The sequence below is a fragment of the Desulforamulus putei DSM 12395 genome, from assembly GCF_900129195.1.
Classification (GTDB): Bacteria; Bacillota; Desulfotomaculia; order Desulfotomaculales; family Desulfotomaculaceae; genus Desulfotomaculum; species Desulfotomaculum putei.
This window is the reverse complement of sequence record NZ_FQUY01000001.1, coordinates 230,686-346,028: the sequence shown is the minus strand read 5'-3', so window position 1 is coordinate 346,028 and position 115,343 is coordinate 230,686. Positions and strand designations below refer to the sequence as shown.

Genomic DNA, 115,343 nt, shown 5'->3' with positions numbered 1-115,343 from the left:
ACCGGCAAAAATTTCCTGATACATTTTGGCCACCCTGGCCGGCGTCTCCACCAAACCCTCCCTGGCCGGGTCTTCACCAATGGCTTCTAAAATCATTTTTACGGCTTGTTCTATTTTTGGCAGATCAAACATTTTGTCACTCCTCTATAACTGCCCCATCATCAGGTGAGTTTGCGGAATCACCCTCACGTTTTGCAATATTTTGAGGGCACGTTCCTGAAGTCTCAGGACCCTGTCAACGGATGGCGTAACAATGCCTCCCCTGGCTGTGACAGGCTGCAGAATTAATTCAATTTCCGGATCGATGCTGTAAATGAGTTTGCCTGTTTGTTCTATCTCTGCTTCCTTTGTTGACGCAGAGACCACAACTTTCACGTACACCTTTTTTCGTGCCGCCACCGTTAAAAATCTTTTATGAGCATCCCAGGGGGTCTTGGTACCGGTTGAACTCTCCAGTTTAACATCCATACTTACAATATCAACCCAGTCAATCACCGAAGATAATTTATCGGGCAGTGTGCCGTTGGTCTCTAAGAAAATGCCTGCCCGGGTGCCGCAAATCCCGGGGATGAGTTTCTTTAAAAATTGCGTGTGGAGTAACGGTTCACCGCCGGTGAGACTGACGGAATGATGCAGGGTTAAATCATAATGGCTCGTAATCATTTCGGCCAGCTCCACCGGTTCTACCGGGTTGGCCAAGGTCATAAAGTTTCTGCATCCGGGGGTTTTTTCCATGACCCAGGTCTTTGGCGCCGGATCGGTGGGTGTGTCACAGTAAGTACAGGTCCAGTTACAGCCCGCCAGTCTTATAAAAACCTGCCGGCAACCAACAAAGGGACCTTCTCCCTGCACTGAAGAAAAGATTTCCTGGAGATAGGCGCCGGACACTAGCCTACCCCCCTGACCTTGCAGCGGGCTAACCGGATGCTTTTCATTTCCTCCGCATAAGCCCGGGCCATGATCTCACCCATGGCCAGGATTTCACCGGGCGGTATCCCCAAATCAGCCAGACCGACGGTGGGTACCGGGGTGTTCAGGGAAGACACATTCAGACCGGTGTGAATCATGGTGGACACAGGACTGGCGGTGGCAATGGACACGGAAAGTTTTCGCTCGCCCTGGTAAAGATCGTCACCGCTTCTCCGGAAGGTGACTCCGGTATTGCTTTCCAGAATTTCTTTAATGATGGCAATAAACAACCGCTGACGAATCACTGTTTTTTCTAAATCCATGTCAAAATGTTCAATGATAAAATGCAGCATGTCTTCACTGTAAATGGGCGCATTTTCCCGGACGTCTGCCAAATCCACCATTTCCGTCAGTTCCACCCGGCAACCCCCGCGAAAACAGATGATGCTGTCCCCCTGTATGCCGAAATTGCGGAAACCAAACAGTGAGGACAATTGCCTGCCGTCATACTGTAACGGCTTTTCCACCACACGGACCAGCACGTTACTCACCTCCGGCCCGGTTCTTCAGGGCTGCGGGCAGGTTTATATTGAGGGACGTAAAAGCCCGCATCATACGTCGGCAGCTCTCACATTTGCCACACATCTGTTCCTCGCCCCGGTAGCAGCTCCAAATGAAATCCCAGGGTACCCCTAAACGGTCCCCCAGGGCGACGATTTCTTTCTTATCCAAACGGTTCGTATAACTGATGACTTTTACTTGATTGGAGGTGGAATAGGCCATGGCCCTGCTGGCGGCCGCCGCGAACTCCGGCGTATTGTCCGGAAAGGTAGCCGCTTCTTCCCGGTTAAAACCTGCCACCACCAGCCCACAGTTTAAAGTCTCGGCAAAACAGGCAGCGATATTAACAAACAATCCGTTGCGGTTGGGAACCCAAACCGCAGCTGCTGTTTTATGGGCAGCATCCATGTTATCCAGTTCCTCGGCTGAGGGCTCCGGTAAAGCGTTTTGATTGCTTACCAGCGCCGTTTGCGTAATTTGTGCCAGCCAGGGCAGCTCAATGACCCGGTGAGGAATATCGTAATGCCGGGCCAATGCCGCTGCAGCATCTATCTCCTTGTTCGCTGCATGTTGGCCGTAGTTCATGGTAAGGGCCAGTTTCACCTTTCCTTCGGTCAAGGCATAGGCCAGGTTGACGGCGGAATCCAGCCCGCCCGATAGAAGTACCACACTGTTCAATTAAACATCCTCCCGATAGGTAGCATAGGCATCCGGGGATTCCCACACGGAAATCTCCTTGAGCCGGATCCCTTCCTTCATGGCAGCAATGGGCTGCTTCAGGGTTTGGTAAATATAATATGATAAGTTTTCAGCTGTGGGATTTAGGCCGTCTTTCCCAAAGCCCGGGATCTCGTTAAGCAAGCGATGATCCAATTGATCGATGACCAAAGACAGTTGCTTCTTTATTTCCTTAAAATCCACCAGCATACCCATTTGATCCAGTTTTTCGCCGACCACCTTCACTTCAAGGGTCCAGGTATGCCCGTGCAATCTCGCACAATCGCCGGGGTAACCGCAGAGACTGTGGGCAGCGGAGAACCTGCTTCGGACTGTCAACTCGTACATGTATCTTCCTCCTTAAAATCTAGTATTTCTCCGGGCCCCAAACTTTAATATATTTCTCTTTTGCCGGCCATCTCCCTTCCAGAAAAGATAAGTTTTTTGGTAATTGGAGAAAAAACATCTAAGTTGCTAATACTCAGGTAGGATAAAATAAAAAAACTTGGCTATTAAACCAAGTCTTAATAAAATTATCCTGCCAATCCCAGCGCCCTGCCGTAACATTCTGCTGCTTCCCGCATTTTTCCCTGTTTTGCCATCAGTTCACCCCGGAGTCCCCAGGCCTGGTGGTTATGCGGTTCCTGTTCCAGAATTCTTTCGACTACCTCTTGTGCTTCCTCCAGGTGACCTAAACTTAACAGGCAGTGGCCGTAGTTTAACAGGAAGGTGCTGTTTTTAGGGGATAAATTCACCGCCTGGCGGTAGCATGCCAGGGCTTCCGGGATCTTATCCAGGTTTTCCAGGCAAATACCCAGATTGTTGTGCAGGGTGGCGTCCTCCGGGCAAACTTTGACGGCGCTGCGGTAGCAGCCCACCGCTTCTTCCACCCTACCCAGCACATGATAGCAGGAGGCTAAGTTGCTCAACAAGCCCAGGTCATTGGGCATGAACTGCCTGGCCACTTCGTAACAGGACAGGGCCTCTTCGTAACGTTCCAGGTGAAAGAGGCTGTATCCTTTGTTGTTTAACAATTCTACGTTGCAAAAGCCCATGGATTGGGCCTCGGTATAAAGCTCCAGCGCTTCCCGGTGGCGGTTCAGCTTGCTCAAGGCAAGACCTGTATTGAACAAAACGGCCGGATCATGGCCGCCCAGGGCACGGGCCTGCTGGAAGCAGGCCAATGCTTCGCAGTACCTGCCGTTTTCCAGCAGCAAAAGTCCACTGTTATTAAACTGCGTAATTTTATCGCCGGCCGGGGCCTCCGGAATGTAGGGCTTGTCCGGCAGGGGCTCCAATGATTCAATGTTATCCCAACGGTTGGACTTGATGCCCCCGTTACTGGCCCGGTTCAGCCAGTAGATAAAACTGCCGGGTCCCAGGCCGGAGGCAGCTTTTTTACAGTGCAGGGCAGCCTGGTCGATCTGACCCAGTTTTAAATATATGCGACTGGCTTGCAAATGCAAGTCAGTTTTATGGGGGTTCATTTCAATTGCTTTTTTTAGGGAACGCAACGCTGGTTTGCCTGCCCCGGCGGCTTCAAACAAGCAGGCCATGATTTGAAAAAATTTTACCTTATTAATGGCCTTGGAAATTAAACCTTTGGGCCTCCACATCCTAGCATCGCTCCTTTGCCGTAAACTCTGGGTATAGGATTCTCTCATCTAATTGACTAATCCTTCCAAATATTCCTAAAATCGTATGTCAAATCCCATGGTGTTTTGACAATATTCTGTGTACCTTGCATGTTTCTAGAAAATTAACATTCCTTCATGGGCCGGACAGTGTTATAGTATAACTAGAAAACAATAAGGGGTAGATGATTCATGCAGGTGCTTCCCGCTCCTAACAGCGAGCTGATTTCATTCCAAATGAGTTTGGAAAATATGTTGGGGCACTCTCTTTGCTTTATTAAGCATGTTCTTTTCCCGGGCTGTATCTATCTCACTTCCATTCAACATAACGATGAAATCGAGGAAGAGAATTTTTATTTGATTTACGAAATACAAAAGGACCGGGGAGGGCTTCCCCAGGCAAAAATACATTTTTTACAAATTCCCCTTCGACTGAGAAATAAGCATCTGGGTACCAGGGTTTATCGTTTGCTGGAGAAACTCCTTATCAAACAAGGGTGTACCTCCATTGTGCTGGAAGCAAGGGTCAATTCCTTAAACCCAAAGGACAATTCAGTGGGTTTCTGGGGACGACAGGGTTTTGTGCCGGGTGTCCATTATGCCTTTGATGACGAGAATTTCCCCATGATGAAAAGACTGGTTTAACATGAAAAGAAGGCCCGCGGGCCTTCTTTTATATTGCGGCAAGTTCCTTTTTGGTGTCTCCGGCTTTGTTTTTCAGTTCATCCAGGTACTTGACAGCGCTTAGGGCCGCCACCTGACCCTCTCCGGTGGCTTTGCTCAGTTGGTAAGGGGCACCGGTGCAATCCCCGGCGGCAAAGACACCCGGTATGTTGGTGGCGCCGCTGCGGTCAACGACAATCCCTGTGTTGCTGACATTCAGGCCGGGCACCAGCTGGTCCGGCAGGACCGAATCCCGGATGATAAAAACACCGTCAGCGGTTAAATTCTGCCCTTCCAGCGCAACTCCCGTAGCCCACATATCACCGGTAATGCCCACCGGTTTCCCTTGAATCACTTTAATCTTTTCATCCAGCGTGATGCCCTGAGCTTCCTTTTCTTTTATCTGGGAAACCAGCAATACCTCCGAGGCTATTTCAGCTAAGAAATTGGCTTCTTCCAGACCTTCCCGGTTATAAGCCAGGACAATCACTTTTTTCCCTTTATAAAGGGGGCCGTCACAGGTGGCGCAGTAGCTGACTCCCCGGCCCAGGTAATCCAGTTCCTGGTTAATGGGTTTGACGGCGCTGACACCGGTGGCTAAAATCACAGCGCTGGCTTTATAAAATGTGTCCCGGGACTGTAACATAAAACCGCCTTCCTCGGGGTACACGCCGGTTATTTTATTTTCAATGATCCCCAGTCCCATGGCCTTTACGTGGTCCAAAAACCTCTTGCGCAGTTCTTCACCGGTCATGTTATGCAATCCCAGGTAGTTGTCAATATGAGGCGCATGATGCAGTTTCGGGCTGCAAAAGTCCGTGCCAAAGATGCCGACCTTCTTTTTGCGGATGGTACCGTTGATGGCTGCGGATAGGCCGGCCGGGCCGCAGCCGATGACGGCAATATCAAATTGCTCCTTTATATTTAGTCCGTCTCCCATGATGATCCCCCCTGTTTTAACAAAGTTATTGTTGCTGGAGCAGGTTGTTCTTATGCCCGAAAATGGTTAAACCGCACTTCGGAGTGCAGTTTAATTCCCTTAGTCGACAACGACGTAACCTTCATTCATAATGGCTTGTTTAATGGCTTCCAGGTTGCTGCTGCCATCGTGGGTTATCTTAACACTTTTTTCTGTCGGCGTAGCTTCCACCGCCTGTACCCCCGGGACCTTTTTCACTGCCTTTTCCACAGCCATTTTGCAGTGATTGCAGCTCATGCCTTCTACCTTAAGGATAATTGTGTCTGCCATATGATTATTTCCTCCCTTTTTAACTGGTACCCCTAATGGCGGGGCGTAAATCGCTTCAAACGCAGGGCATTGGTAACCACCGAAACCGAGCTGAAGGCCATGGCCGCACCGGCCAGGACTGGGTTCAATAAACCCATGGCCGCCACCGGAATGCCCACGGTGTTATAAAACAACGCCCAGAAAAGATTTTGCCGAATATTTCTCATGGTGGCCCTGGAGAGGGCGATGCTGTCCACTACGCCCCAGAGGTTGCCGCGGATTAATGTAATATCCGCCGCCTCCATGGCCACATCGGTGCCGGTGCCGATGGCAAAACCCACATCCGCCGTAGCCAAGGCCGGAGCATCATTGATGCCGTCACCAACCATGCCTACAATTTTATTTTGTTCTTTGAGTTCCTTTACTTTCTCGGCCTTGTCTTCCGGCAGCACTTCCGCCAAGACATTTTGAATACCCACCTGGGCTGCAATGCTGCGGGCGGTTCTCCGATTGTCGCCGGTCAGCATCCAGACCTCGATACCCATTTCCACCAGCTTCTTAATGGCGGAAGCAGATTCTTCCTTCACAGTATCAGCCACGGCCAGCAGACCGGCCGGTTTACCGTCCACCGCCATCAGCATGACCGTTTTGCCCTGCTCTTCCAACGCCTCCCTGGTGGCATCCCACCGGGAAAAATCAATATTATTTTGCGACATTAGCTTGCCGGTGCCTAATAAAATCTCTGTTTCATTTATTCTGGCCTTCACACCAAAACCGGGAATGGCCGTAAAATCCGTCACGGTATAGGGATTTTCACCGGCTTCCCCCACCGCCTCCATAACAGCCCTGGCCAGCGGGTGTTCGGAATTTCGCTCCACCGCGGCCGCCAGCCTCAGCACCTTGGCTTCCTGGTTGCTGTAATCGCCGACAGTAATTAAGTCGGTAAGTTTGGGCTGCCCATGCGTGATGGTTCCGGTTTTGTCCAAAACAATGGCATTAAGGCGGTAAGCTTTTTCCAGGTATTCGCCGCCTTTAATTAATATCCCCATTTCAGCCCCTTTGCCGGTTCCCACCATAATGGAGGTGGGGGTGGCCAGGCCTAGGGCGCAGGGACAGGCGATCACCAGTACCGCCGTGGCGGATAAAAGGGCTTGGGAAAGGTCGCCCGGTTTAACCCACAGGTACCAGGCGGCAAAGGTCACCAAGGCGATGGCCACCACCACGGGCACAAAATAGGAAGAAATCACATCCGCCATCCGTTGAATGGGCGCCTTGCTGCCCTGGGCTGCTTCCACGATTCGAATAATCTGGGCCAGGGCGGTGTCTTTCCCCACCTTGGTGGCTTGAAATTTAAAGGTTCCCATTTTATTGATGGTGGCCCCGATGACAGGGTCCCCCGGCTGCTTATCCACCGGAACGCTTTCACCGGTCAGCATGCTCTCATCCACCGTAGAGGTTCCTTCCGTGATGAAGCCGTCCACGGGTATTTTCTCCCCGGGACGGACCACCAGGACATCTCCCACCTGCACATCCTCGACGGGGATCTCCTTCTCCGTCCCGTCCTGGATGATTCTGGCGGTCCTGGCCTGCAATCCCATCAGTTTGCGGATGGCCTCGGAGGTCCTACCCCTGGCCAGTGATTCCAGCATTTTACCCAGTAAAACCAGGGTGATAATGACAGCGCCGGTTTCGTAATAAACCTCTGTCTGCCCGATTTGCTTACCGAAGAAGGTGGCTGCCACGCTGTAGAAATAAGCGGCGCTGGTGCCCAGGGCCACCAGGACGGACATATTGGCACCGCCCCCGCGGAGTGAGCGCCAGGCGTCCTTATAAAAATGAAGGCCGGGGCCAAACTGAATGGCCGTAGCCAGGACAAACTGGGTATAAGGATGAAAAATCCCCCAGCGCATGGCATGGTGCCACTGGGCCAGCATAACCACCATAAAGGCCACCAGCGGCAGTGACAGGACGGCAGAAATCATAAACAGCCTTTGCTGGCGGCGAATTTCTTGTTCCCTTTCCTGACGCTCCCGGTCGGCGCTGCTCTCATCGGTCTCGGATACGGGCGTATAACCGGCATCCCGGATGGCCCGCCGGATGTCTGCCGGGCTGACTTCCGCCGGGTTGTATTTGACCACAGCCTTTTCTGTGGCCAGGTTTACCGCTGCATGCAAGACCCCGGGCAGGCGGTTCAAAACCCTCTCGACCCTGGCCGAGCAGGCTGCACAGGTCATTCCCTTTACCTTTATTTCCAACTGCTCCCGGGCAACACCGAAACCTATGTCCTCAATCTTATGAATGATTTCCTCCAGCGGCACAACAGTCGGATCATAATCAATGGTAGCTATTTCCCCTGCCAGGTTCACCTGAGCTTTCTCCACACCAGCAAGTTTACCAATGCTGCGCTCAATCCTGGCGGAACAAGCGGCACAGCTCATGCCTGTGATTTTTAACCGGGTTTGTACGGTACTCAAATTTACACCATCCATTCAGAAAAACGTTACCAAAAATTGTACAACTTAAGAGACAGCCGGTCAATGTATAGTTACTGACTCAACTTTCGCAGTTAGACTAACAATCTCTGGTACGGTGTATCCTCGCTTGCTTCGCACCGACAGCGCTAAAACTCGCTCTTTTCTATATTCTTTTCTATGTTCTTTCCTCTATTCTTTCCCCTATTCTTTCCCCTATTCTTTCCCGGTGGCCTGTTATTATCAAATTGGCCAGTGTATAACAAAACCTCACCGGGCAAGAATAATAAAAACCGGGTGAAGGAGGCAAAAACGATGGATAAGGATAATCGAAACAACTACCGGTGGGAAGAAGAAAAACATTATGATACCGGCAAAAAATTTGTCCACGAACCCACCGGCTCAGCCACTCATATTAAAGTGGACGGCAAGTGGGATCACGATTTTTATGACCGGGATAAAGAAAAAGCACGTAATTTTGGTACCGGAGACAATCCGTTGGCGGAATGATAAACGCCCCTGGTCTTGCTTGAGACCGGAGGTATTTGTTTTTCCCACTTCCAACCTCTCACTTCTCTCCTCTTAAAGGGTTGGCTTCCTTAGACGGAACTCTGCGCCAAGGTCCCTGGCAATGGCTCGGCAGGCTTCTACATCTACACCTGGCCACTCAACCACGGACAGGATCACGCGGGGAATCACCCCCACACATTTTCTGGCAAAATCTAGCATAGAGAAATAGGCCTTTTCGCCTTCCCTGGGTTGGCACAGCTTGACATAGGTAGCTGCGTCCTGGGCATTTAAGGAGATGGACATGGTATCCACCAACCCCGCCAGTTCCGGCACCACATTGCGTCCATAAAGACTGTTGGCTTGCCCGTTGGTATTGACCCTGATGGACCGGGCACCTCTCTTTTTCAGTTCAGCCGCCACTTCCCTGACCAGTTCCAATCTGCATAAGGGCTCCCCGTAGCCGCAAAAAACAATTTCTTTATACTGCCGGGGGTCCTGCACTGCATCCAAAACTTCCGGTAAAGACGGTTCTTTACTGAGCCATAAATTATAACCCACGCCGGTTTTGGTTTGCCGGATGCAAAAGGCGCATTTGTTAAAACAACGGTTGGTGATGTTTAAATACAAGCTGTCCCCGATCGGATAACTTACGATAAATTCTCTTTCCATTTACGTGACCCTTTCTTTTATGTCATAAATTTCAAGTTCAAACAATAAAAATATGTTAAATAGTGTAAGGAGGTAAAAAAATATGGCACTCCTTAAACAGGAAACACCCGATACTCCGGTACTTCATTTCCCCTCTGTCTGGCGGGGCACGCTGTTATCCCTGGGATTTTCCCTTGGTTTGAGTATTTTGGCCGGGCTGGCCTATTATTTTACCGGTCTGTCCGAAAACACCATGCCCTGGGTTGCAGCCGGCATATTTTTTACCAGTGTGGTAGTGGGCAGCGGCTATGCCGCCAAAAGGGCCCGCAGCAGGGGACTTTTTAATGGCCTGGGGGTCGGCATCGCCACTTTTATTATTATCTGGCTGTTGGTGGGTCTGTTTTTACCCGGTGATGTCTTGCTGGTGGGTGCACTGGGCAAATTTGCCTTAACGCTGGTTGCCGGTGCACTGGGAGGAATGCTTGGCGTTGGTCTGGCCTCTTAGCATGATGCTAAGAGGCCTTTGTTTTTTCACAGTTGACCAGGGGGAGTTTAACGATAAAGGAACTCCCCTTGCCTGGCACCGATTTTACAGATAACTTACCTCCGTGGTTGTCCACGATTTGGTAACTGACCGGCAACCCCAAACCGGTCCCCTCGGGTCGGGTGGTGAAGAAGGGATGAAAAATCTGGGCCATGTGTTCCTTGGGGATGCCTGTCCCGGTGTCTGTAAAAGTAATTTCAATGGCGTGTTCAGCGTCCACATAACGGGCCGCAACCGTCAATTTCCCCCCGCAGGGCATGGCATGGATGGCGTTGGTTGCCAGGTGCCAGAATACCTGTTTGATCTGGTCTTCGTCCAGCACAATCAACGGCAGCTCGTGGTTATATTGTTTATCAACTTTAATTCCCCGGCGGGTTGCCTCTGCTTCCACCAGCAGCAAAACATGATCCAGCACGGACGGCAGTGAAGCAAAACTAAGATTTGGTGTGGTGCGGCGTGCTAACAGCAACAGTTCTTTAATGATATTGTTAATCTGGTCAATCTCAGTCAGCATAACCGAAATATATTCCCTGGTCGGGTCGTCGTCAGCAAAACGCCGGGATAAAATTTGAATCAGTCCCCTGACAGAGGTCAGCGGGTTGCGGATTTCGTGGGCCGTTCCGGCGGCCAGTTCCCCGATCATGGCTAACTTTCCCCGCTGGCTTAAATGCCTGCTCAAAAAGGATTGTTCCGACACAGGCAGGGCAATTAACATGGCACCGGACGGTTTTTCCCCATTCTTTAAAATTTCCGCTGTGCTTAAAATATAGTATTTCAAGTCGTCTTCCCGCTGACAGGTATAATGCTGTTCATGGTACACCTGCTTCCCTTGCAAGGTTTGGGACAGGAAATGCAAAGGGGTGTCGGCATCATAAGACAGATGGAAAATGTTGATGGGGCCTTCCTCCTGGGAGATGCCGCAAATTTCCCTGGCCAAATGGTTTATAGCGGTAATTTGGCCGTTATTGTCCGCAATAATTAAAGCAACCGGCAGGTCCTCGATGAACCCGTTGCAAACAGGTTGTTTGTTTGGTTCCCGTAAGGCTTTTATTTGATCCTGTAATTTGATTCTGTCTGCACGGGCACGCCTGTAAAGGAACATGAAGGCGCCTGCCGTTAGCAGTATGTCAAAACAGTAGGAAACCAATACATGAAGCCCCAGGGCTTCACTCAACCAACGAGTAAAACCAAGCACCGCTATGACTGAAATAAAAACGAATACCCATAATTGATTGGTCAGAGAAAGCACCTTCTTCGCTAGTATTTCACCAAAGGCATATAGTGATAATTGTATGAAGTATGGCAAATTTGTTATATATTGTAAATACGACACGACTTGTATGAATCCTGCCCTGACCAATCCTTTGTAAGAATAATTTCATTGTTTTTCAACTTAAAAGGGCTCAAGATGATTCAAGGCAAGCCAAAGGCCTGCCTTGAAACTAATTCCAGATTTTTAACAGGATAGAACGTATAAGATTGGGAAGCCGTACAAAGTACACGCGCATTCCGATCACCCCTCATTAATTTTGAATTCTTTTTCATATTATTTGATTGGGGCTGAATTTGTGCATCTGTGTAACAATATGACGACCAGGAGAAAAAAATACCACTGGATTGCAGGTTCGTTAGAACTTTGGCACTTTAATTTTACTGATCATCAAATAAGAGAGCAACAGCATGGCCATGGGGAGTACCAAAACCGGCAGTTTACCCAGGTAAATAATTATTAGGGCCACAATGCCGCCGGCTGCTGTGATGGGAACCCCCATAAAGCTTCCGCTAAAGGTAGTCACATTAAAACGGGCTAATCGTAAGGCGCCACACATGACGAAGGCCAATGCGATGGCCAATCCCCAATAGCCCCAATCCGATAATTGCAGTGCATAGGCCAGGATGGCCGGGGCCACGCCAAAGGAAACCAGATCTGCCAGGGAATCTAATTCCTTGCCAAAATCGGACGCTACCTGGAGTTTTCTGGCCACTTTGCCGTCCAGATAATCCATCACGCCGGCCAGCAGGACCATTAACCCCCCTTGAATGTACTCTTGATCCAGTGCCAGTACCAGGGCAAAGACTCCAAATAACAAGTTTCCCAGTGTAAACAAACTGGGTATGTGTTGTCCCTTCATCGGGAACCTCCCCGTCATGGTATTTGCAACAGAAACACATTCTGCATTACTTTATTTTAGCATCCCGTTGACCGAAGTAAAAGAGGTATGCCAAATTATTCTTCCTTGCCTGTTAACCAAAATTTTACTTTGGTCACGATCTGTTGCCAACTGCCTCGAAAATGTTCTCCCAAGGGCAGGGAATTAAAAAATTTTGCCCCGTACTTTTTTTCTACCAAACGGCCATCCAAAATCACCACCACTCCCTTATCCCGGGCGTCCCGAATCAATCGTCCAAAACCCTGTTTGAATTTGATTACCGCCTGGGGAATTTGGTAATCCTGAAAGCCATTTCTCCCCTGCCGGGCAATTTTTTGCAGCCTGGCTTCCAATACCGGGTGGTTTGGTGGCGCAAAGGGTAGTTTAACGATAATGACACAGGATAACGCCTCCCCCGGGATATCCACCCCTTCCCAGAAACTGGCTGCACCAAAGAGCACTGTGCGCTTCCCTTCCATGAACTGTTCCACCAACCGACGCCGGCTGCCGTCCAATTCATGTCCAAGCAAACAAATATCTGCCCTTTCGTAAGGATCCTTTAACCGGTGGTAAACCTCCCGCAGGGAGCGGTGGGAAGTAAAGAGAACCAGCGTGCGGCCCTCGGCGGCCAGTGAAATACTGTAAATAGCCCGGGCCAGCTCATCGTGATAGGGGCTGTCGCCCATTTGTGCGGGCTGTGCGATATCCCTGGCGGCACACAACAGGGCCTGTTCTGCATAGTTAAAGGGAGAATCCAACTGTTTTTCAATAATCCTGTCTGTAGGGATTGCATCTAACCCGATGCTTTTTATAAAATGCTTAAAACTTCCGTCAACCGTCATGGTGGCAGAGGTCAAAATAACCGGGCGTGGTTCCGAAAACAATTTAGCCTGCAGCAGCGGACCCACATCAATGGGCGCGGCCCGTAAAACCACTTCGGAATGTTCGCCGCCGCCCCCCTCCACCCAGTAAACATTATCCTCTTCATGATGGCGGCAGATCCATTCAAGGTTATGGGCTAAATCCTCACCTACGGAGGCCCAGGCCATCAGGTCCCTGGCGAGACCCGGTACATCCTCCGCAAAGGCGGCTCCTTCTGCCAGCCGGTCGCCGACCTTTACCATCAGTTGACACAGGGAACGCAGGTTGACCAGCAGGTTATCCAGTTCAGAATCCAATGGCGCCGGCAAACAGGGAATCCCCTCTGAATTCCCTGCCGCACCGAATCTCAGAGTGTACCGACCTTCACCGCCTCCTGCGCTGTTTTCCATCCAGCGGGATAACATTTCGAAGAAGGTGACGGCTGCTTCCCTGCATCTCTGTCTTGTTTCGGCAGACTGGCTGATGAGGTTTTGCCAACCGTTGTGGTCATAAGCCACCGTAAAACTGTCCAGTTTCCCCAGTTGTTTCCCAGCCACCGAGATCCACCGGATCACTTCCGTGCGACCGGTTGTTCTGCCCAGGTGCTCGGTGGCGCAGTCCTCTAAATGATGGGCCTCATCGATAATGAGAGGACCGTAGCCCGGCAGAACCCTATTGTCGGCGTTGACATCGCTGAGCAGCAAGGAATGATTGACAACCATAATATCCGCCCTGTCTGCCCTGCGCCGGGCCGCCATAAAAAAACACTGTTCTTTAAAATATCGGCAGCGGTTGCCCAAACAGCCGTCACTTTCGCAGCACACAGCTGTCCAATATTCCAGTTCCTGGTAGGAAATGGCCAGCTCGCTTTTGTCCCCGGTGGTGGTTTCATAAAGCCAAACCAGGATTTTCGCCAGGAATTGGGCTTCTTCCGGCTGGTGGTAAGCTTCCGACATTAAAGCCGACCAGCGGCGGAGACATAAATAATTGTTCCGGCCCTTCATTAAAGCGGCTGTGAACTCAAAGTCCGGCAGATTGGCCAACAGGGGGAGGTCCTTATTCCACAGCTGCTCTTGCAGGGTAATGGTGTGGGTGGTGATGAGAACCCGTTCGACGTTCTGCCTGGCCCATCGGATGGCCGGCACCAGATAAGCCAGTGATTTGCCGGTGCCTGTCCCGGCCTCCACCAGGACAAATTTATTCTCATTAAGACCCTTTACCACATGGTCTACCATATCACACTGTTGGGGACGGTAATGAAACCTCGGCAGCGTGGCTGCCAGGGCCCCGTCCGGTCCCAGGACAGTCATGCACTCCTCGAAAGAGACCGGTTTCTTTTCCTGCTGGGGCCTGTCTTTGACGGGAACCTCCTCGACGCGGGCGCCCGGCACCCGGTGGGTTATTTTCCTGTCAGGAAACTGTTTGATGATTCTGCCGCTCAATGCCTCTAATACCGGGTACCAGGCGGAACCTGCCTGCTTGAGCAGCTGGCTCAACTGCCAGACTAAATCCGCTTCAAATTTCTCCAAGCGTTCCAGCAAAGTCACCAGCAGCCGGGCGGCGCCAAGGGCGTCATCCAGTGCCCGGTGCCGGTGATTCATTGCGATATTAAGTTCTTTACACAATTCACCCAGCCGGTGGTTACCGGCCGAAGGAAGTAAATATTTGGCCAGTTCCAGGGTATCATAAAGGTCATTAGCAAGGGGACGCCTGGCTGCGGCGGCTAAAAAGTCCCGATCAAATTTGATATTGTGCCCCACCAGGGGTAAATCGGCAATAAAGGATAAAACCCCGGACAAGATTTCGTTTAACGCCGGCGCTTCGCTAAAATCCTCATCTCGCAGGCCCGTCAGGCGTTTTATTCTCACCGGCAGTGAACCCTTCGGACGAACCAGGGACTGAAAGCGATCCACTTCCTGGCCGTCAATGACTTTTACCAGCCCAATCTCAATGATATCGTCACTCCAACAGTTTAGACCGGTGGTTTCCAGGTCCAATGCCACAAAGGTTAACATACCATCATTACCCCCAACCTTCTGCTAACAACCATTTTCGATTGACGGAATCGGAGTTCCTGCCTAAACAAAATAATTATACCGAAGGTGTAAACCATAGGGAAGCTTCATTGATGAGATTTGGTATAATTGAGGAAGGATTACTTTTACATATGGGAGGATTCTGTTATGAACACAGAAACTGACCGGCTCAGGGAAGCCCTGAGCCTATTGGAAGGGGCCCTAGGACCGGACCTGATTAAAAGAGAAGTTCATAAAATTAACGGTTGGAACCCGGAAGGGGCACCGGGGCTGCACCCGCTGGTTTTACTGTGGTATAAGACCCGGGAAGATTTGGCGCTGGTGGAACTCACCGGCAGCCTGCCCCGCTCCCGCTGGGTCCAGGAAACCCTGCAGCTGGGTGAATCCTTAAAGGAACTTGCCAACCACCCATTATACCCGGAAATTTTAGACAAGCTTAAAGACCCTGCAAACTGGCAGTCTGCTGTTCATCAAATGAAAAACTTACAATCCAAATAAATTCAAGTCGGGGACGTTCTTTGACTAGAATTTAAAAAGACAAATTCAAGTCAAGAACCGTCCCCGACTTGAATTTGCTTGTTGTTATTTGCCTGGGAATGGTTTCTGTAGTAGAATGAATTGGAGTTTATTTATGAGGAGGGTACTCTTTTGAAGAAGGGCAGTATCGAACTGGAAAAGGGCGGGAAAATTATGATTGAATTTTTTGATGAAGCAGCCCCCGGAACCGTGGCTAACTTTGAAAAATTAGCCAACGAAGGGTTTTACAACGGACTTACCTTCCACCGCGTTATCCCCGGTTTTGTGGCCCAGGGGGGGTGTCCTTACGGCACCGGCACCGGCGGTCCCGGCTACACCATCAAGTGCGAAACCAAGGGCAACCCGCACAAGCATGTAAGAGGCGCTTTATCCATGGCCCATGCCGGCAAAGACACCGGCGGCAGCCAGTTCTTCATTTGCTATGACGCGTTCCCCCATTTAGATGGCGTACATACGGTCTTCGGGAAAGTGGTTGAGGGTATGGAATATGTTGACCAAATTAAACCCGGTGACAAGATGAAAGAAGTGAAGGTTTGGGAAGAATAAATAAGATCCCCTGGACGGTGTATAGGCGTTTATACAATAAAACAAGCCTGGCAGTTCAATGACTGTGCAGGCTTGTTTGTATATTATCCCATTTTTAAAGATTCGCCCGGCTGAAGAATGGTCACCCTGGCAGCAGTCTGTTCTTCCACGGCCTTTTTAAAGGCTGCGGGGTCCTGGGCAATCAGGGGCCAGGTATTGTAGTGCATGGGAACCACCTGTTGGGGATTCAGCATCTTCACGGCCTCCAGGGCGTCTGCCGGTCCCATGGTGAAGTTATCCCCGATGGGCAGCAGGGCCACATCAATGGAGTTTAAACGACCGATTAATGCCATATCACCGAATAAGCCGGTATCCCCTGCATGGTAGATGGTTTTGCCACCGACAGTGACGAGAAACCCGCAGGGGTTCCCCAGATATTCCGCAGGACCGGTATCCCCGCCGGCAGAACTGCCATGCAAGGCCTGGGTTAGTTTTACCTTAAAGGGCCCGAAATCACAGGCGCCCCCGATATGCATGGGATGGACCTTGGTTCCCTGGCGGGCACAGTAGTTGGCCAATTCATAAACCGACACAATGGTGCCGCCGGATTGCTTCGCTATTGCCACGGCGTCTCCTACGTGGTCCCCGTGTCCGTGGCTGACCAGGATATAATCGGCCTTAATATTTACACCGGCGGGAGCCGCAGGGTTGCCGGTAATAAAGGGGTCAATGGCGATGGTTACCCCCTCCGCTTCCAGCAAAAAAGCAGCATGTCCCAAAAAGGTAAGACGCATGGTATCAACTCCTATAATTGATTCCGTTTGAATTCAATAACCGGCACTATTTAGCTTATACCTCAATGAAAATAAATAAACATTTCATACGCCAGGCATCCGGGTTATCAACGGGCCTCCTACTTGCCTTATATGCATACTTTAGCCAAAGTCTGATAGCTGAAGGCTAGCCCCGGTGCTGCTTCTTAGCCTAAAATAACTTAACCCATGGTAGCCGGTACCCGTTTATCAAGTTATTGGTTCTTTTTTATAGCCGATGGCCGAGGGCTGACTGCTAATGGCCAGACCAGAGAGGAATACCCCCTAGCCTTCCAGCGCTTCCTTGACCAGTTCCGCTACTTCCCAGGGCAGGACGGCCACCTTGGCGCCGGCGGCAGTGAGGGCTGCCACTTTGCTGGCAAAGGTTCCTTTGCCCCGCTCGATAATGGCCCCGGCATGTCCCATACGTTTGCCCGGAGGGGCGGATCTGCCGGCCAGGAAAGCCACCACCGGCTTGGTCATTTGGCGAATATAGAGGGCGGCCTCTTCTTCGGCATTGCCACCGATTTCGCCCACCACTACCACGACTTTGGTTTCGGGGTCCCGCTCAAATTTTTCCAGCACATCGGTGAAGGACAGGCCCACCACCCGGTCGCCGCCCAAACCCACCACGGTGGACTGGCCGATGCCGTTGACGGTGAGGTTGTAGGCAATTTCATAACTCAAGGTGCCGCTGCGGGCCACCACACCCACCGGACCGGGGGTGTAGATGCTGTTGGGCATAATCCCCATTTTGCTCTGTCCGGGAGAGATAATGCCAAAGGTGTTGGGACCGATCACGGTAACATTAAGTTTTTCGGCATAGGCCATGATATCCAGCTCATCGTGCAGGGGCACATGCTCTGTGATAATAACCAAGGTTTTAATACCTGCTGACATGGCTTCCAAAGCGGCATCCTTCACGCCGGGGGCCGGTATGAAAATGATGGATGAGGTAATGGGGTGCTTTTCTACTGCTTCGGCCACCGTGTCAAAGACAGGCACGCCGTGTACCTCCCAGCCTCCCTTGCCCGGTGAGACCCCGGCGGCCACCCTAGCGCCATAGGCCAGCATCTGGGCGGTATGGAAGCTCCCCTGCTTGCCGGTGATCCCCTGCACCAGGATTACATTGTCTTTATCGATAATAACTGCCATCTATATTGCCTCCTTGCCTGCCGCCAGCTCCACTGCCCTAGCCACCGCATCCTGAACGGTGCGGTACGCGTTGATGCCTTGCTGCTTTAATATTTCTACCCCTGCCTCTTCATTGGTGCCAACCAGCCGAATCACAATGGGTACCGGAATACCCACCGTTTCTTTTACCCTGGCAAAGGCTCTGGCCACATCATCACAGCGGGTGATGCCGCCGAAAATATTCACCAAAATGGCCTTTGGGTTGGTGGATAGCAGGATTTCCAGGGCCCTGGCCGTGGCTTCGGTACCCGCGCCGCCGCCGGCATCCATAAAGTTGCGGGGACTGCCGCCAAAGTGATGAATCATGTCCAGGGTAGCCATGGTAATGCCTGCGCCGTTGGCCATCACCCCAATGTCGCCGCCCAGTTCCACAAAGGAGATGCCGATCTCGGCGGCCCTTTGCTCTTTTTCCGTCCGTTCCTCCACCCTGGGCAGCCAATCCGGAAACCGGAAGGACGCTTCGTCGTCAAGGGTAATCTTGGCGTCCGCAGCCACCAGTTGATTGCCGCTGACCACCAGGGGATTAATTTCCACCAGTTCCGCGTCATAGGTGCGGAACAGATGGTACATCTTTACCAACAATTGAGATAACTGCCTGGCCTCGTCAGGCGGCAAACCCATTCTTCTGGCCACTTCCCGGCCGAAGTAAGGCTGCAGACCTGCATGCACATCCACATGCATCTTAACCAAATGCTCTTCTGCAACTTCTTCAATGTCCACCCCGCCATGGGCCGAGGCGATAACCAGCGGCTTACGTCTGGCGCCGTCTACCGTGATGGCCACATAGTACTCTTTATCAATTTGGAGTCTTTCCTCCACCAGTACCGCATGAACCGGCAGGTCTTTGATGACCGTTGACAACAATTCTCCGGCAGCTGCTTCTGCCTCAGCAGGTGTGCCGGGAAACTTGATACCCCCGGCCTTCCCCCGACCGCCGGATAACACCTGGCTCTTTACCACAGCGGATGGCAAACCGGACACAAAGTCAGCCACACCCTCCGGGGAAAAGAAAGCTTTTCCCCGGGGCACGGGGATTCCTTCCCTGCGAAAAATGTCCTTGCCCATATACTCGTAGAGTTTCAAGCCATGTCCCCCTTCAAAAAAAGTCACATTAATTTAAATATTCGAGATTCGCCTTTGTTTTCCTTTTCTAACAGTTTAAGAATTCGATAGAATAAGTCGGCGAGATAACGATCTCTTTGTTCAATATGCTGACAGTTTCTTGCCATGCTGTTGGCCAGGGCTATGGCATGCTTGACGGTTTTCACTGTACTGACGGCCCCTATGCTCAGGCCGTTTTTCAGCAGTATCCTGGATTTCTCCCCCGGCTGTGCCGATTCCGTGACCGAGTCAATCAACTGCAGGTGAATAAAACCATAGCAAGGATCTCCCGTACACCGGGCAGTGCGGGTCTTTACAGCCACCAGGGTATAGCCCGGCGCCAGTGTCAGCGGAGGCAATCCGGCACCGCCCTGCTCACGAAAAATCTTACGTAGGGCGGTATAATCCAAGGCAAAGTGTCTGCAGACCGCTTTCCGCACACTCCGTACATTTCTTGCATCGTTGTAGAGATTCCCCTGGTTGTCGGCAATTTCTGTACCGTCCCCTTCCGGCAGGTATACGGGACAAAAATAGGCTATTTGATCAAAGTCACCTTTCCAACGGTTTTTGGTCATACTGTCTCTTCCTTTCTGGCTTTTTGACACCACTATATAGTCCGTTGGTAAAATATACGTGAAATCCGGATGGCTACGGTGTAAACCAGATGATTTATAGGTGAAAAATAAGCAAAAAGAAAAAGCCTTGCTTCAAGGCTTTCCAGGGTGCTGACAAACCCGAGGGGTGGTTCTGTTATTCCCCTTCACTTAAGGTCTTTGCATCGACAGTCTTATGTCCGTGGGTACACTAAGATTTGCTCCGGGCGAAATTGTCTTGTCCTTGCCAGGCAAGGAGGGACGCTTCAACGGGCCGTATTTATACTCGTATTTGCACATGAGTTAGATTCAGCCGATACCCCCGAGAGCGCTTGCTTTCAATGTAAAGCTGACGCTTCGCATCGTCACCCAGTTTTTGGCGCAGCAATTTGATATGGGACTTTACATCTCCCGAGTAACCATAGACAGCGGTTTCTCCCTGAACAGCATAATAGAGTATTTCCCCCTCCAGGAAGTTCCCCCTGGCCTCTGCCAGGCGGAAAAGAATCCTTCTTTGCGCACGGGTCAGCTCCGGCTGTTGGTGGCCCAGCCATACTTCAGATTTGGCAAGATGGATGGTTAAGAGGGGGACCTGAACAAAGTCCCCGGGGCCGGTATGATAGGGTATGGCCTCTTCTTTCAGAGGACCCGGCCACTTGTGTTTATTTAACCTGCCCAGCAGTTCTCTGCCCACGGCGGCGATGCGGGCATCCGGATTGTCCACCAGTTTTATGCACAATTTCAAACTGCTGCTGCCGGGCGCTTCTGTTGCGGGCCACTGCCACTGCCGCAGCCAGTCCAGGGCCTGCTGCAAGATGTCCTCGGGAAACCGGTCCAGTCCCTGCAGCACCTCCTCCAGGGAAAGCAGTCCCCCGTCATGTTCAAACAGCATGGCCGCCCGGCGCCGGTACCAGGGGTCCGGGTGCAGGAGGTAAGGGGCTACACTTGTCCACTTCTGCCGGCAGGGCAGGTCCAATTGTTTGGTCAGGTTGTCTAAAGGTAAATTAGTTCTCATAACGTTCCAGACGGCCTTTTAAAGCCTCAGGACCTCCCTCCAGCAGCCGGTTCAGGGCATCTTTAACCTGCCGATTGCTCAGGTCCCCCTGCAATGCTACCCTGCCGCGACAGCCGTCCGCTGTCAAGACCAGATTATTTTCCGCTTCGCCGTTAACCGGAATGTTAGGATTATGGGTGGCGAAGATTATTTGACGCCCGGCCTTGACTTTCTTCAGGGAGGGTACCACAGTATGAAAGATGTAGGAGTTATCTAAATGGTCTTCCGGCTGGTCAATAATCAGGGGACGAAAATCCTCCAGCAACAGCAGGGGTAATACGGCTGTGCATTTCTGGCCCTTGGACAGCACCTGGGTGGTTTTGTATTCCTCACCGTCCTTTAACCGGATTTCCACCAAATCTTCCATGACGATGTCTTCCAAAGCCAGCAGCTCACCCGGCGAAAGCTGGGCAGCCAGAACCTGAACAACCCGTTGGGCCCTGTCCCTGTCGATGCCGGAGCACTGTTCCAAATACCGGTCATCCCGGTGGCGGATGATGTCAGCCAGTTCTCCGGGATGTACTCGGGAAATAATTTGGTCAATCAACCGGTTATAATGCAAGCCTGATTTACTGAGGGCTGACGCCAGAAATTCCCGGTAGTTACGGGTGTTTCCCCCGGGGATGAGACTTACCTGAAGATCCGGCAGCAGAACGTTGTTATACTCCTGGCAGGCCCGCAGCCTTTGTTCATATAAACTGTCCTTCAAGTGCTTCAATTTATTCTTTACTTGCTGCCTTTGTTCCGCCAGCGCCGCTTGCTCCTGTTCCTTATCAGCCAGTCTGTCAACTAACTTTTCCAATTCCAGCAGCATGGCAGACAGCTGGCTTCTTTCCCGCATGGCTTCCCGTAATCCCTTTACCGGTAAATTCTCCTGTATTCTTTCATCTTCCCACTCCTCGGCCCGGTGCCTGTCCGCCAGACCCGCCATCAGATTCTCCAACCGGTTTAAGGAATTTTCCCACAGGGCGGCGGCTTTGCTTGCCAATTCACTGACCTCCGCATCTGTTTCCATGAAGATCCCAAGGGCCTGTTCCAGAATGTCCCCGTTAGGATTTTCCCCGTCATAAAAAATCGGGTTGAGGCCGGGTGACGCAAGCATCCATTTATCCTGCTGCAGTTGTTGCTTGACCAGCCGCACCAACTGGTCCAGCAAGGTCTTTTCCCGTTCCCTTGCCCGCTGCCGCTGCAATAAATTGTCCAATTGATCCCCGGCCAAAGCCTGCAGGCGTTCCTTTACCTCGGGAAGAACGGCCAACCTTTCCGCCAGTTCCAGGGACTCCTGAATGACCCTGCTTAATTCCGTCCTTTTGGCTTGCAGTTCCTTTAAGCAGGCTTGTATTTCAGTTTTCAGGAAGGGGTACGAGGGACATTTGCCGTCGATGAGAGACAATTGGGCTTCCGGCATTTCGGCCATTCTTTCCAGTTCACTCTGGCTAAAAATGACCACTCCGAAATTAAGCCCCCGGGCTAAATCCAGTGCCAGCAGTCTTCCCTCCTGATCGGTAACCCGTGGGGCACGGTCCCCCACCGACCGCTGCACCACATACCTCTGGCCTCCGGCTGTTTCCACCAGCAGCCTGACCCTGCCGTTTCCCAGGATCCCTGTGATATGCTGTTCTAACCTTTTTCTTATCTGGTAATCCTCCGGGTAGGCGTCCAGGGCAAAGCGAATTAATTCAATAACGCTGGTTTTACCGGCTCCCCGGCCTCCCACCAGGCAGTTTAAATGAGGGCTAAAGGTGATGACCTGGCCATCCAAAAAACCACCCAGTACCCTGAGTTCTAAAATTTTGTGCCAACCCATGGCAGACATACCTTTCACTCCCTTTACCGGAACATATGTTTGGTAGTATTATAATCTAACTATTTCGAATTGACAACCTTTCAATTAGCAGGATCTCCTGTCAAATGCACTTTCCCAAAGGCAGTGCCGCGGCACTTAGCGCATAAAAAAGGTTGTTAACCCGTTATGGTTAACAACCTGACATTGGAAAACTTTGAGTTTGTAAAAATCCCAAGTAAATCCATATATTTTTTACGGATTTGGAGATACTACTTAAACAGGTTGAAATGCTCAACCTAATCTCCTCTCCCTTTCACGCTGTATCTGACCCAGATACAGCTTTTTTTCCGTTTATTCCTCGCGAGATGCCAAATACTTCTCCACTTCCATGGCTGCTACCGCACCGTCTGCCACGGCGGTTACCACCTGGCGCAGGGGTTTTTGACGAATGTCTCCCGCCACATACAAGCCGGGAACACCGGTTTCCATTTTATCATTGGCGGCAATGTAGCCCCGGGCATCGGTTTCTACCAGATCCTGCACCAGATCGGAATTGGCCCTGGTGCCCACATACACAAAGACGCCGTCCACCGGCACATCCTGCATGGCCTCGGTGCGCACATCCTTAATCCGCACGGCTTCTACCTTATCTTCACCAAGCACCCGGTCTACCACCGAAAACCAGAGGAATTCAATTTTCTCATTGGCCATGGCCCGCTTTTGAATCAGCTTGGTGGCTCTTAATTCCCCGCGCCGGTGGATAATGTAAACTTTTCTGGCGAACTTGGTTAAAAAGATAGCTTCCTCCACGGCTGCATCGCCGCCCCCTACCACGGCCACGGTTTTATCCCGGAAAAAGGCGCCGTCGCAGGTGGCGCAATAGGAAACACCCCGACCATGGAACTTGCTTTCACCTTCAACACCCAAAAATTGCGGCTTGGCACCGGTGGCCAGGATCACTGCTTTGGCTTTGACGGGTTCCTGAGCGGTATAGACAATAAATTCGTCGCCCTGACGCTCCAGCTTCTCCACGTCTGCGTTCATGATTTCCAAACCAAAGGAACGGGCCTGTTCGTCCATTTTCAGCGCCAGATCAAGGCCGCCGATGCCACCGGGGAAACCAGGATAGTTTTCAATCCATTCGGTGGACGCAGCCTGCCCTCCGGGCATGCCTCGTTCGATTAAGACGGCATTTATGTCAGCCCTGGCAGCATATAAGCCGGCCGCATATCCGGCTGGCCCTCCGCCGATAATCACAAGTTCTTTTTCCAGCAAAAAAAGCACCTCCACCAATAAACAAAATACTACAAAAGCTCCATAACATACTGCAATTAATATTATCTCATTTGACAAAATAGTCCGTCAAGCAAGGGAATAAAAAAAACAAAGTCCCCCACGGGGACTGCCGCCAGCGTTCCGGCAATTGGGTTTGTTAAGGATACGCAGTTTTCGGCCATCCGGGAAGCGCTACTCACTTTCCCTTAACTCCTTTTCCTTTAATAAAACGGTCTTTGTTTCCCTGGCTGCCCGCTGCACCTGAGGTTCCTCTGCAGGATTTTCCAGAATACGCTCCATATGTTTGAGGGCGCTGGGCATTTTTAATCTGCCCAGGGCCAAGGCCGCCTGTTCTCTTACCATGGCCACCGGGTCCTCCAGGGCATTAATGAGGGCGAAGTAAAAGGAGGGGTCCGCCATGTGTCCCATGGCCTGGCAGGTGCGGACCCTCACCAGGCTGTCCCGGTCCAAAATGGTTTTGCTTAACAGGTTAACGGCATCTTTCCCCCCCAGTTGCCCGCAGGCCCAGACAATTTGTAAAAACACCTTTTTGGGCACCCGCCGCTGCAGGGCTTTAAAACACAGCACCACAGCGGGATCCCCCCGGCGCACCAGTTCCCGGATCACATGAACGGTGATCTCCGGGTTTTTTCCCAGCAACACGGCGGTGCTGCGGGATATTTTATCCCGGGCTTTGCTGCGCATAATGGCCTGCACTTCATCGGCCAGGGCCGGCACCACCAGCGGCACGATGAGCCGGGCGGCCTGTTCCGACAGGCTCAGGACGCTGTCATGACCGGTGTCATGGATGATCAGGTTGCTTGCCAGCAAGCGGTCCAGCAGGGTGGTGATTTGCTTCCTGGGCCAGTCCGCCAGCAAACCGTAACCGGCAGTTTTGGTATAATAACTCTCGCCGGTTAACCAGGCAGTTTTGGCGCCCTTTAAAATATCGGCAAAGCGGGCGGGGCTGAGCTGCTTTTCCACCTGGAACAGTCCCTCAAATAGCTTGATCAAACAATCGGGGTCCAGTTCCAGTTCCATGTCCATGATGATTTGTTCCGCCTGCAGGCGTTCGTAGTAATTTTTAAACACCGTAAACCTGTTGCGAAAATCCGCCACAAACCGGATCAGGTGAACCCCGGCGCCGGCCAGTTCCCGGTGGGCCAGCAGTTGTTCCTCGGAGGCGTTGCCCAGCCCCTCCGCAATCTCCTGCAGTTTTAAATATTTTTTGCGAAAAACATCCAGGTAAGCTTCCGGATAGCCGGTCTTCCGGACAATTTCCGGCAGGCGGTAGCCGATGGTAAACATGCGCAGGATGATTTCCCAGGGCTGCCAGGGGTGGTTGTTGGCCACCGGGCTGACACCCAGCACCCCCTTGGCGCAGGCCAGGATATCCCCGGCCAGGCCTTCGGCAAAGGCCGGCGGGTAAGCAAACTGGGTGTTCAGCTTGGCAGTCAGAATCTCCCGAAAGGAGGGGTTATCAAGAAAGTGCCAATTTTTTTTCAGGCAGTAAATTAAGTCCGGAATCACGGTATCCCGCAGGTAAGCCAGGGCCAAGGCGCTTTTCGGTCCCCCCCACTCCTCGGTAAATATCTTTTCCAATCCGAGGGCCAAATCCCCTTCTCCGTTCACGGGCCTGGGCTGTACTTTAATATCCATGGCCAATCACATCCCCCAAGTAAATCCAGGGTAAGTATTCCACATGATATTATAATTATCCTGTTATTTTGAAGTAAATGCTTTAATTTTACAGGCAATTTCCCATTGGCCTTCCCATAAAAATAATTTGCCGGAGGCTGAAACTGGCGCCTTTTAAAAGGGTTGCCGGAGGAAGATGGAGTAAAAAGATACCGCAAGGGTGATCACCGTCAATAGAAAGGTGCCCACGGCCCCCCGCTTGTTCTGTTGTTTCCACAACCAGGTAGCAAAGGACAAGGTATAAATACCGACGGCCAGCGCCCCTAGGGCTAATAAATAGTTCATCGTCACTACTCCTTAGTAAGGGATTCCTTTCTCATTAATCCTGTCCGACGAATATTGGTATTAAAATCTATAACAATGTCCGCCTGATCATAAATTTCTTTCCATGGCAGTTTTTCCCATTCCTCCCAGCTGCTCAGTTGTTTGCGGTAATACCGGTCGAACCCAAAAATATCACCGTAATCCTTTTCTTTGGTTTTGTTAACCAACTGCCGGGCCAGTTGTTCCATCTGCCTGTCAAAGGCTTCTTCCACAATTTTTTTCTTTTTTGGATCCTCGTAGTTCTCTCCGCTTTGAATGTACCAGAATTCCCCTTCCAGGTAAATTTTTTCATGGATCAGCAGTTTGTCTCCCTGCCGCTTAAATTCTATGTCCGGTTTTTTGCCTTGTCTCAATCTTAATGTAATAACATTGTTTTTATGTTGCGGGTCTTCCAGGGTAAAGGTAGACAAATCAAAATGCCCTGATAATAATAACATGGTTCGTGATTCATCACCGGTTAATTTTCCTATCATTTTGTCCTTTCGGAAGACCGCTGTACCGATAAACTCGGCATTGGACTTACCGCCGGCTTGCGGTACTTCCCCGGCATAATAGGGAACCCGCAGGGGTTGTACAGTCTTTTCTTCAGCCTTTTCACCCCTGGTGATGCCCACCAGGGCCGCTGTCGGGCTGCTGTGCAGGGATTTCAATGTAATATAAAAACGGTGGATATCACTATCCGGAAACAGACCGGTAATTTGCGACATCCGTTGCATAAATTCATACTGCTTGGCGGGGGAAGCTTCCAGCCGGGGCTTGTTCTTTTGCATAAATTCTTTGGCAGTTCCCTGGCAAACAAACAAGGAGCTGTTCCGGCGCACCTCCCGGTACCGCAGCAGGGCATTGATATATTTTAACAGACCTTCCCGGGCGATCTCTTCACCGAAAATAAAAGCCCTGGTATGCTGAAAACTCATTTCCCGGGCGCCGAAAGAGTTAAACAACAGGTAGCATTCCCAAATGGACGGCCCCTCCACGCTGGCTGTCAAAAAGGGGTCCTCCTGCCCCCCTCCACCACTCTCGCCGGCAGCAAAGGCTTTGGGATTGGCCACTGTTACGGTCACTTCCAGGGGCGCTGTTTTTCCTTTGTCAATGCCCACCGCTAGGATAATGGCCACTTCGTCCGTTTCCCGACCGCCGAAACAGCCGGTACAGAGCGAGGCCGCCATGATGAGGATGACGGTCTTAGCCAGCAGGAAAAATTTAGTCGGTTTTCGCATCATCTCGTTGCAACTCTCCTGCCTTTCTCAGTTTGAAAACCAGCGGCCACAACAGCGGCTGCCCTGCCTTGGGGATTAAACCGCATGTCCGTATATACTCATTCCTTTACACCCCGCTTTACCCATGAAACCAGTAATAAGACAAAAGGTAGTAATACAGTGGGGATCAATCCCAAGTTTCCGATCAGGATGCCGTCCAGCAACAGGGTGGTTGGCAAATCCGGCGGTAAGATGCTTAAAACCAGGCAAAGCAGGGTAACGATCCATAACAACGGGCGGTAATCCGCCAGGCGGAACATGCGGGCAAGAATCACCGTGGATATATAAAGAAATAAGGCTATCTTAAAAAAGCCCACCATAGCCCAAGTTAACAGAAAGACGGATTCCAAGCGCTGAAAAAAACGTCCAATACTGATAATTTGACTCAAATTAAAGAATGGTAATATTAATTCCGATGCCCCCTGAACTCCAAATACAAAAAGTATTAAAACAGTGGTAATTAAAATAGTACCCCCTGCTGCCGCCAGCGTTAAAAACCCGATCCTGCGGTAGAATTGCCAACCGCCGAAGGAATGAATAATGACGGCCGAGGCGATGAGTTCACTGGTGGACGTATAATCCAGAAATGCTTTTCCCAGCAGGAACAGCGGCTTGTCCAGCCATAGCGGATAGAAAAAGCTGGTATCAACATAGGGCAGTACCGATATATAAAGAGTAACCAGACCCACGACAACAAAGGGCAGCGCTGCCCGGGCCGCTCGAGCGATGGTTTCCAGGCCGTAGTAGGCGCTGGTAAAGGCTGCCACAACCAGGACGGCGATAACCACACTGATGGGAGTTCTTGGCAGAGCCGCCACTAAAAATGCTTCGGCATACTCCCTGAACAGCAGGGCCTCCCGAATAACAAAATAAATGAAAAACACTGTGTTCACCAGCATTCCCACATAGGGCCCCAGGAGCGTTTCGGTGGCCTCAATCAGGGTCATGTCTTGCTGTCTTCTCATCAGTTCGGAAACAATCCAGAAGGCCAGCAGTACCATGATAATAGTGATTAAAAACAGGAGCCAGGCCATGTTTTTGCCATCTTCTATCACTTTAGACGGCAAAGTTAAGAAAAGGCTGGTAAGGCTGGATATATAGAGCAATGAGAAACCTTCGGCAAAGCCTATTTTCCCTTCCCTGAGCAAAATGAAATTCTCCTTTACCATAATTAGTCCCAGCGCCGGCCTCTTTCCAGGCGCCCCCGGAAAACGCTTCATTGACTTTTCTTTTTCTGGTTACCTGGCTTCTTTGTCTCTTCTTTCACCCAGCCCCGGGCGACGTTGGGCTGGAACTCCTCCTCCCGGGTATTTAAGTAATCGGGACGCTTTTCCCAGGAGAATACCGGTACACGGAACACAACATCACCGGTGGTTTTGGTGGCAGGCGCCATGGGGGATAGATATGGCACACCGAAGGATTTCAATGATGCCATCATATGCATTTGGACAAAGAGGCCAAAGACAATGCCCACGAACCCCAGCAAGGTCCCCAGCAGGATATAGACAAAGCGGACAATACGCAGGGAAAATTGCAGTGAATATGAAGGTATGGCAAAACCGGCCAGTGCAGTTACGGCGACAATGATGACCAGAATCGGACTGACAAGATTGGCCTGAACTGCTGCCTGGCCCAGGATTAATGCTCCCACAATGCCGATGGTGCTGCCCAATATGCCGGGCACCCTTAAACCGGCCTCCCGTATTAACTCAAAGGAAACTTCCATGATAACAACCTCTACAAAGCTGGGAAAAGGTACTCTTTCCCTGTTCCCGGAGATGGCCAGCAGCAGTTCTGTGGGAATCATTTCTTTGTGAAATAATACGATGGCCAAATACACGCCGGGGGTTAAAAATGCCATATAGAAGGCAAAGGCTCTTATCAACCGCAGCATCGTCCCGTAAAGGGGGCGCAGGTAATAATCCTCCTGGCTGTGCAACTGGTCAAACATAGTGGTGGGTACCACCAGGACGTACGGGTTGCCGTCTAAAAAGATGGCCACTTTGCCCCGTAGAATCATGTAAGCCACACGGTCGGGCCTTTCGGTGGCCATCACCTGCGGCGCAATGTTCCAGGGGTGATCCTCAATAAACTGTTCTAAAATCCCGCTGTCTATGACGGCGGCTGTCTTAATTGACTTTATTCTACGCTTGACTTCCTCTACCAGTTTTTCATTGGCGACATCACGCAGATACATAATGGCCACGTCATTTTGGCCCACATCCCCGATTTTAAACATTTCGGTGGTTAATTGGGAGGAGCGGACGTGTTTTCTTACCAATGCGGTATTGGTACGCAGGGTTTCCCCAAAGCCTTCTTGTGATCCCCGGATCACCGGTTCGTTGGTGGGAGTGTCTACCCCCCTGTGTTCCCACCCCTTGGTTTCCACCACCAGTGCCCTGTCGCAGCCTTCAATAAATATGGCTGTGGAACCGTAGTTGACACCGCCCACAATTTTCTCAAATTTGTCATGTTGATTGATCTGGTTGGTAATTAATACCCGCTTTTCAATGTAATCCAGCAGGTAGCCGTCCACTTCTTCATGAAAATTAGAAAACAGCATCATAGGCTGCAGCACATACTGGTTGATCGCCGCCTTGTCGCTTAAACCCTCCATAAATAACGCAAAGGCCCTGACCGGCGGGTTTATGGCGATGGTAAACTCCCGGATAATAAAATCCTTATTTTCCGGCAACCCGTAAATTTCAAAAATCCTTTTTTTATTGACCTCCAGGTATGGACTCACCCGGTCCGGGTTCTGATGCTCCTGGGCCTCGTATACCCTTAAGGGTTTTTTTAACGGGCGGCGGTCTCCGTGCTCTTGTTTGCCGTTTGAGTCAGTTTCTTCTTTGTTGTCGGCATTTTTCTCGCCTTGAGAAACCTTTGTCTTTCCCCTTTGTCCTTCTTGCTCAGACCTTTCTTGCCGGGAAACCCTGCCGGTTTTCCTTAACCTGCTGCGGTATCCGGACTCTTTTTTTTCATCATGATCCCGGATGCTTTCCTGTTCACTATTGTCTTTTGGCTCCTTGTCACTCTTCTGTTCCTGGATTTTTTCCTTTTCTTCGGGGGTTTCCTTTAAAACAAAACCTTCCCGGTCCATATTGGGACTGTATTGAAATGTCTTAACAATCTTTTTCCACCAGTTCATGATCATCACCGCTATTAGTTTGACCATATACCGCCAGATTATCCCGCATCTTTCAGTTGATCAAGTTAATGGAACAGTAAACCCCGGCGGGTTCAGCGCTCCACCAGGGTTTCTCTAAGTTAACTTGGTTGGGGGGGTTACTTTTAATAAATCCGACAGGAAGGCCACCAGCAGTAAACCTGCGTTCAATAAAAAGTAACTGTACCATAGCTGCCAATTGGGATACTGAATGGCCCCTGCCCGGTACATGGCGGCCTCCACCGCCAGCAATAAAACACTGACATAGGCAGTATAGAGAAATCGTTTATGCCACTGCCGGGGCAGCCAATTCATATACAGGATCACATTGGCAAAGACATTGATCAGTGCAAACACCGGCTGCTTGCCGATATAAACATAGCCTTTGGTATAGTAGTACAAATTGTACTTTATCCCAAAGTAGTCCACAATGACGGCAATGGCCAGACCGATTAAAGCTGCCTTCCACAATAGAAAAAAACGTTTCCCCACAAAAAAATAAATCAGTCCCCAATCCAGCAGCGTATAAATTACATAATGCATTTGATGATCACCCTATTCTTTAGGTTTTACGTAACCGGCGGGCAGCAGTTCCTTCATCCGCTGTGGTTTCATGAGTAGAAAAATTGACCCCCGACTTCGTACAGCATAGATAATATTTATTCCTCCTTATGATTAAATCATCCTAAGTATGTGCCGTCGCCGGTGGTTGAATGCGGGTCTGTTTTAAAAATGGATTTATAAATTTTAAAAAGCTGCACGAGGCCTGTGCAGCTTTACATTCCTGGCTTACTGCCTGAACCGTACAAAAAAGGTGGTTCCTGCCGCTCCTGTTTATTGTGTTAAAACAATTTGTGAAGGGTCATCTCATACAGGTATGTTCTGTTCTGGCGATGATTTCGTCTTGCAGTTCTTTGTTAAGATTATGGAAATAGTCGCTGTAGCCGGCTACCCGAACGATTAAATCTTTGTATTCCTCAGGATGCTGCTGGGCATCCAGCAGGGTCTTGCGATCAATGACGTTAAATTGAATGTGGTGGCCGTCCATATTAAAATAGGTTCGGACTAAAGATACCATGCTTTCGAGACCTTCATCACCGGCCACCACCGAAGGATTAAACTTTTGGTTTAACAGGGTCCCCCCGGTGCGCAGGTGGTCCATTTTGGCTGCAGATTTAATCACAGCAGTGGGTCCTCGCCTGTCAGCGCCCTGTTCCGGGGAAATCCCTTCGGAGAGGGGCTTCCCGGCCAGTCTACCGTTGGGCGTGGCTCCCGTCACCGAACCAAAGTAAACATGACAGGTGGTGGGTAGCATATCGATGCGGTAGACGCCGCCTTTCCTGTTTTTTCTGCCGTTCACTGCGTCATAAAAAGCGTTAAAGGCCTCAATCATTAACTGATCAGCATAGTCGTCGTCATTACCGTATTTCGGTGTTTTATTCAGCGCTAGATGACGAATGTGTTCATACCCGACAAAATTAGCATCCAGGGCCTGCAGCAACTCCTGCATGGTGAACCTCTTTTTATCAAATACATTGTATTTTATCGAGGACAGGCAATCCGCCAGAGTGCCGATACCCACCCCTTGAATATACGACGTGTTGTACCTAGCCCCGCCGGCGTTGTAATCTTTGCCCTTTTTGATGCAGTCGCTGATGATGATGGATAGGAAGGGACAGGGCATTTGGGTGGCGTAAATTTTTTCAATGATATGATTGCCCGCGATTTTAATGTCCACAAAATGGTTGATTTGCTTTTTGAAGGCCTCAAATAATTCCTCATAGCTCTGAAAGTCGGCGGCGTAGCCTGTCTGGAGTCCCAACTGTTTACCCGTGAGTTTATCAAAACCGTTATTCAATGTCAGTTCCAGAATTTTCGGAAGGTTAAAATAACCCGTCAGGATGTAGGCCTCTTTACCAAAGGCCCCTGTCTCCACACAACCGCTGGCGCCGCCTTCCCTGGCGTCCACAATGTCTTTGCCCGCCCTTAAAAGTTCCTGAATGATGGCATCGGTGTTATACATGGCCGGCTGCCCCCAGCCCTTGCGAGCAATCTCACAGGCCCTTTGGACAAATTTGTGGGGTGATTTGCGGCTGATTTGGACGTTGGAACTGGGCTGCAGGAGTTTCAGTTCATCCATGACGTCCAGTATCAGGTAGGTCACATCATTGACCCCGTCTGAGCCGTCAGGCTTCACTCCGCCGCTGTTAATATTGGCAAAGTCTGTGTAGGTGCCGCTTTCTTTTAAGGTAATGCCTACCTTGGGGGGCGCCGGCTGGTTATTGAACTTAACCCACAGGCATGACAGCAATTCTTTAGCCTGTTCCTCCGTCAGGGTTCCATCTTCGATCTCTTTTTTATAAAAAGGATACAAGTGCTGGTCCAACCTGCCGGGGCTGAAGGCATCCCAGTTGTTCAGCTCCGAAGTAACTCCGATATGCACAAACCAGTACATCTGAATGGCCTGGGCAAAGGTTTGCGGCCTATGGGCGGGTACCACGTCACAGTTCGCTGCAATAGCCAGTAACTCCCTTTGTCGCCGGGGGTCTGTCTCCTTTGCCGCCAGTTCTCTGGCGTACTTTGCATACCGCTGGCCATAGATCATAATGGCATCACAGCATATTTTCATGGCTTCCAACTGAACTTTTTTCTCGTAGGCTTCTTCATCGTTTAAAAAATCCAGGGCATCAATGGCTTGCTGGATGTCATGCTTAAAGTCTAAAAAGCCCTTTTCATAGATCTTGCCGTCTGCCACAGTATGGCCCGGCGCCCGTTGTTCCATAAATTCGGTAAAGATGCCGCTTTCATAGCAGTCCTTCCACTGGGGGGACATGTGGTTAAAGATTATTTTGCGCAAGGAGCGCTCCTGCCAGTAGGGTATAATCTTCTCAGCCTGTATCCGTTTCGCTTCCTCACTGACCTTGAAGGATATTTTTTCTCGCTTGTGCATGATCTCAAAGTCCTCAAGGGTATGGCAGCATAGTTCAGGATATGTGGGTGCGGCCTGGGGTCCCTCCCCCTTCTCGCCCACAATCAGTTCCCCATCGAGAATGCAAAGGGTTTTATTTTCCATGATGTGTTTAAAAGTTAAGGCGCGCAAGATGGGAATTTCCACCGTTCCGGCATATTTTTGATAGGCCTCGGTGACCAGCGCCGCCCTTTCCATGGAAATCCTTGGTTCAACGGTAACACTCTGGTGCCTGAGCTTGCGGATTCGTTCGTTCATACCCCTTTCCATTATATCAACCTCCAATTTTTACCTTAAGGTTGTGAACCTCAAACAGGTTTTTGATTTCTTCCATTTTTTCATCAGATGGCCGGGCCAGTAAATGATGCGGGTAATCTCTATGCAACTTCAGATATTTTGAACTGCCGGTAGCGTGGTAAGGCAGTAAGTTAACGAGCGAAATATTTAACCCTTTGACAAAATCGATAAGGTCTAAAATATGGGACCGGTCTGTATTGATGCCCTCAATCAAGGGGACTCGCAGGTTAATCCTGGCCCCTCCGGCCACCAGCCGTTGCAGGTTGTCAAGGATCAGGCGGTTGTCTTTACCGGTGTATTTTTCGTGGAGGACCGGGTCCATCAGTTTTATGTCATAGAGAAAGACATCAACATCCCCTAAAATCCTTTCAAAACTGCTAAAGGGTACGTAGCCGCAGGTATCAATGGCGACGGAAATACTCCTCTTCTTACAGGTTTTTACCAGTTCAGCCACAAAACCAATTTGACATATGGCTTCCCCGCCTGAAAGGGTAACACCCCCGCCGGACTGTTCATAAAAGGGGCGGTCCTTTTCTATTTCTTCCATTAAATCATTGACGGTGTAGGCGCGGCCGGCCATTTCCCTAGCATTGTTGACGCAAACATCAATGCAGTTTTCACAGAAGATGCACTTAGTGTTATCGTGTATCCAGCCCCTTGGGGTTGCTTGTATGGCCCCCCGGGGGCACCTTTGCCGGCACTGCCCGCACCCGGTGCATTTCTCCGGGTTAAAAAGAATTTCTTTATTAAAAGACTGGCTCTCCGGGTTGTGACACCACAGGCAGCGCAGGGGGCAGCCCTTAAAAAACACGGTGGTTCTTATACCCGGTCCATCGTGAATGCAAAACTTCTGTATATTAAAAACAATAGCTTTTTTCATAAACACCTCAAGGAATTATGACCAAGTCATTCTTTGTTTGTATATATTATCTATGGTCTTTATAAGAATGCAAACACTTTTTTTACACTTTTAAGAATTTAATTCCGATGGCGCGCCAAGGGAAGTGATTAAAAGCGCGCCTTTTTCCTTTCTTGAAAAAGAAAAACCACAGCTCATACCAAACTGTGATTTTACACGGATACATTAAAAGGATCAGTTGTGGCCCGCTTGGGCGCCGGCCAGGGCCTGCTCCCCTAGGTTGAAGCCAAGTTCCAATGCTTTGCGGTTCATATCCTCGGTGCCTTTGGGCACCCGGCGCAGCAGGGCGGTGGTGACGGATTCCCGGCTGACTATGCCGGACAGGGCCGACAGGGCTCCCAGGGCCACCACGTTGGCCACCAGTTCACGGCCCACCTGTTTGCGGGCGGTCTCGGTAATGGGCAGGGCGTAAACCCTGGCCTTGCTGGGGGGAATATGATTGACCAGGCCGGCATCCACAATGGCCAGGGCGTTATCTTTGCAGCCATCCATGTATTTGAGCACCGACTCCTGGTTTAGCCCCAGAAAGATATCCGGACGATCAACCTTGGGGTAATCAATCTCTTCCTGGCTGATAATGACCTCTGCCTTGCTGGCGCCACCCCGGGCTGCCGGACCGTAGGACTGGGTCTGCACCACATTTTGACCGTCAATGATGGCGGCTTCGGCCAGAATGATTCCGGCTAGAATCAGTCCCTGGCCGCCGGACCCGCTGAGTCTTACTTCCCATGTTCCTGGCATAATCCCTACCTCCCCCGGAATTTTTCCTGCAATTTCTGGTATTCCGCCGTATATTCGGGTGCCTCGCATCTGTGCAACACACCCACGATAAATTTATCGGACCGTTCTTCGGGGCTTAGATTTTCATAACGCATGGCCGTGACGCCATGATCCCGCTGCCACTTTAACATGTCTGCCGGTGAACCCATTTTGTTGTGCCGACCAAAGGAAGTGGGGCAATGGGTTACCACTTCGATGAGGGAAAAACCGTTATTTTTATAGCCTTCTATTATCAAGTCCGTCAGCTGCTTGGTATGATAGGTGGTGGCCCTCCCCACAAAGGTTGCGCCGGCAGCGATGGCCAGTTCCGCTAGGTTGAAGGGGCGTTCCAGGTTGCCGTAGGGAGAAGTGGTGGCCCGGCAAGCATTGGGCGTCATGGGGGAGTATTGCCCTCCGGTCATGCCATAAATGTTGTTATTAAATACTATGGTGGTAAGATTAATATTGCGACGGGCTGCATGAATAAAATGGTTTCCGCCGATGGCGGTGCAGTCCCCGTCACCGGTTAGAACAAAAACATTCAGTTCCGGTTTGGCGAATTTGACGCCGGTGGCAAAGGCCAGGGCACGGCCGTGGGTGGTATGCAGGGTATCAAAATCCAGGTAGCCGGAGGCCCTGGCAGCACAGCCGATGCCGGAGACCATGACGGTGCGGTCCTGGTCCAGGCATAATTTATCAATGGCCTTCACCAGGCAATGCAGGACAATGCCGTTGCCGCAGCCGGGGCACCACATATGGGGTAATTTCTCCAGGCGAAAGTACTGTTCAATTTCCGGGAGCATGTTCATACACCTCCCTGATTTTGTTGAGGATTGTTTCCGGTTGGGTCAGTTCGCCGTTGGTTTGCAGACAGCCGGTTACTGCACAGCGTCCGGCGGCTACCCGTTGTACTTCCAGCAGCAGCTGCCCGTAATTCATTTCTGCCACCAGCAGTTTCTTCCCTGCCCCGGCCAGCTCCGCCACTGCTTCTTCCGGGAAAGGCCAGAGGGTTTGCGGTCGGAAAATACCTACTTTGCGGCCTTCCTGCCGGGCTAACTTTACCGCCCGGGAGACCGCCCGGGCGGTGCCGCCGTAGGAAATCACCACCAGTTCCGCATCCTCTGTTTGTTCGCTGTGATAGGTGATAATTTCATCCAAGTGGCGGTAAATTTTGTTGTGCAGGCGACGCAGCTGCAAGTCAATGACTTCCGGCTTTTCGGTGGCAAAGCCGCTTTCGTCATGGAATAATCCAGTTACGTGATAGCGATAGCCTTCCCCGAAAAAGGCCATGGGCGGAGCTTTATCCCAATCTGCCCGGTAAGGATAATAATCCTCCCGGCTGCAGTTTGGTTTTAGGCGGTCATAAACGGGAAGTTCGCCCGGTTCGGGCAGAATTACTTTTTCCCTCATATGTCCCACCACTTCATCCATGAGCAGAATCACCGGAACCCGGAATTTTTCCGCCAGATTAAAGGCTCTGACAGTTAGTTCAAAGGTCTCCTTGACAGAGGATGGGGTCAGGACAATGATGGGGTGATCACCGTGGGTGCCCCAGCGCGCCTGCATCACATCTCCCTGGGCCGGGGCAGTGGCCACGCCGGTGCTGGGGCCCAGGCGCTGCACATTTACCACCACGCAAGGGATTTCCGCCATACAGGCATAACCGATGTTCTCCTGTTTCAAGGAGAAGCCCGGGCCGCTGGTGGCGGTCATGCTTTTTACACCGGTTAAGGAAGCTCCCACCACCGCCGCCATACTGGCGATTTCATCTTCCATTTGAATAAATTTGCCTCCCACCTGGGGCAGTCGTTTGGCCAGGATTTCCGCTATTTCGGTGGAAGGTGTGATGGGATAGCCGGCATAAAATCTCATACCGGCGTAAATGGCCCCTTCGGCACAGGCCTCGTTCCCCTGCACCAGACGCGGTTCACTGCTCATTGGTCCGCCACCTCCAGGTTTATGGCATAGTCCGGGCAGAAGTTTTCACAAAGGCCGCATCCCACGCAGTTTTCCGGCTGGGCAACCTCCACCCTGTTTCCTTCTCCAAAAGCCAGCACCCCTTTGTTGCAAAAGGCGATGCAAATACCACACTTTTTACACCAGGCCTGGTTGATGACCACCGCGGCGGGTCTTAGCCTGGGAACCGATGAGAGGTCTGTCACGATGTTACACCCCAATCTGGTAAAAGATCCCTATTGGCAATCGTTGAGCCTGTGAGTTGCCGGATGTGTCTTCACACCAAGCAAAGCACTTCACGGTTTCTATAATTCTGTTTGATTATTTAGATAATTAAGAATAGAGTAATGCCTGAGCTAAAATAAGTCAAAGCACTTGCCGCCGAGGGTGATTATGCTACGTGCCTAAAAATGGTGATATTTTATACTATTAAGTATATTTAGAAGAATAATCAGAAGATGTACGTATTGTCCGATGCTAACTGTCCACATTTACGACAGCAGTTAACATTCCATGGTTATGAGTTCTGTAAACTGCAGGTTTGACAGCGTGACAGGGTATGGCTCCCTGTCACGCTGTCACCTTCTTAGCCTCCGGCTAACGGGGAAATCAGTACAATTTCTTCACCATCACCGGGCACGTAGGATAAATCCCGGCGCTGGCCATTGACCACCACCGTCATGACCAGTTGGTGGTTCACCTTAATTTGCTGTAGAATCTCTTTTACCGTTAAAGGTTTTTCCAAAGAAACCGGGAGTATTCCTTTGCCGGCGGGGAAGTATTCTGTCAAAAGTCCCGTCACTCTTACTTTGATTTGCAAAGTTATCACTCCCTTGTTGGTTATGAGTAAGTTCCTAGCCATTGGCCATTAGCTATTGACCCTTAGCTATTGACTTAAAGAACTGATGAATCCCTGGCCATCTGCTATCGGCCCGGCTACAGTTTTTTAAGCTGAAGGCCGATGGCTGATGGCCAGGTTGTATTGTAGTTAACTTAATTGCTTAGCTTATTTTACGGCCGTAGGATTCCAACTGGCGGACCACAAACCCCAGACCCATTTGCTCCAGCTTTTCTCGGGTGGGCAGGCCGTTTAGGTCCCAGCCCCGCAGTTTATAGTAATCGTCCAGCAGGAAGTCCAGCTCTTCTTTGGACAGAACATCTCCGGCATTGGGGCCGGTGGTTACGGTCTCTTCATAGAAACGGGCAGGCGGGTAGTCATACTTTCTGCCAAAGTCCTCAATTTCTCTCCAGGCAAAGGCGCGGGTCAGGTTCCATACCTTTTCGGAAATCTTCATTAAATCATCCTGACTGTAGTCAAACCCGGTGACATAGCGGAGGACTTCCGGATAATGTTCTAATTCAAAGCCGATTTCCACCCACTGCAGGCGGCAGCAACCGATCAGATCAAAGAAGGGACGAATGTGCTGCAGTTCGATGACCTTCCGGGCCTTACCTTCCAGCACCTTTCTGCCCACGGCGATATCGTGGGTGACCGACCAGGCCCGGTTGTGGTGAGCCCCCAGGTCGCAGGTCATGTAGGCCAGCATATTGGACGGGGCGCTGCGGGATTCATATCCGCTCCACTCCAGACCTTTTACCTGGATGGCAAACTTGATGGAATCGCCGCCAAACTGTTCCGCTGCATATTTGACACCCTCGGCCAGGATATTGCCAATGCCTTCTCTGGCAGCAATTTTCTCCACCAGGTACTTGAAGCTTTCCAGGTCGCCAAATTTGAGTTCCATTCCCACCTGTTCCCTGGTCAGAATGCCTTTTTCAAAACATTCCATGGCAAAGCCAATGACATTACCGGCGGAGATGGTGTCCAGACCCAGTTCATCGCACAGGTAATTTAAATAGCCTATTTGTTCAATGTCGGTGAAAACACAGTTGCCGCCGATCAACGCGGTGGTCTCGTATTCCGGCCCTTCGGTGTAGACGTTATAAGGCTTGACGTAGCAGTATTTGCCACAGGGGCTGGGACAGCCAAAGCAGCCTTTGTCATTGACCACCATCTTCTCCCTCATAATCTTACCGTCCAGGTTTTCATTACCCTCCAGGTAGGAGGATTGGAAGTTTTTGGTGGGAAAAGCGCCAATGTTGTTGGCCCAGACCGGTACGCCGGCCGTACCGTAATTCTGCCACTCATCCAGGTTTTCCTTGGCAAAGCAACCCTTGAGCATTTCCTTGCCTTTGACCACGGTGGCCTCCAGGTCTGCCAGGGGAATGCTGTTATGGCCGCAAATGGCGATGGCCTTGACTTTTTTGCTGCCCATCACGGTCCCCATGCCGGTACGCCCGGCCTGGCGACCGAAGTCGTGAGAAATACAGGCGTATTTGACCAGCTTTTCGCCGGCGGGACCAATGGTACAAATTTGGAATTCTTCACCCAGCTCATCTTTCAGTGCCTTTTCGGTCTGGATGGCGCCTTTGCCCCAGAGGTGGGAGGCATCCCGGATCTCCACCTGGTCGTCTTTAATATAAATATAACAGGGTTTGCTGGATGCGCCCTCCAGAATGATGACGTCGTAGCCGGCATATTTCATCTCCGCGGCAATATGGCCGCCCATGCAGCTTTCGCCGTAAATGCCGGTGGCCGGCGATTTGGCGCCAAAGCTTACCTTGCCGCCCGCCGGCACCAAGGTGCCGGCCAGGGGGCCGGTGGACATGACCAGTTTGTTGGCCGGTCCCAGTGGATCGATGCCGGGTTTCAGTTCATCCCAGAGGATCTTGGCAATAAAGCCGCGCTGGCCAATCCATTCTCTGGCCATGTCCTGGGACAGGGGTTGTATGTTCATTTCTCCGGTGGTCAGGTTAATTCTGAGGATATTGCCGCCGTAACCGTACATTACTGCACCTCCCTGGTATCTGCATCGTAAATGGCTCCCCGCTGACATAACTCGACACACTGGCCGCAGGCCACGCATTTGATGGGAGCCTTTTCGGCGGGATGCTGCACCATGGCTTCGGAGGGGCAAGCTTCAATGCATTCGCCGCAGCCGGTGCATTTTTCTTTGTCAATGCGGTAAACCCCGTCTGTTTCTTTAATGGCTTCCGCCGGACAGACGGCGGCGCAAAGGCCGCACTGGTCACAAATCTTGATTTCATAGTGGCCGGGGGTCGGGAAATGACCGACAATTTTGACCGCTGCCTTTTTCGGATTATTTTCGTTGAAGTTGTGCAGGCTGCAGATCACCTGGCAGGTGCGGCAGCCGGAGCAGCGGGCTTCGTTTAATGCAATTTTCAAGGATTTTCACGCTCCTATGGCTATGGTATTTCTATTATTAAATTATTTGATTGGTTGATGATGACCTGCAGAGAAACTTAATAAATTTTCCTGTTACACGACCGAAGGTTCTACGTACAGATCTCCCCGTTCGAAGCGGGTGAAATCAAACATGCTGATAGGGAAGCTGGTTTCCTCTCCCAATATGTGCTCGGCCATGAGTTTACCGGTCATGGGTGCAATCATGAAGCCGTGGCCCGAGAAGCCTGCCGCCAGGTGGAAGCCTTCAATGCCGGGAACGCTGCCCAGGATTTGCTGGCGGTCCGGTGTCAGATCGTAGAGGCCGGCCCACTGGCGGACCACCCGCAGGTTGGCTAGGGGAGGCAGAATAAAGGTTGCTTTGGCCGCCATCTCATGGAGGAACTGCCAGCTGCTGTTTTGGTTGTACTCCTTGGGTTCGTTGGGGTCCCCCAGGCCCATGATGAAGCTGCCGTGGGGCACCTGCTGGCAATAGAGACCGTGGTAGAAACTCATGACCATGGGACCCTGCATCATTTCCACCGGTTCCGTAACCAGGATCTGGTGACGTTCCGGTGTCAGGGGCAAATCTATACCGATGGTGGCAGCCAGGTCCCGGGAATAGGCGCCGGCACACAGGACAACCGCCGGGGTTTCAATAATGCCTTTGCTGGTTTCCACGCCGGTAATTTTACCATCCCGGGCCAGCAGCCGGGTGACTTCAGTGTATGTCATAATTTCCACGCCCAGGTGCTGGGCAGCCCTGGCGTAAGCATCGGTGGTCTTAAAGGGATTGCAGTGGCCGTCTTTGCCGCAGAAGGTGGCCCCCAGCAAACCCTGGGTGTTCAAATGGGGCACGATTTCTTTGGCCTCCTCGGGCGTCACCCAGCGGGAGGGAATCCCCAGCTTGTGCTGCACACCCAGGTTTTTGTGGAATTGTTCCACCATCTTCTCGGTATAGGCCAGCAGCAGGTAGCCGCCCTGTTTAAATTCAATGCTGCCCGGATAATCCAGTTCTTCTTCCAGGTGTTCAAACATTTCGATGCTGTTCTTGGCCAGCAGGCAGTTGGTTTCGGTGCCAAACTGCATGCGGACGCCGGCGCCGCAGCGCCCGGTGGCGCCGCTGGTAAGGTATTTTTTCTCGATTAAGACAATGTTTTTGGCGCCTTTTTTGGCCAGATTGTAGGCAATGGAGCAGCCGATGACGCCGCCCCCCACAATAACATAATCTGCCGTTCTATTCATGGTCGGTACCTCCTGCCAGGACACCCAGTTTCACCGGTGTGGTGGGTTGGCGGAAAACCGTCAGGGGAATCTCACGGACGGGCCGCCCGGTGGCCCTGGCCAGTTCGTTAACGATCAAGGGGGTGCAGGTCCTGCCCTGGCAGGGTCCCATACCGACCCTGAGGAGTCTCTTTAACTGTTCCAGGTCGGTGACTCCCTGTTCGATGTAGGCCCGTACCTCGTCCACGGTAATATCTTCGCAGCGGCATATGATGGTAAGGTCTTTTTGGTTTGCTTCACACATTTACCGCACCCCCTTAACTTTGAAGTGGCGGACTTCCATCATCAAATCTTTGGGAACCGCCAGCCAAACGATGGCTGTACGGTCCTGGGCCCTGGTATTCTGTACCCGAATAACCCTAGCCTCCCCCACTTCCCGGCCGGCTCGGTTAATGGCTGTGACGGTTTCACCGGCCTCCGGTATGGGAAGAAACTCGTAAGGGATTTTTACTAACGCTTCACTGTCGGAATAGGTGGCATCCACCACGAAGATGGCGAGACCGGGACAACGGCTCATGCAGGAACCACAGCCGTTGCATTTTTCAAAGTCCACCTGGGGACGCTGGTTAATATCCGTAAATTCTTTGATGGCCCCCTGTTTACAGCTGTGGTAGCAGGGGTCGCAGGGAATATTTTGAAAGCACTCGGCGATGGCCACCGGCCCCCGAGCCAACCGTTCTTCCGGGGGAAGAACCCCGGCCAGGTCCTCCGGTGTGGGAATTCCGTTTTGTGCCAGCATGTGCATCACTCCTATCTATAAAAGAGCCTGGGCCAGGCCCTTGCGAATCTTCTCTCCCACCGGACCGGAACGTAGGCCCTCCAGTTGTGCCAGGATATTGCGCCGGTCCAAACCCAAACTTTCAGTGGTGTATCCCAGGCTGGCGGCGGCGTTTAAGCCTGCCAACGCACCTTCCATCATGGCTGCCGAGGCCTCTTCAATGCCTGCCACATCCCCGGCCACATAGATCCCAGGCACCGAGGTTTCCAAATGCTCATTCCGCAAAGGAACATTGCCGCCCAGTTCAGGAACAAACACCATCCGGCAACCGGCCTGCCATAACAATTCCGTCAAGGGAGTCAAACCAACAGACAAGCAGATAACGTCGACATCAAATTCCTTTTCGGTGCCCGGTACCGGCTGCCAGTTTTCATCCAGTTGGACAACGGTGGCACCGGTCACTTCCCTATGGCCATGGGCCCTTTGAATGGTATGCCTGGTATAGATGGGTACGCCGGCTCGCACCACCTTGGACGCATGGACCCAATAGGCGCCGATGCGGGGAGCTGCTTCAATAATCGCCGCCACTTCCACACCGGCCTGCAGCAGCTGGTAACTCACAATGACGCCGATATTACCGGCGCCCACCATCAATACTCTTTTTCCCGGCTTGACGCCGAACACATTGACCAGGGTTTGTACTGCACCGGCCCCGTAAACCCCGGGCAGGTCATTATTGGGAAACAGCAGGGTTTTTTCCGCCCCGCCGGTGGCAATGATCAGTCGCTCGGGTTTAATGGCAAAAATTTTTTTATGCTGCTCAACCAGCAAAACTCCGTCCTCGTAGTAACCAAGAGCGGTGGCCTCTGTCATCACCTGAATATTTTTGCTGGCAGTTACCTGGTTGGCCAATTCCCGTGCAATATCAATGCCGCGCTCGGATGCCCGTTGTTCCTTGGAGCCAAAAAAACGGTGCGTTTGTTTAATTAACTGACCTCCTAAATAGTCGTTCCGATCAATTAAATGTACCCTGGCTCCCAGTTTGGCTGCATTGAGAGCCGCCGCCAAGCCCGCCGGGCCGCCCCCGACAATGGCAATTTCGGTATGTTTCACTTCAGCTCACCTTTCCCCTTCTGGGTTTCAACCACCATTCCCTCGCGCAGGCGTTCCACACAAACCCTTACGTTGGGTTCCCCGTCCACCACCATTAAGCAGGATGAACAGTTCCCGATATTACAAAACAATCCCCGGGGACGGTGCAAATGCCCGCTTTCCCGCATAACGCGAATCCCCGCGGCATGGAGTGCCGCAGCAATGGTTTCGCCTTCGTAACCCTCCAATTCCCTGCCGTCGAAGGTAAATTTTACTTTGGTTCCGGTCTTAAATTCCAATATGGGATGTTGACTTATACGCATGGGCCCATACCTCCTCATGGAGTTATTTATAGCAAAATCCATGCCTAAAAAGACAACATTCCTCCCGGGATGCACAGGACAGCCTGACAAAGGCGCTGCCAGGGTTGAATTTACTTGTTCTTTGAATAGATTAAATTTTTTTAAAAAAGAAATTTATAAAAGAAAAAACACGTACATACGTGTTTTTTCTGAAAACCACAGTAAAATTGTATAAGTTTTTGCACAAAACCCGGTGACATTGGACACAGTTGTTTGAACAGTCCTTTAATAAACCTGTTACATGATCCCTAGTTGGTGCATTTTGTAGTAGAGGGTGCTTCTGGGAATGCCCAGCATACGGGCTGCTTCGGACCGGTTGCCGTTCACTTGTTTTAACGTACGGATGATCAGTTCCCGTTCCGTTTGTTCGGTCACCGAAGCCAGACCAACGGTGGTAGTTACCTGATCCTGGCGGGAACTGAGCTTCAAAGAGTCGGGAATGGCGCTTTCCGGCACGGTATCTCCTTCTGTCAGGATGACCATGCGTTCGATGACATTTTTCAGTTGTCGGATATTGCCGGGCCAGGAATAAGCCAAAAAGGTGGCCATCACGCCCGGTTCCAGTTTGCTGATTTGTTTGTTATATAGCTGGCTGAACTCCTGCAGGAACAAGTAAACCAGTTCAGGAATATCCTCCCGTCGTTCTCTGAGGGGCGGGATCTCCAGAGAAACAACATTTAGCCGGTAATAAAGGTCTTCCCGGAATTGGCCGTTGGCCATCATTTCTTCTAAAGACCGGTTGGTGGCGGCAATGATTCTTACATCCACCTTGACCGGTGTGGAACCGCCTACCCGGTAGAATACTCCGTCCTGCAGGACCCTTAAAAGTTTCACCTGCATGTCCAGGGGCAGCTCGCCAATTTCATCCATAAACAGGGTTCCGCCGTCCGCCATCTCAAAGACACCCACCTTGCCCCTTTTATCCGCCCCTGTAAAGGCGCCGCCTTCATAGCCAAACATCTCGCTCTCAAACAGGCTCGGAGGGATGGCAGCGCAATTAATGACAGAAAATTTCTTATCTGCCCTGGGACTGGCCTCATGAATGGCTTTGGCAAACAGCTCTTTTCCTGTGCCGCTTTCTCCCCTTAATAGGACTGCCGCACTGGTGGAAGCCGCTTTTCTGGCGATGTTGATGAGTTCCACCAACCGTTTGTGATGCCCCTTGATGGCTGCAAAGGGATTTCTGCCGGTGGAAATCTTGTGAATCTCATTTTCTAAACGCTTCACCTGGGAACTGGCCTGGTTTAGCTTTTGGTTAAGTTGGACAATTTCGGTAATATCTCTTTCAGCGGTAACGCCGCCGATCACCTTGGGTCCCAACCGGACAGGGGTGGCGTTAATTAATACATGGGTGCCTTCCACCGGCTGGTGATGCAGGGAACGAATTTCTTCCCATTCTTTATTGACTCTGGTGACAACCAGGTTGGAAAAAAACTGGTGAATGGGCTTTCCCACGATGTCCTGGGCTTTGATGCCATACAGCTCTTCCGCCCGGCTGTTCCAGGTAATCACTCTGTCTGAACTGTCAACAATGCAGATGGCTTCGTCTACCGTCTCTACCACTGCATTAATACGCGCCTCAGTTTCACAGACCCGCAGGGCCAGATCGTGAAAGACCTGGTCATAGGATAAAACGCCCAGAACGTTACCCTGGCTGTTTCTGCAAACCAGGGCATGGTAGCGTAATTCAGGCAGGAAGGCAAGTATTTCCCTCTCCATGTCCTCTTCATCCAGCGAGGAAAAATCCCTTTTCATAACCTGTCTTACTTGTACATCTGATTCTAACTTGCGGTTTATGACATCCTTCCAGAGTAAAACCCCCACCAATCTGTCCCCTTCCATGGCCAGCACCACAGGGCGGTTAGGGATTCCCTTTTCCCTCACTTCGCCAATTGTAGTCTCTGGAGTAACAGGTAGAAGGTCTTTATACAACATGTCTTTGACTGTCAAAAATCCTTTGTGCATGCGATCACCCCAGTCTTTGTGAAGTGAGAAGTGAGAAGTGAGATGTGAGAGGTTAGAGGGTTAGATAAAAAATTATGTCCTTTAACCCTGACGTATCTCAAGCTTGTACTTAGAAAGCAACAAGCATAAATTATATTGTATACACACCTGAAAGTAGGACCTTTTCCTACTTTCAGGTTTTACTTTATTATTCACCCAAATAGGCCTTTTGTACTTCCGGATTATTGGCCAAATCCCTGGCCGGACCCGACAGCACGATTTCCCCTGTTTCCAATACATAGGCCCTGTTGGCGATGGATAAGGCCATGTGAGCATTTTGCTCCACCAGCAAAATGGTGGTACCGGCCTGGTTAATCTCTTTAATAATGGAAAATATTTCCTGCACAAGCATGGGAGCTAGACCCATGGAGGGTTCGTCCATCAGTAAGACCGTAGGTCGGGACATTAAGGCCCGCCCCATGGCCAGCATTTGTTGTTCTCCGCCGGAAAGGGTGCCGGCCAACTGAGACTTCCGTTCCGCCAACCTCGGGAAACGTTGAAAGACCTTTTCAATATCCGCCTTTACATTTGCTTTATCTTTACGGGTGTATGCCCCCATTTCCAGGTTTTCCAAAACGGTCATTCTGGTAAACACCCGGCGGCCTTCCGGCACCTGGCAAATTCCCAAGCTGACAATCTGGTGCGGGGGCATTTTGGTGATCGGTTGTCCTTTGTAGGTAATAGTACCCGATTGGGGGCGAATAAGCCCCGAAATGGTACGCAGGGTAGTGGTTTTTCCGGCGCCGTTGGCGCCGATTAACGCCACAATTTCGCCTTCTCCTACCTGGCAGAAAATACCTTTCAGCGCCCGAATAGCCCCATAGGAAACATGCAGGTCATTGACTTCAAGCAGCATGGGCTAAACCACTTCCTTTCCCAAATAGGCGGCAATCACTGCCGGGTTCCGCTGGACCTCTGCCGGGGAACCTGCTGCAATTTTTCTGCCGTAGTCTAAAACAGCAATGCGATCGGACAAACTCATGACAAACTTCATGTCATGCTCAACTAAAAATATGGTAAGGCCCATAGCCTGTATTTTTCGAATCATACTCATAAGGGTTTGCTTTTCCTGCGGGTTCATTCCTGCAGCAGGTTCGTCCAGTAAAATCAGTTTGGGCCGGCTGGCCAGCGCCCTGGCAATTTCCAGGCGGCGCTGTTCGCCATAGGGCAGGTTCATGGCCAACTCGTCCGCCTTGTGATCCAGTTCCATTAATTTCAGCGCTTCCATGGAAGCTTCCGTAATGGCCCTTTCCTCTGCCTTTACCCGGGGACTGCGCACAAGGGCCCCTAGAAAACCGGTGCATGTCCTGCAGTGCATGCCGATTTTAACATTATCCAGGACAGTCATTTCACCGAACAAACGAATATTTTGAAAGGTCCTGGCAATTCCCATTTTGGTAATCACATGGGGTTTCAGACCGTTAATCTTATTTCCCATAAACCGAATTTCTCCGGCAGTGGGGGCATAAATACCGGTAATCAAGTTAAAGATGGTACTCTTTCCCGCCCCGTTGGGACCGATTAAGGCACGGATGGTGCCTTCTTCTATTTTCATATCCACACTGTCCACCGCAGTGAGGCCACCGAAACGGATGGTAACGTTGTCCAACTCCAAAATTGTCTTTGTCATGTATTTCACCCCCATCAGTTGGCCCCGCCGGAAGCGGAGGTGCCGGTCTGTTGAACATTCTTTTTGGCGAAAAGGCGTCTTAACTGCACGCCGCCCAGCAAACCTCTGGGACGAACAATCATCATAAATACCATCAACAAACCATAAACCAGCATCCGGTAATCTGAGATAAAGCGTAAAAATTCAGGCGCCAGGGTAAGGACGCTGGTGCCGAGAATTACACCGGGGATACTGCCCAATCCACCCAGCACAATGAAGGTCAGAAATTCAAAAGACTTAAGAAATCCAAAATCAGAGGGATTCAGGTATTGGATCAAGTGAGCATACAATCCGCCACTGATGCCTGCCAGAAATGTGCCGATGGCAAAGGCGGTGATTTTGGCGGTGGTAATATTAACGCCCATGGCTTCCGCAGCGATCTCGTCCTCACGAATCGCCACCAGGGAACGGCCGAAGCGAGAATTTTCCAATCGAACCATAGCCCAGACACTCAAAATGACCACAAGCAACACCACGGTCAGCGTTGTGTTGCGGGGTATGCCCGCCAATCCTAAAGCGCCGCCGGTAATGGTCATGTTTAAAAAAACAACCCGAACAATTTCACCAAAACCCAGGGTGGCAATTCCTAAATAGTCTCCGGTTAAACGTAAGGTAGGATAACCCAATAATACTCCCCAGAGACCTGCCATCAGGCCCCCGGCTAAAATAGCCAACCCGAAGGGCGTATGAAGTTTAAGACTTAAAATAGCCGACGTGTAAGCGCCAATACTCAAAAAAGCCGCATGCCCGAAGGAGAGTTGTCCGGTGACACCTGTAATCAGGTTTAGCCCCAAGGCGCCGATCAGATAGATACCCAACATTGTCAGTACCTGAATATAATAGTCATTTAAAAACATGCTGAAAATGCTATCCATGAATATCTACCTACACTTTCCTCTGGATTGGTCGTCCCAGCAACCCGGTGGGCCGGAAAAGCAATACAATAATCAATAAAGTGAAGGCAATGGCGTCTTTATACAGGTCAAAGCCGCCGGCAACACCAAGGGTTTCCGCGACCCCCAAGAAAAGCCCACCTAACATGGCTCCGGGAATGCTGCCAATCCCTCCTAAAACGGCGGCACAAAAGGCCTTGAGACCGGCTAAAACACCCATAAAAGGAGATACCGAGTTAAAGTAGATCCCTACCAGCACACCACCCGCTGCAGCCAGTGCGGAGCCAATGGCAAAGGTAAATGAAATGACCCGGTTGACGTTAATCCCCATTAAGGCAGCGGTATCATAATCTTCCGATGCTGCCCGCATGGCTTTACCGATTTTCACATATTTGACAATGAAGTGAAGTCCCGCCATAAGCAGACTGGCAACGATCAAAATAATAATTTGGACCTTACTGATCTCAACCGGACCCAATTTATAAAGGGCATCATTTATGACAGGGGGAAAGGCAACGGGCTGCGGTCCCTTAATTTTCGTCATCAGGGTTTGCAAAAAGATCGAGACGCCGATGGCGGAAATTAAAGGAGCCAGGCGAGTGGACCGGCGCAGCGGGCGATAAGCGATACGCTCAATGGTGACCCCCATGATCATACAGGCCAGCATGGCGGCAACCAATGAAACCAGCAGTCCCTGCTGAAACACTGAAACCATCAACACCCCGACGAAGGCTCCTACCATATAGATTTCTCCGTGGGCAAAATTAATTAATTGAATAATACCGTATACCATGGTATAGCCCAAGGCTATGAGAGCGTAGGTTGCACCCAATGTTATTCCGTTCAATAACTGCTGCGACAGCATTCTATCATCTCCTTCCTGCGGGGTATTTAAACAATGGTTGCAGCCATTACGAAACGTGAATGGCTGCAACCCGTTTATTTTCAATTAACTGTGATCGATTATTTCACGTCAACAGTATCTTTTACCACGAACTTGCCGCCCTTCACTTCCAGCAGGTAAACAGGGCTCTTGATGGGTTCGCGGTTTTCCCGGAAAGTAATGGTACCGGACACACCGATCCAATCTTTGGTCTTGGCCAGTTCAGCACGGAACTTCTCGGGGTTGTCGCTGCCGGCAGCCTTGATGGCATCGGCAATCAGCATTACAGCGTCATAGCCCTGGGCGGAGAACATATCGGGCAGAGCGCCGTTGTTGCCTGCTTTATAAGCTTCGATAAACTTCTTGGTCTTTTCGCCGGCTTTGGCTTCATCAGCAGCAAAACCGCAGTAAACCATGCTGCCTTCTACAGCGTCGCCCCCCATCTTCATCAGCACATCGGACAGCAGGCCGTCGCCGCCTACCATAACGGCTTTCATACCCTGCTTACGGGCTTCCTTCATGAACAGGCCGCCCTCGGTGTAGTAACCGGTGAAAATAATACCGTCGGGATTCTTGTCTTTAATGGCGGTAACCTGGGCGGCGAAATTCTGGTCGCCGTCCTGGATGCTTTGTTCAGCCACAATTTCCATCTTGTTGGCGGCCAGAGCTTCTTTAAAGAGCTTGGTCAGACCCACGCTGTAGTCGTTGTTCATGGAAGTGATAACTGCGACTTTCTTCCAGCCCAGTTTTTCATTGAGGTATTTGGTGACAGCCGGAGCAGCCACAGCATCCAGCAGGGTGTCACGGAAAATGTAGTCGCCGATTTCAACCACACCGGTACCTACAGCGCCGGCGGACAGCAGCACAACTTTATTTTGCTGGGCGATGGGCGCAGCTGCTTTGGTAATACCGGTGGTGGGGTCTCCAACGATGGCTACAACCTTGTCACGGGTAATCAGTTTCTGGGTAACGTTAGTACCCTCGGAAACTTTGCTGCCATGATCTTCTTCAATAATTTCAATCTTTTTGCCGAGGATGCCGCCTGCGTCGTTAATGTCCTTGGCAGCCATTTTCATCCCTTTGAGAGTTTCCACGCCGTAGGCTGCGTGACCGCCGGTCTTAGCGCCCAAGAAACCGATCTTAATGGTGTCGCCACCAGCCGCTGCTTTATCCCCTTCCGCAGCCTTTTTCTCCTGGCCGCCACCGCCACAGCCGGCCAGCAACATGGCAGTGATAACCATAAAGGATATTAATTTCCATAATTTACCTTTTTTCATCTCTCTAATCTGCCTCCATTCTCTATTTTTTCTAACTGGTAAATATTCGACTAATGGGACATACTCACCTCCTGTTAATAAAAGAATATTTATCCTTTTGCAGGAATGCCCAGTTGACGCAGTTTGTAATACAATGTGCTTCTGGGAATTCCCAGTACCCGGGCGGCCTCCGACCGGTTACCCCTGACTTGCTGCAGGGTCTTCAGAATTAACTGTTTTTCTGCTTCCACCGCCACATTCATCAGTTTACCCTGCGAGACGGGACTTGTCACCAAAGAAATATAGGTATTTCTCCGCAGGTTCTCCGGCAAGGATTGTTCGTCAATGACATCCCCGTCTGTAAGAACCACCAGCCTTTCCACGGCATTCTTTAACTCCCGTACATTGCCCGGCCAGGTGTAATCCAAAAAGGAGGTCATAACGGCAGGCTCAATCTTTTTAATAGATTTATCATATTTCCGGCAGAATTCCTGTAAAAACAGGTGAACCAGTTCCGGTATATCCTCCCGCCGTTCCCGCAGCGGGGGGATTTCCAGGGACACCACATTCAATCTGTAATACAGGTCTTCCCTGAACTGTCGGCGATTGATCATGGCCTCCAAATCCCGGTGGGTTGCTGCCAGCACCCTTACGTTCACCTGAACAGGTTCCGAGCCGCCGACCCGGTAAAAGACCCCTTCTTGCAGCACCCGCAGCAGCTTGGCCTGCATTTCCACGGGCATTTCGCCAATTTCATCCAGGAACAGGGTTCCTCCGTTGGCCAATTCAAACATGCCGGGTTTGCCTTTACGGTCTGCCCCGGTGAAGGCCCCTCCCTCATAACCGAAAAGTTCACTCTCAAACAGGTTGTTGGGGATGGCCCCGCAGTTAACCACGATAAAGGGGTTCATGTGACGGGGACTGTTTTGGTGAATGGCACGGGCCAAAAGTTCCTTGCCGGTGCCGCTTTCACCTCTTAACAAAACCGTTGCGTCCGTGGTACTGATCTTTTTGCCAAAGGCAATCAGGTTTTGCATGGCCTGGCTGCGACCGATCAGTTTGCGAAAAGCACAATCCTGACCGGATATTTTACGAATCTCCTGTTCCAACAATTTCACCTGGGAACTGGCTTTGGTCAGTTCCTGGTTCAGCTGCACCAGCTCGGTAATATCCTTCTCTACGGACAGGCCGCCGATTACTTTATCCTCTGCTTGCACCGGCGCTGAATTAATCAGTACATGGGTTCCTTCACAGGGTTGGTGGTAATGGCCCTTTAATTCTTTCTTTTCATGCATACAGTTGCTGACCCTCAGGTTAGAGAAAAAATCTTCAATGCGTGCAGACAGAATTTCTTCCGCCTTGACCCCGTAAAGTTCTTCTGCCTTGGGGTTCCAAACAACCACCCGGTGCTGTTTATCGATGCCGCAAACACTTTCATTGACCTGGCACAATACCGCTTCAAAATAACTCCGAATTTTCACCAGTTCGGCATGGAGAGCATTGGCCACATGTAAAGGTTCAAGCATGCCCGTCGGTTTATTAGAAGCATCCTTCATAACAGGAACCGCAGACGGGTTTTTCATCCATTGTTTAAACAGTTCAGCAGGCGCTAATTGCTCAGAGATAAATAAAGCCGGTCGCCGGGCCACAGCGTTCAATAGGTCGCTTTCTTCGGCATATGTTAAGTCAGAGGATAAAACAACCATATATTGTTCATTGACACGCAATAATAATCCACCCAAAAGACCTGATTGCAGCAACCTCTGTCCTTCTTTTACAGAGATTGACTCATCAACTTCCTGGACAGGTAGATTGTGCAAATCGCAGGCTCTTGGGTAAAATTTATGATACCTCCCCATAGCCCATCACATCCAGGTTATATTTTTTACCTTAGTTCATTAAATTCCACACCTGCAGTAAAAATTCCTGCATACTTTTGAATCTTTTTATGAACAAGTGTCAACTAATGTACAACTAATTGACATGTCATGTCCTTCAACCGGCAGATGCCGTCTGTTTTTTCTTTAGCCTCCCAAATAGGCCCTTTTGACTTCAGGCGACTCCAGAAGCTCTTTGGCATCCCCGGCCAGTACGATACGCCCTGTCTCAACCACATAACCCCTGTGGGCAATGGACAGCGCCATTTTTGCGTTTTGCTCCACCAGCAGGATGGTAGTTCCCTGCTCGTTTAATTCTTTGATAATGGAAAAGATCTCCTTCACCAAAATAGGAGACAAGCCCATGGATGGTTCGTCCAGCAGCAGCAGGCGGGGTTTTGACATGAGGGCCCGCCCCATGGCCAGCATTTGCTGCTCACCGCCGGACAGGCTGCCCGCCAGCTGGTTTTTTCTCTCCCGTAACCTGGGGAACCTGGTATAGACATTTTCCATAGCTTCCGCCACTTCTTTTTTGTTTTTATTCAGGAAGGCGCCCAATTCCAGGTTCTCGTACACCGGCATATTGGCAAAAATTCTCCGTCCTTCCGGCACTTGGGTTAACCCCATTTTAACAATCTCCGGGGTAGCCATGCCGGTGATATCCTTGCCTTCAAAGGTGATGCGACCGCTCTTGGGCTTGATTAAACCGCAGATTGTATTCAGAGTGGAGGTTTTGCCGGCGCCGTTGGCGCCGATCAGTGTAACGATTTGTCCCTGGGGAACCTCCAGAGAAATGCCTTTGATGGCATGGATTGCACCGTAATATACATGAACATCTTCCACTTTCAGCATTTAGGAGGCCTCCTCTCCCAGATAGGCTTCGATCACCCTGCGGTTGTTTCGAATCTCATCCGGTGTTCCTATAGCAATGATTTGACCGTAATCAAGAACATAAATAATCTCACAAACCCCCATTACCAGCGACATATCATGCTCAATCAAGAGAATGGTCAAATCAAATTCTTTCCGTATCCAACGTATAAGTTCCATTAATTCATGGGTTTCCTGCGGATTCATGCCTGCCGCCGGTTCGTCCAGCAGGAGGATGCGGGGTTTGGTGGCCATGGCCCTGGCAATTTCCAGCCGTCTCTGCTCGCCATAGGGAAGGTTTTTGGCCAGTTCGTCATACTTATGGTCCAGTTTAAAGATTTTCAAAAGCTCCATGGATTTCTCATGGATTTCTTTTTCCCCGGCATAAAATCCCGGCAGCCGGCAGATGGCCCCCAGCAACCCGTACCTGGCGTGGCTGTGGTAGGCGATTTTTAAGTTGTCAATCACCGTTAAGTCATTGAACAAACGAATATTTTGAAAGGTCCGGGCCACTCCCCGGTGGTTAATTTGGTAGGGTTTCAGCCCCACCAGACTTTTGCCGTCCAATTGAATGTCTCCGGAGGTGGGCAAATACACGCCCGTCAACATGTTGAATACCGTTGTTTTGCCGGCCCCGTTGGGTCCGATCAGTCCTGCCAAATCATTTTTATGAAGCTGCATATTAAAATTTGATACAGCCTTCAAACCCCCGAAAGATATGGACAGGTCATTGACCGATAGCAGTGCCATGCTGTTTTCCCTCCTTATCTTTCGATTTTTTGCGGAACATTTTCAGGCTGAATTCCTTGGTTCCCATGAGACCCTGAGGCCTGAACAGCATGATAATAATCAGCAACAAAGCATAAATAACCAGACGTAAAGCAGCAAATTTTTGCAACGAAGCTGAGATAATGGTGAGAGCAATGGCTGCGATAATGGAACCGGTGATACTTCCCTGCCCCCCCAGAACCACCATGACCAGAATGTCAAAGGACTTCAGGAAGTTAAAGGTATTGGGCTGAATAGTATAAAAGTAATGGGCATGCAAACCACCGGCCAAGCCGGCAAACAGCGAACCAATGGTAAAGGCCATTACCTTGTACTTGGTTGTATTAATGCCCATGGCCTCGGCGGCAATTTCATTTTCTCTGATGGATATGGTTGCCCTACCGTGGGTGGAGTTGACAAAGTTCCAGATAACCAGTACGGTCAGAACGGTTAACCAGAAAATCCAGGTCCAGTTGGCTAATTTGGGGATGCCGGAAAGGCCATAGGCACCACCGATATAATCAATATTTACTATGAGACCTCGGATGATTTCGCCAAAGCCAAGGGTGGCGATGGCCAGGTAGTCACCACGCAGGCGCAGGGTGGGCAGGCCCACCAGAATACCGCAAATTGCCGCCAGCAGCGCACCAACCAGAAGGGCAATGACAAAGGGCAGGTGGGCTTTGATGGTGATCATGGCGGCTCCGTATGCTCCCACCGCCATAAAACCGGCATGCCCGATGGAGAATTGACCGTTAAAACCGTTAATCAGGTTAAGGCTGACTGCCAGGATAATGTTAATCCCGATTAAGATAAGGTTTAGTTCGTAGTAGGGGTTCAGGATGCCCCCTTTAATCATAAAATCAATGACGCCCCAAACTGCCGCCAGAACCAGCAAAATACCGATTTGTCTGCCAATCTTGCGCTCAAACATTGACATCACCTACACTTTCTCCCGGACGTTCTTACCAAACAATCCGGCCGGCTTGACGATCAAAATGATGATCAGGATAACAAAGGCAACCGGATCACGGTACAGGGATTTTCCATAACCGCTCACCATGGCCTCCACGATCCCCAGTAAAAAACCACCGGTCATCGCTCCGGGGATGATGCCAATGCCGCCCAGAACGGCAGCTACAAAGGCTTTTAAACCAGGCATAATACCCATCAAGGGGTTAATGGCATTGTAATAGATACCAACCAGCACGCCGGCCGCCGCCGCCAAGGCGGAACCGATGGCAAAGGTGGCCGAAATGGTTTTGTTGACGTTGATACCCATTAATTGAGCGGCCTGTTTGTCGTGGGAAACAGCACGCATGGCCTTGCCGATTTTGGTTTTGTGAACGATGTATTGCAGCAGCAACATCAAGGCAATGGTTACAACCAGGATAATAATCTGGCGGTTGGTAATGACCAGATTGCCAAGAAGTTTATATTGTACCTCAGGCAGGACCTGGGGAAATGTCCGCACCTGCGGCGTAACAAGCAGCATCATGCCGTATTCCAGGAACAGCGAAACACCAATGGCGGTGATCAGCGCCGCAATCCTGGGGGCGTTGCGCAAGGGTGTGTAGGCCAGTTTTTCAATCACCATACCGAGGATGGCACAGACAACCATAGACAACAGCAGTGCAGGTAAAAACGGCCAACCAAGGATGGCCGTGGCAAAGAAACCCAGGTAAGCGCCCACCATATAGACGTCACCATGGGCAAAGTTAATTAATTGAACGATGCCGTAAACCATGGTATAACCAAGGGCGATCAGCGCATAGATGCTGCCCAGGGATATACCGTTAATCAGTTGTTGTAAAAAGACTTCCAAAGATGCCACCCCTATCCGTTGTTTTGAAGATAGGCGAGGGGGGTATCCCCCCTCACCATTTGTTGTAGTGCAACCTGGAGATTAAGGATTTACATATGTTTTGTAAACCTGTTTGCCGTCTTTCATTTCAAGGATAGCGGCACCCTTAACAGGGTTGTGGTTCTCGTCAAAGGACAGTTTTCCGGTTACGGCCTGAACATCCTTGGTAGCCTTCAGCGCTTCTTTAATTTTTTCAGGAGAACCGTCGCCGGAACGCTTGATGGCGTCAACGATCAGTACGGCAGCATCGTAGCCAAGAGCAGCCATGGAGTCGGGAACCTGACCGTATTTAGCCTTGTACTTTTCTACGAAAGCCTTTACGTTAGGATCATCCTGCTCAGAGGAGTAGTGGTTGCTGAAAAAGGTATTGTTCAGAGCTTGCGCTCCGGCAATTTCCGCCAGTTTGGGGGAATCCCAACCGTCGCCGCCCAGGAAGGGAACGGTGATACCCACTTCGCGGGCCTGCTTGACGATTTTACCAACTTGCTCATAGTAGCCGGGGCAGTATACAACGTCAGGATTCAAGCCTTTAATCTTGGTAAGGGTGGCTTTGAAGTCCTGATCTTCCGGTACAAAGGCTTCTTCACCAACGATTTTGCCGCCCTGTTTGGTGAAGGACTCTTTGAAGAATTGAGCCAGGCCCTTGGAATAAGGGGAGTTGTTATCAACATAAATAACTGCGGTCTTGGCTTTGAGGTCTTTCAAGGCAAAGTTGGCCATTACGGTACCCTGGAAGGGGTCGATAAAACAAGCACGGAACACATATTCACGAACTTGTTTGGTATTGGGGTCCACGGTGACATCCGGGTTGGTGGCGGAACTGGTCAATACGGGGATTTTATTGTCGGTGGCCACTTGAATGAAACCAAGGGTGTCACCGGAGGTGGTTGCCCCGAGAATGGCTACGACTTTGTCCTGAGTGATCAAACGGGTTGCTACGTTGGCAGCCTCGGTGGCGTCGGATTTGTTGTCCAGGTTAACAAACTTAATTTTCTTATTGAGTACACCGCCGGCAGCATTTACTTCATCAAAATATAATTGGGCGCCGTTTGCTGCGGCAGTACCAAAGGTAGCTACGTTACCGCTTAATTCAAAGTTGCCGCCGATTACGATTTCATTGGCATCGGCAGCTTTTTTCTCTTCCTTGGCGCCACCGCCGCCGCAACCGGCTACCAGAGCCGCCAGCATGGCCATTGCTGCCAATAAGGCAACGAAACGAAACTTTTTCATTTTAATCCTCCTCCGGTTCTTTGGTTGATACACATTTGTCCTGTACCATTACACCTGTCAGTCCTTTAACCACCTCCCGCCATAAAAAAAGACAAAGTTGATTAAAAATTTCTACGAAAAGAATATTCCACAGTCATAGATGAATTCCTTCAGAAGTATTTTAAAAAATAAGATTTTTAAACAACAATATTGTGTACAGCACGCTGACACCAGGTTGTCGCTGCTTGGTAATGAAAGAACCCTGTTGCCGGGAGACCCGGTCAACAGGGTTCTTTGTTGTTTAGCGAGAGTTCTTTAGTTAATTATTTTACAGCGGCCAGGATGTCTGCCAGAACCTTGCTGATTTCCTGATCACCGTTGATGTTTTTCAGAATTCCTTTGGCCTCATAGTAATCAATCAAGGGCTTGGTCTTTTCAAGGTAAGCATTTAAACGGGTCCCCACGGATTCTTCGTTGTCATCGGAACGCTGGTAGAGTTCTCCGCCGCAGGTGTTGCATTTACCTTCTTCTTTGGGCGGGTTGAAAATTACGTGATAGGAAGCGCCGCAACCTTTGCAAACCCGGCGGCCGGTCAAGCGTGCCATTAATTTTTCCAGGGGAACTTCAATGTTGATGACGCCGTCCAGTTTAATGCCCATGTCCTGCAGGGTGGCGTCCAGAGCAGCAGCCTGCTCAACGGTGCGGGGGAAACCGTCCAACAGGAAGCCTTCCTTGCAGTCCGGCTGAGATAGGCGGTCTTTTACCATGCCGATAACCACTTCGTCAGGAACCAGTGCGCCTTTATCCATATATTCTTTGGCTTTTTTGCCCATTTCGGTACCTTCCTTGATAGCGGCACGGAACATATCACCGGTGGAAATGTGGGTGATGTTTAATTCCTTAACCAGTACTTCAGCCTGGGTGCCTTTACCGGCACCGGGGGGTCCCATAATTAATAAATTCACAACTATCCCTCCTGAGTTTATAATGGGCTCGTCCTTAATCATATTGTATATTATATCACAAACTGGTCAATATGGATTAGCAATAAAAACAAAAAATGTTTTGATTGGAAACGCCTGCTGCAAGGAGTATAATAAAATCAAAATGCTTGAAGGGCGTGTATTTAAATTGACTGTGAATGTTGACAAATTTGTACAGGAACACCAGGATAAAATCATCACCCTGGTCAACAACAGCCTGAACCGGGCCGGAGATATCGTGGCCAAAAAGGTTCAGTCCGGTGAAGTGGGGGCCACCATACAAGATGTTTTGCCTGTTATGCTATATGAGATATTGCTCACAAACACAGTGGCAACGCTGCGTCTGGTGGCGGACATGCTGAATGAGAGCGCTGAGGAGATGAATTAAACTGCATAAGAAGAGCCGTCAGTGATTATCGCTGGCGGCTTTTTTTGGCCATTAGCCGTTGACTGTTGGCTGTTGGCCGTTGGCTTTTGACGTTGGGGTCAAGCTAAAGGGTCCTGTTGTTGGACTATGGGGTATTCCTTTTGGGTCCTGCTGCGAGACTAAAGGGCATTCCTCTCGGGTCCTGTTATTATTGAAGTTATTTTAGAAAAAACCACTATTAACAACAGGACCCGCAAACATACCCATAAGTCTAACAACAGGAACCTTAAGAAATACCTCACAGGCTAACAGCTACTTTGCTTCGTCCTTCACAAAATCTTCCTTCGTACCACCGCAAACACATTTCTGAGGACGGCAGCGGCCTTCTTTGGTGGCCCCGCACTTTTGACATTTCCAAACCGCCATTCTGACCCACCTCCTTTGATTTAGTATGATCCTCGGATTTAATTAAAATAATCTATTTTCTGCTATCACCTCGGCCAACGGCCAATGGCCATCTTCTTTTCGGCTGCTTGCCGAATTGCCTGCACCGCCCGGGCAGGATCGTCAGCTCCGAAAACGGCGGAGCCCGCCACCAGCACGTTGGCGCCGGCCCGGGCCACCAGGGGAGCTGTCTCGGTATTGATGCCCCCGTCTACTTCGATTTCAGCGGCCAGTCCCTTTCTCTTAATCAAGCGGGACAGGGCTTCAATCTTGGGCAGCACCTCGGGTATGAATTTTTGCCCGCCGAAACCGGGGTTTACCGTCATCAGCAGGACCAGATCCAGCATGGGCAGAACATATTGGATAAGGCTCAAAGGAGTGTGGGGATTTAAAGAAACCCCCACCCTAGCCCCCAGTTCCTTGACCTGGCAGACACAGCGGTGCAGGTGGGTGCAGGCCTCGGCATGGATGCATACCAGATCTGCCCCGGCTTTTATAAAATCAGGAATATACCGGTCCGGTGATTCAATCATTAAATGTACGTCAAAGAGCATTTTGCTGTGCGGTCTTAACGCCTGAACAATCGGGGGTCCTATGGTAATGTTGGGAACAAAGTGACCGTCCATCACATCAATATGCAGGTACTCGGCCCCGGCCCTTTCAACCGCTTGAACGGATTGGGCAAGATGGGCAAAGTCTGCTGATAAAATGGAGGGAGCGATTTTAACCATGTTTTAGTATCTCCTCTCTTGCTGCATAACTTCCTCTAAAAAATTCAGGTAATGTTTGTACCTGTCCTGATGAATCAACCCCTGTTCCACAGCCCTTTTAACGGCACATTGGGGTTCGTGACGATGCAGGCAGCCCTTAAATTTGCATTCAGGGGTAAAACTGGCAAACTCCGGAAAATAATAACCCAGGTCCTCTTTTTCCATTTCAGGTAAATCCAGACTGGAAAAGCCGGGACTGTCCACCACCAACCCTCCGGCGGCCAGGGGCAGCAGTTCAACATGACGGGTGGTATGTTTCCCCCTTTTTAACTTGCTGCTGATCTCCCCTGTTTTCAGTTCCAAACCCGGCTGCACCGCATTTAAAAGACTGGATTTCCCCACACCGGAAGGGCCCGCAAATACGGAGGTCTTTCCAACCAGCAGTTGCCGCAGTTCATCGATGCCTTCACTGCTTTTTGTACTGGTAATGACCGTGGGGTAGCCAATTTTTCGATACAACCTGAGCCACTCGTGTTCCCTGCGACCGCTCAGCAGGTCCGCTTTATTCAAACATACCACCGGGGAAACGTTGGCATTTTCGGCTAACACCAAAAACCGGTCCAGGAGAGCCAGGTTTGGCTCCGGGTCTTGCACGGCAAAGACAATGACCGCCTGGTCAATATTGGCCACCGGTGGGCGGAACAGTTCGGTTTTGCGGGGCAGCACCTCATCAATGCGTCCGGTAGTGCCCCGCACAGGCGTAACCCTGACACGATCTCCCACCAGGGCCGCAGAGCCTTTGCCCAGACGGAACTTGCCACGTAAGGTGCATTGCCAGATTTCATCACCTTTTTTTACGTAGTAAAATCCACCGTAGGCCCGTATTAAAACCCCTTCAAACACTCATTGACCCTCTCCTTGGTTTTGGTTGTCATACGTCCTTTTCGTCCACCAAATTCCCGTCCATATAGACCCTTACTTTCCCCTTGCCATAGAGACGGATACTTTTAGCTACATGATCTCCCGGCTGGTGCGTGCTGATATACGGGTAATATTTCCCCCGGACATCTTCGGTCTCAATTTTAACTTCATGGGTTTGTCCGTCATCCGGAACAGTAATACGCACGGTTACATCCCTGGCTGCCGGTCCCGGGCCCTTACTCAGAATAATGTTCACCCTGGTGCCCTGTTCCACCTCTTCACCGGCGCCGGGTTGGTGAGCAATAATCTGACCGCTTAAATAATCGAAGCTTTCTGCCTGGCTGATCACATCACCCAGTTCCAGACCCACTTTGTTTAGTTCTGCCCGGGCCGCCTCCTGGGTCAATCCCACCAGATTGGGCACCTTTTGCACTGCCGGCTCAGGTCCCTTACTGATAAACAGTTTAATGCGGCTACCGCGGGGCGCTTTGGTCTTTCCTGCGGGTTCTTGTGCCGCTATCTTATCTGCCTCAATGTCTTTGCTGTAGACCGGTTGCGGAGCTTCCACCAGAAAGCCTTCGTTTTCCAACGTCAACTTGGCCTCGTCAAAGTAACGCCCAATTACATCCGGCACTTCTACCAGGTCCGGACCTTTGCTTACCACCAGCAGTATCGTGCGGGTTGTTTTAATCTTTTCATGTGCTTTGGGATCCTGGAGTATGACGACACCTTTTTCCACCTTCTCGTCAAACCGCTCATTGACAGTAATATGATTAAAACCTCTTTCCTTGAGGATTCTCTCGGCGTCTTCCCTTTTTATCCCTACCACCGGCGGTACTTCCGCCTCAGCCACATTGAGGTAGCTGTTCAGGGCAAACAGTGCGCCGCCGATTAACAGCACAACCAGCAGGGCCAGCATACCCCAGGCGGCAGGTTTCAGCCCTTTGCGTTTGGCGGGGGCATGTGGGGTTCCGGCGGCCCTGGCTTTGGCCTCTTCCTTGATCAGGCCGGGACCGGGCAATACCCGGGTATGCTCGTCCTCTTGATCGTAAGGCGCCATATTTTTGGTTTCTTCACTGATGGAGACCAGATCCTCCCCCAGGGCCCGGGCGCTCTTGTGTCGTCTCTCGGGTATTTTGTCCATGGCCCTGAGCACAACCTTTTCTAAATCTTCCGGTACCCCGGGGTTGATTTCCCTTAACGAAAGGGGTTGCTCCTGAATGTGTTTTAAGGCTACGCCAATGGCTCCATCACCCTGGTAAGGGACCTGGCCGGTAAGCATTTCATACAGCACCACACCCAGGGCATAAATGTCCGATTTCGGACCCGCAGGTTCCCCCCTGGCCTGCTCCGGGGAGATGTAATGCACTGAACCCACAATGGTATCGGTATGGGTCAGGGTGGAGGCGCTGGCCTGGGCAATGCCAAAGTCTGTCAGTTTGGCCCGGCCGCTGCGGGTAATTAAAATATTATGGGGTTTTACATCCCTGTGAATGATGTTGTTTTCATGGGCGTGTTCCAGGGCTTCGGCAATTTGCCGCCCCAATTGGATGACCCTGGTGGGAGAAAGGGGTGCTTCCCGACGAATCAGTTCCTTCAGGCTTTCTCCGTCCACATACTCCATGACCAGGTAATGACTACCGTTTTCCTGACCGACATCGTAGATGCTGACAATATTGGGGTGGGACAGGCTGGCCACAGCCTGGGCTTCACGGCGGAAACGACGCACAAAGTCCTGGTCACTGGCATACTCCGGCCTGAGAACTTTGATGGTGACCAGCCGGTTGAGAAAGGTATCCTTTCCTTTCCAAACCAGCGCCATTCCTCCGCCGCCCAATTGTTCCAATATTTCATAACGGTTACCCAGAAGTTTGCCTATCATTGACTGTCTCACTCCTTAATACTCCTGAAGGCCTCTTATCTTCTAAACAGGGCCGCTGCCATGACTTCCCTGGCGATGGGGGCCGCTACCCGGCTCCCGGAACCGGATTTTTCCACAACAACAGCCACTACCACCTTGGGATCGTTGGCCGGTGCAAATCCCACAAACCAGGCATGGGGCAAGCTATTTGGCTGCCGATCCGTTTTGGTTTCCGCAGTGCCGGTTTTGCCCGCCACATCCACTCCCCGGATGGCGGCAGGGCTTGCGGTGCCCCAATTGACAGCGGCGATCATTCCTTCCTTTACCAGGGCGGCCACCTCCGGGCTGGTGGCAGTCAACCAAATACTGCTTTCCGTAACCCGCACAGCCTTGCCATCCGGCTTACAAACTTCCTTTACCAGAAAGGGTTTCATAATCACCCCGTTGTTGGCAATGGCGGAACAAGCCAGCGCCATATGCAGCGGGCTGATCAAAGTGTCTCCCTGACCAAAGGAGGACTCCGCCAACTGGCTCCGGTTACGGCGCTCCTTTACTGCCAATGTGCCGGGTCGCACCGGTATTCCAAGGGCAGGGCTTTGATTTAATCCAAATTGATTAAATGTATGTACAAGACCATCCCAGCCCAGTTTTAATCCTTCCCGGGCAAAGTAAGTATTACAGGAAAGGGCCAGGGCTTTTATAAAATCCACTTTCCCGTGGGCCCGGTTATCGGCAATCCTGTTCCCGTCAACAACGACATATCCGGGACATTGTATGGTATCAGCGGGCCGGGCAGTTTGTCGGGCCAAAATGCCGGACCCGGTAACAATTTTAAAGGCTGAACCGGGCGGGTAAGCTCCCTGGGTGGAGCGGTTCAGTAAAGGAGCATTTTCTTCATCACGGTTTAAGCGGCTCCATACACCGGCCTGATCGATGGCGTTGCTGTCAAAGGCCGGCGAACTGACCATGGCCAGTACCGCGCCGGTTTTGGGATCCAGAGCCACCACTGCGCCGCGCCTGCCGTTAAGGGCCTGCCAGGCGGTTCTTTGCAGCGAGGCATCCAGGGTAAGTACCAGATCATGACCCCGGGGTGTCCGGTTAAATATTTTGTCCAGCAGGTTTTCCAGGGCATCGGCATCGGTTAAGCCAAGCAATTCTTTGCTGAAGGAAGCCTCCAGACCCGCAGAACCGTATTTTTCAGAAACATACCCAACCACATGGGCAAAGGGAGAAACATGGTTTTCGGTCAGGTAGACCCTCTTCCCCCGCTCACCCAACCATTTTGTTTCGGCCAGTACGACTCCCTTTCGGTCAAAGATGGTCCCCCGGATAATCCCGGCTTCCCTGGCCGCCATGCGACGGTTTTGCGGGTGAGTGGCCAGTTCCTCGCCCTGCTGCAAAACCAGATAGCTTAAATATAAAATTAATAAAACAAAGATACACAGCAAGAAGTAACCAAGTTTTTTAATATTATGTTTCATTTCCACCGTTTACCTCGTGGGAAATGTTGAGGAGCATTCCCAATAACACAAAGTTGGCCACCAGCGAACTGCCGCCGTAACTGATGAAAGGCAGCGTTACGCCGGTCATGGGCAGCAGTTTAATCACTCCCGCGATAATAATAAAGGTCTGTAACCCCATCAGCGCCGTTAAGCCGGTGGCTGTTAGCGCCGCGAAATCATTGCGGGCTGCCAGGGCGATCATCAATCCCCGGAAGATAAAGCACATGTACAATACCAGAATTGCACAGCCTCCCAGCAGACCCAATTCCTCAACAATGGCGGAAAAGATAAAATCCGTATGAACTGCGGGGATTAAGTTTGGCATCCCTTGCCCGAGGCCACTGCCAAAGATCCCACCGGATCCCAGGGCAAACAGGGACTGAATGATTTGATACCCTTTACCTTCCAGGAAGGGCCAGGGATTCAGCCAAATATCCACCCGGGACCGGACATGGTCAAAGATATGATAGGCCGCGGTTCCCCCGAGGAAAAACAAGACCAGGCCAATCAGTACATAAAGCATACGGGCGGTAGCGGCATAGACCATGGCCAAAAAGGTACAGAAATAAATTAGAGCGGTTCCCAGGTCCTTTTGAAAAACCAGGATCAGCAGGGAGATCCCCCACATGACCACCAGGGGACCATATTCGCGAATCCCCGGAATACTGATGCCAAGGATTTGGTCACTGCCGGTGGCCAGGACTCTCCGATTTTCCGCTAAAAAACTGGCCAGGAACAACACCAGTAATATTTTGACAAATTCAGAAGGCTGAATTTGTAATATGCCAAGGTTTAACCAACTGCGGGCGCCGTACTGCTCCTGGCCGAAAAAGATCGGCAATACCAGCAGCAATGCCCCTGCAGCAACGTAAATATATTTGTAATCAGCCAGCCAGTCCAATTCTCTCATCAGGGTTGTTATAAGGACCAGCGCCAGTAAACCTATCAACAACCAGGCGAACTGCCTTTCTGCATACTGGGGGCGCAGGCGAAATAAAAAAATTAATCCCAGTGCGGTCAAACCCGCGGTGATGGGCATTAAAAATGGGTCACACCTGAATCCTGCCAACCGCCAGTAGACACTGATCAGCCAAAAACCAAGCATGGTACCGATGCTTAAAATGATGACAAACCACCAGAAGGGTAATTTGATACCCCCGCCGAGGGACAGTTGGTAGACCCTGTTAAGTTCCGGTTCTCCCAGATAGAGGGTGATAACCCCTACAGCCAGGTAAGCGGAGATATAGTAAAGCAAACTTCGTTCTTCCTTGCGCAGGTTGGCCGTCAATTGGCAGCACACCTCCGGTGGTTACTCCATTTCAACCAGGATCATGGTAATATTGTCAAGGCCTCCCCGTTCCAGGGCGGTATCCAATAAAATCTTCACAGTCAGGTCTAAATCCCTTTGAGATGTAATGATTTCTTTTATTTCCTCGGGCCGCAGGTGGTTCACCAGCCCGTCGCTGCAAAACAGAATTTTGTCCCCGGGAAGTAAATTCTGTGTATAGATGTCAAATTTAACTGACGGTGCGGTTCCCATGGCCCGTGTCAGTACATTGCGCTGGGGATGATTGAGGGCCTGCTCTTCCGTAATACCACCATAACGAAGCATTTCCCCCACCAGGGAATGGTCCTCGGTGAGCTGCGTTATTTCATTGCCCCTTACGAGATAAGCACGGGAATCTCCAATGTGGGCGATCACCAGATGATATCCCATAAATACACCGGCGGTGACTGTTGTTCCCATACCGCGATATTGTTCAAATTCGGTAGACAGCCGGTAAACCCGCAGATTGGCTTCTTCCAGAATACGCAATAAAGAAGATTGAATGTCCCTGGTTCCCGGCAGAACCTCCCTTAAATTTTCTGCCAGGTAGTTGAGGGCTGTGCTGCTTGCGATCTCTCCTGCTTTGTGGCCTCCCATGCCGTCGGCCACAGCAAACAGACCAATGTCGGGGCAGGCGCACAGGCTGTCTTCGTTGCCGGCTCTTACCCGTCCGACATCAGTTATTTGACTCCATTTCATACGCCCACCTCACAAATCGAAAAATTACTTCGCCAATGCGAATGCGGTCTCCGTTTGCCAGCACGGTTTGTTTTGTCACCGGCATTTCATTCAAGTACGTGTTGTTTAAACTGCCCAAATCCTCTAACCAGTACTGTCCCTGTTTATACAAGATCCGGGCATGATCCTGGGACGCGTAATTACCGCTGAAAACAATATGATTGCCCCGGCCCCGACCCAGCCTGGTTACGTCCCCTAGGAGGTAAGTCTCACCGGGTATCATCTCCTCATCCCCGGACGTAATGACCTGTAAAACGGCGCCGTCCCCTCCCGGGAATACCGGTTTCAGTACCGGGTCGTCCTTTGGGTGTTCATTTTCCCGGGCACTTTGTCTTAACTGGTCAATCATGCTGACAGTCAACCGGAAGATGAACAGGTATAATAGGATTAGAAACAGGCTTCTTAAAATGGTTATACCAATAGACAGCACGTTAAAACTCCTTAAAAATGAGGACTGTATTCCCCACCGTAATGACATCCCCGGTGGTGAGTTCAATCTTATCGACGGGCAATCCGTTTACGTAGGTTCCGTTGGTGCTGTTCAGGTCGGTTAACCAGAATCGACCGCCGATCTTTTCAATTTGCGCGTGTCTTCTGGACACGCTGTTGTCCGAGAGAACAATGTCGCAGGTATCCCGGCGGCCCAGGCTGGTACGGTAATCCGCAAGGGGAAATTCCTTGCCTGCGTCGTTTCCCTCCTCCACCAGCAAGACGGCCGAGTAATTGGGTTTTAAATTGGGTAAAGGAGCGGTGTCGGATAAAGGCCGGTAGTCCCGGGTATCCTGGTTGTCTTCCTGGAAGTCCGGTTGCTGTCTGCCGACTACGGGTTTGCCTTCACCGGGCTCCGCCACGCCAAATTTGCTTTCTATCAGAATGTCACCCGGTGCAACCCCTTCCCCCTCGGTAAACGCAATGCGGGGGCGGCTCACCAGGGTGAACTTTTTTTCGGCCGCTTTTTGCATAAGGTAGTCCGCCAATTCCTCTGACAGCAGGGAGGCCATAGGGCTGATGGTTTTGTAGTCCTCCGGGTGCAAAAGGACGGTGTACTCATTGGGAACGTATACATTGGAAACACTGACCCTCCGTTTGTCCCGCATGGTCCGGGCCAGCTTTTTGGCAATGTCCGTGGGCTGTATGCGGGCGCCGGAGCCAAATTTGTCTTTGAAAAAACCTTCAATGTATTTTTCCAAACCGTTTTCCAGTCCCGAGAACAGGCGCACGTCAATCACCTCCGAGCTTCTCAAATTCATACCTGCGCCTTAATTGGCCGCAGGCGGCGTCAATGTCCGTTCCCAGTTCCCGGCGGACGGTGACATTCAGTCCGCCCCTTGCTAATATAGTACGAAATTTTTCTACTTTTTCCGGGGAGGATCGCTTAAAACCGCGTTCCTGCACGGGGTTGGCCGGGATCAGGTTAATGTGACACATGAGCCCGGTTAAAAGGGTTACCAGTTGGCGGGCATGTTCTTCGCTGTCATTGACTCCAGCCAGCAAAGCATATTCAAAGGTGATGCGTCGTCCGGTAATTTCAATATAGTCACGGCAGGCCTGCATGAGCTCAGGCAGCTTGTAACGGCGGTTAATGGGGACCAGCTGATCCCGTAATCGGTCATTGGGCGCATGGAGAGAAACCGCCAGGGTTATGGGAAGTTTTTTCAGGGCCAGCTCCTTCATCCTAGGTACCAGGCCGCAGGTGGACAGGGTGATGTGGCGGTAGCCGATGTTCAAGCCGTATTCGGCGTTGATATTTTCGAGAAACTTTATCACATTGTCAAAATTGTCCAGGGGCTCCCCGGTGCCCATGATGACAATGTGACTGACCCTTTCCCCGCTGTCCCTTTTGATGCCCAGCACCTGGTCATAGATTTCGGCAGGACTGAGGTTGCGCACCAGGCCCCCCAGGGTAGAGGCGCAAAACAGGCAGCCCATGCGACAGCCAACCTGGGTAGACACGCAGGCGGCATTGCCGTAAGAATGTTTCATCAAGACACTTTCCACCGCATGCCCGTCCGCCAGGCTGAATAGATATTTGATGGTATCTCCTCTGGCTGATTGCTGGCGGGCCACTATTTGGGGCGAACTTAAACAGGCCAGCTCAGCCAGTTTTGTTCTCAGTTCCTTGGACAGGTTGGTCATCTCGTCAAAGCCGGTTACACCTTTGGCGAACATCCATTGGCAGAGCTGTTCCGCCCGGAAAGGTTTTTCCCCCAGTTCCGTGAGAAACTGCTTGATCTCTGCCAGGTTTAAGTCTTTTAAATTCACTTTTTGGTTGCTATTTCTACGCATTTCTACTCAAATCCTTTTTTTCTCAGCCGTGCGATGAAAAACCCGTCCATGCCGTGGATATGGGGCAGTAACTGCAGATAACCCTTCGCTGCCGTTTCTTCCCGGTCCAACCCGGGAGGGAGAAATTGTCTCAGGTCACCCATAATAAACTCCGGGTGATCCCTTAAAAAGTCCTCCACCACCCCGATGTTTTCTTCCCGGGTGATGGTACAGGTGCTGTAGACCAGAACACCACCGGGGCGCAGGCACTTGCCGGCGGATTCCAATATCTCCCTTTGCAGCCTGACAATGCCCGGCAGTTGACTGGGGTCTTTACGCCAGCGGGCGTCCGGCCGTCTTCTTAATACGCCCAGGCCGGAGCAAGGGGCATCCACCAAAACATAGTCAGCCCACCCCGGGTACTCTTTATAAATGTCCCTGGCATCGGCCACTTTGGTCTGCACCGATTGAATTCCCAGGCGTTTGCAGTTGTCCATGATTAAGTCCAGTTTATGGGCGTATAAATCAAAGGCGAGGATTTGCCCGGTATCACCCATCAGTTGAGCCACATGGGTGGTCTTGCCACCCGGAGCCGATGCTACATCCAGTACCCTGGACCCGGAGGCCGGGTTCAAAACATGGGCCACCAGCATGGAACTCTCGTCCTGAACCTGAAACAAACCTGCTTGAAAGGTCTTGAGGGAGCGATAGGATAAAAAGCCGCTCAGGTTTAAACCCTCGGGGGCATATTTTGTCTCTACGGCTTTTACTCCTTCCTCCTGCAGGCAGGCAATCAGGTTTTCCCGGGTGGTCTTTAATGTATTGGTGCGTACCGTATTGGGGGCCGGGCGGTTGTTGGCCTGACACAGGGCAACGGTTTCATCAAAGCCGAACTCTTTCAACCACCGTTCCACCAGCCAGGTGGGATGGGAATATTTGAGGGCGATGAAGTCAACCGGGTCTTTCTTGGGGTCAGGAAAATCCAAATTATGCTGTTGCCTGGCCACATTCCGCAGCACACCGTTGACAAACTTGGCTGCGCCTTCATGGCCGTATTTCTTGGCCAAATTCACAGACTCATTGCAGGCAGCGGAATCCGGAATCCTGGGCATGAACATAATCTGGTAGGTGCCCATGCGCAGGATATTACGAATCCATATGGTTTGCGATGCCAGGGGTTGTTTAAGAAAATGAGCCAGCACCCAATCAATGGTATTCAAATGGCGCAGCACGCCATAAACCAATTCTGTGGCAAAAGCCCGGTCCAATTTGCCGGGCTGATATTGTTCCAGTACCTTATTGAGGGCAAGGTTGGCGTAAGCGCCTTCTTCTTCCACCGCTTTACCAACCAGAAGCGCCAGTTCCCTGGCGGTGATGCTTTTCAATTTTTCATCCCTTCCTCTTTCCGGTCACCATTGTTGCCCAAGAAAAATTCAATGGCCCTGGTCACCCCGGGTATGTGAACGGAAGTATTGAAACATGGACCAAAGGGTCGATCATTTAACACACCCAAAACCGGGATGGGGCTGCAGTCCTGAATGCCGCTGGCCAGGTCCCTTTCACAGGCAACGGCCACAATGGCTTTGGGACGGTATTCTTTGACAAACTTACGGGCCAAGGTTCCCCCGGTGGCAATCCCCACACGGATGCCGTACTTGTCCCGCAGTGCCAGCAAGTCCGCCACTTTACATTTTCCGCAGCGACGACAGTTGTTAATATCGTTGGTCACCTTGTGCGGGCAGTTGCTCTCCTGCAAACAATGCGGCGCCAGTAACAGTATTTGATCAGGAAGCACCGCCTGCTGATTGGTCCGCACCAGTTCGTTATTCACTTCGATAAAGGAGTTTTTAATTTTATCAATGTCGATTTTAAAAATACGACCCAACCCGATGGCGAAGGGAAACAGGGCTGACATGGCCACTCTCATGAGGGGCTGCAGCGGTTTAATGGTTTGGGCCAGCCAGATGGTTAAAACAATCCCTCCAATCCCAAAGGCCACCGCCAGGATGGCCAGGATCACCACAGAAACCAAACCGATTAAGATCACCTGGTGCAGTAAGGTTGTGGGATGATAAAGCAAATACCAAACGGTGAAAATTAGCAATCCAACGACCACCAGGCTGGCTGTCAGCAGCCCCAAAAATAATCTTTTACGAACCTGGGGCACCTGTATTTGACTGGGAGAAATCATTGTTGCTCCGCTCCTTCCCTGCCAAAAACTGTACCGGGGGAGATTTGTTTTCCCCGCAGGAAGGGTTCAACCTCCATTCGTTTGTTGCCCTGCAGTTGTAATTCTGTGATCAAAATCTGACCTTGTCCGGTTTGTACTAGTATACCAGAAGAGGCCGCTTCTAAAACTGTACCCGGCGCCGCCTTTACCGGGCGGGCCTCCGGCACCCGGGTCCGCCAAATTTTAAGAACTTTACCCTCCCAGGTGGTATAGGTTCCGGGCCATGGATTCATGCCCCTGACGTGGTTGTGTATATCTCTGGCCGATTGATCCCAGCGAATCACTTCATGCTCTTTTTTCAGCATGGGAGCATAGGTGGCCAGGGTATGGTCCTGTGGGGTCCTGGGGGCAAGACCTTTCTCCAGTAAATCGATGGTTTCTATCAACAGTTCCGCTCCCAATACAGCCAGCCTGTCATGAACCACCCCCACGGTATCATCGGGGCCGATGGCCAGGCGTTTCTTTAAAATCATATCCCCGGTATCCATCCCCTGATCCATAAACATGGTGGTAACGCCGGTTTCTGTTTCGCCATTGATAACAGACCAGTGGATGGGGGCGGATCCCCTGTAATAGGGCAGCAGTGAAGCATGCACGTTGATGCAGCCCTTGGGGGGCAGCTCAAGGATTTCCGGGGGTAGAATTTTACCGTAGGCCACCACCACAATGCAGTCCGGCCGGAGCCCCTGCAGTGTCCGGAAAAATTCCTCTGTCCGGATGCTGGTTGGTTGGAGCACCGGCAAATGAAATTCCTCTGCCAGCTTCTTTACCGGCGGTGGCTGCAGTTGCTTCCCCCTGCCCTTGGGTTTGTCCGGCTGGGTAACCACAGCCACCACCTGCTTTCCGGCATCCAACAAGGCCTTGAGGGAGGCTGCCGCAAAATCCGGTGTTCCCATAAAAATTATGCGCATGAACCTATCTCCTCTAACCCTGATTATTCTACTTTGCGTAGATTACTGGCTTTGTCTACAAAAATAATGCCATCCAGGTGGTCGATTTCATGCTGAAAGGCTCGGGCCATGTATCCTTTGACCCGGTAAACCACCTCTTCACCCTTGCGGTTTAATCCCTTGACTGTCAGTTTGTCCGCTCTGGCCACGTCACCGATCATTCCCGGTACGGAAAGGCATCCTTCGGTATCCACCACATAACCGGAGGCTTCCAAAATTTCCGGGTTGATCAACTCCACCAATCCCTCTCCCACATCGACCACGATGACCCGTTTGGAAACTCCGATTTGCGGCGCCGCTAGGCCAACACCCCTGGCAGCATACATGGTATCCGCCATGTTATCCAGAAGTTTAAGAATATTCGTGGTCACTTCCTTAACGGGCTTCGCCTTTTCCCGCAGCACCTCATCACCGATTTCTACGATTTTATATACAGCCATTTTTGAATAGCCCTCCTGTTCTCTGGGGTAAATCTTTAGGGTCCAGCCATCAGCTATCAGCCTTCAGCTTTTATTATACTATAAAAAGCCGATGGCTGACGGCTGAAGGCTGATGACCAGACCCGATAGGAATACCTATAAGCTCATCGGGTCTACATCAATACTTACAGACACCTGCTTGAATCTTGTTCCCGCTTGTTCTAAAACCGCAGCGGCGACTTTGCGTACTTCACGGCTGACAAAGCCCTTCAGGATCAGTTGCCAGCGATAGCGGTCTTTGATGCGGGGAATCCCTGCCGGGGCAGGGCCCAGTATTTCCATACTCTGGTCAACCAGTTCCTCTCTGGCGGAATATAAACGTTCCTGCCACCACTGGGCTGCACTAATGACGTCTCCTTCATTTAAACCCGTGAACAAAATCCTGATTAAATGGCTGAAGGGCGGATACTGCAAGGCCCTGCGGACAGCCATTTCTTTATGATAAAAACCTAGGTAATCATGTCTTTGAGCGGTTATAATACTAAAATGCCCGGGGTCATAGGTTTGAATAATGACTTCCCCCGTTTTTTCTCCCCGACCGGCCCGGCCGGCCACCTGGGTAAGCAGTTGAAAGGTTCTTTCCGCCGCACGGAAATCCGGCATATGCAGAGTAATATCGGCGCTGATGACACCCACTAAAGTTACCTGGGGAATATCCAGACCCTTGGCGATCATTTGCGTACCGATCAGCACCTGGGCCTCGCCGTGCATAAACTCATCCAACAGCTTCTGGTGGGAACCCTTCCGGGTGGTGGTATCCGCATCCATTCGTAAAACCCGGCAGCCCGGAAAGAGCTTTTTCATTTCCTCTTCCACCCGCTGGGTCCCCACACCGAAACTTCGTATGGTTTTACCGGCGCAGTGGGGACAGACCCCGGGCGCACGGGCGCCGTAACCGCAATAATGACATTTTAGCCAGCCATCGCTGTGCAGGGTAAGAGAGATTTCGCAACGCGGGCATTTCATGACCTGGCCGCACTGCCGGCAAACCACCACAGTGGCAAGTCCCCGGCGATTGAGAAATAAAATGCTTTTTTCATGATTCGCCAGGCGCCGGGCCAGGGCAGCTTGCAGGGCAGAACTGAAAATGCTTGTGTTTCCTGCAGCCAGTTCCTTACGAAGATCAACAATATGTACTTTGGGGAGTTCCCTTTGATCCACACGACTGGTCAGGGTAATCAATTGATAGGGACCGCCGGGCCGGGCCCTGCAATAACTTTCAATGGCCGGGGTGGCGCTGCCTAAAATTACCACCGACTTGGACTGGGCAGCCCTTTGCAGGGCCACCTCCCGGGCATGATACTTAGGATTTTCTTCCTGCTTGTAGGAGTGTTCATGTTCTTCGTCTATTATGATTAATCCCAGGTTTGGCACCGGGGCGAAGATGGCGGAACGGGCCCCCAGTACCACAGTGGCCTGGCCCGATTGAATGCGTGCTTTTTCGGCATATCTTTCCCCCTGGGACAGGGCGCTATGTAACAAAGCCACCCGGCTGCCAAACCGGGCCCTGAACCTTTCAACCATCTGAGGAGTAAGTGAGATTTCCGGCACCAACACGATGGCCTGCCGGTTCATTTTTAATGTTTCTTCAATGGCCCTGAGATAGACTTCTGTTTTGCCGCTGCCGGTCACACCATGCAGCAGCCAAGCGGAGGGCTTCGCTTCCCTCAGGGCTTGCTGCAGCTTGCTGACAGCCAGCCTTTGTTCAGCCGTCAAAGTTGGCAATTCCTCCAGGGACGGGTAATTCTCCGTCCCTGAGCCGGCGTCAACTTCCTTAAGAAGCCCTTTGGCCAACAATGTGTTAATGACTGATAAAGATACCCCTGCCTTCTCCGCCAATTCGGTTTTTCTAAGACCGGGGCTGGCCAGAGCCACCTCCAGGGCCAATTTTTGTTTGGGAGCTCTCACCAGACCCGTAAGGTCAAGATGGTTTTCTACAACTGCCAGTCCCTTTTCCTGACTTGACCGGGTACTGCCAACCGGGGAACCCGCCATACATTGCAACACATCCCCCAGGCTGCACAGGTAGCGCCGGACCATCCAGCGGGCTGTAACATAAAGGTCTTCATTTAAAAAGGGTTCCTTTTCAATCACCCTTTTAATATCTTTTATTTTTTGTAGATCAGGAGGTTGGCTAAAGCCAATAACGAACCCCTGCACCGTCCTGCCGGAAAAGGGTACCTCAACCCGGCTGAACACTTTAAGTTCACCCTTCAGGGCTTCCGGTACCCGGTAATGAAAGGTTTGGTTTAAGCGGACGGGAACCGACACGGCCACCTCTGCGTACTGCATCTACTTTGCCCCCCGCCGGGTGGTCAGTAGTTTTGCTACCCGGTCCAGAATTTTTTGGGCAACCCTGTTTTTATCCATTAAAGGCAATGACTCAACCTCGCCGTCTCGTCCAAAAATGCGGACCACATTGGTGTCATAGTCAAAGCCCGCCCCGGGTATGGTAACATCGTTGGCAACCAGTAAATCCAGATTTTTGCGGGTCAGTTTGGCCAGAGCATTTTGTTCCAGGTCATTGGTTTCTGCCGCAAAACCAACCAGCAGTTGATGATCTTTTTTGCGGCGCCCCAGTTCTGCCAGGACGTCAGGATTGCGGGTCAGTTGAAGCTGCATATCCTGCCCCTGCTTTTTAATCTTTTGGGAACTGACATCCTGTGGCCGGTAATCCGCCACCGCCGCAGCCTTAATGACAAGATCTGCCTGTTCAAAATGCTGCAGTACGGCATCATACATTTCCCTGGCTGTCTCTACCCGGATGGCTTCCACTCCCGGGGGCGGTATCAAGCTGGTGGGACCGGTGACCAGTGTGACCCTAGCGCCACGCAGGGCTGCTACCCGGGCCAGGGCATATCCCATCTTGCCCGAACTCCGGTTAGACAGGTAGCGCACCGGGTCCAAAGGTTCCCTGGTGGGGCCGGCGGTGACAAGAACGTCTAACCCCGCCAGGTCCTGGGGGGTTAAGAGTTTCTCAATGCTATGGAAAATGATTGCCTGATCCGCCAACCGGCCTTTGCCTGTTGTACCGCAGGCCAGACGGCCCTCACCGGGTTCAACAAAATGGTAGCCTAATTCCTTTAACTTTGTAATATTTTGCTGAACAACGGGATTATGAAACATGACTGCATTCATGGCCGGGCAGAACAAAACCGGACAGGAGGCAGCCATGATCAAAGTAGAAACCAAATCGTCGGCGATACCGCTGGCTGCTTTACCGATGATGTTTGCTGTGGCAGGAACTATTACCAAAACATCGGCTTTCTGAGCCAAATCAATGTGTAAAACCCCACCTTCAGAACCTGTCTGAAAGAGTTGGGTATGAACCGGATTACCGGTGAGAACTTCAAAAGTAAGAGGTGTCATAAATTCCCGGGCCGACGATGTCATGGCCACATGAACATCCGCCCCGGCCTTTACCAGGGAACTGACCAGTTCCGCGGCCTTGTAAACCGCGATACCACCGGTGATGCCAACGGTAACGCTTTTTCCTGCCGGCAAATGATGTTGCACCTCCGTTATTTTTGACCCGAGCGGGTGCGTCGATAGGTTACCAGCCCTTTGGCAATTTCCTCTAGGGCCAGGGTGACGGGTTTTGCTTTTAAGGGCTGGTTTGTTTTCATTTCTTCTTCGGTCAGCATACGAGCCCTTTTGGCGGCAGCAACAACCAGGGTGTAACGGCTGTCTACCCTGGTCATTAATTCATCCAGCGTAGGTTTATTCATCATGGTCGCTTACCCCCCACTAGTCATGATCTTTCATCAGCACTCCAAAAACTTTTTCATATCAAAGTCAAAGCGTGATGGCCGGCATTTTTCCGCCTTAATGATGGCCTCAACCTGATCGATGGCATTTTCCACCGTATCATTAATGACCAGATAATCATACCGTCCGGTGTTTGAAAGTTCATCGCACACGCATTTCAAACGACTGGCAATACTTTCTGCTGAGTCAGTGCCGCGGTTGGTAAGTCTCTCCTTTAAAAGGGATAAGGACGGCGGCACCAGAAAAATCAATACCCCTTGGGGGTATTTTTGTTTAACTTGCAGAGCGCCCTGAATATCGATCTCCAGAATAACATCCCTGCCGGCTGCCAGCTTCTCTTCCACATACTTTTGAGGGGTTCCGTAATAATTATCATAAACCTTTGCATATTCCAGCAGTTGGTTATTGGCAATCATTTGTTCAAAGGTTGTTTTATCTACGAAGAAATAATTTACACCATGTTGCTCTCCGGGCCTGGGAGGCCGGGTTGTACATGAAACGGACAGGCACAGTTCTTTATTTCTTTGCAGCAATCCCTGGCAGACGGTGCCTTTTCCCGCACCTGACGGTCCTGATATAACGATAAGTAGTCCTTGCCTGGTCATTTCACACACCTAGTCCGTAGGTTCATCAACCTGAGCGGCTTCTTTGCTTACCAAACGATTGGCCACGGTTTCCGGCTGCACAGCCGAGAGAATCACATGGTCGCTGTCGGTAATAATCACTGCACGGGTGCGGCGGCCATAGGTGGCATCAATTAACATACCCCTGTCCCTGGCCTCGGTGATGATGCGTTTAATGGGAGCAGATTCGGGGCTAACAATGGCAATAATGCGGTTCGCCGAAACGATATTGCCAAAGCCAATATTGATAAGCTTGATATCCATATACAGTTCCCCCTAATACATTATTCTATATTTTGAACTTGTTCCCTTATTTTTTCAAGTTCGCTTTTGGCATTTACCACAGCATTGGTTATCACCAGATCGTTGGCCTTTGAACCTATGGTATTAATTTCCCGGTTCATTTCCTGAACCAAGAAGTCAAGTTTACGCCCTACGGGTCCTCCCTCTGTCAAGATTTGTTCCAGTTGTTGCAGGTGACTGTTAAGGCGTACAATTTCTTCCGAGATATCTGCCCGGTCCGCAAAGATGGCCACCTCTGCCGCCAAGCGAGCTTCGTCGATGACCCCGTTTTCCAGCCATTCGGCTAACCGCTGGGATAACTTTTCACGGTGTTCCCGGACCACCTGGGGCGCCCTTTCCGAAACTTCCTCCAGAATCAGACGTTTAATCTGTGCGGCCCTTTGCAGGATATCGGTTTTCAGCCGTTCGCCCTCATTTTGTCGCATGGTCAGCAGACCGTCCAAAGCCTGGTCGGTTGCTTCTTCAATGGCTGCCAACCATTCTTCTACGTTTTCCTCCGGCTGTTCCAAGGAAATGACGTTGGGTAAAGAAATGATGTCTTTGATGGAGATTGTATCAGAAATAGACAAAGACTCCCTCAGTTCTTCCATTGCCTTATGATACGCCACTGCCAGGGCTTTGTCAACTTTTACCGTGGGAGTGATCTCCCCGGTTTCCTCAATGGAGATATAACCGTCCACACGACCCCTTGTCACCCGCTCTTGAATACGTCTCTTAATTTTATCTTCGATTTGACTTAAGGACCTGGGTTGACGGAGGATTACTTCGCAGAAACGGTTATTGACAGATTTCAGTTCCACCGTAAACCTGCGTCCTTCCGCGCAGGCCTCCCCCCGGCCATAACCGGTCATGCTTTTGATCAAAACCCCACCACCTAGTATTTCATACATAATTTTTTGATCGACAGTATATTGTTTCTACCTAATTTTAGATTATCCTCTAAATTTGGCTTAAAAACTAAGATATTAAAGCAAAAGGGCCGTTTCCCAACCATAACTCTTTATTTCATAGTTATGCCCGGACCGGCCCTGAATTAGAATCGTATTAGGTTAAAAATTGTTTTTCTCGAATTCTCCGTGTTGGTAGCCGGTAGCGATTTTCTCAAAGGGTGCGCTCTCGTCGTCGAAGCCTCGGAAGGACTCGTAGATAACCCCGTCATCCCCGATTTCATAGGGAATACTGTCCGGATCTTCAAAGGTCTCCAGGTGTTCTTCTGTAATCATTTCTTCGTCCCCGTAATAGGAACCCGCTTGGGCACGGTCTGCGTGTTCATTCCAGCGGGCCACCGTTTCCCAGGCGTCTTCGCCGTCAAAACCGTTGTAATCTTCATTGTCCTTCCAGGAGCGGCTGAAAGGGTCTTCCAGCACGTCTTCTTCTGCCGTCCGCTCATGGGACTTGGGCAGGTGTTCATCCCGGGACTTGCAGTGGATGCACTGGGTGGTGTATGGTACGGCATCCAGCCTTTCAACGGGTATTTCCTTGCCGCATACTTCGCAAACTCCGTAACGGCCGGCTTCCATCTTTGCCAGGGCATCATCGATGGCCCGGACGGTCAGCATGGCATCTCCTTTAAGGGCCAGGTCTTTACTGCGTTCAAACACTTCGGTGCCGATGTCTCCTGGGTGGTTGTCATAGGAAGAAAGCTCTTCAATGGACTCGTCCATAGAAAGACCCAGGCCGCCGCCTCTTTCGTCGTTGTTGTCGTTGTTGTAGTTGTCAATTCGGTTGAGCATATGTTCTCGCATATTGAGCAGGCGCTGTTTAAATTCTTCGGTTTGTTGTTGTGTTAACAAAATAAACCCCCCGTTTCGCGAAATCAAACCCCGGGGAAAAAGAAAGACCCGGGCAAAGTTAACTATAATTTGCCCAGGTCCTTGGGAAATTACTCGAAGTTGTTTTTTATTCCAACGCACCCAGCAGCTTCTCGATCCGGTCCATGCCTTCTTTAATATTCTCCATAGATGTGGCGTAGGACAGGCGGATAAAGTCATCGCCGCCGAAGGCGATGCCGGGTACGACAGCCACTTCAGCCACTTCCAGCAGCAGGTTGGCCAGGTCGGTGGCGTTGTTCACCGGCCTGCCCTGATAGGACTTGCCAAAGTAGGCGCTGACGTTGGGGTACAGGTAAAAGGCGCCGCCGGGTTTCGGGCAGGTGATGCCGGGAATGGCGTTAATCCGCTCCAGCATGTAATTTCTGCGTTTCTCAAATTCCACCACCATGGCCGCCACTGCATCCTGGGGGCCGTTGAGGGCCGCTACGCTGGCAGCCTGGGCAATGGAGGTGGGGTTGGAGGTGGAGTGGGATTGCAGGTCCGCCATGGCCTTAGCCACAGGGGCGGGAGCCGCTGCATAACCAATACGCCAGCCGGTCATGGCATAGGCCTTGGAGACCCCGTTGATCACCACGGTATTTTCTTTTAACTGCGGGCTGACAGAGGCGATGCTGACATGCTCCAGGCCGTCATAGAGCAGTTTTTCATAAATTTCATCAGAAATGATGGTAATGTTGTGCTCCAGCAAGACCTCTCCTAGGGCGGCCAGTTCATCTCTGGTATACACCCCGCCGGTGGGGTTGCTGGGGCTGTTCAACAGGAAGACCCGGGACCTGGCGGTAATGACTTCCTTTAACTCCCGGGGGGTTAATTTAAAGCCGTTTTCCTCCCTGGTTTGTACAATGACCGCTTCTGCGCCGGCCAGTTTAATTTGCTCCAGGTAACTGACCCAGTAGGGCGCCGGTAAAATGACCTCGTCGCCGGGCTGGCAGAGGACCTGAAAGGCGTTGTACAGGGAATGCTTCGCACCCACGGAAACAACAATTTGATTGGTCTGGTACTCCAGGCCGTTTTCCCGGCGGAATTTGTCCACGATGGCTTGCTTTAGTTTTAATGTGCCGCCGGCAGGTGTGTAGCGGGTCTCCCCTGCTTTAATGGCTTCAATGGCAGCCTCTTTAATATGGTCGGGTGTATCAAAGTCCGGTTCCCCGACGCCAAAGCTGATGACTTTTATGCCGGATGCCTTCATCTGCTTGGCTTTGGCATCGATGGACAGGGTCGGTGAAGGGCTGATGCCCAATGCGCGTTCGGACAATCTCATCATCGTCTCTCCCAACTAAATCAAAATTTAGGTATTAAAACTCCACTTTCCCGATATTCTTCTTCATCCGCTCCAGGGCTTCCACAATGCGCTCCTTGGGGATGGTGACAGAGATGCGGAAATATCCTTCGCCCTGCTGGCCGTAGCCGTTGCCGGGGGTGATGACCACACCGGCCTTCTCAATGACAAATTCCGCAAAGGAAGCCGAGGTGAAGCCCCTGGGCACCGGCGCCCAGATGTAGAAGGTGGCCTTGGGTTTCTCTAAATTCCACCCCATGGCATTGAGACCCTCCACCACAATATCCCTGCGCTCCCGGTAAATTTCGTTGTTGGCCGCCACGGTGTCCTGGGGGCCGTTGAGACCGGCAATGGCGGCGTATTGAACAGCCTGGAACTGGCCGGAATCAATGTTGGTTTTAAAACGTCCCAGGGCCTCAATAACGTCCGGGTTGCCGGCGGCCCAGCCTATACGCCAGCCGGTCATGTTATAGGCCTTGGACACGGAATTAAACTCAATGCCCACTTCTTTGGCGCCGGGGATCTGCAGGAAGGAAAGCGGTTTATAACCGTCAAAGGCTACTTCGGAGTACGCATTGTCATGGCATACTAAGATTTCATATTGTTTGGCAAAATCAATGACTTCCTTATAAAAGTTTTCATCGGCCACTGCGCCGGTGGGGTTGTTAGGATAATTGATAAACATCATCTTGGCCTTCCTGGCCACATCCTCCGGAATGGCAGCCAGATCCGGCAGGAAGCCTTTTTCGGCAGTCAGGGGCATATAGTAGGGTTCAGCGCCGGCTAAAATGGCCCCGCCGCTGTATACCGGGTAGCCCGGATCGGGAACCAGCACGGTATCACCTGGGTTGAGATAGCACCAGGAGATATGAGCGATACCTTCTTTGGAACCAATTAAAGAAACCACTTCTGTTTTGGGGTCCAGCTCAACGCCGAAACGCCTGGCATAAAAATCTGCCACCGCCTTGCGATAGGACAGCATGCCCACGGAGGATGGATACTGGTGATTTTCCGGGACGGCCACCTGCTTCTGAGCTTCTTTAATAATATGTTCCGGGGTGGGGATATCAGGGTCACCGATGCCCAGGCTGATAACATCCACGCCCTCTTCCTTTTTCTGAGCAATCACTTTTTCAATACGGGCAAACAGGTAGGGGGGCAGGTTCTTTATCCTTTGAGCTTCTTCAAAGCGCAAAATAAATTCCTCCTTTTTACTACGGTTCGTGCAAAGTATAACAATGACAACCGGTCATTTGCAACCTTACCGCCGGTTGTATACTGTATATTCACCGGTAAAGACTTCCTTGGCCGGACCGGTCATGTATACGCTGCCGTTGTCCGACCACTCAATGGCTAAAGGTCCGCCGGGCAGATGTACCGTTACGTTTCTTTCGGTTAAATTGTTTAACACCCCGGCCACAGCCACCGCACAGGCGCCGGTACCGCAGGCCATGGTGGGACCGGCGCCCCGCTCCCACACCAACATACGGACTTCCCTGGGACTTATCACCTGGACAAACTCCACATTGGTTTTTCTGGGAAAAGCCGGGTGAGTCTCGATCCGGGGGCCGATGTCCGCCAGAGGGATGGCCGAGACATCCGGAACAAATATGACACAGTGGGGATTGCCCATGGAAACAGCGGTAATATAAAAGGTCTGGCCGTCCACCTCCAGGGGCTCATGAATCACCTGTCCTGCCGGTCCCACCATGGGAATCTGCGCACGTTCCAACCTGGGAGCGCCCATATCCACTCTTACCGCTTCCACCACACCGTTGTTTTGGATGATTTGCGGCACGATGATACCGGCCAGTGTTTCTACTTTAATTTCATCTTTCCTGACAATATCATGTTCATATAAATACTTGGCCACACAGCGAATGGCGTTGCCGCACATTTCCGCCTCACTGCCGTCTGAGTTGATAATTTTCATCCGGACATCGGCAACCCCGGAGTCCAGCAGCAATACCAGGCCGTCGGCGCCAATACCAAACCTGCGATCACACATTTCTTTGGCCAGTGTACTGCAGTCATCCGGCAATCCCTGGCCGGTACCGGCATTTACCAGTATAAAGTCGTTTCCTAAGCCATGTACCTTGGTAAAAAACAAATAAGTTACCTCCTTAGTGTCCTTTATATCATTTTACGCAACAGTCGGTTTTCATGTAGTATGTCCTGTGATCGATAGATTTCTACTTATTGTATACATTTCCTGCCTGATCCCTTATTGTACATTGTATATCTGTGGGCTATGGGGCATTTCTTTTGGGTCAGCTGTCAGCCGTCAGCTTTTAGGAGTGATAAGAAAAAAAGGAAAAACCCAAAGGTTTCTTCCAACCAGTGGGTCTTTTTCTTTCGAAATTGAACCTCGAACTTCGAATTTCGAAGATTATGCACGAATATACATAATCCGCTCTTTTGCCCTGTCCTTGACGGCCTTGCCTGCGATTCCCAAAAGCTGGGGTACCACGGCGATGGTCAGCACCACCGCCCAGTGTTTGAGCTCCAGGGGTACGGTATGAAAAATCGGCTGCAGGAAACTGATGTAGTTGACAGCCAACTGCAGGCAGGCGGAGACCGTCACTGCCAGCACCAGTTGGGGATTGCCCAATAAGCCGGTTTCCAAAATGGAATGTCTTTCTGAGCGGCAGGAAAAGACAAAGAACAGTTGGAAGAACACCAGCGTGTTAAAAGCCATGGTTCTGGCCAGTTCCACCTGCCCCATCATCAGCCCGATGGCAAAAGCCACCAGGGTCCCCAGGGCAAAGACCGTACCGGTGCTGACAATGCGCCAGCCCAAACCGTGGGAAAAAACACTTTCCTGAGGGTCCCGGGGACGCCGGTACATAATGTCCTTTTCTGCGGGATCCACCCCCAGGGCCATGGCCGGCAGCCCGTCGGTAACCAGGTTCATCCAGAGTATTTGAATGGGCAGCAGGGGCAGCGGCATGCCCATCAACACAGCCAGGAACATGGTCAATACTTCCCCTACGTTACAGGACAGCAGATAACGAATGAATTTACGGATGTTATCGTAGATGGCTCTTCCTTCCTCAATGGCTGCCACAATGGTGGTGAAGTTATCGTCGGCCAGGACCATGGCCGATGCTTCTTTGGTTACGTCCGTCCCTGCCTTCCCCATGGCCACCCCGATGTCTGCTTCTTTTACAGCCGGAGCATCGTTAACCCCGTCTCCGGTCATGGCCACCACGTGCCCGTTCCTTTTCAGGGCCCGAACGATCCGCAGCTTATGCCTGGGGGTCACCCGGGCATAGACAGCCGTATTTTCGGCCGCCTCCTGTAACTCTTCATCACACATACGGTCCAGTTCGGCTCCGGTCAACACCCTGGCGCCCTTGGACAGCAGCCCCAGTTCTTTGCCAACGGCCTGGGCGGTGAGTTGGTGATCACCGGTGATCATCACCGTCCGAATACCGGCCCGGCGACAGGCTTGCACGGCCTGAACGGCAGCCGGTCGGGGCGGGTCAATCATGCCGGCCAGACCTAAAAAAATCAACCGCTGCTCCACTGTATCTTCGTTTAGTTCTTCGATGGAATCCAAACAGCCTAAATCACGATAAGCCAGGGCCAGTACCCGCAGGGCCTCCCTGGCCATGTCCGAATTTTTCTTCAACAACTCTTGCCGGGTATTTTCAGTGAGGGGGATCATGCGACCGTCCCGGTAGATGTGAGTGCATAATTCCAGTATAACATCCGGAGCGCCCTTGACATAGGCTGTTAACTGACCGTTTTCCTTTTGATAAACGACGGACATTCTTTTACGCATACTGTCAAAGGGGAACTCCAAAACCCTTTTTTCTTCCCTTTCCAAATCTCTGCGCCAGATCTTTCCCTTGGCTGCCATCACCATCAAGGCCCCTTCGGTGGGATCTCCCGCCACTCCCCATACGCTGGTTAATTTGCCGGATTTCAGGTTGCGGAAAATGCCACCCACAGAGATTTCTCCCTTGGTTAATCGAGCGTTATTGCAGAGGGCGGCACATTTCAGAAACAGGTGAAATTCCGGTCCCTTCGTTCCGTCAAAGCGAAAATCCCCTTTGGGGTCATATCCTTCCCCGGACACTTTGATTTGTGTATTGCCCACCAGGGCCCGGCGCACAGTCATCTGATTTTCGGTTAAGGTCCCGGTTTTGTCGCTGCAGATAATAGTAGCACAGCCCAAGGTCTCCACTGCCGGCAGGCGGCGAATAATGGCGTTTCGTTTGATCATTCTCTGGACACCGATGGCCAGAGCGATGGTGACAATGGCCGGCAGTCCTTCCGGTATGGCTGCCACCGCCAAACTGACACCGGCCAAAAACATTTGGTAGAGGGGTTCTCCTCGCATAACCCCCAACAGTACCACCAGGGCACACACCAGTAAACAAAAAATCACCAGTGCCTTGCCCAACTGTTCCAGGCGACGCTGCAAAGGGGTTTGATCATCTTCCGCTTCCTGGATCATTCTGGTGATGTGTCCCATTTCAGTGTGCATGCCGGTGGCCACCACGACGCCCCTGCCCCTGCCCCGGACAACAACGGTCCCCATGTAGGCCATGTTCCGGGTGTCTCCCAGGCAGATTTCTTCTTGCCCGGCCATATTGGCTACCCGCTTCTTGACCGGGTTTGATTCTCCGGTAAGGGCAGATTCTTCCACTTCCAGGTTGGAAACTTCCAATAACCGCATGTCCGCTGGCACCTTATCCCCGGTGTCAAGCAAGACAACATCCCCGGGCACCAACTCGGCGGCTGGCACCTTTCTTTCCAGTCCGTTTCTGACGACCCTCGCTTCGGGGGCTGTCAGCGCCTTCAGGGCCTCCATGGATTTTTCAGCTCGAAATTCCTGAATAAACCCGAGAATGGCGTTTACCACCACAATAATCATAATGGTAATGGCATCGGCCCATTCACCCAAAAAACCGGACACCAGGGTAGCGGCAATTAAAACCAGGACCATAAAATCCTTGAACTGGTCCAAAAACATTTTCCAGGGCGGCGTTTTCCGGGCGCTGATTAATTTATTGGGACCAAAATGTTCCATCCTCTCCCTGGCCTGCTGCTCGTCCAATCCCTTGTCGGGACAAGTTGCCAGTTTGTCCGTTACCTCCCGTCTTGTCATTGCAAACCAACGCGTGGTCATGGTGTCACCCCTCCAAAAACAAGTTTGTATTAGCTGCCTTCAGCAGTCAGCCGTCAGCCAGGTAGAATAGATTATGCTTGTACCTCTTTAAAAATTTATTCTGTCTGTCCTGAAAAAAGACCCAAGATTTAGATAAACAATTCTGTAAGAGGTATTTCTGAAAATAACTCCTTTGATGTACCATCTTTTTGAATTTGCAAGGTACTGTCGTTATTCCCAGGAGTGAATGGGGAATAACGACAGTACCTCCCCCGTCATATTGGCACCTGAAATGTTTTTCCCCCGAGAATTAAGAGTGACACAGGATGTCCGGTTCGTTAAAATAAGAGGAGTGAGAGGAGAAGATGCTATGGCCTTTGATGGTTTGGTGATGGCTGCCGTGGCCCGGGAACTGGCAGATAAATTGACAGGAGGCCGGGTAGAAAAGATTCAACAACCCGGACCCAGTGAAATCGTAATGGTGATTCATACCCGTGAGAGAGGCAGGCAAAAACTGCTGCTTTCGGCGGATGCCCGGGATGCCCGCGTGCATTTAACCGAAGGCTCCTATGTCAACCCCCTGGCCCCGCCGATTTTCTGTATGGTCCTCCGCAAACATCTGGAAGGCGGACGAATTCGCTCGTTGGAACAGGTGGGCTTGGAACGGATCTTGAAATTTTCCATCGATTCCCGGGATGAACTGGGCCGCCCCGGAGAAAAGCTTCTCATTTGTGAGGTGATGGGCAAACACAGCAATATTTTGCTGGTGGATCCGGACAACAATACCATTGTAGACGGGATTCACCGCTACTCTCATGCGGTTTCCCGCTACCGGGAGGTTTTGCCCAACCGTCCCTACCTGTCCCCTCCGGAGCAGGGCAAACGGGACCCCCGTACCTTCTCGGAAGAACAGTTCCGAACTGAGATCATGGACAGTGATCTGGCAGCCCGGGTGGCCGACGTCCTGCTGCAAAGGATTGCCGGGGTAGGCCCCCAGACCTGCCGGGAAATGGTGGCCCGTGCGGGATTGCCCCTGGACTACCGGCTGGAACACTGCGGGGACTATGAGCTGACCCAGCTCTGGAGGCAGGTGCAATGGGTCTGTACAATGCTGGAGGAAGGTTCCTTTGAACCTACCCTGCTGCTGGACCGTCGGGGACAGCCGCTGGAGTTTGCCGCACTGGATATTACGCATATAAAGGCACACCGTAGAGAAAAGGGCGGTATGAGCAGTGTCTTAGACCGGTATTATGAAAAACTCAATAACTTGCGCTTGCTGGAAGGATACCGCCAGTCCCTTTTGCAAACGGTGCGCAAGGAAATCAGCCGTCTGAAAAAGAAATTGTCTTTATACCAAAAATCTCTGGCTACTGCCGAAAAGGCAGAAAAATATCGCATTTACGGAGAACTTTTGACAGCGTACCTTTATCAAATCGAACAGGGACCCGAAGCAAAGGTGCAAAATTTTTATGATCCTGAGGGCACAGAAGCGGTGATCCCCATGGACCCGTCCTTAACCCCTGCTCAGAATGCCCAGGCTTATTTCAAAAAGTATCTCAAGGCAAAAAACACCAGGGATGCGGTTATAAATCAGTTGGAACAGGCGGAGTCCGAATTGTCCTATCTGGAGGCGGTGGAAACCGCCGTGCTGCAGGCGCCGGATATGGAGGACTTAACGGAAATACGCGGCGAACTGGAAGAACAAACCTACCTGAAACCCAAAGTCCAACAGGGGCGGAGTAAAGCGAAAAAAGAACAGAGCCGTCCCCGGCCCCTGTCCTTCATGTCTTCTGACGGGTATACCATCCTGGTGGGTAAGAATAACAAGCAAAATGATTATCTTACCCTGAGGCTGGCCGGTGATGAGGACCTCTGGTTGCATACCAAGGATATCCCCGGTTCCCATGTCATTATCCGGTGCGACCGGGGCCCTGATGTCCCCGACCAAACCCTGTTGGAGGCAGCTACCCTGGCAGCCTGGTTCAGCAAAGGGCGGCAGTCCGGCAAGGTTCCGGTGGATTACACCCGGCGCCGTCATGTGTGGAAGCCCAAAGGCGCCAAGCCGGGCATGGTGTTGTATGACAACCAGAGGACCCTGTATGTAACCCCCAGTGAGGAACTGGTGGAAAAACTGGAGAAGTGAGAAGCAGTTTACAGCCAAGGGCCAATGGCCAATAGCCAATGGCCCTTGGCCAATAGCTTTTCAACACAGTTTAGTCAACAACCTTTTTCATACTATTTATTTGCTGGTAAGAGGGATTTAATAAAGGGGACTACGTCGACAATGCGGGGCTTTTCAATTTTATGTGAAGTACCGCTGATAATCAGGGGCACCAGGGAGTCTTCTTGATGGAGGGAGCCGTGGCTGCCCTTGCCGGGCCGCCCCAGGTTCCCCTCACCTTGTAAAACATAACCGGGTTTCGCTGTCACCACCAGTTCTCCGGCATGGGGATTGTCCAGACAATGGCTGATGCGTTCCAGGGCATTGGGATACAAGCCATACCGAATTTGCTCCCCTTCCACCGTTATATCCAGCACTGCCTCGTCCCCGGTTATATCCCACCGGTTCCCATAGTCATCCCGGATATTCCCGCCTTTACGAAAGGATAGCGTTCCCTTTCCCGTTTCTACATGGTACCAGGTTTCCTCCTTCCAAATCACCTGATCAACCTGCGACTCCTGTAACAGGCACTTCACCATATTTCTTCTCATGCCCGGTCGGTATCTCAGGATGTAGATGTAGGCCATCCGCTCATTGGAACAAATGGCAATGTCTTTCTCTTCGATGTTCTCATCACCGATTTTGGCCTGGGAGTACATGGCTAGCCGTCTGGGTATTTTTATGATCGCTTTTTTGCCTTTTTCCAGCGTTGATTGGGCATGATCCCCTACCACAATAATCATGTATTCTTCCAGGGCCCTTTCCCAACTGGGGAAACAGTTGAGGATCTCGGCTATCTTTTTGTCAAGTCTGGTTAAACAGGGGTCACAGCAGTCCGCATTTTGAGCATGTGCTACGTCGTCGGTGTCCGGAAAATACACTGTCAACAAATCGGGACGCTGTTTTTGATGCAAAAACCATTCTGCCGCCCGGACGGAAAACTTATCATTAAGGCCAAACTTTCGCCAGTACCGTATATCCTTGACGGTTTGCCGCAATGCTCCGGGCGGCTGGTACACCTGACCCAGGCAAAAACCTTTGGGCCCGTAGATTCTCATGTCTTCCAGTTCAAAAAGGGTAAGAAGTTTTAGAAAAAAAGGAATGTGGGCCGAATATTCCGTGTTCCCCCGGTAAAAAAACTGGTTCACAGCAGCGGTGTAGAGACCCCTGGCTTCCAAGTCCTCATAGATGGTCCGTACTTCCCAACTGAGATGCTTGAGGTTCAAGTTAAATACAAAATCCTGGGCAGCCTGCCGCAGCCCCCTTTTAAAAAGGGATAACCATTTTGCATTATAATCCACAATTCTTCTCTCTCCCCGGTGATACCAGACAATGCCGGGGATGGTATGCAGCGAAGGCGGCGCCCCGGTGGACAGAGTACAGGTACAGGCGGGGGTCATGGTGGGAAAATTAGAAACACAACGATGATCCAGGGTACCGTTTTCTATAAGAAAGGACAAGGCAGGAAGTTTGCCTTGTTGACGACAGTATTCCAATGCCCTGGGGTGAAAGGAATCAATGATAATATAGAGAACCCTTTTGGTTTTTGGCATGGCAGCCCCTCCAAAATATAAAAACAAAAACTCCCCTATAGCTTGTGCCGATACGGGGAGTTTTATTTTCTGTTTCTCGGCTACACCTGGCGGCTGCCGGGTTTTATGGCCGGAATGCCCTGGTCACAGAGAGGGCAGTGATCGGGCTCAAAAGTTTCCACTGAAACCGTCAGCAGGGCTTCGGTCCTTACACCAAGATCCGCTTTGCCATTGCTGCGGTCCACCAAAACCCCCACCCCCACAACTTCGCCGCCAAGGCCACGCACCAATTCGATCACTTCAGCCACGGACCCGCCGGTGGTAATGACATCCTCCACCACCAGCACCTTTTCACCGGGGGCGACGGTAAAATTGCGCCTGAGCAACATTTTACCGTTTTCTCTTTCCGTAAACAGGCTGCGAACCCCCAGTGCCCGTGCCACCTCATAAGAGACCAGAATGCCCCCCATGGCCGGGCCAATGACAGTCTCCACACCCTGACCCGCAAAACGTTGAGCGATTTCTTGACAAAGCCGTTCTGTGTAATGGGGGTATTGGAGCACCTGGGCACACTGGAAGTAGCGGTTGCTGTGCTTGCCGGAAGTTAACCGGAAATGTCCTGTCAACATAGCCCCGGTTTTGGTAAAGATATCAAGGATTTCTTCTCTGGTCATATCGCCCTCCATGATTCAAATCAGATTTTACATCAATGGGATGGATCCTGCCAATAAACAATGTTGTCAGACTGTGACAAAAGGATAACACCTTACCATCAATGCCACCCGGGAAGTTGATAGTTTACATAATTATTATTATTGTTAACCCTTCTGCCTGCGGAACTCCCGGAAGGCGTCCAGCAAAATCAACCCCACGCCGATGCAGATGGCGGTATCCGCTAGGTTAAAAACCGGCCAGACCCGAAAATCCAGGAAATCAATAACCCTGGCAAAGCGAATGCGGTCCGCTAGGTTGCCGATGGCTCCTCCCGCCACCAGCCCTAGGGCCCATTGGTATAAGGGGCCGGCCTGGCGGATCCGGCGGTGGCCGGCTGCCATTCCCAACAGCACCAGGAGGGTAATGCCCACAAAGAACCAGGTTTTACCGGCCAGCATGCCGAAAGCAGCGCCGGGGTTTTGAATGTAGGTCAGGTGAAACACGTTGGGCCAGACGGGGATGGATTCTCCCTCAACCATTTTGTTCATAACAATAAATTTTGCATACAGGTCGATAAAAACCGTGACCACAAGGACAATCATAAACCGAATCATGTTACAATACCTCGGCCATTTCAGAAAGTATTTTTTGGGCAGCCGCAGAGGGGTCAGCATCGCCGGTGACAGGACGGCCCACCACCAGGTAACTGGCCCCCTGGTCAATGGCCTCGGCCGGCGTCATAATGCGCTTTTGGTCGTCGGAAACCGACCAGGCCGGCCGAATACCGGGGGTGATAATTTTAAAATCATCACCGCAGGCTTCCCGAATGACAGCAATTTCTTTGGGAGATGCCACCACACCGTCCAAACCCGCTTCTTTTGTCAGGATGGCCCAGGCTCGAACTTTTCCTTGAATGTCGCCGGAATATCCTAATTCCTGTTGAAAGACCGGTTGGTCGATGCTGGTCAACACCGTGACGGAGATAACAAGAGGGGCCGGCAGACCGAGGGCTGCCGCCCTCTCCCTCACTGCCCCGGCAGCGGCCCGCATCATGGCAGTGCCGCCGGCGGCATGCACATTGATGATATCCGCCCCCAGGCCCGCTAGGGCCCGGGCCGCCTGTGCCACGGTATTGGGGATGTCGTGCAGCTTTAAATCCAGAAATACCCTGACCCCTTCTTCCTTAATCCGCCTTACCACATCGGGCCCGGCGCTGTAAAAGAGCTGCATACCCACCTTGAACATGCCCACCCGGGGGGACAGTTTTCTTACTAATTCCAGGGCGGCCTCGGTTGTATTCACATCAAGGGCAACAATCAGTTTTTCCTTTGCCAAATGTAATTTTTTATTCATAGGTCCTCCCCAGTAAATATCTACATTTTTTTCTTGTTGCTATACAATGAGTATATACATTCAACACCCTTAACGAGAGGGTGTTTTTTACCTGTGAGCCGCTCCCACCAGTTCTTTAATATCTGTTATACTGTTTTCCACTAAATATGCCTCAATCCCCTCAAGCACATCCAGGGTGGCCCGGGGGTTGACAAAGTTGGCAGTTCCCACCGCCACTGCAGTGGCCCCGGCCAGGATGAATTCCAGGGCATCTTCGGCGGTGGTAATGCCGCCCATACCGATGATGGGTAGCTTCACAGCCCGGTATACCTGCCAGACCGCCCTCACTGCCACCGGTTTTACCGCCGGGCCGGACAGACCGCCCATAATGTTGCCTAAAACAGGTTTTCTCTTGCGCACATCAATGGCCATGCCCAGCAGGGTATTCATCACTGATAACCCGTCCGCCCCGGCTGCTTCCACCGCCCTGGCGATTTCCCCAATATCGGTGACATTGGGGGACAGTTTCACAATCACCGGTAAAGCAGTGGCCTGTTTGACGGCCTTTGTCACTTGGGCTGCGGTGGCTGGGTGGCTGCCAAAGGCCATGCCGCCCTTTTTCACATTGGGACAGGAGATATTGACCTCCAGCCCGGCAATGCCAGGCACGCCGTCCAGCTTGGCCGCCAGCCGGGCATATTCCTCTACGGTGTTGCCGGAGATGTTAACGATGACCCTGGTTTGCAGTGTTGCAAAATAAGGAGCATAATGCTCCACCAAATAATCCGCTCCGGGATTTTGTAAACCGATGGAATTTAAAATGCCGGCAGGGGTTTCCACCAGCCGCGGGGTGGCATTACCTTCCCTTGGCTCCAGGGTTGTCCCCTTTACCACAATGGCGCCCAGCCTGTTAATATCGATATAGGGCCCGTACTCCCGGCCAAAACCAAAGGTGCCGGAGGCCGTGGTGACGGGGTTCTTCATGTTAACGCCGCCGATGGTTACCGCTAAATTCGGTTTCAATCCCACACCACCTGCCAGGATGGAAATACCGGGCCGTCGGCGCAAACTCTCTTGTTGGTGATCTGCCCATGGTGGGCAATTTTCACCGTGCAGGAAAGGCAGGCGCCCACCCCGCAGCCCATATGTTCTTCCAGGGTCACTTCCCCGGGTACATCGGCTTCGGCCAGCATAGCCGAGATTTCTTTCATCATTCCTTTGGGACCGCACACGTAGGTCATGGCCGTCCGCCGCCAGTCGTTGTGACGACGCATCATCTCCGGCACTGTTCCCTTAAAGCCCAGGGAACCGTCGTCGGTGGCAATCACCACTTCCGCTCCCATTTGTACAAACTGGCCGTCACAGAGCAGGTTCTTCTTGTCCCTGGCCCCCAGATACACGGTCACCTGGCACTTCATATTGGCCAGTTCCTGCACCAGGAATACCAGGGGCGCCGCCCCGATGCCGCCGGCCGCCACCGCCACCCGGGAACCCGGCAGCGGCAAGGTGAAGCCCCGACCTAGGGGGCCCATTACATTGATCACGTCGCCAATTTGCTTTTGGGCTAGCAGTTCGGTACCCTTGCCCACCACCCGGAACAGCAGAGCCAGGATCCCTTTGGGGCGGCTGACCATATGAATGGAAATGGGCCTGCGCAGCAGCGGGTCTTGAGAATTGCTGCAGCGTACATGCACAAATTGGCCCGGCACAGCCAGCCGGGCAATCTCCGGAGCCTCCAACTCCATATAGTAGGTTTCCGGCGCCACCGGTAAAACCGCCATTACCTTGGCATCCAGCACCTTGGACATAAACAACCCCTCCAAACCTTTTGTTGAACTTTCTCAACAATATGTCTTAAGTTTAACCTCTTGATGCCAGCCTTGGCAAGGACTTCTAACCAAACAAGGGATCGTGGCAAAGACCGTCCCTTGTTACTCATCTGGCCATTAGTCTTTGGCTGTTGGCCTTTGGCCTTTTGGGCTAATGGCCAATGGCTAACGGCTAAAGGCCACCTCAACTGCCTGTACAAATTTCCGAACATACCGTCTTCATATGAAATTATCAGGGTTGCTGCCGCTTGTCGATATAGTTCTGGAGGGGGATTAAATCGGGTATTTCCCCTTCTTGAATACCGTAGAGCACCTCCACCATGGCCCAGGCGGTGTCCATGGAGGTCAGGCAGGGGACGCCGTGTTCCACCGCCGACCGGCGGATTTTGAAGCCGTCCCGCCGGGGTTCCTTGCCCCGGCTGATGGTGTTGATGACAAGATTGATCTTGCCGGCTTTGATAAGGTCCACAATGGTTTGTCCACCCTCGCCCACTTTGTTGACGACCTCTACTTCAATGCCGTGTTTCTTTAAAAACTTTGCAGTGCCACGGGTGGCGCAAACCTTGTACCCCAGTTCCAACAAGCCCTGGATCACGGGCAGAGACTCTTCTTTGTCACGGTCGGCAATGGTGGCCAGCACGGTCCCCTGCTTGGGAAACTCGGTACCGGCGGCCAGCAGGGCCTTGTACAGGGCCACCGAGAAGTCCTTGTCAACCCCCAGCACCTCGCCGGTGGACTTCATTTCCGGCCCCAGGGAAACATCTACATCCAGCAGCTTGCCGAAGGAGAATACCGGCGCCTTGACAGCCACCAGACCGGCATCCGGCACCAGACCCCCCTGATAACCCATTTCTGCCAGGGTTTTGCCCAGGGCACATTTGGTGGCCAGGTTAACCATCGGAATGCCAGTGACTTTGCTCAAATAAGGAACCGTTCGGCTGGAACGGGGGTTGACTTCGATGACATATATCTGACCCTCGTGCAGCACATACTGGATATTAACCAGCCCTTTGACCCCCAGGGCCAGGGCGATACGCCGGGTGTAGTCCACCATTTGCTCTGTCTGAGATTGGGTCAGGGTCTGGGCCGGGTACACCGCGATGCTGTCTCCCGAATGGACCCCTGCCCGTTCGATGTGTTCCATAATGCCGGGAATTAAGACCGCGGTCCCATCGCAAACAGCATCTACTTCAAATTCCCGGCCCACCATATAGCGGTCCACCAGCACCGGGTGTTCCGGCGTGACTTTTACCGCCCTTTCCATATAAGACAGGAGTTCCTGCCGGGAATAAACGATTTCCATGGCCCGCCCGCCCAGGACATAGGAAGGACGCACCAGCACCGGAAAACCCACTTCTTCGGCGATGCCGGCCGCTTCTTCCACCGAAAAGGCAGTTCGTCCCGCAGGCTTGGGAATATTCAACTCCGTAAGAAATTGATCAAACCGTTTCCTGTCCTCCGCCATATCGATGGCTTCCACCGAGGTGCCGATGATTTGATAACCGGCGGCCTCCAGGGGTTTGGCCAGGTTAATGGCCGTCTGGCCGCCGAATTGTACAATGACTCCCTGGGGCTTTTCCTTTTCCAGGATATTTAAGACGTCTTCCGCCACCAGGGGTTCAAAATACAGCCGGTCCGCGGTATCAAAATCAGTACTGACGGTCTCCGGGTTGTTGTTGATGATGATGGCTTCGATTCCCTCTTCCCGGAGTGCCCATACCGAGTGTACCGAGCAATAATCAAACTCAATTCCCTGGCCGATGCGGATGGGACCCGAACCCAGCACCACCACCTTGGGCCGGCCGGTGGGGATTGCCTCGGTTTCTGACTCGTGGCAGGAATAGTAATAGGGAGTTACCGCTTCAAACTCGGCGGCACAGGTATCCACCATCTTATAAACCGGCTCGATGCCGAAGGACTGCCTGGCCTCCCTTATTTGCTCTTCCGACAGGCCGGTCAACCGGCCGATGTATTGATCCGACAGCCCGTATTTTTTAGCCCGCAGCAATATCTCCTTGCTCAAGCCCCCCGCCGCTGTCTGTTGAAGTTTTCTTTCAAAGTCAACGATGTCCCGGATTTTATCCAGAAAGAACATGTCGATGCCGCTGAGTTCATTAGCCCGTTTTATCTTGCCCCCCCGCCGGAAGAACTCCGCCACCGCAAACAACCGCAGATCCTCTGCCTTTGCCAGTTTGTTTTCCAGCTCTTCCATAGGCAACTCGGCCATTTCCGGCAGATGCAGGCCGTAAATTCCCACCTCCAGGGAGCGGATGGCCTTCAACAGGGCGGACTCAAAGGTGCGGTCGATGGACATGACTTCCCCGGTGGCTTTCATCTGGGTCCCCAGGGACCGGTCGGCTCCGGTGAACTTGTCAAAGGGCCAGCGAGGGAACTTTACCACCACATAATCCAGGCTTGGTTCAAAGCAGGCATAGGTTTTGCCGGTCACGGCGTTGCGTATTTCATCCAGCGTGAGGCCGATGGCAATTTTGGCCGCCACCTTGGCGATGGGATAGCCGGTGGCCTTGGAGGCCAGGGCCGAGGAACGGGATACCCTGGGATTCACTTCGATGACATAATATTTAAAGCTATGCGGGTCCAGGGCAAACTGCACATTGCAGCCTCCCTCAATGCCCAAAGCCCGGATGATTTTAAGAGATGCGCTGCGCAGCATCTGGTACTCCCGGTCGCTGAGGGTCTGCGAGGGGGCCACCACAATGCTGTCCCCGGTGTGGATTCCCACCGGGTCGATGTTTTCCATATTACAAACGGTGATGCAGTTGTCCGCGCTGTCCCGCATGACTTCATACTCAATTTCTTTCCAGCCGGCCACGCTGCGTTCCACCAGAATTTGCCCGATCAAGCTGTGCTTGAGGCCGCGGACGGCCACTGCCTTTAGTTCATCCCGGCTTTGGGCAATGCCGCCGCCGGTGCCGCCCAGGGTGTAGGCCGGTCGCACAATGACCGGGTAGCCGATGGCATCCGCAAACTCCACCGCTTCCCGCACCGAACAAACGATGGTGCTTTCGGGAACCGGCTCACCGATCTGTTCCATCATCAGCTTAAACATTTCCCTGTCTTCCGCCTTGCGGATGGCATCCAGAGGCGTCCCCAGCAGAGTGACGCCTTCTTCTTCCAAAATCCCCTGCTCGGCCAGTTGCAGGGCGATGTTAAGCCCTACCTGCCCTCCCAGGGTGGGCAGCAAGCCGTCAGGCTTTTCCTGCCGGATCACCCTGGTGACAAATTGTGGCGTCAGCGGTTCAATATAAACTTTATCGGCCATGTTGGCATCTGTCATGATGGTGGCGGGGTTGGAGTTCACCAGCACCACTTCCAGGCCCTCTTCCTTCAGAGCACGACAGGCCTGGGTGCCGGCGTAGTCAAACTCCGCCGCCTGACCGATGACAATGGGTCCGGAACCAATTACCAGTACTTTTTTAATCCCCTGCTTTTTGGGCATGGGTTACCTCCCTTCACTGCGCTGCATATTGATTGAGGTGCACCAGGAAGCGGTCAAACAGATATTCAGAATCCATGGGACCGGGGGCTGCCTCCGGGTGATATTGCACCGAGAAGACAGGCAGGCGCTTATGGCAAAGCCCCTCGACGGTATTGTCATTTAAATTGATATGAGAAACTGCAATGTCCTGGGGCAGCGACTCTTTATCCACCGCAAAACCATGATTTTGGGAAGTGATGTATACCCGGCCGCTGGCCAGGTCCTTCACCGGGTGGTTGGCTCCCCGGTGGCCAAACTTCAATTTGTAGGTTTTGCCTCCCACGGCCAGACCGATAATTTGGTGGCCCAGGCAGATGCCGAAAACAGGCAGCTTGCCAATGAGTTCTTTTACGGTCTTAATGGCATAGGGTACATCGGTGGGGTCCCCGGGGCCGTTGGACAACATAATACCTTGAGGATTTAATGCCAGGATTTCTGCCACACCGGTGGTGGGCGGCACCACAATCACTTCACAACCCCGATTATTCAGGCAGCGTATAATATTGGCCTTGGCGCCAAAATCCATCAGCACCACCCGGTGCCCGCTGCCGGGAACAGTGTAAATTTCTTTGGTGGCTACGGTGGGCACCAGTTCCTGCCCGGAAATATACGGGCAGGTTTTGGCCTTTTCCACCAGTTCCCGGGGGTCAACCGTCCCGGTGCTGATGACGCCCCGCATGGTACCGTGGTTGCGGATACGTCTGGTTAAGGCCCGGGTGTCGATACCAGAAATCCCAATGACACCTTCCCGGGCCAAAAATTCATCAATTTTGTTGCTGACCCGCCAGTTGCTGGGACGGTCGCATGCTTCTTTCACCACAAATCCCCGGACAAAGGAACTCCTGGCCTCAAAATCGTCTTTATTGATACCGTAATTGCCGATCAGCGGGTAGGTCATGACCACGATTTGCCCGCAATAGGACGGGTCGGTTAAAACCTCTTGATAACCGGTCATGCCGGTATTAAAAACCACTTCTCCCCACTGCTCGCCGGTGGCGCCAAAGGCCTTGCCGGTAAAAACGGTTCCATCTTCCAGCGCTAAATATGCTTGCATTATGCAAAGACACCTCCGTCATTTTGTTACTTCTTTGTATAATTATACATTAGTCTGTATAATTATCTACTGTTTATTTCTACACCAGGAGCCGTCTTTCCTGCATAACGATATTGCCATTTACCATGGTCATAACCGGCAGCCCCGTTAATTTCCACCGGGCAAAGGGAGTGTTCTTGCTTTTACTTTGCAGTTTGGCCGGGTCCACTACTTCACTCAAGTTGGGGTCAATGACGGTGATGTCCGCCACCGCACCGGGCGTCAGTCTTCCCCCGGGGAGTCCCAGCACCTGCCTGGGATGCCAGCTCAGCTTTGCCACCGCCTGGGGTACGGTGAGGATGCCTGGCTGTACCAATCGGGTAAAGACCAGTCCCACGGCGGTTTCCAGTCCGACCAGCCCGTTGGGCGCATATTGAAACTCCACATCCTTTTCGTAGTAGGCATGGGGTGCATGATCGGTGGCAATGACATCGATGGTGCCGTCCCTCAGCCCTTCTTTCACTGCCTCCACGTCCGCCTGCCGGCGCAGGGGCGGGTTTACTTTGGCGTTGGTATTAAAACCCTGCACCGCCTCATCTGTCAGTGTAAAGTGGTGGGGTGTGACCTCAGCCGTAACCTTAATGCCCCGGGCCTTGGCCTCCCTGATCAGCCGTACGCTGCCCTCGGTGCTGATATGTGCCAGGTGCAGCCGGCAACCGGTGGCCTCGGCCAGCAGGATGTCCCTGGCCACCATCACCTCTTCGGCAGCGGCAGGAATCCCTTTCAGACCCAACATGGTGGACACAGCGCCCTCATGCATCTGGCCGCCGGCGGCCAGGCTTAAATCCTCACAGTGGGAGATTACCGTCAGCCCCAGCATCGCTGCATACTGCATGACCCTGTACATGGTGCCGGCATCCATCACCGGCTGGCCGTCATCGGACAGGGCCACCGCCCCGGCGGCCTTTAAATCGGCCATTTCGGTCAACTCTTTCCCCTGGGAACCCTTGGTCAGCGCCCCGATGGGGTAAACCCCGACAGCGGCATGGCGGGCCTTCTGTTTTATAAAACTAATCACTGCCGCGTTGTCCGCCACCGGGTTGGTATTGGGCATGCAGGCCACTGCGGTAAAGCCGCCCATGGCCGCAGCCCGGGTGCCGCTTTGTATGTCTTCTTTATATTCATAGCCCGGCTCCCGCAGGTGGACATGCATATCCAGCAACCCCGGGCAGACATACCTGCCGGTGGCATCGATGACGGCTGCCTCCGGATCTTTCAATTCCTTGCCTGTTTCCACAATAAGGCCGTTTGCCACTAAAACATCTGATTCTGTAAGGGTCTCAGCCACAGGGTCTACAATTGTTCCGCCTTTAATGAGAAATCGCATTATGTTCACCTCCCGTTAACAGGTACAACAATGCCATACGAACCGCTACACCGTTGGTGACCTGCTCGTTAATCACCGATCGGTTGCCGTAGGCCACCTGGGGATCAATTTCGACACCCCGGTTCATGGGGCCCGGATGCATAATTAAAGCGTCCGGCGCTGTTAATTCCAACCTCTTCTGGTTTATGCCAAAGAGCCGGCTGTATTCCCGGAGGGACGGGAATAATCCCTGCTGCTGTCTTTCCAATTGGATGCGCAATACATTGACCACATCAACCCCCTCCAGGGCAGCCTCCACTTCGGTATACACCCTGGCTCCCATTTGCTCAATGTCCGGCGGCAGCAAGGTGGCAGGACCCACCACCCTCACTTCGGCTCCCATCTTGGTCAGGCCCCAAATGTTGGACCTGGCTACCCGGCTGTGCAGGATGTCTCCTACGATGGCCACTTTAAGGCCCGCCAAACTCCCCTTCTTTTCCCGGATGGTAAACATGTCCAGCAGGGCCTGGGTGGGGTGTTCGTGGGTGCCGTCCCCGGCATTGATGACCGCCGCCGGAATACACCTGGCCAGGTACTCGGCCGCACCGCTGGCCGGGTGCCGCATAACCACCACATCCACGCCCATGGCTGTCAGGGTAAGGCCGGTATCCCGCAGGCTTTCTCCCTTGGCCACCGAACTGCCGGAGGCAGACAGCCCCACGGTATCAGCGCTGAGAAACTTGGCTGCCAGCTCAAAGGAGGATCTGGTTCTGGTACTGTTTTCGTAAAACAGGGTCACCACGCTGCGCCCCCGCAGAGTGGGTGTTTTTTTTATTTTTCGGCCAATAATTTCTTTCATGGGCACCGCGGTATCCAGCACCAGGTTGATTTCCTCCGGTGTCAGTTGTCTGAGTCCCAACAGGTCTTTTCTTTGCCAAAACATACCTCAGCCCTCCTTTGTATTATCCGTTCCCTTTTTTTTATTAAAGTAGCACTTTTTTTAAATAAAAGGGCCCCAACCAGGTTTTGAAAACCTGGCTGAGGCCGGCAATTTGGCTGCTTACCCAGCGAATAAGGTACATCTCTGCCTGAATCCCTAACCCGGGGGGATCACCTTGCCGGCCTCTCTGGACCGTTTTTAAAGGTTTTTCAGGGACATTATTCTGTTCCTTCTAAAATGACTACTCTTTCTTCGCCGTCAATTTCCGTTAACCGGACGGAAATAACCTCCTTGCGGGAAGTGGGGACATTTTTCCCCACATAATCAGCCCGAATGGGAATCTCCCGGTGGCCCCGGTCAATTAAAACCGCCAGTTGTACCACTTCCGGTCTGCCTAAATCCATAATGGCATCCAAAGCGGCCCGGACAGTGCGACCGGTATAAAGCACATCGTCCACCAGCACCAGCTTTTTGCCGGTGACCGGGAATTTAACCTCCGTTTGATGAACCTGTGGCTGATTGGCCAGTGTGGTCAAATCATCCCTGTACAGGGTGATATCCAAAATGCCCACCGGCACAGTGGTTCCTTCAATGTCGCTGATATACTTGGCCAGACGCTGGGCCAGGGGAACCCCGCGGCGCCGCACGCCGATTAAAGCCACATTTTCCACGCCTTTGTTCCGTTCGATAATTTCATGGGCGATCCGGACCAGAGCCCTTCTCATACCCTTATCATCCAGTATCTGGGCTTTTTCCTTGAGATCCCGCTCGTTCATATGAAGGACACCTCCAAGAAGATAACACGCTAAAAATGCTTACCGGTTACGGTAAGCATGCATAGTTTAACCTTAAATGAGGTTTTCTATGTTCCTTACCGGCCTCACTGGACCAAATTAAAGGTTAGCTGGTATAAGTTTACCACCCGGAGACAACACTGTCAATTGAGATGTGGGAAATGAGGTAAGAAATAAGAAAAAACCTATTAGGGGCGGCTGATGCCGTAGAAAATTAGTACAACGCCGGAAAAGATAATCCCCAGTTTACTGAAGGAGACCTTCCCTGCCAATCCTGCCAGCCCCAGGGTGGTCACCAGTACCATAATGCTCGGGCCAACCATGGCCAGCACGGCATTTATTTTTAAAGCCGTTTCCACCCTGCCAAATTTCAACATTAAAAAGGCTGCCGTAAGTTCAATACTGGCTGAAAAGCAGCGCAGCAGGGCCATGGCAAAGACAATTCTATCTGTAACAAAAAACATAATACCCCTCCGCTTACCATCTTTTCCTTTACTTAGATATGCGGCAAGGTTGGCTGAAATGCATAGCAAAAAGTTCGAAGAGACAAAATACATGTTGCCCATCTTTTGATAAGGACGTGATTCTCTTGTCGCAGGCAGCCGCAGCAGGAAATAAGGGGAATCAAGTAAATAAATTTACCCTGGCAGCACTGGCCGGAGTCCCTTTGATCATGGTACTGGGAAATTCCATGCTGATTCCTGTACTGCCGAAAATGTCAGAGGCCCTCAAGGTATCCCAAATGCAAATCAGCCTGGTTATAACCCTTTTTTCTGTACCGGCAGGGCTGGTTATCCCCTTAGCCGGGTTTCTGTCTGATCGTTATGGGCGCAAAAAAGTTATTATTCCCAGTCTTTTCCTTTATGGCTTGGGAGGCCTGCTGGCAGGGGCTGCGGCCCTGTTTTTAAAAGAGAAGGCCTTTCCTTTGATATTAGGCGGCAGAATCATTCAGGGGATTGGCGCTGCCGGTACCGCCCCCATTGCCATGGCTTTTTGCGGCGATCTCTGGAAGGGGAAAGAAAGGGCCAAGTCCCTGGGGGTTATTGAGTTCTCCAATGGTATGGGCAAAGTGGCCAGCCCCATTTTGGGTTCCCTGTTGGGACTCATTGCCTGGTGGGCCATCTTCTTCTTTTTTCCCATTGTGATTGCAGTGGTGATTTTGGGCGTCTGGTTTATTACTAAAGAGCCCGATGCTCAAAAGGAACCAAAAGGAGTCAAACAATATCTTAACTCTATTAAAAAAATCTTTAAAAAGAAGTCGCCTCTGCTGCTCAGCTGTTTTTTTGCAGGTTCGGCCGCTCTTTTAATCCTTTTTGGTGTTTTATTTTATTTGTCAGATTATCTGGAGAAAAAATTCGCCATGGACGGTGTGCTTAAAGGCGCCGCCCTGGCCATACCGGTGTTGTTCATGAGTACCACTTCTTATATCACCGGGGCTTTAATTAAGAAGCAAGTGAGTGTCATGAAGTGGCTGGTGGTAATAGGGCATGGTTTAATTGCCGCCTCCCTGGTGACACTCCCCATATTTAATAATATATATGCCTTTTTCGCCGGTATCTCCTTTGCGGGTATCGGTACCGGCCTGGTACTCCCCTGTTTAAATACCTTAATTACAAGTTCCACGGACAAGGATGAACGGGGACTGGTCACCTCCTTATACGGCAGCGTTCGTTTTCTCGGTGTGGCTGCGGGACCTCCCTTGTTCGGCTGGCTGGTGGGCATCGGGCCGGATGTCATGTTCTGGGCCTCCGCAGGATTGGCAGCGGTAGCAGCGGTCCTGGCGTTCTTTTTTATCAAGGTGAAAGCGCTGCAGGCCTCCCAGCAAGAAGGCAATCAAAAGGCCCGGGAAACACAAGCCAAACAAACCGTGGTTGACCCCGTTGCACAGCCTGCCTACATTTATAACAGCCTAGCCTGCTGGCCCAATGCATCTGTGGTGGCCCGCAAACCTTTACCTGCTGACCGAAGGAGAAATGGGGGTGGACAGGTAAATAATGGCGGTACCACAAACCAGTGACCTCTTGATTACTGTTCGCATAGATTAAACTCAGGTGGAACACTCCGTTATACACGGGAATGTACAGGAGGTGTGAGACGGACCTCGCTCAAAATAGGGGCCCGTGAAAGGAGTTGTTAGCCTGATGACCACAAGCGGGGCGAAAAAAACGTGGCAGGAGCTGCTGCAATTTCCAATGGGGAAACGGTCCGCTAAGCCACGTACCACAGGTCTGACCATGATCATTGACAAAGGTCTGGGTCTGGGTGAAACCCGGGACCTGCTGAACCTGGCAGGAGATTATATTGACTTTTTCAAACTTGGCTTTGGCACCTCTGCTTTGTACTACAATGAGGTTCTGGAGGAAAAAATTCACCTGGTTACCTCGCACGGGGTGGATATCTACCCGGGGGGCACCTTTTTAGAAGTGGCGGTTCTCCAGGACAAGCTCAGGCAATATTTGGCAATGGCCCGGGATTTCGGGTTTACCGCTGTCGAAGTCTCAGACGGCACCATTGACATGAGCCTGAAGCTTCGTGCCGAAGCTATTACCACGGCCTGTGAAATGGGCTTTAAAGTTCTCTCTGAGGTTGGCAAAAAGGACCCCAATAACGAATTCGAAATAAAAGAAATTGTTCAGTTGGTTAACCATGATTTGTCCTGCGGCGCTTCCCACGTGATTGTAGAGGGTCGGGAATCAGGAAAAGCTGTGGGACTCTATGACAAGGACGGTAACTTAATTATGTCCGAACTGGAAGAATTGGTCTACAGCATCAATGATGCCACCAAATTAATCTGGGAGGCTCCCATCAAAGAGCAGCAGCAGGAATTGATTCTCCGGTTTGGAGCCAATGTCAATATCGGCAATGTTAACCCCCATGAAGTATTGGCACTGGAAGCCCTGCGGGTGGGACTTAGGGCGGATACGTTAAAGGCTGTGCTGCAAAGAAAAAACAGAAACTAATTATTTAAAGGCTCCTACATGAGATCCAAGACATGGATCCCAGGATAGGAGCCCGCATATGTATCAACCAATCATGATGCCGGACCTGATTTACCCCTTCGTGCTAGCGGCGGACATGGACGCATATACTGTAAGTAATCCTGTCCACGTAAAGGAGCCATGACAATGCACTCCGGCGAAACTACCATGGTCATATTGCTGTTAATTGGACTTGCAGCCAGGTCAAACCTTATTTCCACCTGTGCCTGTATCCTGCTGATCCTGCAGTTCAGCAAGCTGGATGTTCTTTTTCCCTACTTGGAAACCCACGGGTTGGAACTGGGCTTGCTTTTTCTTCTGCTTTCCATCCTTGTCCCCATTGCCACAGACAAGGTGACAACCAGGGAACTCCTTTATAATGTCACCTCTTTACCCGGCCTGCTGGCCATCATCTCCGGAGCGCTGGCCACCCATCTAAACAGTGAAGGGCTAAAGCTCATGCAAATAGACCCGGGCATTATCTTCGGCCTCATTGTGGGTTCGGTAATCGGTATCCTGTTCTTTAACGGTCAACCGGTGGGTCCTCTGATGGCTGCCGGGGTGGCCGCCCTTTTTATCGAAGTGCTGAACTGGTTTCGTTGATAAAGTTCAGTACATTTTTATTTGCACCATTTGTACTATCTGGGCAATGAACCCCCCGATGACCGGCAGGTTTAACAGCAATAATTTTTGCAAAAAATACAGTATCACCGCCCCTAAAACGGTAAAACCCACGGCAATCCCCAAACCACGGGCGATGCCCGAAATAAAGTTCACCCACAGGAGACGCCTGGTATCCTCCAACAGCGCCACATACTCGGCCAGCTTCATTTTTTCCATGTTCCTGGCCAGCACATCGATTCTGTCCTTCAATGAACATAATTCTCCTTTAACCTGTTCCATAAAAAACCCTCCCGGTTTTTATTGTACCCCGGGAAAATTTTTTTATGGGCAAACCTTTCATGATCCGCAGACTTTCCGGTCACAATAATTCATGAGGTATTATTGTGTCGGAGGAAAACATTGTTATATTAGGGGCAGGATACGGGGGTCTGAAGGTAACCCAGAAGCTCAGTGAGCTGCTGGGAAAACATAAAGAACATCCTATTATGGCTTTTAACAGCATTTTCAGGACTTATCAGGGTTTTCCACGTTCCCTCAAATGCTTTAAAATGTCTTCAAAAACTTGCGGTAAAGGAGCTGTAAACTCCAGGTATTCCCCGCTGGAAGGATGATGGAAGCCCAGGACCATGGCATGCAGTAATTGACCGTCCAGATTAAAATGGGGTTTGTTGGGACCGTACCTGAGGTCTCCCACCAGAGGAAAACCGATGTAGGCCATGTGGACCCTGATTTGGTGGGTTCGTCCGGTTTCCAGGCGGCATTCAATGAAGGTGTAACGGCCAAAACGTTCCAAAACCCTGTAGTGTGTGACGGCCGGCTTGGAGTTGCGCTCAATGACTGCCATCTTTTGCCTGTCCCTGGGGTCCCGGCCGATGGGTGCATTGACAGTGCCCTGTTCCTCTTTAATATTATTATGTACCAGGGCACGGTATCGCCTGGTCACCGTTCTGTCCTTTAACTGTTGGGCCAGAGCATTGTGAGCATGGTCATTTTTAGCCACCATAATGAGGCCGGAGGTATCTTTGTCCAGCCTGTGCACGATACCCGGACGCAGCACCCCGTTAATACCGGATAAATCACTGCAATGATACAGCAGGGCGTTCACCAGCGTACCGGAGGTATTTCCCTCCGCCGGGTGAACCACCATTCCCCTGGGTTTATTTACCACAATGACATCGCTGTCCTCATAATAGATATCCAGGGGAATATTCTCCGGTTCCACCTTTAATTCTTCCGCAGGGGGAATTGCAATACGGACAACTTCCCCGGTTTTTAGTTTATGATTAGCCTTGACAGGCCGGTCGTTAACTGTAACCAGTTCCTCATCGATCAGTTTTTGTATGTAGGACCTGCTTATGTCCTGGCAGTGGCTGGCTAAAAAGACGTCCAACCGGGTTTTTGCGTTTTCCTGTTTAACTTTAAAGGTATAGGATTGCACAAATACACCTCGGGGATAAGATATAGAAAATTATAGCATAAAACCGTTGGAGAGCGAAATTTTATGAACGGGGTTTTGATTTTATTCTCTACTTTGCATGAAAAGAAAAAGGCTTAATGATTTCGACAAGCTCGTAAGAATCATTAAGCCTTAATTTATACCAATATAAGTATAGTTTTGTTTAATGCTTACATTTAGTTTTTCAGGCTCTGAATGGGCGCCGGTATGCGTCCGCCGCGGGAAACAAATTCCGCGGCTCCGGCCGCTTTGACCGGGATGATGGGCGCGTGTCCCAGCAAGCCGCCAAATTCCACATGATCCCCTACTTTTTTGCCGGGGGCCGGTATGATGCGCACGGCTGTGGTTTTGAAGTTCACCATGCCAATGGCCATTTCATCGGCAATGATGGCCGCAATGGTTTCAGCCGGTGTGTCGCCTGGGATGGCAATCATGTCCAGCCCCACCGAGCAAACACAGGTCATGGCCTCCAGCTTTTCCAGGGTCAGCACACCTTTTTCGGCGGCACGGATCATGCCGGCATCTTCACTTAAGGGGATAAAGGCGCCGGAAAGCCCCCCCACGTAGGAGGAAGCCATGGCCCCCCCTTTTTTCACAGCATCATTTAAGAGCGCCAGGGCGGCTGTGGTGCCGTGGGTACCGCAGGTTTCCAGTCCCATGGCTTCCAAAACCTCCGCCACACTGTCCCCCACGGCGGGAGTGGGCGCTAGGGACAGGTCAACAATGCCAAAGGGAACCCCCAATTTTTTGGCCGCTGCCCGGCCCACCAGTTCTCCCATTCTGGTGATTTTAAAGGCAGTCTTTTTAACGGTCTCCGCCAGGGTGCCGAAGTCGCTGCCCTTCACCTTTGCTACGGCGTTTTTCACCACGCCGGGGCCGCTGACACCAACGTTGATGGTGCACTCGGGTTCTCCTATGCCGTGAAAGGCGCCGGCCATAAAGGGGTTGTCTTCCGGCACATTGCAGAATACCACCAGTTTGGCACAGGCCAGACCGTCTTGATCGGCTGTACGTTCTGCGCATTCTTTAATCACCTGTCCCATGCGGTAAACCGCATCCATGTTGATGCCGTCCTTGGTGGAGCCGACATTCACGGATGAACAGACCCTTTCGGTGGCAGACAAGGCCTCGGGAATGGAATTAATTAAGATACGGTCGCCCTTGGTAAAACCCTTATGGACCAGGGCAGAGAACCCGCCGATGAAATTGACGCCTACTTCTTTGGCAGCGCGGTCCATGGCCTTGGCAAAGGCTGTATAGTTTTCAGCGTCACTGCTTTCCGCCACCAGTGAGATGGGGGTAACGGAAATCCGTTTATTGATAATGGGAATGCCATACTCACGTTCAATTTCTTCGCCGGCCTGCACCAGGTTGGCAGCCCGAGTGGTTATTTTATCATATATCTTTTGACAGGACTTCCTGTAATCGGAGTCCGCACAGTCCCTCAGGCTGATACCCATGGTAATGGTGCGGATATCCAGTTTTTCTTCCTGTACCATGCGAATGGTTTCCAGAACTTCATTGATGCTGTACATATGACCCTCCTAATGCGTCTCCTACTTTATATGCGTTTATATACGGTGCATATAGCGGAATACATCTTCATGCTGGGCTTCAATTTTCACTCCCAGTTCCTGACCCAGTTGACTAAGTTTTTCCTTCAAGGCGCTGAGTTCAATGGCGCTTTTCTCCATGTCCGCAATCAACACCATGGCAAAGAACTCCTGCAAAATGGTCTGGCTGATGTCCAGGATATTAATATGGTTGTCTGCCAGTATTGTGGAAACCCTGGCAATAATACCAACCCTATCCTGTCCGATGACTGTAACAATGATGCGGTTGCGGGACTGTTCGGTTCTGATTTGATCCAGCATATTCTTCCTCCTCGTCAAAATAAAAAATTAGCGCGAGGGATTTCCCCGCGCGATATTTTTATTTTTAAGCTGCCGCCTTTACGGAACGTTTGCGTTCTCTTTGCAGGCGTCTTAAATCATACCAAATGGGGCTGGCATTAAAGATCGAAGAATAGGCGCCGCTGATGATACCAATCAGCAGCAGGGTCACAAAGTTGTGAATGGTGGTGCCGCCAAAGAAAAACAGAGCCAACAGTACAAACACCACAGTTAACACGGTATTAATGGAGCGGGCCATGGTTTGCCACAGAGACTTGTTGACCAGGTCGGCCAGTTCTTCTTTGCGGTTCTGCCGCAGGTTCTCACGAATGCGGTCAAAGATAACAATGGTATCGTTAATGGAATAACCGATGATGGTTAATACAGCAGCCACAAAGGAACTGTCAATTTCGATTTGTAACAGGGAAGCCATCCCGACCATGACTAATACGTCATGCAGCAGGGCGCCGATGGCGGCGATGGCCTGTAAAAACTCAAACCGCCAGGTAATGTAGAGAACCATCAGTACAGAGGCGATTCCCAGGGCCAGCAGGGCTTGGCGGGTCAGTTCCTTACCGATGACCGGTCCCACCAGCTCATTGCGCAGCATGGTGGCGCCGCCCAGTTTTTCACTGATACCGTTAAAGGCCTTGTCACTTTCTTGCTGGGACAGGACTTTTGTTCGAATGAGATAAGTATTTTCTCCACTGCTTTGTATCTTACTGTCTTCCAGATTGTAGTCAGCCAGAGCTGCCCGCACATTCTCTACCGTGGTAGGATTTTTAAACCGGAGTTCTACGAGGTTCCCGCCGGTGAAATCGATGCCCAGGTTAAGGCCCCGGGTCAACAGTGAGACTATACCAAGGATGATAATGGCTAGGGAGAGAATGTAATAAATCTTACGGGTTTTGATAATGTGAAACATGCTTCTACCTCCCCTTACGCCCCATAGAGTTTGGTGTTCTTGATGCCGGTATCGGCGGTGTTGTGCAGCATCCACCGGGTAAAGGTAATGGCCGTGAACATACTGGTCAAAATACCCACGGACAGGGCCACGGCAAAGCTCTTAATGGGACCGGAACCGTAATAAAACAATACGGCGGCGGCAATTAACGTGGTAACGTTGGAATCCAGCACCGCCACAAAGGCCCGCTTAAACCCGGCATCAATGGCGGAGCGCAGGGTTTTGCCGCTCTTCAGTTCTTCCTTCAGTCGTTCAAAGATAATGACGTTGGCATCCACCGCCATACCCATGGAAAGCAGGAAGGCCGCAATACCCGGCAGGGTCAGCACCACATGCATGGCAGCAAAGATGCCTAAAACAATCAGGGCATAAACCACCAGAGCAAAGTTGGCAACCAAGCCCGGGACACGGTAATAACCTAACATGAAAGCTAAAATGGCAATTACACCAATGATACCGGCTTTTATGGACTTATCCAGGGAATCCGCGCCCAAGGTGGGACCTACGGTACGCTTCTCAATGACCTCTGCTTTCAGGGGCAGTGCACCGGATTTCAGCAGTACTGCAATGGTGTGGGCTTCTTCCAAACTGTTGTAACCGGTGATGCGGGCTTTACCCCCGGTAATGGGTTCTTGTACCACGGGGTTTTGCAGAACTTGTCCGTCCAACAGAATGGCAATACGCTTCCCAACATTGGTAGAAGTAACAGAAGCAAATTTCTCTGTTCCTTCTTTGTTAAATTCCAGGTCTACTTCCACAGCGCCGGACACAGGGTCCTTCGACTCAACGGCATTTTTCAAATCAGCGCCGGTAAGAATGGTCTTACCGTCCTCGGTTTTAAATTCCAAAAAGGCAGTCTTTATTATCTCATTAACAGCTTTCTCCGGATCTTTAATACCGGCCAGTTCCACAATAATCCGGTTTTTACCCTCCTGCTGGATGATTGGTTCGGAAACACCAAAGGCATTCACCCGTCGCTCAATGGTTTGCAGGAGTTGCTTCATGGTCTCATCATTTACTTTGGCCTGCGGGGTGTCCTTGGCCTCCAGCGTTACATGCACGCCACCCTGCAGATCCAGACCCAGCGGTATTTCCTTAGTTAACGGTAACCATTTTACATTTGGGAAGATGGGCTGTGTGCTGGCGACAGCAATAACAGCTACGGCAATAATAACTGCGAACAGTCTGAGTACCTTGCCCCATTTCATCACCAATTTTCCCCCTTTTATACTGCAAATAAACAAAATTAATTATATACCTGCAAAAATCTCCTGTCAATTAAACTCTTGTTCCCTTTATAGCAATTTTGCGCCGTTTATTACTAATTCAAAGTTACAACCAAGGTAGTTCGCCGCTCTCCTGCACAGCATCATTCGTGTGAGAAATATTTCAAAATACTCCATGACCGGGCAAATCTCAATATCAATACTGAGTTCCATGGTGATGGTACGGCGGTCATCATTGACATAAACAAAGGCATGGGAAGCCGCGTAGTTGACCCGGTCGTGAATGTCAAAGGTGGCAAAATCCTGGTTGCGCACCCGGGAGCGGTGAACATCGGACTTGTCTGCCACAATCAGGGCGGCGGCCACGGAATTAACAGGATACCCGTATTGCTCTTCATGATTGGCAATGGCGGAGGCCACCGTACAGACTTCTTCCGGAGGCATTCCCATATTTAATAACAGGGTAAAGGCAATATTGGCCCCTGAGATCCCATGATCGTTACGGCTGATCACATTGCCGATATCATGCAAATAGCCTGCTATGGCTGCCAACTCGCATTCTCTCTGGGGCCGTCCCAACTTTTCCAAAATATTCCTAGCGATGCTGGAAACCAGGTTGATGTGCCTGTAGCTGTGTTCAGTAAATCCCATGACTCCCAGGTATTCATTTCCCTTCCGTATACAGGCATCCACCACGGGATTTTGCTTGACATCTTCAAGGGTTATGCTCACGCTTTCTTCACTCCTATTTACAACGTAAAGGAATTTATTCAAGTGTAAAATAGAGTAGGACTTGCCTACTCTATCGTGCATCGCATTAAAACCTGTTGTCTGAGACTACAAATAAGCTTCTGTTAAGTGAATCAGGTTCCTTATTCGGCTTCTTTTTTCTCGGACACCTGGGCAATGGCGTTTTTCAATACCTCAATGTGCACTTTATCTGCCACTCTTAAGACAACGGTGTTATCCTTAATCTTAACAATGGAGCCAAGAAGTCCCCCAACGGTAATGATGTTGTCACCGACATTCAAAGCTTTGATCATGGCAGCATGCTGCTTCTGTCTTTTTTGCTGTGGCCTGATCATCAAGAAGTAAAGAATGGCAAACAATGCGACAATATAGATGATGGAAGCCGTTTGTGGTCCTAAATTCAATGTAAACCCTCCTTTCTGCTGGCATAAAAACAATTTCTTCTTAGAGACAGGTTTTCCCTGCCAACCTAACAAAATTTAACCTGCATTAAAATGCGACAAAAATTCCGCCCTGTACTCCAACAACCTGTCTTCCCGGATGGCCTCTTTTATCTTTCCCATTAAATGCTGAATAAAATGCAAATTATGTATGGTTGTCAACCGGATCCCCAGGACTTCGTCGGTTTTTATTAAATGGCGTATGTAGGCCCTGGTATAGTTGCGACAGGCGTAGCAATCACATTGCTCATCCAGGGGCCGGAAGTCCCTGGCATATTCCGCGTTGCGTATGGTAAGCCGGCCTTTATGGGTAAACACGGCGCCATTGCGGGCGATACGGGTGGGCAGCACGCAGTCAAACATATCCACACCCCGTATAACTCCTTCAATGAGGCAGTCAGGGGAACCCACTCCCATCAGGTAGCGGGGTTTGTCCTTCGGCATGATAGGAATTAAGTGGTCCAAAACATCATACATCAGTTCCTTCGGTTCTCCCACCGAAAGCCCCCCGATACCATAACCGGGAAAGTCCATCTCAATTAATTCTCGGGCGCTGCGTTCCCTGAGATCGTTAAAAACACCGCCCTGGATGATACCAAAAAGGGCCTGATCGTCCCTCTTGTGGGCTTTTTTGCAACGTTCCGCCCAGCGGGTGGTGCGCTCCAACGCAGCCAGGGCATAGTCCCTGTCGCAGGGATAAGGAGCACATTCATCAAAGGCCATGGCGATGTCCGCCCCCAGGGCTTCTTCGATTTCCATCACCTTTTCCGGCGTAAAGAAGTGCTTGGACCCGTCAATATGGGAACGAAACTCAACCCCTTCTTCGGTGATGGTTCTGAGCGGCCCTAAACTGAAAACCTGAAAACCGCCGCTGTCTGTCAGAATGGGACCTTGCCAGTTCATAAATTTATGGAGTCCCCCGGCTTCCCGGATCAAATCATGTCCCGGCCGCAGGTAAAGGTGGTAGGTGTTGCTAAGAATCAGCCTGCCGCCGGTTTCCCATACTTCTTCGGGGGTCATGGTTTTTACGGTTGCCTGGGTGCCCACAGGCATAAAGATGGGGGTTTCCACCACCCCGTGGGGGGTGTAAAGTTTACCCAGCCTGGCTCTGGTATGTTTTTCTTCCTTTTCAATGACGATTTTTACTGGCATGATTCCTCCTAAATAATCAACATTGCATCTCCAAAACTGAAGAAGCGGTATTTTTCTTGCACTGCAGTACGGTAGGCAGCCAGTATTTTCTCCCGGCCCGCCAGGGCGCTTACCAGCATGAGGAGTGTGGACTTGGGAAGGTGAAAGTTAGTAATCAGCCCGTCGATCACTTTAAATTTATAACCGGGATAAATAAAGATGTCGGTCATCCCGGAGCCAGGCAAAACCTGCCCGGTTTCATTGCCGGAGGTTTCCAAGGTTCTTACGCTGGTGGTACCTACGGCAATGACCCGTCCCCCCCGGCCCTTGACCCGGTTAATCTCTTCGGCGGCCTGGGGGGTAATTTCAAAGTATTCCTTGTGCATGGTGTGCAGTTCAATGTCTTCCACCTGTACCGGCCTGAAGGTGCCAAGTCCTACATGCAGCAGTACCGTTACCGTCTTAACTCCCTTTGCCCTAATTTCTTCTAATAATTCATGGGTAAAGTGAAGCCCGGCGGTGGGAGCTGCTGCAGATCCCTCTTGCCGGGCGTAAACCGTCTGGTAGCGTTGTTGGTCTTCCAGTGGCTTCTTGATGTAAGGCGGCAGCGGCATGGTGCCAATCCGCTCCAGCACTTGCAGAAAAGGTTCCCGGTAACTGAATTCTATGATACGCCCGCCCACATCTGTGTGGTCGACGATGATACCTGTCAACAAACCGTTGCCGAAATCCAGGACATCCCCAATCCTGGCCTTTTTACCCGGTTTCACCAGGGCTTCCCAGCGGCTGCCGGAAGTCTGTCTGAGCAGCAGCACTTCAATTTTGGCCCCGGTGGAGATTCTGGTGCCAAAGATCCGAGCCGGCAGTACTTTACTCTCGTTCATAACCAGCACGTCCCCGGGCCGCAGGTATTCAATAAGATCTCTAAAAGTTTTATGTTCAATTGCCTGGCTGTCCCTGTGAACCACCATCAGCCTGGATTGATCCCGTTTTTCGATGGGTTCTTGAGCAATCAACTCTTCCGGCAGATGAAAATCAAAATCCGATAACTTCAAAGCTTTGACTCCTTTGTGACTTCCCCGGGTGGGTTATTCCCAACATCTGTCTAATAGTATTCCAGAATTTTTCGGTGGTTATAACCCTCTGCGGTCAGGACCCCGGCCCAGGGGGCGTTCTGTTTAAATATTAAGGAAGTTTCCGTTACTGCGTTTTATTTCTCGTTCGACACGTTTAGGCAAATTCCTGCTATTGGCTTTCAACTTGCCATCTTCAACCGGGCGGCAACAAAAAATACCCTGTATCAACAGGGCCTCGTCAAGGGTTTGGCTTTCATTAGCGTCTAAACAATAAATTTAATACCAGGGTCAGAAGTATACTTAAAACAATAGAGGTTACCACCGGAAAGTAAAAAGTAAAGTTTCCTTTTTGGACAAAAATATCCCCCGGTAATTTGCCAATGCCGGGAATTTTACCGACCAGCAGCAGGAGTCCACCTATAAACGCCATAAAAACCCCGGCAAACAGAAGCATTTTGGCCATTGATTCAAAGGGTGCCATTTTTACCCCCCCCTTTGTCCCTGGCATTTTTCTTGGGCCGGTAGTAGCGGTCCCTTTCACTGTAAATGCACCCGCAGTATTGCTGACGGTACATCTCCAATTCCTTGGATTTTGCTACGGCCTCTTGAAAGCCGGGGCGGAAATCTTCATAGTAAAAGGGTACCCCGTACTGCTCCGCTAAATTTTCCCCAATCTCCCTGATTAACTCATGCTTTTGAAAGGGACTGACCAGCAGGGTGGTGGAAAAGGCATCAAAGTTCCCCTTCTTAGCCACCTGGGCCGTTTTTCTCAGGCGCATGTTATAACACATCTGGCAGCGCCGGGCCTCCCGGTGAACCACTTCCTGCAGGTATTCATCCAGCCGGTATTCATCGTCAAAGATAACTTTCCAATTCTGTTGCCGGGCATACTGTTCCAATTGATCCCGTCTTTTCTTAAACTCCGTATAGGGATGAATATTGGGGTTATAAAACAAACCGTAGACTTCAAAATTTTTGTTTCTTAAACTGTCCAGCGGGTAGATGGAACAGGGTCCGCAACAGGTATGCAGCAGGATTTTTTTCATATGACTTCCCTTTGTTGTGATTAATATGGACTACCTTCTATAGTATATCCTATTCCGTTATTCTTACTGATTTACTGTGAAAGCCTTTCTTTCAGGGCAAATATTTCTTTGTCGTGCTTGATGACCATACTAACTGCATAATTGGCATTCATGTTTACATCAAACAGCCTTTCTTTGATTTCCCTGATGTCCTTTTGAATATCATCCATTCTTGCCGATAGGGTAAATAATTCTTCCCGGAATAACTCTTGATTTCTTTTCAGCCCTGCAACATCAGTCTTAAGCACTGCAACATCAGTCTTAAGCCCTGCAACTTCGGTTCTAAGCCCCGCAACATCGGTTTTCAGCTCTGCCACCACAGCATTGTTAGCGCCTACCATTTTCAGTAAATCCATCATTAAGTTTTCTAAACGTTCCAGGCGTTCTTCACTCACTTAGGATCCCTCTCATCGGTTATTTTATTACCACTTTACACCATGCTTACCGCTAAAACAATGTTTTTTGTTCAACATTCCCTTCGGAATCATTTTTTAAAGGAATTCCCAGGTGCCGGTAAGTCAGAGGTGTCACTATTCTACCCCGGGGCGTCCGGGCAATGAAGCCCAACTGCATTAAGAAAGGTTCCAAAACATCTTCCACGGTATCGGCTTCTTCACTGATGGCCGCCGCAAGGGTATCCAGACCCACCGGTCCGCCGTTAAATTTTTCAATAATGGTACGCAGCAGCCGCCGGTCGGTATGATCCAGTCCCAGCGGGTCAACCTCAAAGAATTCCAGGGCTTCTGCCGCCACTGCCGCGGTAATCTCCCCGGCCGCCCTCACCTGGGCATAGTCACGCACCCGTTTTAACAGGCGGTTGGCTATCCGGGGTGTCCCCCGGGAGCGACGGGCAATTTCCTCGGCGCCGGATTTCTCAATGGAAACACGAAGGATGCCGGCTGCCCGGCTGACAATCCTGGTGAGATCTTCGGTGTTATAAAACTCCAGTCGGCTGATAATACCAAAACGGTCCCGCAGGGGCAAGGCCAGCATGCCTGCCCGGGTGGTGGCACCGATCAGTGTAAACTTCGGCAGTTCCAGCCGAATGGAACGGGCGCCGGGTCCCTTCCCCAGCACTATGTCCAAAGCAAAGTCTTCCATGGCCGGGTACAATATTTCTTCCACCGACCGGCTCAAACGGTGTATTTCGTCAATGAAAAGCACATCTCCCGGGGCGAGATTCGTGAGAATGGCCGCCAAATCCCCTTGCCGTTCAATGGCAGGCCCGGAGGTAATGCGAATATTCACCCCCATTTCGTTGGCGATGATGTTGCTCAGGGTGGTTTTTCCCAGACCGGGCGGGCCGAACAACAGCACGTGATCCAGGGGCTCACCCCTTTGTCTTGCCGCTTCCACAAAGATGGAGATGGTTTCTTTCACTTTTTGCTGCCCGATATATTCATTTAATCTTCTGGGACGCAGGCTGGTCTCCAGATCACTGTCTTCGGATTGCACGGATGCAGATAACAGTCTTTCGGTCATGGTTACCTCCCAGGCTACTTCATTGGCGCCAATTCTTTCAGAGCCTCTTTAATCAGTGCAGACACGTCTTTCGCCGGGGCCTTGTTTTGTGCCCTTCCAACAGCATCCCTGGCTTCAGTCTGAGAATAACCCAGCGACACCAACGCAATCACAGCATCCTCTGCCATGCCATGGGAAGCAGTGTCATTGTAAGCAACCTCACCGGAGGATATGGCGGGTCCGGACAGTTTATCTTTCAGCTCCAGTAAAA

At 51.2% G+C, this 115,343-nt stretch carries 115 protein-coding genes and 1 pseudogene (2 of these 116 only partly in view); 10 read left to right on the top strand and 106 right to left on the bottom strand.

Going from position 1 to position 115,343, the window contains the following annotated elements; genetic code table 11:
• The 6 genes from folE to BUB67_RS01510 all read right to left on the bottom strand — a co-directional run.
• On the bottom strand, nucleotides 1-132 hold the 5' end (the start) of the coding sequence (gene folE, locus BUB67_RS01535; RefSeq protein WP_073234613.1) for a GTP cyclohydrolase I FolE. It extends 435 nt beyond the left edge of the window; only the first 132 of its 567 coding nucleotides appear in the window; the start codon lies at nucleotides 130-132; the stop codon falls past the left edge of the window.
• A 12-nt stretch (nucleotides 133-144) separates the two neighbouring features.
• Entirely contained in the window at nucleotides 145-888 is a 744-nt protein-coding gene (locus BUB67_RS01530; RefSeq protein WP_073234611.1) for a 7-carboxy-7-deazaguanine synthase QueE, read from the bottom strand.
• Nucleotides 888-1,451: a DUF366 family protein gene (locus BUB67_RS01525; RefSeq protein WP_073234608.1), complete on the bottom strand. Its 564-nt coding sequence runs from the start codon at nucleotides 1,449-1,451 to the stop codon at nucleotides 888-890. The genes BUB67_RS01530 and BUB67_RS01525 overlap by 1 nt, the downstream gene beginning before the upstream one ends.
• A gap of 1 nt (nucleotide 1,452) precedes the next feature.
• On the bottom strand, nucleotides 1,453-2,148 hold the full coding sequence (gene queC / locus BUB67_RS01520) for a 7-cyano-7-deazaguanine synthase QueC (protein WP_073234605.1): 696 nt from the start codon (nucleotides 2,146-2,148) through the stop codon (nucleotides 1,453-1,455).
• Complete coding sequence (gene queD / locus BUB67_RS01515) at nucleotides 2,149-2,535, bottom strand: 6-carboxytetrahydropterin synthase QueD (protein WP_073234603.1); 387 nt, start codon at nucleotides 2,533-2,535, stop codon at nucleotides 2,149-2,151.
• Between the two features lie 185 nt (nucleotides 2,536-2,720).
• Nucleotides 2,721-3,803 carry a tetratricopeptide repeat protein gene (locus BUB67_RS01510; RefSeq protein WP_073234600.1) on the bottom strand — a complete coding sequence of 361 codons (1,083 nt, stop codon included), beginning with the start codon at nucleotides 3,801-3,803 and terminating at the stop codon, nucleotides 2,721-2,723.
• A gap of 210 nt (nucleotides 3,804-4,013) precedes the next feature.
• Between BUB67_RS01510 and BUB67_RS01505 the strand changes: the two genes are divergently transcribed.
• The gene (locus BUB67_RS01505; protein WP_073234597.1) at nucleotides 4,014-4,466 is read left to right on the top strand and encodes an N-acetyltransferase; all 453 of its coding nucleotides are present in this window, start codon (nucleotides 4,014-4,016) and stop codon (nucleotides 4,464-4,466) included.
• A gap of 28 nt (nucleotides 4,467-4,494) precedes the next feature.
• Here the strand turns inward: BUB67_RS01505 and BUB67_RS01500 are convergent, their stop codons facing one another.
• From BUB67_RS01500 to BUB67_RS01490, 3 genes are all read right to left on the bottom strand, one after another.
• Nucleotides 4,495-5,424, bottom strand: a complete 930-nt coding sequence (locus tag BUB67_RS01500) for an NAD(P)/FAD-dependent oxidoreductase (protein WP_073234594.1) — start codon at nucleotides 5,422-5,424, stop codon at nucleotides 4,495-4,497.
• A 99-nt stretch (nucleotides 5,425-5,523) separates the two neighbouring features.
• Nucleotides 5,524-5,733 (bottom strand): cation transporter, encoded by a 210-nt coding sequence (locus BUB67_RS01495; RefSeq protein ID WP_073234591.1) that lies wholly within the window; start codon nucleotides 5,731-5,733, stop codon nucleotides 5,524-5,526.
• 32 nt (nucleotides 5,734-5,765) lie between these two features.
• Nucleotides 5,766-8,186 (bottom strand): heavy metal translocating P-type ATPase, encoded by a 2,421-nt coding sequence (locus BUB67_RS01490; protein ID WP_200798101.1) that lies wholly within the window; start codon nucleotides 8,184-8,186, stop codon nucleotides 5,766-5,768.
• Nucleotides 8,187-8,498: 312 nt separating this feature from the next.
• On the opposite strand from BUB67_RS01490, the gene BUB67_RS01485 reads away from it, so the two are divergent.
• A complete protein-coding gene (locus BUB67_RS01485; protein ID WP_073234584.1) occupies nucleotides 8,499-8,693 on the top strand; it encodes an LAS seventeen-binding protein 3 in 195 nt (64 codons plus the stop codon).
• Between the two features lie 72 nt (nucleotides 8,694-8,765).
• On the opposite strand, the gene BUB67_RS01480 is transcribed toward BUB67_RS01485, so the two are convergent.
• A complete protein-coding gene (locus tag BUB67_RS01480; protein WP_073234582.1) occupies nucleotides 8,766-9,362 on the bottom strand; it encodes a TatD family nuclease-associated radical SAM protein in 597 nt (198 codons plus the stop codon).
• 82 nt (nucleotides 9,363-9,444) lie between these two features.
• Between BUB67_RS01480 and BUB67_RS01475 the strand changes: the two genes are divergently transcribed.
• Entirely contained in the window at nucleotides 9,445-9,846 is a 402-nt protein-coding gene (locus BUB67_RS01475; RefSeq protein WP_073234579.1) for a TIGR04086 family membrane protein, read from the top strand.
• Between the two features lie 7 nt (nucleotides 9,847-9,853).
• On the opposite strand, the gene BUB67_RS01470 is transcribed toward BUB67_RS01475, so the two are convergent.
• The 3 genes from BUB67_RS01470 to BUB67_RS01460 form a co-directional block, all read right to left on the bottom strand.
• Complete coding sequence (locus BUB67_RS01470; protein ID WP_238456905.1) at nucleotides 9,854-10,987, bottom strand: two-component system sensor histidine kinase NtrB; 1,134 nt, start codon at nucleotides 10,985-10,987, stop codon at nucleotides 9,854-9,856.
• Between the two features lie 526 nt (nucleotides 10,988-11,513).
• Nucleotides 11,514-12,017, bottom strand: coding sequence for a CDP-diacylglycerol--serine O-phosphatidyltransferase (gene pssA, locus BUB67_RS01465; protein ID WP_084127607.1), 504 nt, complete (start codon nucleotides 12,015-12,017; stop codon nucleotides 11,514-11,516).
• Nucleotides 12,018-12,112: 95 nt separating this feature from the next.
• Complete coding sequence (locus BUB67_RS01460; RefSeq protein WP_073234572.1) at nucleotides 12,113-14,911, bottom strand: helicase C-terminal domain-containing protein; 2,799 nt, start codon at nucleotides 14,909-14,911, stop codon at nucleotides 12,113-12,115.
• A gap of 168 nt (nucleotides 14,912-15,079) precedes the next feature.
• Between BUB67_RS01460 and BUB67_RS01455 the strand changes: the two genes are divergently transcribed.
• A complete protein-coding gene (locus BUB67_RS01455; protein WP_073234569.1) occupies nucleotides 15,080-15,430 on the top strand; it encodes a hypothetical protein in 351 nt (116 codons plus the stop codon).
• 150 nt (nucleotides 15,431-15,580) lie between these two features.
• Nucleotides 15,581-16,015, top strand: a complete 435-nt coding sequence (locus BUB67_RS01450; RefSeq protein ID WP_073234564.1) for a peptidylprolyl isomerase — start codon at nucleotides 15,581-15,583, stop codon at nucleotides 16,013-16,015.
• Between the two features lie 83 nt (nucleotides 16,016-16,098).
• On the opposite strand, the gene BUB67_RS01445 is transcribed toward BUB67_RS01450, so the two are convergent.
• The 41 genes and pseudogenes from BUB67_RS01445 to BUB67_RS01250 form a co-directional block, all read right to left on the bottom strand.
• Nucleotides 16,099-16,788 carry a metal-dependent hydrolase gene (locus tag BUB67_RS01445; RefSeq protein ID WP_073234561.1) on the bottom strand — a complete coding sequence of 230 codons (690 nt, stop codon included), beginning with the start codon at nucleotides 16,786-16,788 and terminating at the stop codon, nucleotides 16,099-16,101.
• 303 nt (nucleotides 16,789-17,091) lie between these two features.
• Entirely contained in the window at nucleotides 17,092-17,961 is an 870-nt protein-coding gene (gene sucD, locus BUB67_RS01440; RefSeq protein ID WP_073234557.1) for a succinate--CoA ligase subunit alpha, read from the bottom strand.
• Nucleotides 17,962-19,083 carry an ADP-forming succinate--CoA ligase subunit beta gene (gene sucC, locus BUB67_RS01435; RefSeq protein WP_073234554.1) on the bottom strand — a complete coding sequence of 374 codons (1,122 nt, stop codon included), beginning with the start codon at nucleotides 19,081-19,083 and terminating at the stop codon, nucleotides 17,962-17,964.
• Nucleotides 19,084-19,106: 23 nt separating this feature from the next.
• Nucleotides 19,107-19,676 (bottom strand): hypothetical protein, encoded by a 570-nt coding sequence (locus BUB67_RS01430; protein WP_073234551.1) that lies wholly within the window; start codon nucleotides 19,674-19,676, stop codon nucleotides 19,107-19,109.
• A gap of 298 nt (nucleotides 19,677-19,974) precedes the next feature.
• Nucleotides 19,975-20,709 (bottom strand): winged helix-turn-helix domain-containing protein, encoded by a 735-nt coding sequence (locus tag BUB67_RS01425; protein WP_073234548.1) that lies wholly within the window; start codon nucleotides 20,707-20,709, stop codon nucleotides 19,975-19,977.
• Nucleotides 20,699-22,564 (bottom strand): AAA family ATPase, encoded by a 1,866-nt coding sequence (locus tag BUB67_RS01420; RefSeq protein ID WP_073234544.1) that lies wholly within the window; start codon nucleotides 22,562-22,564, stop codon nucleotides 20,699-20,701. Before BUB67_RS01420 ends, BUB67_RS01425 begins: the two co-directional genes overlap by 11 nt.
• 321 nt (nucleotides 22,565-22,885) lie before the next feature.
• The gene (gene trxB, locus BUB67_RS01415; RefSeq protein ID WP_073234541.1) at nucleotides 22,886-23,809 is read right to left on the bottom strand and encodes a thioredoxin-disulfide reductase; all 924 of its coding nucleotides are present in this window, start codon (nucleotides 23,807-23,809) and stop codon (nucleotides 22,886-22,888) included.
• A 192-nt stretch (nucleotides 23,810-24,001) separates the two neighbouring features.
• Entirely contained in the window at nucleotides 24,002-25,468 is a 1,467-nt protein-coding gene (locus tag BUB67_RS01410) for a HEAT repeat domain-containing protein (RefSeq protein WP_200798100.1), read from the bottom strand.
• 153 nt (nucleotides 25,469-25,621) lie between these two features.
• Nucleotides 25,622-25,792 (bottom strand): hypothetical protein, encoded by a 171-nt coding sequence (locus BUB67_RS16525; protein ID WP_200798099.1) that lies wholly within the window; start codon nucleotides 25,790-25,792, stop codon nucleotides 25,622-25,624.
• Between the two features lie 5 nt (nucleotides 25,793-25,797).
• Complete coding sequence (locus BUB67_RS01405; protein WP_073234535.1) at nucleotides 25,798-27,054, bottom strand: Ger(x)C family spore germination protein; 1,257 nt, start codon at nucleotides 27,052-27,054, stop codon at nucleotides 25,798-25,800.
• Nucleotides 27,055-27,149: 95 nt separating this feature from the next.
• On the bottom strand, nucleotides 27,150-28,259 hold the full coding sequence (locus tag BUB67_RS01400; protein WP_238456904.1) for a GerAB/ArcD/ProY family transporter: 1,110 nt from the start codon (nucleotides 28,257-28,259) through the stop codon (nucleotides 27,150-27,152).
• Nucleotides 28,260-28,306: 47 nt separating this feature from the next.
• On the bottom strand, nucleotides 28,307-30,265 hold the full coding sequence (locus BUB67_RS01395) for a spore germination protein (RefSeq protein WP_238456903.1): 1,959 nt from the start codon (nucleotides 30,263-30,265) through the stop codon (nucleotides 28,307-28,309).
• An 87-nt stretch (nucleotides 30,266-30,352) separates the two neighbouring features.
• On the bottom strand, nucleotides 30,353-30,799 hold the full coding sequence (locus BUB67_RS01390) for a hypothetical protein (protein WP_073234527.1): 447 nt from the start codon (nucleotides 30,797-30,799) through the stop codon (nucleotides 30,353-30,355).
• Nucleotides 30,800-31,118: 319 nt separating this feature from the next.
• On the bottom strand, nucleotides 31,119-33,494 hold the full coding sequence (gene hypD / locus BUB67_RS01385) for a trans-4-hydroxy-L-proline dehydratase (protein ID WP_200798097.1): 2,376 nt from the start codon (nucleotides 33,492-33,494) through the stop codon (nucleotides 31,119-31,121).
• A 4-nt stretch (nucleotides 33,495-33,498) separates the two neighbouring features.
• A complete protein-coding gene (locus BUB67_RS01380; protein ID WP_073234524.1) occupies nucleotides 33,499-34,401 on the bottom strand; it encodes a trans-4-hydroxy-L-proline dehydratase activase in 903 nt (300 codons plus the stop codon).
• Between the two features lie 213 nt (nucleotides 34,402-34,614).
• Nucleotides 34,615-35,181: a 2-oxoacid:acceptor oxidoreductase family protein gene (locus BUB67_RS01375; RefSeq protein WP_073234521.1), complete on the bottom strand. Its 567-nt coding sequence runs from the start codon at nucleotides 35,179-35,181 to the stop codon at nucleotides 34,615-34,617.
• Between the two features lie 5 nt (nucleotides 35,182-35,186).
• On the bottom strand, nucleotides 35,187-36,002 hold the full coding sequence (locus tag BUB67_RS01370; protein ID WP_073234518.1) for a 2-oxoacid:ferredoxin oxidoreductase subunit beta: 816 nt from the start codon (nucleotides 36,000-36,002) through the stop codon (nucleotides 35,187-35,189).
• Nucleotides 35,986-37,137 carry a 2-oxoacid:acceptor oxidoreductase subunit alpha gene (locus BUB67_RS01365; protein ID WP_073234513.1) on the bottom strand — a complete coding sequence of 384 codons (1,152 nt, stop codon included), beginning with the start codon at nucleotides 37,135-37,137 and terminating at the stop codon, nucleotides 35,986-35,988. The genes BUB67_RS01370 and BUB67_RS01365 overlap by 17 nt, the downstream gene beginning before the upstream one ends.
• Nucleotides 37,134-37,361 (bottom strand): 4Fe-4S dicluster domain-containing protein, encoded by a 228-nt coding sequence (locus BUB67_RS01360; RefSeq protein ID WP_073234510.1) that lies wholly within the window; start codon nucleotides 37,359-37,361, stop codon nucleotides 37,134-37,136. Before BUB67_RS01360 ends, BUB67_RS01365 begins: the two co-directional genes overlap by 4 nt.
• 380 nt (nucleotides 37,362-37,741) lie before the next feature.
• Nucleotides 37,742-37,984, bottom strand: a complete 243-nt coding sequence (locus BUB67_RS01355) for a MoaD/ThiS family protein (RefSeq protein WP_238456912.1) — start codon at nucleotides 37,982-37,984, stop codon at nucleotides 37,742-37,744.
• 172 nt (nucleotides 37,985-38,156) lie between these two features.
• Nucleotides 38,157-40,004, bottom strand: coding sequence for an aldehyde ferredoxin oxidoreductase family protein (locus BUB67_RS01350; RefSeq protein WP_073234504.1), 1,848 nt, complete (start codon nucleotides 40,002-40,004; stop codon nucleotides 38,157-38,159).
• Nucleotides 40,004-40,402 carry a 4Fe-4S dicluster domain-containing protein gene (locus BUB67_RS01345; protein WP_073234498.1) on the bottom strand — a complete coding sequence of 133 codons (399 nt, stop codon included), beginning with the start codon at nucleotides 40,400-40,402 and terminating at the stop codon, nucleotides 40,004-40,006. Before BUB67_RS01345 ends, BUB67_RS01350 begins: the two co-directional genes overlap by 1 nt.
• 93 nt (nucleotides 40,403-40,495) lie before the next feature.
• A complete protein-coding gene (locus tag BUB67_RS01340; RefSeq protein WP_073234495.1) occupies nucleotides 40,496-41,644 on the bottom strand; it encodes an NAD(P)/FAD-dependent oxidoreductase in 1,149 nt (382 codons plus the stop codon).
• Nucleotides 41,637-41,927, bottom strand: a complete 291-nt coding sequence (locus BUB67_RS01335; protein ID WP_073234492.1) for a (2Fe-2S)-binding protein — start codon at nucleotides 41,925-41,927, stop codon at nucleotides 41,637-41,639. Before BUB67_RS01335 ends, BUB67_RS01340 begins: the two co-directional genes overlap by 8 nt.
• On the bottom strand, nucleotides 41,928-42,422 hold the full coding sequence (locus BUB67_RS01330; RefSeq protein WP_073234489.1) for a 4Fe-4S binding protein: 495 nt from the start codon (nucleotides 42,420-42,422) through the stop codon (nucleotides 41,928-41,930).
• 15 nt (nucleotides 42,423-42,437) lie between these two features.
• Nucleotides 42,438-43,514 (bottom strand): NAD(P)/FAD-dependent oxidoreductase, encoded by a 1,077-nt coding sequence (locus BUB67_RS01325; protein ID WP_073234485.1) that lies wholly within the window; start codon nucleotides 43,512-43,514, stop codon nucleotides 42,438-42,440.
• Nucleotides 43,511-43,816 (bottom strand): (2Fe-2S)-binding protein, encoded by a 306-nt coding sequence (locus BUB67_RS01320; RefSeq protein WP_073234481.1) that lies wholly within the window; start codon nucleotides 43,814-43,816, stop codon nucleotides 43,511-43,513. Before BUB67_RS01320 ends, BUB67_RS01325 begins: the two co-directional genes overlap by 4 nt.
• A gap of 276 nt (nucleotides 43,817-44,092) precedes the next feature.
• The gene (locus BUB67_RS01310; RefSeq protein ID WP_073234475.1) at nucleotides 44,093-45,820 is read right to left on the bottom strand and encodes a sigma 54-interacting transcriptional regulator; all 1,728 of its coding nucleotides are present in this window, start codon (nucleotides 45,818-45,820) and stop codon (nucleotides 44,093-44,095) included.
• 187 nt (nucleotides 45,821-46,007) lie between these two features.
• The gene (locus BUB67_RS01305; RefSeq protein ID WP_073234471.1) at nucleotides 46,008-46,715 is read right to left on the bottom strand and encodes an ABC transporter ATP-binding protein; all 708 of its coding nucleotides are present in this window, start codon (nucleotides 46,713-46,715) and stop codon (nucleotides 46,008-46,010) included.
• Between the two features lie 3 nt (nucleotides 46,716-46,718).
• Nucleotides 46,719-46,841, bottom strand: a complete 123-nt coding sequence (locus BUB67_RS17375) for an ABC transporter ATP-binding protein C-terminal domain-containing protein (RefSeq protein WP_420795736.1) — start codon at nucleotides 46,839-46,841, stop codon at nucleotides 46,719-46,721.
• A gap of 117 nt (nucleotides 46,842-46,958) precedes the next feature.
• A pseudogene (locus BUB67_RS01300) lies at nucleotides 46,959-47,489 on the bottom strand (ABC transporter ATP-binding protein); the annotation flags it as partial.
• Nucleotides 47,490-47,503: 14 nt separating this feature from the next.
• The gene (locus BUB67_RS01295; RefSeq protein ID WP_200798096.1) at nucleotides 47,504-48,403 is read right to left on the bottom strand and encodes a branched-chain amino acid ABC transporter permease; all 900 of its coding nucleotides are present in this window, start codon (nucleotides 48,401-48,403) and stop codon (nucleotides 47,504-47,506) included.
• Between the two features lie 10 nt (nucleotides 48,404-48,413).
• Nucleotides 48,414-49,286, bottom strand: coding sequence for a branched-chain amino acid ABC transporter permease (locus BUB67_RS01290; protein ID WP_073234464.1), 873 nt, complete (start codon nucleotides 49,284-49,286; stop codon nucleotides 48,414-48,416).
• A 98-nt stretch (nucleotides 49,287-49,384) separates the two neighbouring features.
• Nucleotides 49,385-50,581 (bottom strand): ABC transporter substrate-binding protein, encoded by a 1,197-nt coding sequence (locus tag BUB67_RS01285; RefSeq protein ID WP_073234458.1) that lies wholly within the window; start codon nucleotides 50,579-50,581, stop codon nucleotides 49,385-49,387.
• An 89-nt stretch (nucleotides 50,582-50,670) separates the two neighbouring features.
• Entirely contained in the window at nucleotides 50,671-52,287 is a 1,617-nt protein-coding gene (locus BUB67_RS01280) for a sigma-54 interaction domain-containing protein (protein ID WP_238456902.1), read from the bottom strand.
• 297 nt (nucleotides 52,288-52,584) lie between these two features.
• The gene (locus BUB67_RS01275) at nucleotides 52,585-53,289 is read right to left on the bottom strand and encodes an ABC transporter ATP-binding protein (protein ID WP_073234450.1); all 705 of its coding nucleotides are present in this window, start codon (nucleotides 53,287-53,289) and stop codon (nucleotides 52,585-52,587) included.
• Nucleotides 53,290-54,057, bottom strand: a complete 768-nt coding sequence (locus BUB67_RS01270; RefSeq protein ID WP_073234447.1) for an ABC transporter ATP-binding protein — start codon at nucleotides 54,055-54,057, stop codon at nucleotides 53,290-53,292. It abuts the gene before it with no gap.
• Nucleotides 54,035-55,015, bottom strand: a complete 981-nt coding sequence (locus BUB67_RS01265; protein WP_073235058.1) for a branched-chain amino acid ABC transporter permease — start codon at nucleotides 55,013-55,015, stop codon at nucleotides 54,035-54,037. The genes BUB67_RS01270 and BUB67_RS01265 overlap by 23 nt, the downstream gene beginning before the upstream one ends.
• A 3-nt stretch (nucleotides 55,016-55,018) precedes the next feature.
• Nucleotides 55,019-55,900, bottom strand: coding sequence for a branched-chain amino acid ABC transporter permease (locus tag BUB67_RS01260; protein ID WP_073234444.1), 882 nt, complete (start codon nucleotides 55,898-55,900; stop codon nucleotides 55,019-55,021).
• An 81-nt stretch (nucleotides 55,901-55,981) separates the two neighbouring features.
• Entirely contained in the window at nucleotides 55,982-57,169 is a 1,188-nt protein-coding gene (locus tag BUB67_RS01255) for an ABC transporter substrate-binding protein (protein ID WP_073234441.1), read from the bottom strand.
• A 302-nt stretch (nucleotides 57,170-57,471) separates the two neighbouring features.
• A complete protein-coding gene (locus BUB67_RS01250; RefSeq protein WP_073234438.1) occupies nucleotides 57,472-58,113 on the bottom strand; it encodes an adenylate kinase in 642 nt (213 codons plus the stop codon).
• A gap of 166 nt (nucleotides 58,114-58,279) precedes the next feature.
• Here BUB67_RS01250 and BUB67_RS01245 point away from each other — a divergent pair, with 166 nt between their 5' ends.
• The gene (locus tag BUB67_RS01245) at nucleotides 58,280-58,519 is read left to right on the top strand and encodes a hypothetical protein (protein WP_073235053.1); all 240 of its coding nucleotides are present in this window, start codon (nucleotides 58,280-58,282) and stop codon (nucleotides 58,517-58,519) included.
• Between the two features lie 291 nt (nucleotides 58,520-58,810).
• Here BUB67_RS01245 and BUB67_RS17305 read toward each other — a convergent pair whose 3' ends face one another.
• The 25 genes from BUB67_RS17305 to BUB67_RS01125 form a co-directional block, all read right to left on the bottom strand.
• On the bottom strand, nucleotides 58,811-58,924 hold the full coding sequence (locus BUB67_RS17305; protein ID WP_338011669.1) for an RCKP-type rubredoxin-like domain-containing protein: 114 nt from the start codon (nucleotides 58,922-58,924) through the stop codon (nucleotides 58,811-58,813).
• Between the two features lie 65 nt (nucleotides 58,925-58,989).
• A complete protein-coding gene (gene rpe / locus BUB67_RS01240) occupies nucleotides 58,990-59,673 on the bottom strand; it encodes a ribulose-phosphate 3-epimerase (RefSeq protein ID WP_073234435.1) in 684 nt (227 codons plus the stop codon).
• 3 nt (nucleotides 59,674-59,676) lie between these two features.
• Nucleotides 59,677-60,555, bottom strand: coding sequence for a ribosome small subunit-dependent GTPase A (gene rsgA, locus BUB67_RS01235; protein WP_073234432.1), 879 nt, complete (start codon nucleotides 60,553-60,555; stop codon nucleotides 59,677-59,679).
• A gap of 28 nt (nucleotides 60,556-60,583) precedes the next feature.
• Complete coding sequence (pknB, locus tag BUB67_RS01230) at nucleotides 60,584-62,455, bottom strand: Stk1 family PASTA domain-containing Ser/Thr kinase (RefSeq protein WP_073234429.1); 1,872 nt, start codon at nucleotides 62,453-62,455, stop codon at nucleotides 60,584-60,586.
• A gap of 35 nt (nucleotides 62,456-62,490) precedes the next feature.
• Nucleotides 62,491-63,915, bottom strand: coding sequence for a peptidoglycan D,D-transpeptidase FtsI family protein (locus BUB67_RS01225; protein WP_073234426.1), 1,425 nt, complete (start codon nucleotides 63,913-63,915; stop codon nucleotides 62,491-62,493).
• A complete protein-coding gene (locus tag BUB67_RS01220; protein WP_073234423.1) occupies nucleotides 63,905-65,224 on the bottom strand; it encodes an FtsW/RodA/SpoVE family cell cycle protein in 1,320 nt (439 codons plus the stop codon). Before BUB67_RS01220 ends, BUB67_RS01225 begins: the two co-directional genes overlap by 11 nt.
• A 21-nt stretch (nucleotides 65,225-65,245) precedes the next feature.
• Nucleotides 65,246-65,962, bottom strand: coding sequence for a Stp1/IreP family PP2C-type Ser/Thr phosphatase (locus tag BUB67_RS01215; RefSeq protein WP_073234420.1), 717 nt, complete (start codon nucleotides 65,960-65,962; stop codon nucleotides 65,246-65,248).
• Nucleotides 65,940-66,431, bottom strand: coding sequence for an FHA domain-containing protein (locus tag BUB67_RS01210; protein ID WP_073234418.1), 492 nt, complete (start codon nucleotides 66,429-66,431; stop codon nucleotides 65,940-65,942). The genes BUB67_RS01215 and BUB67_RS01210 overlap by 23 nt, the downstream gene beginning before the upstream one ends.
• A gap of 1 nt (nucleotide 66,432) precedes the next feature.
• Nucleotides 66,433-67,221, bottom strand: coding sequence for an FhaA domain-containing protein (locus BUB67_RS01205; protein ID WP_073234416.1), 789 nt, complete (start codon nucleotides 67,219-67,221; stop codon nucleotides 66,433-66,435).
• 1 nt (nucleotide 67,222) lies between these two features.
• Nucleotides 67,223-68,287 (bottom strand): dual-specificity RNA methyltransferase RlmN, encoded by a 1,065-nt coding sequence (gene rlmN, locus BUB67_RS01200; RefSeq protein ID WP_073234414.1) that lies wholly within the window; start codon nucleotides 68,285-68,287, stop codon nucleotides 67,223-67,225.
• Nucleotides 68,288-68,289: 2 nt separating this feature from the next.
• The gene (gene rsmB, locus BUB67_RS01195) at nucleotides 68,290-69,651 is read right to left on the bottom strand and encodes a 16S rRNA (cytosine(967)-C(5))-methyltransferase RsmB (protein ID WP_073234411.1); all 1,362 of its coding nucleotides are present in this window, start codon (nucleotides 69,649-69,651) and stop codon (nucleotides 68,290-68,292) included.
• Nucleotides 69,648-70,457, bottom strand: coding sequence for a DUF116 domain-containing protein (locus BUB67_RS01190; RefSeq protein ID WP_073234408.1), 810 nt, complete (start codon nucleotides 70,455-70,457; stop codon nucleotides 69,648-69,650). Before BUB67_RS01190 ends, rsmB begins: the two co-directional genes overlap by 4 nt.
• Entirely contained in the window at nucleotides 70,454-71,407 is a 954-nt protein-coding gene (fmt, locus tag BUB67_RS01185) for a methionyl-tRNA formyltransferase (protein WP_073234405.1), read from the bottom strand. Before fmt ends, BUB67_RS01190 begins: the two co-directional genes overlap by 4 nt.
• Before the next feature lie 23 nt (nucleotides 71,408-71,430).
• Nucleotides 71,431-71,886: a peptide deformylase gene (gene def, locus BUB67_RS01180; RefSeq protein WP_073234402.1), complete on the bottom strand. Its 456-nt coding sequence runs from the start codon at nucleotides 71,884-71,886 to the stop codon at nucleotides 71,431-71,433.
• 135 nt (nucleotides 71,887-72,021) lie between these two features.
• Nucleotides 72,022-74,217: a primosomal protein N' gene (gene priA, locus BUB67_RS01175; protein ID WP_073234399.1), complete on the bottom strand. Its 2,196-nt coding sequence runs from the start codon at nucleotides 74,215-74,217 to the stop codon at nucleotides 72,022-72,024.
• Nucleotides 74,218-75,429, bottom strand: a complete 1,212-nt coding sequence (gene coaBC, locus BUB67_RS01170) for a bifunctional phosphopantothenoylcysteine decarboxylase/phosphopantothenate--cysteine ligase CoaBC (protein ID WP_073234396.1) — start codon at nucleotides 75,427-75,429, stop codon at nucleotides 74,218-74,220.
• Nucleotides 75,430-75,446: 17 nt separating this feature from the next.
• Nucleotides 75,447-75,656: a DNA-directed RNA polymerase subunit omega gene (gene rpoZ / locus BUB67_RS01165; RefSeq protein ID WP_073234393.1), complete on the bottom strand. Its 210-nt coding sequence runs from the start codon at nucleotides 75,654-75,656 to the stop codon at nucleotides 75,447-75,449.
• 33 nt (nucleotides 75,657-75,689) lie between these two features.
• On the bottom strand, nucleotides 75,690-76,298 hold the full coding sequence (gene gmk, locus BUB67_RS01160) for a guanylate kinase (RefSeq protein ID WP_073234390.1): 609 nt from the start codon (nucleotides 76,296-76,298) through the stop codon (nucleotides 75,690-75,692).
• Between the two features lie 9 nt (nucleotides 76,299-76,307).
• Nucleotides 76,308-76,580, bottom strand: a complete 273-nt coding sequence (remA, locus tag BUB67_RS01155) for an extracellular matrix/biofilm regulator RemA (RefSeq protein ID WP_003541102.1) — start codon at nucleotides 76,578-76,580, stop codon at nucleotides 76,308-76,310.
• Nucleotides 76,581-76,600: 20 nt separating this feature from the next.
• Nucleotides 76,601-77,482: a YicC/YloC family endoribonuclease gene (locus tag BUB67_RS01150; RefSeq protein WP_073234387.1), complete on the bottom strand. Its 882-nt coding sequence runs from the start codon at nucleotides 77,480-77,482 to the stop codon at nucleotides 76,601-76,603.
• 186 nt (nucleotides 77,483-77,668) lie between these two features.
• Complete coding sequence (locus BUB67_RS01145) at nucleotides 77,669-78,412, bottom strand: TraR/DksA C4-type zinc finger protein (protein ID WP_073234384.1); 744 nt, start codon at nucleotides 78,410-78,412, stop codon at nucleotides 77,669-77,671.
• A 106-nt stretch (nucleotides 78,413-78,518) separates the two neighbouring features.
• Nucleotides 78,519-79,712: a pyridoxal phosphate-dependent aminotransferase gene (locus BUB67_RS01140; protein WP_073234381.1), complete on the bottom strand. Its 1,194-nt coding sequence runs from the start codon at nucleotides 79,710-79,712 to the stop codon at nucleotides 78,519-78,521.
• Between the two features lie 34 nt (nucleotides 79,713-79,746).
• Entirely contained in the window at nucleotides 79,747-80,925 is a 1,179-nt protein-coding gene (locus tag BUB67_RS01135) for an LL-diaminopimelate aminotransferase (protein WP_073234378.1), read from the bottom strand.
• 66 nt (nucleotides 80,926-80,991) lie between these two features.
• Complete coding sequence (gene dapF, locus BUB67_RS01130; protein WP_073234375.1) at nucleotides 80,992-81,840, bottom strand: diaminopimelate epimerase; 849 nt, start codon at nucleotides 81,838-81,840, stop codon at nucleotides 80,992-80,994.
• 279 nt (nucleotides 81,841-82,119) lie between these two features.
• Nucleotides 82,120-84,870, bottom strand: coding sequence for a calcium-transporting P-type ATPase, PMR1-type (locus BUB67_RS01125; RefSeq protein ID WP_073234371.1), 2,751 nt, complete (start codon nucleotides 84,868-84,870; stop codon nucleotides 82,120-82,122).
• Nucleotides 84,871-85,219: 349 nt separating this feature from the next.
• On the opposite strand from BUB67_RS01125, the gene BUB67_RS01120 reads away from it, so the two are divergent.
• Nucleotides 85,220-86,992 (top strand): Rqc2 family fibronectin-binding protein, encoded by a 1,773-nt coding sequence (locus BUB67_RS01120; RefSeq protein ID WP_073234368.1) that lies wholly within the window; start codon nucleotides 85,220-85,222, stop codon nucleotides 86,990-86,992.
• 92 nt (nucleotides 86,993-87,084) lie between these two features.
• On the opposite strand, the gene BUB67_RS01115 is transcribed toward BUB67_RS01120, so the two are convergent.
• The 12 genes from BUB67_RS01115 to BUB67_RS01060 form a co-directional block, all read right to left on the bottom strand.
• Nucleotides 87,085-88,563, bottom strand: a complete 1,479-nt coding sequence (locus tag BUB67_RS01115) for an alkaline phosphatase family protein (RefSeq protein ID WP_073234365.1) — start codon at nucleotides 88,561-88,563, stop codon at nucleotides 87,085-87,087.
• An 80-nt stretch (nucleotides 88,564-88,643) separates the two neighbouring features.
• Complete coding sequence (pyrE, locus tag BUB67_RS01110; RefSeq protein WP_073234363.1) at nucleotides 88,644-89,216, bottom strand: orotate phosphoribosyltransferase; 573 nt, start codon at nucleotides 89,214-89,216, stop codon at nucleotides 88,644-88,646.
• Nucleotides 89,217-89,360: 144 nt separating this feature from the next.
• A complete protein-coding gene (lspA, locus tag BUB67_RS01105; protein WP_073234360.1) occupies nucleotides 89,361-89,810 on the bottom strand; it encodes a signal peptidase II in 450 nt (149 codons plus the stop codon).
• Nucleotide 89,811: 1 nt separating this feature from the next.
• Nucleotides 89,812-90,549: an orotidine-5'-phosphate decarboxylase gene (gene pyrF, locus BUB67_RS01100; protein WP_073234357.1), complete on the bottom strand. Its 738-nt coding sequence runs from the start codon at nucleotides 90,547-90,549 to the stop codon at nucleotides 89,812-89,814.
• 87 nt (nucleotides 90,550-90,636) lie between these two features.
• A complete protein-coding gene (locus BUB67_RS01095; protein WP_073234354.1) occupies nucleotides 90,637-91,551 on the bottom strand; it encodes a dihydroorotate dehydrogenase in 915 nt (304 codons plus the stop codon).
• Nucleotides 91,548-92,336 carry a dihydroorotate dehydrogenase electron transfer subunit gene (locus BUB67_RS01090; protein WP_073234351.1) on the bottom strand — a complete coding sequence of 263 codons (789 nt, stop codon included), beginning with the start codon at nucleotides 92,334-92,336 and terminating at the stop codon, nucleotides 91,548-91,550. Before BUB67_RS01090 ends, BUB67_RS01095 begins: the two co-directional genes overlap by 4 nt.
• 253 nt (nucleotides 92,337-92,589) lie before the next feature.
• The gene (gene carB, locus BUB67_RS01085) at nucleotides 92,590-95,817 is read right to left on the bottom strand and encodes a carbamoyl-phosphate synthase large subunit (RefSeq protein ID WP_073234348.1); all 3,228 of its coding nucleotides are present in this window, start codon (nucleotides 95,815-95,817) and stop codon (nucleotides 92,590-92,592) included.
• A gap of 13 nt (nucleotides 95,818-95,830) precedes the next feature.
• A complete protein-coding gene (carA, locus tag BUB67_RS01080; protein WP_073234344.1) occupies nucleotides 95,831-96,910 on the bottom strand; it encodes a glutamine-hydrolyzing carbamoyl-phosphate synthase small subunit in 1,080 nt (359 codons plus the stop codon).
• A 79-nt stretch (nucleotides 96,911-96,989) separates the two neighbouring features.
• A complete protein-coding gene (locus BUB67_RS01075) occupies nucleotides 96,990-98,276 on the bottom strand; it encodes a dihydroorotase (RefSeq protein WP_073234341.1) in 1,287 nt (428 codons plus the stop codon).
• Nucleotides 98,260-99,198, bottom strand: a complete 939-nt coding sequence (locus tag BUB67_RS01070) for an aspartate carbamoyltransferase catalytic subunit (protein ID WP_073234338.1) — start codon at nucleotides 99,196-99,198, stop codon at nucleotides 98,260-98,262. The genes BUB67_RS01075 and BUB67_RS01070 overlap by 17 nt, the downstream gene beginning before the upstream one ends.
• A gap of 215 nt (nucleotides 99,199-99,413) precedes the next feature.
• Entirely contained in the window at nucleotides 99,414-99,971 is a 558-nt protein-coding gene (pyrR, locus tag BUB67_RS01065) for a bifunctional pyr operon transcriptional regulator/uracil phosphoribosyltransferase PyrR (protein WP_073234335.1), read from the bottom strand.
• A gap of 206 nt (nucleotides 99,972-100,177) precedes the next feature.
• Nucleotides 100,178-100,453, bottom strand: a complete 276-nt coding sequence (locus BUB67_RS01060) for a YqhV family protein (protein WP_073234332.1) — start codon at nucleotides 100,451-100,453, stop codon at nucleotides 100,178-100,180.
• A gap of 125 nt (nucleotides 100,454-100,578) precedes the next feature.
• Between BUB67_RS01060 and BUB67_RS01055 the strand changes: the two genes are divergently transcribed.
• From BUB67_RS01055 to BUB67_RS01045, 3 genes are all read left to right on the top strand, one after another.
• Nucleotides 100,579-102,006, top strand: coding sequence for an MFS transporter (locus BUB67_RS01055; protein WP_073234328.1), 1,428 nt, complete (start codon nucleotides 100,579-100,581; stop codon nucleotides 102,004-102,006).
• Between the two features lie 124 nt (nucleotides 102,007-102,130).
• Nucleotides 102,131-102,949, top strand: coding sequence for a phosphosulfolactate synthase (gene comA, locus BUB67_RS01050; protein ID WP_073234324.1), 819 nt, complete (start codon nucleotides 102,131-102,133; stop codon nucleotides 102,947-102,949).
• Between the two features lie 165 nt (nucleotides 102,950-103,114).
• Nucleotides 103,115-103,570 (top strand): DUF441 domain-containing protein, encoded by a 456-nt coding sequence (locus tag BUB67_RS01045; RefSeq protein WP_073234321.1) that lies wholly within the window; start codon nucleotides 103,115-103,117, stop codon nucleotides 103,568-103,570.
• A 6-nt stretch (nucleotides 103,571-103,576) separates the two neighbouring features.
• Here BUB67_RS01045 and BUB67_RS01040 read toward each other — a convergent pair whose 3' ends face one another.
• From BUB67_RS01040 to ruvA, 15 genes are all read right to left on the bottom strand, one after another.
• Nucleotides 103,577-103,870 (bottom strand): DUF5665 domain-containing protein, encoded by a 294-nt coding sequence (locus tag BUB67_RS01040; RefSeq protein WP_073234319.1) that lies wholly within the window; start codon nucleotides 103,868-103,870, stop codon nucleotides 103,577-103,579.
• 235 nt (nucleotides 103,871-104,105) lie between these two features.
• Nucleotides 104,106-105,029 carry an RluA family pseudouridine synthase gene (locus tag BUB67_RS01035; RefSeq protein WP_073234315.1) on the bottom strand — a complete coding sequence of 308 codons (924 nt, stop codon included), beginning with the start codon at nucleotides 105,027-105,029 and terminating at the stop codon, nucleotides 104,106-104,108.
• A 194-nt stretch (nucleotides 105,030-105,223) separates the two neighbouring features.
• Entirely contained in the window at nucleotides 105,224-106,582 is a 1,359-nt protein-coding gene (locus tag BUB67_RS01030) for a PFL family protein (RefSeq protein WP_073234311.1), read from the bottom strand.
• A gap of 36 nt (nucleotides 106,583-106,618) precedes the next feature.
• A complete protein-coding gene (locus tag BUB67_RS01025) occupies nucleotides 106,619-106,921 on the bottom strand; it encodes an ACT domain-containing protein (protein WP_073234308.1) in 303 nt (100 codons plus the stop codon).
• A 64-nt stretch (nucleotides 106,922-106,985) separates the two neighbouring features.
• Nucleotides 106,986-107,864: a protein translocase subunit SecF gene (gene secF, locus BUB67_RS01020; protein WP_073234305.1), complete on the bottom strand. Its 879-nt coding sequence runs from the start codon at nucleotides 107,862-107,864 to the stop codon at nucleotides 106,986-106,988.
• Between the two features lie 14 nt (nucleotides 107,865-107,878).
• Nucleotides 107,879-109,111: a protein translocase subunit SecD gene (secD, locus tag BUB67_RS01015; protein ID WP_073234302.1), complete on the bottom strand. Its 1,233-nt coding sequence runs from the start codon at nucleotides 109,109-109,111 to the stop codon at nucleotides 107,879-107,881.
• 87 nt (nucleotides 109,112-109,198) lie between these two features.
• Nucleotides 109,199-109,861 carry an HD domain-containing protein gene (locus BUB67_RS01010; RefSeq protein WP_073234299.1) on the bottom strand — a complete coding sequence of 221 codons (663 nt, stop codon included), beginning with the start codon at nucleotides 109,859-109,861 and terminating at the stop codon, nucleotides 109,199-109,201.
• A 140-nt stretch (nucleotides 109,862-110,001) separates the two neighbouring features.
• The gene (yajC, locus tag BUB67_RS01005; protein ID WP_073234296.1) at nucleotides 110,002-110,283 is read right to left on the bottom strand and encodes a preprotein translocase subunit YajC; all 282 of its coding nucleotides are present in this window, start codon (nucleotides 110,281-110,283) and stop codon (nucleotides 110,002-110,004) included.
• 75 nt (nucleotides 110,284-110,358) lie between these two features.
• On the bottom strand, nucleotides 110,359-111,471 hold the full coding sequence (gene tgt, locus BUB67_RS01000) for a tRNA guanosine(34) transglycosylase Tgt (RefSeq protein ID WP_073234293.1): 1,113 nt from the start codon (nucleotides 111,469-111,471) through the stop codon (nucleotides 110,359-110,361).
• Nucleotides 111,472-111,479: 8 nt separating this feature from the next.
• On the bottom strand, nucleotides 111,480-112,505 hold the full coding sequence (gene queA / locus BUB67_RS00995) for a tRNA preQ1(34) S-adenosylmethionine ribosyltransferase-isomerase QueA (RefSeq protein ID WP_073234290.1): 1,026 nt from the start codon (nucleotides 112,503-112,505) through the stop codon (nucleotides 111,480-111,482).
• Nucleotides 112,506-112,782: 277 nt separating this feature from the next.
• Nucleotides 112,783-113,007 carry a DUF2905 domain-containing protein gene (locus BUB67_RS00990; RefSeq protein WP_073234287.1) on the bottom strand — a complete coding sequence of 75 codons (225 nt, stop codon included), beginning with the start codon at nucleotides 113,005-113,007 and terminating at the stop codon, nucleotides 112,783-112,785.
• Nucleotides 112,994-113,572 (bottom strand): epoxyqueuosine reductase QueH, encoded by a 579-nt coding sequence (locus BUB67_RS00985; protein WP_073234283.1) that lies wholly within the window; start codon nucleotides 113,570-113,572, stop codon nucleotides 112,994-112,996. Before BUB67_RS00985 ends, BUB67_RS00990 begins: the two co-directional genes overlap by 14 nt.
• A gap of 71 nt (nucleotides 113,573-113,643) precedes the next feature.
• Nucleotides 113,644-114,006: a hypothetical protein gene (locus BUB67_RS00980; protein ID WP_073234280.1), complete on the bottom strand. Its 363-nt coding sequence runs from the start codon at nucleotides 114,004-114,006 to the stop codon at nucleotides 113,644-113,646.
• Between the two features lie 52 nt (nucleotides 114,007-114,058).
• Nucleotides 114,059-115,093, bottom strand: a complete 1,035-nt coding sequence (ruvB, locus tag BUB67_RS00975) for a Holliday junction branch migration DNA helicase RuvB (RefSeq protein ID WP_073234277.1) — start codon at nucleotides 115,091-115,093, stop codon at nucleotides 114,059-114,061.
• A gap of 14 nt (nucleotides 115,094-115,107) precedes the next feature.
• Nucleotides 115,108-115,343, bottom strand: the end of a protein-coding gene (gene ruvA, locus BUB67_RS00970; protein WP_073234274.1) for a Holliday junction branch migration protein RuvA. Its footprint extends 364 nt past the window's final position; 236 of the gene's 600 nt are visible here — the last part of the coding sequence; the start codon falls outside the window, past its right edge; its stop codon occupies nucleotides 115,108-115,110.

Coding starts and splice junctions, on each gene's coding strand:
- BUB67_RS17375 (WP_420795736.1), bottom strand. CDS start 46,841: ATGAGTTTGTCCGATCGCATTGCTGTTTTAGACTACGGCAGAAAAATT.
- BUB67_RS01115 (WP_073234365.1), bottom strand. CDS start 88,563: ATGCCAAAAACCAAAAGGGTTCTCTATATTATCATTGATTCCTTTCAC.
- pyrE (WP_073234363.1), bottom strand. CDS start 89,216: ATGACCAGAGAAGAAATCCTTGATATCTTTACCAAAACCGGGGCTATG.
- BUB67_RS01310 (WP_073234475.1), bottom strand. CDS start 45,820: ATGCACAAAGGATTTTTGACAGTCAAAGACATGTTGTATAAAGACCTT.
- BUB67_RS01060 (WP_073234332.1), bottom strand. CDS start 100,453: ATGTTTTTTGTTACAGATAGAATTGTCTTTGCCATGGCCCTGCTGCGC.
- hypD (WP_200798097.1), bottom strand. CDS start 33,494: ATGGAAAGGGGTATGAACGAACGAATCCGCAAGCTCAGGCACCAGAGT.
- BUB67_RS01090 (WP_073234351.1), bottom strand. CDS start 92,336: ATGTCCAAGGTGCTGGATGCCAAGGTAATGGCGGTTTTACCGGTGGCG.
- pyrF (WP_073234357.1), bottom strand. CDS start 90,549: ATGAATAAAAAATTACATTTGGCAAAGGAAAAACTGATTGTTGCCCTT.
- lspA (WP_073234360.1), bottom strand. CDS start 89,810: ATGATTCGGTTTATGATTGTCCTTGTGGTCACGGTTTTTATCGACCTG.
- BUB67_RS01025 (WP_073234308.1), bottom strand. CDS start 106,921: ATGCTGGATCAAATCAGAACCGAACAGTCCCGCAACCGCATCATTGTT.
- BUB67_RS01340 (WP_073234495.1), bottom strand. CDS start 41,644: ATGAATAGAACGGCAGATTATGTTATTGTGGGGGGCGGCGTCATCGGC.
- BUB67_RS01410 (WP_200798100.1), bottom strand. CDS start 25,468: ATGGATATTAAAGTACAGCCCAGGCCCGTGAACGGAGAAGGGGATTTG.
- gmk (WP_073234390.1), bottom strand. CDS start 76,298: ATGACCAGGCAAGGACTACTTATCGTTATATCAGGACCGTCAGGTGCG.
- BUB67_RS01510 (WP_073234600.1), bottom strand. CDS start 3,803: ATGTGGAGGCCCAAAGGTTTAATTTCCAAGGCCATTAATAAGGTAAAA.
- BUB67_RS01295 (WP_200798096.1), bottom strand. CDS start 48,403: ATGGATAGCATTTTCAGCATGTTTTTAAATGACTATTATATTCAGGTA.
- BUB67_RS01335 (WP_073234492.1), bottom strand. CDS start 41,927: ATGTGTGAAGCAAACCAAAAAGACCTTACCATCATATGCCGCTGCGAA.
- BUB67_RS01045 (WP_073234321.1), top strand. CDS start 103,115: ATGCACTCCGGCGAAACTACCATGGTCATATTGCTGTTAATTGGACTT.
- BUB67_RS00985 (WP_073234283.1), bottom strand. CDS start 113,572: ATGAAAAAAATCCTGCTGCATACCTGTTGCGGACCCTGTTCCATCTAC.
- pknB (WP_073234429.1), bottom strand. CDS start 62,455: ATGATAGGCAAACTTCTGGGTAACCGTTATGAAATATTGGAACAATTG.
- tgt (WP_073234293.1), bottom strand. CDS start 111,471: ATGCCAGTAAAAATCGTCATTGAAAAGGAAGAAAAACATACCAGAGCC.
- BUB67_RS01475 (WP_073234579.1), top strand. CDS start 9,445: ATGGCACTCCTTAAACAGGAAACACCCGATACTCCGGTACTTCATTTC.
- BUB67_RS01140 (WP_073234381.1), bottom strand. CDS start 79,712: ATGAGATTGTCCGAACGCGCATTGGGCATCAGCCCTTCACCGACCCTG.
- rpe (WP_073234435.1), bottom strand. CDS start 59,673: ATGGTTAAAATCGCTCCCTCCATTTTATCAGCAGACTTTGCCCATCTT.
- BUB67_RS01375 (WP_073234521.1), bottom strand. CDS start 35,181: ATGCCAGGAACATGGGAAGTAAGACTCAGCGGGTCCGGCGGCCAGGGA.
- priA (WP_073234399.1), bottom strand. CDS start 74,217: ATGCAGTACGCAGAGGTGGCCGTGTCGGTTCCCGTCCGCTTAAACCAA.
- sucD (WP_073234557.1), bottom strand. CDS start 17,961: ATGGCAGTTATTATCGATAAAGACAATGTAATCCTGGTGCAGGGGATC.
- rpoZ (WP_073234393.1), bottom strand. CDS start 75,656: ATGATGAATAAACCTACGCTGGATGAATTAATGACCAGGGTAGACAGC.
- secD (WP_073234302.1), bottom strand. CDS start 109,111: ATGAAATGGGGCAAGGTACTCAGACTGTTCGCAGTTATTATTGCCGTA.
- BUB67_RS01485 (WP_073234584.1), top strand. CDS start 8,499: ATGGATAAGGATAATCGAAACAACTACCGGTGGGAAGAAGAAAAACAT.
- BUB67_RS01225 (WP_073234426.1), bottom strand. CDS start 63,915: ATGAAACATAATATTAAAAAACTTGGTTACTTCTTGCTGTGTATCTTT.
- def (WP_073234402.1), bottom strand. CDS start 71,886: ATGGCTGTATATAAAATCGTAGAAATCGGTGATGAGGTGCTGCGGGAA.
- ruvB (WP_073234277.1), bottom strand. CDS start 115,093: ATGACCGAAAGACTGTTATCTGCATCCGTGCAATCCGAAGACAGTGAT.
- BUB67_RS01350 (WP_073234504.1), bottom strand. CDS start 40,004: ATGTACGGTTACGGCGGCAATATCCTCAGAATTAACCTGACCACCGGA.
- carA (WP_073234344.1), bottom strand. CDS start 96,910: ATGCAAGCATATTTAGCGCTGGAAGATGGAACCGTTTTTACCGGCAAG.
- secF (WP_073234305.1), bottom strand. CDS start 107,864: ATGTTTCACATTATCAAAACCCGTAAGATTTATTACATTCTCTCCCTA.
- BUB67_RS01305 (WP_073234471.1), bottom strand. CDS start 46,715: ATGCTGCTTGAAGTCAATGACCTGCATGTTTCCTATGGGGCTATTCGG.
- BUB67_RS01445 (WP_073234561.1), bottom strand. CDS start 16,788: ATGCGTCTTACCTTTTTGGGACATGCTGCTTTTTTGCTGGAAGCGGAG.
- BUB67_RS17305 (WP_338011669.1), bottom strand. CDS start 58,924: ATGGCGGTTTGGAAATGTCAAAAGTGCGGGGCCACCAAAGAAGGCCGC.
- BUB67_RS01425 (WP_073234548.1), bottom strand. CDS start 20,709: ATGAGAACTAATTTACCTTTAGACAACCTGACCAAACAATTGGACCTG.
- carB (WP_073234348.1), bottom strand. CDS start 95,817: ATGCCCAAAAAGCAGGGGATTAAAAAAGTACTGGTAATTGGTTCCGGA.
- BUB67_RS01255 (WP_073234441.1), bottom strand. CDS start 57,169: ATGAAAAAGTTTCGTTTCGTTGCCTTATTGGCAGCAATGGCCATGCTG.
- pyrR (WP_073234335.1), bottom strand. CDS start 99,971: ATGAACGAGCGGGATCTCAAGGAAAAAGCCCAGATACTGGATGATAAG.
- rlmN (WP_073234414.1), bottom strand. CDS start 68,287: ATGCGTAGAAATAGCAACCAAAAAGTGAATTTAAAAGACTTAAACCTG.
- BUB67_RS01265 (WP_073235058.1), bottom strand. CDS start 55,015: ATGTCAATGTTTGAGCGCAAGATTGGCAGACAAATCGGTATTTTGCTG.
- BUB67_RS00990 (WP_073234287.1), bottom strand. CDS start 113,007: ATGGCACCCTTTGAATCAATGGCCAAAATGCTTCTGTTTGCCGGGGTT.
- BUB67_RS01215 (WP_073234420.1), bottom strand. CDS start 65,962: ATGAAATGGAGTCAAATAACTGATGTCGGACGGGTAAGAGCCGGCAAC.
- queD (WP_073234603.1), bottom strand. CDS start 2,535: ATGTACGAGTTGACAGTCCGAAGCAGGTTCTCCGCTGCCCACAGTCTC.
- BUB67_RS01480 (WP_073234582.1), bottom strand. CDS start 9,362: ATGGAAAGAGAATTTATCGTAAGTTATCCGATCGGGGACAGCTTGTAT.
- BUB67_RS01380 (WP_073234524.1), bottom strand. CDS start 34,401: ATGAAAAAAGCTATTGTTTTTAATATACAGAAGTTTTGCATTCACGAT.
- BUB67_RS16525 (WP_200798099.1), bottom strand. CDS start 25,792: ATGAACTATTTATTAGCCCTAGGGGCGCTGGCCGTCGGTATTTATACC.
- BUB67_RS01470 (WP_238456905.1), bottom strand. CDS start 10,987: ATGTTCCTTTACAGGCGTGCCCGTGCAGACAGAATCAAATTACAGGAT.
- comA (WP_073234324.1), top strand. CDS start 102,131: ATGACCACAAGCGGGGCGAAAAAAACGTGGCAGGAGCTGCTGCAATTT.
- BUB67_RS01120 (WP_073234368.1), top strand. CDS start 85,220: ATGGCCTTTGATGGTTTGGTGATGGCTGCCGTGGCCCGGGAACTGGCA.
- BUB67_RS01330 (WP_073234489.1), bottom strand. CDS start 42,422: ATGCTGGCACAAAACGGAATTCCCACACCGGAGGACCTGGCCGGGGTT.
- BUB67_RS01365 (WP_073234513.1), bottom strand. CDS start 37,137: ATGAGCAGTGAACCGCGTCTGGTGCAGGGGAACGAGGCCTGTGCCGAA.
- BUB67_RS01070 (WP_073234338.1), bottom strand. CDS start 99,198: ATGTTTTGGCAAAGAAAAGACCTGTTGGGACTCAGACAACTGACACCG.
- BUB67_RS01320 (WP_073234481.1), bottom strand. CDS start 43,816: ATGCGTATAAGTCAACATCCCATATTGGAATTTAAGACCGGAACCAAA.
- BUB67_RS01500 (WP_073234594.1), bottom strand. CDS start 5,424: ATGGGAGACGGACTAAATATAAAGGAGCAATTTGATATTGCCGTCATC.
- BUB67_RS01460 (WP_073234572.1), bottom strand. CDS start 14,911: ATGTTAACCTTTGTGGCATTGGACCTGGAAACCACCGGTCTAAACTGT.
- remA (WP_003541102.1), bottom strand. CDS start 76,580: ATGGATATCAAGCTTATCAATATTGGCTTTGGCAATATCGTTTCGGCG.
- BUB67_RS01030 (WP_073234311.1), bottom strand. CDS start 106,582: ATGTACAGCATCAATGAAGTTCTGGAAACCATTCGCATGGTACAGGAA.
- BUB67_RS01125 (WP_073234371.1), bottom strand. CDS start 84,870: ATGACCACGCGTTGGTTTGCAATGACAAGACGGGAGGTAACGGACAAA.
- BUB67_RS01290 (WP_073234464.1), bottom strand. CDS start 49,286: ATGCTGTCGCAGCAGTTATTGAACGGAATAACATTGGGTGCAACCTAC.
- BUB67_RS01430 (WP_073234551.1), bottom strand. CDS start 19,676: ATGACCAAAAACCGTTGGAAAGGTGACTTTGATCAAATAGCCTATTTT.
- pssA (WP_084127607.1), bottom strand. CDS start 12,017: ATGAAGGGACAACACATACCCAGTTTGTTTACACTGGGAAACTTGTTA.
- BUB67_RS01455 (WP_073234569.1), top strand. CDS start 15,080: ATGAACACAGAAACTGACCGGCTCAGGGAAGCCCTGAGCCTATTGGAA.
- BUB67_RS01395 (WP_238456903.1), bottom strand. CDS start 30,265: ATGGTCAAACTAATAGCGGTGATGATCATGAACTGGTGGAAAAAGATT.
- BUB67_RS01390 (WP_073234527.1), bottom strand. CDS start 30,799: ATGCATTATGTAATTTATACGCTGCTGGATTGGGGACTGATTTATTTT.
- BUB67_RS01075 (WP_073234341.1), bottom strand. CDS start 98,276: ATGCGATTTCTCATTAAAGGCGGAACAATTGTAGACCCTGTGGCTGAG.
- BUB67_RS01420 (WP_073234544.1), bottom strand. CDS start 22,564: ATGTCTGCCATGGGTTGGCACAAAATTTTAGAACTCAGGGTACTGGGT.
- BUB67_RS01505 (WP_073234597.1), top strand. CDS start 4,014: ATGCAGGTGCTTCCCGCTCCTAACAGCGAGCTGATTTCATTCCAAATG.
- BUB67_RS01040 (WP_073234319.1), bottom strand. CDS start 103,870: ATGGAACAGGTTAAAGGAGAATTATGTTCATTGAAGGACAGAATCGAT.
- BUB67_RS01285 (WP_073234458.1), bottom strand. CDS start 50,581: ATGAAAAAAGGTAAATTATGGAAATTAATATCCTTTATGGTTATCACT.
- BUB67_RS01405 (WP_073234535.1), bottom strand. CDS start 27,054: ATGATGCGAAAACCGACTAAATTTTTCCTGCTGGCTAAGACCGTCATC.
- BUB67_RS01275 (WP_073234450.1), bottom strand. CDS start 53,289: ATGCTGAAAGTGGAAGATGTTCATGTATATTACGGTGCAATCCATGCC.
- BUB67_RS01270 (WP_073234447.1), bottom strand. CDS start 54,057: ATGGCACTGCTATCGGTCAATGACCTGTCCATATCTTTCGGGGGTTTG.
- fmt (WP_073234405.1), bottom strand. CDS start 71,407: ATGCGCATAATTTTTATGGGAACACCGGATTTTGCGGCAGCCTCCCTC.
- BUB67_RS01495 (WP_073234591.1), bottom strand. CDS start 5,733: ATGGCAGACACAATTATCCTTAAGGTAGAAGGCATGAGCTGCAATCAC.
- BUB67_RS01400 (WP_238456904.1), bottom strand. CDS start 28,259: ATGGTAAAGGAGAATTTCATTTTGCTCAGGGAAGGGAAAATAGGCTTT.
- BUB67_RS01370 (WP_073234518.1), bottom strand. CDS start 36,002: ATGCTCCCGGAAATTGAACAGTACTTTCGCCTGGAGAAATTACCCCAT.
- BUB67_RS01190 (WP_073234408.1), bottom strand. CDS start 70,457: ATGATTTCTCCCAGTCAAATACAGGTGCCCCAGGTTCGTAAAAGATTA.